The organism is Pseudomonas sp. Pseusp15 (assembly GCF_059492165.1).
In genome coordinates, this window is the sequence record NZ_CP168523.1 from 231,864 (window position 1) to 345,201 (window position 113,338).

The window sequence follows — 113,338 nt, forward strand, 5'->3', positions numbered from 1 at the left end:
GGCGCTGATGGCCAGGCCGTAGACGATCACTGGGACCAGCAGCGGCCCCAAGCCATTGGAAATCAGAATCCCCAGCAGCACGGCACCCACGCCGAAGGCGAGGATCAGCGGCAACACAGCCAGACGCCGGCAATCGCTCAAGTAAGCCTTCAGATACGCCAGATGCGCGAGCAAAAATGCTCCAAGTCCAAACACGAACAAGTCTTGTGGCCATGCCAGCAACACATCGCCGACCAAGGAGAAAATCAAACCCAGGCTGATCCAGCGCCGATACTCGCTGGGCGGTGCATCGTGCAACCAGCCGAGCAGCGCCAGCACAGGCATCGGTTTGACCAGCAGGCAGAGCAGCGCGGCATGCACGCTCAGGCCATACACAAAGGTCACCGCGCCCATCAGCGCCAGAATCAGCCAGCCCACGATCAGTTAACCGCGATGGCGCAGTCGAAGGTTTGCACCGCCGGTACTTCCGGTGCCCACGGTTGTGAGTAAGTCAGCCGCAGGCGGCCAGTGCCGGTGGCGAAGGCCTGGAAACGCCAGGTCGAGACGCCAGCACTGCCGACGATCCCGGCGTCTTCCGGGTTGCTGTAAACCTCGGGGCTGAGCGCGCGCAACACACCACCGGCCGAATCCTGGATCGCCCAGCGGTAACCCGTGGTCGGGTTGCTCGGCAGCGTCAGGATCAGGGTTTGCCCGTTGTGCAGTTTCGCCGGGCATTCGCTTTGTTTTTCCACGGTCAGGTTCTGTTTCGGTTGCGAGGCGCAAGCACTCAGCAGAGCAAGGGCGAGGGGGACAAACAGGCGAGTGGGGGACATAAGATCAGCGGCTCCGGCGTTCACGACGAACGGCGAGCATAACTGAAGATGAGACAAATTGTGACGAGGGGCTGAGTCTCAGGTGAAATCGTTGGCTCGGCAAAGGATTCTTCTATGAATCCCGGACGCTATGCCAACGATTTACCTGTTGCACACGTCTGATCGCTAACTCGAAGTGAGGTCAAAACTCCCTTCAATGTGCAATCGAAGGTTAGGAGGGTAGTCGGCCTTTACATCAAAAGACATTTTGAAGTGCTGAGTGGCCTTATCGAAATCCACGGTGCAGGTGCCCTCAGAGATTTTCGCCTTGTCGGTAATTTGGCCTTTTTTGGTGATACAGACCAGGGTATCAATCCCCTTGGGATAAGTATGTGATCCGTTTTCCACATCCTTTTTAGTGGTTATGTAAATGGACTGGAAATCATCATTAGGTAACTCGCTACCCATCGAGCCACTGAAATGATGAATGTCATCTGCATCTGAATAGATATTGACGCGGGCCGCAATGAAGTCGCTGCCATCGATAGTTGCGGTAAAAGTGCCAGTTGTTGCGCTGGTAATGGTGGACGGAGTCATTTCCAAACCTTTTAGTTGTAGAGAGGGATAGTGTCGGGATGAATGTCACTCGCAGTCAGCATGCCCAGTAGGCGGAGAGAAATGAACTGTCAGAGTTGACAGTTTTTTAGACTGTTTTTTCTGTGGTTACTGTTTTTTTGGATATAAAATAGTCGCCGCAAGTCGAGAGTTTTGAGGGGGCTGGATCATCTGGTGCCGCAGCATAGCAAACTAAAAAGCCCGCTGAACCTGTGCAGATCAGCGGGCTTTGTGTAATGAGTTGCGTTTGAAAAATTACAACGTGCCGAAGACTTTCTTTGCCAAACTGGTCGCCGCTGCCGCAGGGTTCTTGCGAATGGTTTCTTCCTGTTTGCCAATCATCTCGAACAACCCGTTCAACGCCTGCTCGGTGACGTAGCTTTCGATGTTGGCGTTTTTCGCATCCAGTACACCCAGCGTCGCGGCTTGCCCGGCGAACGCGTTGTATTGCTGAGCCAAGCCCACTTGGTCGGTGGCTTGCTTGACGATCGGCAAGAACTTGGTGCGGATCTGTTCGCGGCTGGTTTTGCTAAGGTACTGAGTGGCCGAATCCTGGCCGCCGCTGAGAATCCCCTTGGCATCTTCCACGGTCATCTTCTTCACCGCATCCACCAGAATCGGCTGAGCCTGCGTTACCGCCGCTTCAGCTGCCTTGTTCATGCTGGTTTCCAGTTGATCGACCTGATCGCCCATGCCGAACTGTTTCATTTTCTTGGCGACCTTGCCCAGTTTCCCCGGCAGTTCGATTTTCACGTCCGGGTTGTTGCTGAAGCCGCCGGGTGTGCCCAGTTGTTTAACGGCCAGCTGCGCGCCTTGGGTCAGGGCGTCCTTGAGCCCTCCGGTGGCGTCTTGTTGCGACAGGTCACTGAGTGACAGTGCCAGGGCGTTGGCGCAAATCATCAAGCCTGCGCACAGGCCGGCGAAGCGAAGGGTAGGGCGGAGCATGGTGGCTTCCTTGTTCAGAAAAAAAGGTTCAGAAAAGAAGGTTCAGAAAAGTGAATTAACGGACCGCGTCCACACGGATTTTCAGGGGCTGCGGATCGCTGCCATCAAGTTGCACGGCGTGATGTTCAGTGGTGATGAACATCAGTTTGCCATTTATTTCTATGCGCGCGCTGACGGAATAGCGATGGCCGGGTTTAATCTGGGCCGGATCGAAACTCAGATGAAACGGCAGCGGCACCTGGCTTTTGACCGGGCCTTTCTGTTCGTCGAGCACTACCGCTGGTGCGTCGGCCAGAGACACATCTTGCAAGCTGACGCCCAAGGTCGCGCTCGGTGGCAGAGCGAGGCGTTGCAGATAGAACACTTCTCCGTCGAGGCTGGCGTTGGCGGTCGGCTGCGGTGACTGACAGGCGCCCAGCAGCGCTGCGACGGCGAGAATGGACAGTCTCTTCATTGTCGAACTCCGTAGCGAAGGCACCAGAAGATGCTGGTGCCAAAACCAATTTAACGGAATTTTACGCTGGATTCTCGGTTGTGTTTGCTCGCTGTCCAGTGATTACACGATGAAGAACGCTACTGGAAAGACAACTTCACGATGCGTGTCACTATTTTGCAGGTCGACGGTAAAGTAATGATCGGCTTTTACCATTAGGGTTGCGTCAGGATCATCTGTGCGATTCAGATACCTTCCATCGTCTGGTTGGTTGTGGCCAGGTTGCCAAATGTTCATAACAACGCGATAAGTTTTTTGCGCATCTTCGGGGTCTTGATTTAGTTCAAGGCCGCTGACGGATACACCCTCTTCGAGGCTCTCTTCAAAGGATGTGCTGATAAGGTTTTCTTCCGAGTCGCTGGCAACTTCGTAGAGATATTCCTCCAGAGCGAAATGCTTTTCGATTTTATAGGGTACATATTTTAGATCGTATTGGATTTCTATTTTCTTGGTCATTTTAACTTCCTTGTTGAGGTGTTGCTGCGTGTCATTAAGGCTAACACCGTTGTTTAGTGCTTGACGGTACAGAGTTGTATATGGGTATTTGTTTGGCGAAAGTTTTCTGGGGCGTATGGCGGTCTTGATGTGTGTAAAACGGAAAGAGCATCCTTGTTCTTTCCGTTTATTACCTTTAAGGGGTGATCACATCGGTTTCTGCCGCATCTTCACTGCGATGCAATGCCACCTGACGGATCGACAAACGAATCTCCGCCGGCAATACCCGTTTGGCCGCGCCTTCGGCCAGTTCACCCAGCAGTTCGTGATAGCTCAGTTTGCCGGCTTCGTCGCGGCGCAGCACGTCGAGATCCAGCATCGTCTGGATGAAGTGCCGGAACAGGCTCTTGTCGAAAAACTCCGGGGCATTCAGGCCGTGGAGGATCGACAGGCGCTGGGCCATGACGGTGCACAGGTCTTCCAGTTCTTCGGCGCTGATGCTGTTCTGGCCGCTGTTGAGCAGCAGGGAAACGGTCATGTAGAAGCGTTGCAAGGTCTGGGCGATGCTTTTCGACAGCAGCGTCAGCAACACGAAATGTCGCGAACTTGGCGCCGGACGCAGGTACACGTCCTTCTCGAAACGCAGCAGGCCTTGCTCGACGAAGGCTTCGAGCCACTGATCGATCACGCCATCGAGTTCGTCCAGTGTCCAGCGAATGAACAGCTCCGATTGCAAGTACGGGTACAGCGCACGGGTGTAGCGCAGGATCTGCTCGCGGCTCATGCGCGACGCGCTCTGGAAGAAACTCGCCAGCAGCGACGGCAACGCGAAGATATGCAGCACGTTGTTGCGATAGTAGGTCATCAGGACGGCGTTCTGTTCGTCCAGGTACAGAATTTTGCCCAGCGCATCGTTCTGCTCAGACAGCAGGTCCATGTCTTTCACATGCTCGATCAGTGCGCGGCCGTCACCGTCCGGCAGGGTGGTGTGCGGCGAGTAGGGAACCTTGCGCAACAGCGCCAGATACAAATCGAGCACCCGCGCCATGGCGCGATCGTCCAGGGCCAGGCGGCTGGTGGACAGCAACGCCAGGGCTACCAGATTCACCGGGTTGATCGCCGCCGCTTCGTTCAGATGCTGTGCGACTTTCTCGCCGAGGCGGTTGGTGGTTTCGTTGAGCCAGGCCGGTTTGAATTGCGGGCCGTGTGCCTGTTGGCGCCAGTCTGGCTGTTCGCTGTCGAGGAACTCCGCCAGTTTGATCGGCTCACCGAAGTTCACCGCGACCTGACCGAAACGCTGTTTGAGCGCGCCGATGACTTTGAAGATGTCGAAGATCGATTCTTTCTTCTTGCTCGCGCCACGCAATTCGCCGAGGTAGGTACGGCCTTCCAGCACGCGCTCGTAACCGATGTACACCGGCACGAACACGATCGGCATGCGCGACGAACGCAGGAAGCTGCGCAGCGTGATCGCGAGCATCCCGGTTTTCGGTTGCAGCATGCGCCCGGTGCGCGAACGGCCGCCTTCGACGAAGTATTCGACTGGGAAGCCTTTAGTGAACAGAGTGTGCAGGTATTCGTTGAACACCGAGGTATAGAGCGGATTGCCCTTGAACGTGCGGCGCATGAAGAACGCACCGCCGCGACGCAACAGACCGCCGATCCCCGGCATGTTGAGGTTGATCCCGGCGGCGATGTGCGGCGGGGTCAGGCCGTTGCGGAACAGCAGATAGGACAGCAGCAGGTAGTCGATGTGGCTACGGTGGCAGGGGACGTAGATCACTTCGTAACCCGGGGCGACCTTTTGCACGCCTTCGATGTTGTTGACCTTGATCCCGTCGTAGATCTTGTTCCAGAACCAGCTCAGCACCACTTCCATGAAGCGGATCGCGGTGTAGGTGTAGTCGGAGGCGATTTCGTTTCCGTAGCGCAAGGCCTGGGCCTTGGCTTTTTCCGGGGAGATGTTTTCGCGCTCGGCTTCGTCGAGGATCGCTTGCTTGACCAGCGGCTGGTTGAGCAGGCCTTTGACCAGGTTGCGCCGGTGGGAAATGTCCGGGCCGATCACCGCGGCTTTCAGATTGCGGAAGTGCACCCGCAGAATCCGCTGGGCCATGCGCACCGTGCGCTCGTGGCCCTTGTTGTGTTCGATCAGTTCGCGCAGATGGATCGGTGCCGAGAACTGCACCCGGGTCTTGCGCCCCAGTACGATGATGCTCAGCAACCGGCGCAACCGTCCGGTGACCGCCCAGCTGTCGGCGAACAGCAGCTTCCATGGGCTCGACTCGCTGTCTGGCGACTGGCCCCAGAACACGCTGACCGGGATGATCTGCGCGTCTTCGGCGGCGTTCTGGCTCAGGGCGCTGACCAGACGGGTCAGGGTTGGCGGCGCACCGCGTTTGTCCTGACGGCCGAGCCAGTCGGGATCCGGTGTCAGGTAAAAGAACGCGGCGGGCTCCACCAGCGCACCCACTGCTACCGGCAATACCGGACGGGGAAGGCCGGCCTTGCTGCATTCGGTATCGACCACGGCAAGGTCGGTCAACGAAGGATTTTGCAGGACGTAGAACACCGGCCGGCTGCGGTCGAGGTTAAGGGTGAACGACGACTGGTTGATCGTCTCTGAGCGAACCCAGAGGTACAGCAGTCGGCGCAGGGTGCCAAACACAAGACGGCGGAACGGGGAACGGGTCATACGGCTTCTGCGTGAGTGAATAAAACCGAGCAGTTGCTCGGGCGGGCGATAGTGTGCCGTATTCGCTGAAAATCGGCAAAAAAGCAGCGAAGTAAACTCCTGTTGAGAGTTTTTGCGCCTGTCATATACTCGGCGAGCCCGCACTGGCCAGACAGTGGCACCTTTCAGTGCAAGCGATGTTCCCGAGGCTTTCCTGCGAAAAGCCCGATCAATAATAAAAGAGGAGTATGAACAGATGGCAACACGCGAAACCGGCAACGTGAAGTGGTTCAACGACGCCAAGGGTTATGGCTTCATTCAGCGCCAGGACGGGGTGGACGTGTTCGTGCACTACCGCGCGATTCGCGGCGAAGGGCATCGCTCGCTGACTGAAGGTCAGCAGGTTGAGTATGCGGTGGTGGAAGGGCAGAAGGGGTTGCAGGCTGAGGATGTTGTAGGTCTGTAAACCTTAAGATCAAAAGATCGCAGCCTTCGGCAGCTCCTACAGGGGTACACAAAACTCTGTAGGAGAGCTGCCGAAGGCTGCGATCTTTTTCGTTTTACGCGGTTTTCCAGGTGATCTCTTCTTCGCCATCGACGCTGATGCGAATCCAGCGATCTGCCGTTTCCTCACCTTCTTCCTCGACCCAGCTACCCGGCGCGCAACGCACTTCGACGTTCAGTGCGGCAAATGCGGCGCGGGCGCAAGCGATGTCGTCTTCCCATGGGGTCTGGTCGCTTTCCAGGTACAGGCTGTTCCATTTTCCGACGGCTTTGGGCAGCCAGGTCACTGGCACGCTACCAGCCTTGCACTTGTAGGTCTGGCCTTTCTGAACCCAGTCGGTGCACGGGCCTAGAGCCGCGCCGAGCCAGGCCGCGATGGCTTTGTGATCGACGTCGGCGTCTTTCAGGTAAATCTCGATGTCCGGTTGGCGCATGGATGTCCTCACTGCGGGTCTGAAAAATCCATTCGCGGATTTAGCCGGCCTTGAGCCTTTACTCAAGACCAAAAATTAAAGTTGTTCTCTAACTACTACTGCAGAACGAAATAATCGTAGCGCATCGAAACGGTGACCTCGAACGGTTCCACTTGTTCAATGACCGCCGTCCGGCGTTCGGCACTGGCGCGCCAGCCGTGAGGTGTCATCGCCAAGAGGTTCGCGCGATCCTGACCATTGACCAGCGTCAGTTTGAATTCCAGGGTTTCGCTGTGTTGCAACGCCATGCCTTCCGGCACCAGCGCCAGGTGCTTGTCGTCGGTGTACTCGCGCACTTCGTCGTACAGCCGCTCACGCAATTCCATCAGATGGCCGCTGGTCGGCCCGACTTTCATCAAGCCGCCACCGGGGCTGAGCAGACGTTTGGCTTCTTCCCAGTCCAGCGGGCTGAACACGCTGGCCAGAAACTGGCAGCTGCCCGAGGCCAATGGCACCCGCGCCATGCTGGCGATCAACCAGGTCAGCGCAGGGTTGCGTTTGCAGGCGCGTTTGACCGCTTCCCGGGAAATGTCCAGGGCATAGCCATCGGCGTTGGGCAAGGCTTCGGCGATTTGCGCGGTGTAATAACCCTCGCCACAACCGATGTCCAGCCAGCGCTGGGGCGCATAACCGGCCGCCAGTTCCGCCAGACGCTTGGCCACCGGCGCGTAATGGCCGGCGTTCAGAAAGTCGCGACGGGCTTCGACCATCGCCTGGTTATCCCCAGGGTCACGGCTGTTCTTGTGCTGCACCGGCAGCAGGTTCAGGTAACCCTGCCGTGCGCGGTCGAAACGATGCCCGGCGGGACAGGCCACGCCGTTGTCCACCGCGTTCAGCGGTTCGCTGCAGATCGGGCAGGCGAGCATCAGGCGAGCAACTTGATCAGGGTTTGGTAGTAGATTTCGGTCAGCACGTCGAGGTCGGCCGCCAGTACACGCTCGTTGACCTGGTGGATCGTCGCGTTGACCGGGCCCAGTTCAACCACTTGGGTGCCCATGGTCGCGATGAAGCGCCCATCTGAAGTGCCGCCGCTGGTGGAGGCTTTGGTGTCACGACCGGTGATGTCCTTGATGCTCGCCGACACCGCGTCGAGCAGCGCGCCCGGCTCGGTGAGGAACGGCAGGCCGGACAGCGCCCAGTCGATGTGCCAGTCCAGGCCATGCTTGTCGAGAATGTCGGCGACGCGCTTTTGCAGGCCTTCGACGGTGGACTCGGTGGAGAAGCGGAAGTTGAACACCGCCACCAGATCACCCGGAATCACGTTGGTCGCGCCGGTGCCGGAATTGACGTTGGAGATCTGGAAACTGGTCGGCGGGAAGAAATCGTTGCCGTGGTCCCAGTGCTCGGCGGCAAGTTCGGCCAGCGCCGGGGCGGCGAGGTGGATCGGGTTCTTCGCCAGGTGCGGATACGCCACGTGGCCCTGCACACCGCGCACGGTCAATTTGGCGCCGAGGGAGCCGCGACGGCCGTTCTTGACCACGTCACCCACCAGGGTCGTGCTCGACGGCTCGCCGACGATGCACCAGTCCAGACGTTCCTTGCGGGCGGCAAGGCGCTCGACCACAGCCTTGGTGCCATGGTGCGCCGGGCCTTCTTCGTCACTGGTGATCAGGAACGCGACCTTGCCCTTGTGATCCGGATAGTCGGCGACGAAACGCTCGGCTGCCACGGTCATGGACGCAAGGCTGCCTTTCATGTCTGCCGCGCCACGGCCGCAGAGCATGCCGTGTTCGTCGATCACCGCGTTGAACGGATCGATCTGCCAGGCAGCCACCGGACCGGTCGGCACCACGTCGGTGTGACCGGCGAAGCACAGCACCGGACCGTCATGTTTGCCGTGGGTCGCCCAGAAGTTATCCACATCTTCGATGCGCATCGGTTCCAGCATAAAACCGGCATCGCCCAGGCGCTGCATCATCTGCTTCTGGCAATCGGCGTCGACCGGCGTCACGGATGGACGACGGATCAGGTCGATGGCGAGTTGAAGGGTCGGCGAAAGGTCGGCGTGGGCCGTCATGTAAGAACTCCGAGGTGCGCACGGTAAACATGTAGGGGCTGCCGAAGCAGCTCCTACCGAGTTTGTTGGCATTGAAAAAGGCGATCATTCTAAAGCAAAACGGCGGCCCGAAGGCCGCCGTTTGACGTTATCTAATAACGGATTACGCCGGTACCGGCGCAGCTTCTACCGAAGGTTTGGGCAGCGACGACAGGAACGCCATGATCAGCGCCGCCAGGTACGGCAGCGACTGTACCAGCAGCATGGTCACCCAGAAGCGCATGTCGTTGCTCGGTATACCCTGCACCAGGAAGATCCCCAGCGCCGCGCCCCACAGCAGCAGCATGATGAACAGCTCTTCGCGAGCCTCCGAAATCGCCACCCAGAAGCCGTGGTTATCGGCATTTTTCGGTGTGCGGAAGAACGGAATGCTGCTGGTGAAGAAGCCGTACAGCACCGCTTTGGCGATGGTGTGCGACAACGCCAGCCCGGCCAACGCGGCGCAGAAGGCGTCTTTCAGGTTGACCCCGACCGCACGGCGGTACAGGAAGATGATCTTGCCCACCTTGAACACGAACAGCGCCAATGGCGGGATCGCGAAAATCAGCAGCGGTGGATCGACCCGTTGCGGCACGATGATCATCGCCGCCGACCACAACAGTGCGCCGATGGTGAAGAAGATGTTCATGCCGTCCGCCACCCACGGCAACCAGCCCGCGAGGAAGTGGTAACGCTGGCCACGGGTCAGCTCGGTGTCCTTGCCGCGCAGCAGGCTGGCGGTGTGACGCTTGATGATCTGGATCGCGCCATAGGCCCAGCGGAAACGCTGTTTCTTGAAGTCGATAAAGGTATCGGGCATCAGGCCTTTGCCGTAGCTGTCGTGGTAATACGCTGCCGACAGACCTTTTTCGAATACACGCAGACCCAGCTCGGCGTCTTCACAGATACACCAGTCGGCCCAGCCCAGTTCCTCGAGCACCGAGCGACGGGTCATGGTCATGGTGCCGTGCTGGATGATCGCGTCGCGGTCGTTGCGGGTGACCATGCCGATATGGAAGAAGCCTTTGTATTCGGCGTAGCAGAGCTTCTTGAAGGTGCTTTCGTTCTGGTCGCGGTAATCCTGTGGCGATTGCACCACGGCGATTTTCGGGTCGGCGAAGTGCGGCACCATGTGCTTGAGCCAATTCGGGTGCACGCAGTAGTCCGAGTCGATCACCGCAATCACTTCGGCGTCCTTGGCGGTGTGCGGAATCAGGTAATTCAGTGCGCCGCCCTTGAAACCGGCCAATGGCGCGACGTGGAAGAACTTGAAGCGCGGGCCGAGGGTTTCGCAATAATCACGCACCGGTTCCCAGACGGCCGGGTCCTTGGTGTTGTTGTCGATGATCAGGACTTCGAAGTCCGGATAGTCGAGGTTGGCCAGGGCGTTGAGGGTCTGTTTGACCATCTCCGGCGGCTCGTTGTAGCACGGTACGTGAATCGACACTTTCGGTCGGTAGTCCGAATCGCCCACCACTGGCAGGAATTCACGCCGGCGTTTGTGGGTCCAGACTGCTTCGGCGAGCTCATGGGCTTCAGTCAGCAGAACGATGAACACTCCGAGCGCACCGAGGGCAAGCAGGAAACCCACCGTCAGACTGAACCAGGTGCTGTATTGCTGGCTGTAGTCGTAACCGATCCACACCAGCACCGAACCGCAGAGGAACGCGATAAAGGTCAGGAAGGTACGGCCGCGTTGACGCAGGGCCGAACCGTCGATCATCAGCAGGGTCAGGGACAGCAGCGCCAGCACTACCGAGCCGATAGCCAGTACGCGCCATTGCGGGATCGCGACAACCGGGCCTTCGAAGTTGAATTTCTGCTGACGCGCGGCGTTGAACACGCCCCAGTATGCGCCCACCGAGCCTTCGTCACTGGCCTTCCACGGTTGGTCAAACGCTTCGATCACGAAGTAGTTGAAACCCTGGCGGTTGAGCTTGTTAACCAGCGTGCGCAGGTAAATCGCCTGGTCTGCCGGCGACGCATCGGCGCCACCGCGCATGCGGCCGTTGCTCGGCCAGCCGACTTCGGAGAGCAGCAACGGTTTTTTCGGGAACATCTTTTTCAGGTCACGGGCGCGGTCGAGAACGAACTGGCCGGCCTTGTCCACAGGGATGAACTCCCAGTAGGGCAGGACGTGAGCTGCGATCAGGTCGACGTGCTTGGCCAGTTCCGGGTGTTCTTCCCAGACGTGCCACTGTTCGGAGGTGGTGACCGGAACCTTAACGGCTGCGCGCACACGATCCAGGATCACGCTCAACTCGGCAGCGGTGATTTCCTTGCGGAAGATCGCCTCGTTACCGACCACAACGCGAACCACGCTGCGGGAGGTGTTGGCCAGTTGGATGGCGCGCTGAATCTCGCGCTCGTTGCGTTCCTGGTCCGGGCTGATCCAGATCCCCAGGGTCACCCGCAGGCCGAACTCTTCCGCCAGTTTGGGAATGTCCTCCAGCGTGCCGTCGACCGAGTAGGTCCGGATGTTGTCCGTCAGCTTGCTCATGATCTCCAGGTCGCGACGCATTTCATCGTCGGTCGGATACTGGTCTTTCTGCGGGTACTGGCCTTGTTGAAACGGCGAGTACGAGAAGCCGGAGATCTGTTCAGGCCAGTTGGGGGCGGTGACCGGGCGATTGACCAACGCCCAGAAACCGGTGAACAAGGCGGCGATTGCTAGAACCACTACCAGGTTGAGTCCAAATTTACGCGATGACATAGCTTTTTCGGGTTCCAAAGGCTGTGGAACGAAGGAACGGTTGGCGGCCGGCTGCCAGGTGGCAGGGGCGCGCATCCTACACTGGAGGTTCTCTGACCGTACAGCGAACAGGGAAACGCCCGACATTGGGCAATCCAGGTCGACTTAAGTTCTTCGACCGGGATGATGTAGCCCAATTCCAATAAATTTGTAGTCAATTGAAGCCGTCAAGTCTGTCGTCCATAGCACCAAAGGTGCTCTTGACCGCCGACAGCCCTATAATGCGCGCCGGTTTTTGGGGTAATGGTCATGAGTACAGAAGATCCGCGGTTTGCTGGTATTGCCCGCTTGTATGGCATTGAAGGCATGGAGCGCTTGCGCGCGGCCCATGTGGCGATCGTCGGCGTCGGTGGTGTCGGCTCCTGGGCAGCGGAAGCGGTTGCCCGGTGTGGCGTGGGCGAGATATCGCTGTTCGACCTGGACGACGTCTGCGTCAGCAACGTCAACCGTCAGCTGCATGCGCTGGACAGCACCGTTGGCAAGCCCAAGGTCGAGGTGATGGCCGAGCGCCTGCGCGGGATCAACCCGGACTGCACGGTGCATGCGGTGGCGGACTTCGTCACCCGCGAAACCATGGCCGAGTACATCACGCCGAACATCGATTGCGTGATCGACTGCATCGACAGTGTCAACGCCAAGGCGGCGCTGATCGCCTGGTGCAAGCGGCGCAAGATCCAGATCATCACCACCGGCGGCGCGGGCGGGCAGATCGACCCGACGCTGATCCAGGTCTGCGACCTGAATCGCACGTTCAACGATCCGCTGGCGTCGAAAGTGCGCTCTACATTGCGCCGCGACTACGGCTTCTCCCGTACCGTGACCCGTCACTACAGCGTGCCGTGCGTGTTTTCCACCGAGCAACTGCGCTACCCGAAACCCGATGGCAGCATTTGCCTGCAGAAGAGTTTTGTCGGGGACGGCGTGAAGCTCGACTGCGCCGGGGGCTTTGGCGCGGTGATGATGGTGACGGCGACGTTTGGCATGGTCGCGGCGACCAAGGCTGTGGATAAGATTGTGGCGGGCGTGCGGCGTCCGGCGGATCGGATCAAACCTCAGGTTTAATGGTTGTGGTTCGATCGTTCCCACGCAGAGCGTGGGAACGATCAGTGCGCTAGCTCACGCATCCGCTGCAACACCGCATTCAAGCCATTGCTACGGGACTGGGACAACTGGCGACCCAGCCCCAGCTGACTGAACCAATCCGCCAAATCCACCTGTTGCAACTCAACTGCGGACAACCCGTTGACCCGCGCCAGCAGCAACGCCACCAACCCGCGAATCAATCGCGCATCGCTGCTGGCGCTAAATTGCCAGTGCCCGTCCTGCAACGTGCCGACCAGCCAGACCTGGCTTTCACAACCATGCACGCGGTTGGCGTCGACTTTATCCACATCGCTCAACGCTGGCAGACGGTCGCCCCACTGCATCAACAGTCGCGCCCGCTGTTCCCAGCTCGCCGCCTGCTGAAACGTGTCCAGCGCTGTAACGGCATCGACGGGCAAGGTCATCGCAACAACTCCAGGGCCTGATCCAGTGCTTCGAAAAAGCGCTCAAGGTCTTCGGAATTGTTGTACAGCGCCAACGACACCCGAATCGCCCCGGCCAGTTCAAAGCTTTTGAGCAACGGCATGGCGCAATGATGACCGGCGCGCACGGCGATGCCCTGTTCGGTCAGCAAATGCGCCAAATCAGAGTTATGCACACCCTCGACGACAAAACTGGCCAGCGCCAGCTGCGGTTTGCCCAGCAGGCGAATGCCGTTGCGCGCTTCCAGGCCTTTGAGCAGATAGTCATGCAGCGCCGCTTCGTGGGCGGACACGGCGTCCTGATCCAGCCCGGTCAGGTAGTCCAGCGTTGCGCCCAGACCGATCACACTGGCGATCGGCGGCGTACCGGCCTCGAACCCCAGCGGTGCGGACCGAAAACGAGCATCGTGGTAGTTGGCGTCCAGCACCATTTCGCCGCCGAACTGCCAGGGGCGCAGCTGTAGCAGCGCTTCGTTGCGCCCGAACAGCACGCCCAGGCCATCGGGGCCATAGAGTTTGTGGCTGGAAAACACGTAGAAGTCGCAGCCCAGTGCCTGCACGTCGTGCCGACCATGAACCACGCCTTGAGCGCCATCGACCACGGTCAGCGCGTTGTGTGCCTTGGCCATCGCCAACAGCGCGGGCAACGGTTGCCAGGCGCCCAGCACGTTGGACAGCTGGCTGACCGCCAGCAAACGGGTTCGCGGACCGATCAATTGCGCGGCGACATCCAGGTCGATCAAACCATCGACATTCAGCGGCAGGATCACCAGTTTCAGGTCGCGACGGTGGGCCAGTTGCTGCCACGGCAACAGGTTGGCGTGATGCTCCAGAGCGCTGATGACAATTTCATCGCCTGGATTGAAAAGGTGTTCCAGGCCATAGGCCAGGAGGTTCAGCGCGGAAGTCGCACCGTGGGTAAAGATAATCTGTCCGCAATCGCCGGCATTGAGCCATTGTGCAACTTTGCGGCGGCTGTCCTCGAACGCCTGGGTGGCATGGGCGCCGGGCAAGTGTTGCGCCCGATGCACGTTGGCCGCGCCGTTGGCGTAGTAATGCGCCAGGGCATCCAGCAGGGCTTGAGGTTTTTGCGTGGTGGCGGCGTTGTCCAGATAGGTCTGGTCTTGCCGTTGCAGTGCGGCGATGGCCGGAAAATCGGCGCGCCAGGGAGAAGGAATCATCATGTTGTTCGGCCCTGGTGACATGGGCGGGTGTACGCCTGACCTTGTAGGAGCGAGCGATGCGGCGCTCCTACAAGGTGATCGTTTGACGCTCTGCTTAGTTGTGAGCGTGCAGCGCTTCGTTCAGTTCGATGGCCGACTTGTGGGTTTTGCACTCCACGGCACCGGTTTCCGAATTGCGACGGAACAACAGGTCAGGTTGACCGGCCAGTTCACGGGCCTTGACCACTTTGACCAGCTGATTCTTTTCGTCGAGCAGCGCCACCTTGGTGCCGGCTGTCACGTACAGGCCCGACTCAACGGTGTTGCGATCGCCCAACGGGATGCCGATACCGGCATTGGCGCCGATCAGGCAGCCTTCGCCCACCTTGATCACGATGTTGCCGCCGCCCGACAGGGTGCCCATGGTCGAGCAGCCGCCGCCCAGGTCCGAACCCTTGCCGACGAACACGCCAGCCGACACGCGGCCTTCGATCATGCCCGGGCCTTCGGTGCCAGCGTTGAAGTTAACGAAACCTTCGTGCATTACGGTGGTGCCTTCGCCCACGTAGGCGCCCAGACGAATACGTGCCGCGTCAGCGATACGCACGCCGGCCGGTACCACGTAGTCGGTCATTTTCGGGAACTTGTCCACCGAGAACACTTCCAGCAGCTCGCCGCGCAAGCGGGCTTCCAGTTGATGCTCGGCCAGTTCGGACAGGTCGATCGCACCCTGGCTGGTCCAGGCCACGTTCGGCAGCAGCGGGAAGATTCCGGCCAGGTTCAGGCCGTGCGGCTTGACCAGACGGTGGGACAGCAGGTGCAGCTTGAGGTAAGCCTCAGGCGTGGAGCTCAGCTGTGCGTCTTCGGCCAACAGCGTGGCGACCAGCGGCTTGTGGCTCTCGGCCAGACGGGTCAGCAAGGCAGCCTGAGCTGCGTCGACGCCTTTGAGCGCTTCAGCCAGTTGCGAAGCCTGCGTCGTGCTGAAGGCGATGGCCTGATTGCCGTCGGTGTAGTCCAGGATCGGGGCAATGGCCGCGACCAGTTCGGCTGAAGGGTTGAGCAGTGGCTGCGCATAAAACACTTCCAGCCATGCGCCTTGACGGTTTTGAGTGCCGACACCAAAGGCCAGGCTGAACAGGGTAGTGGACATGTTGATACCTCTAACAAAATGGAACGGGCTGCCTTACTTGAGTGCGGCCGCGTAGATATCTGGCTTGAAGCCAATCAGGGTTCTGTCACCGAGATCGAGCACCGGGCGCTTGATCATCGAGGGTTGTGCGAGCATCAGTTCGATGGCTTTCGGCTGGTCGAGATCGGCTTTGCGTTCGTCGTCGAGCTTGCGAAAGGTCGTGCCTGCACGGTTCAACACCACTTGCCAGCCGTGCTCCTCGCACCATTGGGTCAGGTGTTCACGGTCGATTCCGACCGCTTTGTAATCATGGAAGTCATAGCCGACAGCGTGTTCATCGAGCCAGGTGCGCGCCTTTTTCATGGTGTCGCAGGCTTTGATGCCGAAAAGGTGCAACGTTTTGCTTGAAACGGTCAAGGAATTGCCCCCTTTGCAGGTGCTGAAAATAAAAGGTGACGGATTATGCCATGACCGGACGGTTTCGCGTCGGCTGTGGTCGGGTTTGTCTGTTTGAAGTGTTCAACGATTCGGCGAGAAGCGCAGGCGGTGGCGTTTCGGATGGGGTTGTTGGAGCTCTACAGCCTGAGTTGGCATCTGCTCGGTGATGGTTTTTGGCGATGTTTTTTGGTGAGGGGGGGGCTGAAAAGATTGCAGGCAACTTGATATGCGAAGTGCCCGCGCCAGATTGCCTGGCACGGGCATTCAGGGGTTACTTGTGGCGGGTAATGAAGGCGCGAATCCGTTCAGCCGCCTCAATGCACTCCGCCAGTGGCGCGACCAGCGCCATCCGCACACGCCCGGCTCCCGGGTTGACGCCATCTACTTCACGGGACAGGTAGGAGCCTGGTACTACGGTCACGTGTTCCTCGGCAAACAGATCCCGGCAGAACGCCGCGTCGTCGCCATTTACGTTTGGCCACAGATAGAAACCGCCATCCGGGCGCTGCACATCCATCACCGGGCTGAGGATTTCCAATACCGCATCGTATTTCTCACGGTACAGCGCACGGTTGGCCCGCACATGCACTTCGTCGTTCCACGCGGCAACGCTGGCCAGTTGCGTTTGAACCGGCATCGCACAGCCGTGGTAAGTGCGATACAGCAGGAACCCCTTGAGGATGTCTGCATCGCCGGCCACAAAGCCCGAACGCAGGCCTGGCAGGTTGGAACGCTTGGACAGGCTATGAAACACCACGCAACGCTTGAAATCTTTGCGGCCTAGTTCAACGCAGGCGCTGAGCAGGCCGGGTGGTGGGGTCTGTTCATCGAAGTACAGTTCGCTGTAGCACTCGTCAGCGGCGATCACGAAATCGTATTCGTCGGCCAGGGCGATCAGTTTTTTCAGGGTTTCAACCGGGATCAACGCGCCGGTCGGGTTGCCCGGCGAGCACAGGAACAGGATCTGGCAACGCTTCCAGATGTCTGGCGAAACAGCGTCGAAATCCGGGTTGAAGCCGTTTTCGTCAAGGCATGGCAGGTAATGCGGCTTGGCTCCGGCCAGGAACGCCGCGCCTTCGTAGATCTGATAGAACGGGTTCGGGCTGACCACCAGCGCGTCTTCACCACGGTTGACCACGGTCTGGGTGAATGCGAACAACGCTTCGCGGGTGCCGTTGACCGGCAGCACGTTGCGCGCGGGGTCGAGCCAGCCATTTGGAACGCTGAAACGGCGTTCGCACCATGCGGCGATCGCTTCACGCAGGGCCGGGATGCCGAGGGTGGTCGGGTATACGGCCATCTGATCCAGATTGCTTGCCAAGGCTTCGGCGACAAAGCTTGGCGAGCGATGCTTCGGTTCGCCGATGGACAACGCGATGGCGCGTTTGTCCGGGTTTGGCGTGACGCTGCCGAGCAGGGCGCGGAGCTTTTCGAACGGGTAGGGCTGCAACTGGTTCAGAGCGTTGTTCATGGGGGCCTCGTTCAATATGGGAGCGGGCCTGTGTGGCGAGGGAGCTTGCTCCCGTTGGACTGCGCAGCAGTCGCAAGCTTTTGGGGTCGCTTCGCGACCCAGCGGGAGCAAGCTCCCTCGCCACACAAGCCCGCTCCCACAGGGGGATTGGGTTGATTCAGATGCTGATGCGCGAATGTTTGATATCGGGTTCCTGGTTGACGCTCAGCTGTTTGACGATTGCGTCCTGCAAGCGGCTGCACAGCAAGGGGTCGGACAGCGGCTGATTGTTGGCGTCGGTGATAAAGAACACGTCTTCCACGCGCTCGCCCAAGGTGGCGATCTTGGCGTTCTGCAGCGACAGGTCGAACTCGAGGAAGATCGTGCCGATCCGCGCCAGTAACCCAGGACGGTCGGGTGCGCTGAGTTCCAGCACGGTCACCGGACGCTGGGCATCATTGTGGATTGTCACCTGTGGCGCAAAGGTAAAATGTTTGAGCTGACGCGGCACCCGACGCTGGATAATCGTTGGGTAGTTGTCCGGATTGCGCAGGGCTTCGGTCAGGCCTTCGCGGATCTGCTTGACCCGCGCCGGGTTGTCGCCGATCGAGTCGCCATCGGTGTCGAGCACGATATAGGTGTCGAGGGTGAACTGGCTGCTGGAGGTGATGACCCGGGCGTCGTGAATGTTCAGGTTGAGCTGGTCCATCGCCGCCACGGTCACGGCGAAGAAGTCGTGCTGGTCCGGCGCATAAATGAAGATCTGCGTACCGCCCTCGAACTCGCGCTGGGTGGTTTCCTTGATCAGCACCAGCGGGCCGCCGTCGGCCGGCTGCTGCAAGATTGCATCAGTGTGCCAGGCTACGTCGCCGGCGGTGTGACGCAGGAAGTAGTCATCGCCCAGTTGTGCCCACAACTGCTCGACGTCGTCCGGGTCGGTGCCGCCGCGTACCAGAATGTCCAGCGCTGCGCTTTGGGTCTGGCGGATCTGTTCTTCGCGATCCACCGGGTTTTCCAGGCCGCGACGCAAGGCGCGCTTGGTCTCGGTGTAGAGCTGGCGCAACAGGCTCGCGCGCCAGGAGTTCCATAGCGTCGGGTTGGTCGCGTTGATGTCGGCCACGGTCAGCACATACAGATAATCGAGGCGGGTTTCATCGCCGACAATCTGCGCGAAATCGTGGATCACATGCGGGTCGGACAAGTCCTTGCGCTGGGCAGTGGTCGACATTACGAGATGGTTTTGCACCAGCCAGACGATCAGGCGGCTGTCCCAGATCGGCAACTGATGGCGCTGACAAAAGGCTTCGGCGTCCACTGCGCCGATTTCCGAGTGGTCGCCATGCCGGCCCTTGCCGATGTCGTGGTACAGGCCGGCCAGGTAAATCAACTCCGGCTTGGGCAGTTTGGCCATGAGCTTGCTGGCCAGCGGGAATTTTTCCGACACCTGGGTGTACTGCAACTTACGCAGGTGCTTGATCAGGTTCAGGGTGTGCGCGTCGACCGTATAGATGTGGAACAGGTCGTGCTGCATCTGCCCGACAATAAAGCCGAACTCTGGCAGATAACGCCCAAGGATCCCGTAACGGTTCATCCGCCGTAGGTTGCGGTGGATACCGATCTTGCACTTGAACAATTCGATGAACAGGCTGGTATTGCGAATATCGTTGCGGAAGTCGTCGTCGATCAAATGACGGTTCTCGCGCAGCAGGCGGATGGTGTCGGCGCGTACGCCTTTGATCTCCGGCTGCTGGGCCATCAGCACGAAGATTTCGAGCATGGCGAACGGCGTGCGGCGGAACACATTGTTGTTGCGCGCCTCGATGTAGCCGTCGTGCAGCTGGAATCGCGAGTTGATCGGCTGGGGCGGTGCTTCGTCTTCGGGGGCCAGGATCACTTCTTCGAAGTGCTGGATGATCAAGTCGCTGAGCTGGGCAATGCTCATGACCACCCGGTAGTACTGCTGCATGAAGTTTTCGATGGCGTGCTTGGCGTCATTGCCGACGAAACCCAGCAGCCCGGCAATTGTGCGCTGGTGATCGAACAGCAGGCGGTCTTCGGCGCGGCCGGCGAGCATGTGCAGCGCATAACGCACTTTCCACAGGAATTCCTGGGACGAAGCCAGCAGGGCGTTCTCGCTCTCCACCAGGAAACCTTCGCCGGCCAGGGCCCGCAGATTGAGGGTGCCGTACTCACGACGGGCAACCCACAGAATCGTCTGGATATCCCGCAGGCCACCGGGCGAGCCCTTGACGTTGGGTTCCAGGTTGTACTCGGTGTCGTTGTACTTGTGGTGACGGGCTTTCTGTTCGGCGCGCTTGGCCAGGAAGAACTCCTTGCTGGGCCACATGTGTTCTGTGCTGGTCACGTCCAGCATGCGCTGGCGCAGGCGCTCGGGACCGGCAATGGTGCGGCTTTCCATCAGGTTGGTGATCACCGTCAGGTCGGCGCGGGCTTCCTCGGCGCATTCGTCAACCGAGCGAACGCTCTGGCCGACTTCCAGGCCGATGTCCCACAGCAACGTCAGAAAACGCTCGATTGAATCACGGAAAATTTCGTGGTCGGCGCCGCCCAGCAGGATCAGCAGGTCGATGTCAGAGTAGGGGTGCAACTCGCCACGACCGTAGCCGCCGACCGCGACCAGCGCGATGTCGGCTTCGAAGTTCCAGTTGAATTGCTCCCAGGCCTTTTGCAGGATGTTATCGACGAACCAGGCACGATCCTCGATCAGCCGGCGAATCTCCCGGCCGCTGCGAAACCGCTCGTCGAGCACTTCGCGGGCCTGACGGATCGCCTTCTTGAAAGCAGCGATAGGGCTTGCCTTCAGGGCCAGTTCAGCCTGGAACTGGCCGCGGTCGAAGAGTTCGGGATCCACCTGCGGCATCGATTGGCTTTCCTTTCTATAAGGCTGGGAACGGCGCGGGCGGGATCAGGCCGAAACGCGCGGGATGGTATCGTCGCTGCGCAGGGTGAAGATCTCGTAGCCGGTATCGGTCACCAGCAGAGTGTGTTCCCATTGCGCCGACAACTTGCGGTCCTTGGTGATCGCGGTCCAGCCATCGCCCAGCACCTTGGTGTCGGCCTTGCCCTGGTTGATCATCGGCTCGATGGTGAAGGTCATGCCGGCTTTCAGTTCCATGCCGGTGCCGGCGCGGCCGTAGTGCAGGATCTGCGGTTCTTCGTGGAACACCTTGCCAATGCCGTGGCCGCAGAACTCGCGAACCACCGAGAAACCGTTCTTTTCCGCGTGCTTCTGGATCACTTCACCGATATCGCCCAGGCGGCAGCCGGGTTTCACCAGTTCGATGGCCTTGTACATGCATTCCTGTGTCACCTGGGACAGACGCTCGGCCCAGACTGGCACGGTGCCGACGTGGAACATGCGGCTGGTATCGCCGTGGTAGCCGTCCTTGATCACTGTGACGTCGATGTTCAGCGTGTCGCCATCCTTCAACGGCTTCTCGTTCGGGATGCCATGGCAGACCACGTGGTTGATCGAGGTGCAGATCGACTTCGGAAAGCCCTTGTAGTTGAGCGGGGCAGGAATGGCTTTCTGCTCGTTGACGATGTAGTCGTGGCAGATGCGGTCCAGCTCTTCGGTGGTAACGCCCGGCTTGACATAATCGGCAATCATTTCCAGCACATCGGCGGCCAATTTGCCGGCGATCCGCATTTTTGCGATGTCCTCTGGGGTTTTGAGGGTGACGGTCATACAGGCTCTCTCTGCGCTCAATGGCGCCTTCTAAAACGAAATGGGCATTGCGCGAACGATCGTCGCGGCCCTGAAAAACGCAATTCTACCAGACGATCAGGGCAAATCTGAGCTTCTGTGCATCGCTTCTCTCTATAGGATGGCGCATTCTTGGGGGATTCCAAGGGCGGGATCAAAAGCATTCGCCAGGTTTTCAGAATGCGGGTTCCGTTTTTTCCGGCCTTGTGATATAAAATGCGCCGCTTTCCGGGGTACCCTGAAAAGCTTAAATCCACACACGTGTCGACACGATGACCTGGGTGCCTTCAGCTGATGCTGCTGGTTGGTCATTGGGATACGTGGAGGCCAAACCCGACTTATTAAGGAACTATCATGTCCCAAGTCAACATGCGCGATATGCTGAAGGCCGGTGTGCACTTCGGTCACCAAACCCGTTACTGGAATCCGAAAATGGGTAAGTACATTTTCGGCGCGCGTAACAAGATTCACATCATCAACCTTGAAAAAACCCTGCCAATGTTCAACGAAGCTCTGACTTTCGTAGAGCGTCTGGCCCAGGGCAAAAACAAGATTCTGTTCGTCGGCACCAAGCGTTCCGCTGGCAAGATCGTTGCTGAAGAAGCAGCACGTTGCGGTTCGCCGTACGTCGATCACCGCTGGTTGGGCGGCATGCTGACCAACTTCAAAACCATCCGTGCTTCCATCAAGCGTCTGCGTGACCTTGAAGTGCAAGCTGAAGACGGTACTTTCGCCAAGCTGACCAAGAAAGAAGCGCTGATGCGCACTCGCGATCTTGAGAAGCTGGATCGTTCCCTGGGTGGTATCAAGGACATGGGCGGTCTGCCAGACGCTCTGTTCGTTATCGACGTTGATCACGAGCGCATCGCGATCACCGAAGCCAACAAGCTGGGCATCCCGGTTATCGGCGTAGTCGATACCAACAGCAGCCCGGAAGGCGTTGACTACATCATCCCAGGCAACGATGACGCAATCCGCGCTATCCAGCTGTACATGGGTTCGATGGCTGACGCTGTTATCCGTGGTCGCAACAATGTTGCTGGCGGCACTGTAGAATTCGTAGCTGAAGAAACTCAGGCTGCAGCTGAGTAATTGACGCCCTGGCGTTGACTCAGTAAGCAAAAAGGGGGCTTGGCCCCCTTTTTGCCACCTCGAAAACCATTTGTCGGCGCCCACTGCTTTATCTGTAACGTGCGGCAGCTAACAAGGGTGGTTCGGGAAGAATTGATCGCCCGTTCGATCGGGTGGAATGGTTGAAAACCTATCCAAGAGGAATTTGAAAATGGCAGAGATTACTGCAGCGTTGGTCAAAGAACTGCGCGAGCGTACCGGCGAAGGCATGATGGACTGCAAAAAGGCCTTGACCAAGGCTGGCGGCGACATCGAAAAAGCCATTGATGACATGCGCGCTTCGGGCGCCATCAAGGCTGCCAAGAAAGCCGGCAACGTTGCCGCTGAAGGCGCAATCGCTCTCAAGGAAGACGGTAAATCCGCCGTTCTGCTGGAAGTGAACTCGCAGACCGACTTCCTGGCTCTGCAGGACGACTTCAAGGCATTTGTTGCTGCCAGCATTGAAAAAGCGTTCGCTGACAAACTGACCGATGCTGCTCCGCTGATCGAAGCGCGTGAAGCTGATCGTCTGGTTCTGGTTGGCAAGGTTGGCGAAAACGTCAACATTCGTCGCCTGGCTCGCGTTGAAGGCGATGTTGTTGGTGGCTACCTGCACGGCAACAAGATTGGTGTTGCGGTTGTTCTCAAGGGCGGCGACGTTGAGCTGGCCAAAGACATCGCTATGCACGTAGCGGCTACCAACCCTGAATTCCTGCTGCCGTCGGAAGTTTCCGCTGAAGCGATCGAGCGCGAGAAAGGCGTGTTCCTGACCCTCAACGCTGACAAGATTGCCGGCAAGCCAGAAAACATCGTTGAAAACATGGTCAAAGGCCGTATCAGCAAGTTCCTGGCTGAAGCGAGCCTGGTTGAGCAGGCGTTCGTCAAGAACCCTGAAATCAAGGTCGGCGACCTGGCCAAGAAAGCCGGTGCTGAAATCGTTTCTTTCACCTACTTCAAAGTAGGCGAAGGCATCGAGAAGCCAGTAGACAACTTCGCAGAAGAAGTTGCTGCCCAGCTGGCTGCCAGCAAGCAATAAGACGGTTTTTTAACTGTCGCCCTGAAGAGGCTGCCCGCTTACGCGCGCAGCCTCTTTTCAGATGGGGTTGCCAATTTTATTTGGTTTCCTTTTGGAACTGGCTTACAAAGCCATGTTCCGATGGCGCTGAAGCAGCGCCAAGCTAGAGTGAACGCCAGCTGTAAACAGCTCGCAAAGAATTTTTAAAATACGCCGCAGGAGAGATTCGCAATGGCTCAGCAGGGCAGTGGTTATCAGGCTCGCTATAAACGCATTCTACTCAAGCTTAGCGGCGAGGCCCTGATGGGCTCGGAAGAGTTCGGGATCGATCCGAAAGTTCTGGATCGCATGGCACTGGAAGTTGGCCAACTGGTTGGCATCGGTGTTCAGGTCGGTCTGGTGATCGGCGGGGGTAACCTGTTCCGTGGCGCAGCGCTCAGCGCCGCCGGCATGGATCGGGTCACTGGCGACCACATGGGCATGCTGGCCACTGTGATGAACGCCCTGGCGATGCGCGATGCGCTGGAACGTGCCAATATCTCGGCCATCGTGATGTCGGCCATTTCCATGGTTGGCGTGACCGATCACTATGATCGCCGCAAAGCCATGCGCCACCTGAACTCCAAGGAAGTCGTGATTTTCGCGGCCGGTACTGGCAATCCGTTCTTTACAACGGACTCGGCTGCCTGCCTGCGCGCAATCGAAATCGATGCCGATGTGGTGCTCAAGGCAACGAAGGTTGATGGCGTCTACACCGCTGACCCGTTCAAAGACCCGCATGCCGAGAAGTTCGATCATCTGACCTACGATGAAGTGCTGGATCGCAAGCTGGGTGTGATGGATCTGACGGCCATTTGCCTGTGCCGCGACCACAAGATGCCGCTGCGCGTGTTTAATATGAACAAACCCGGTGCCCTGTTGAATATCGTACATGGCGGCGCTGAAGGAACCCTGATCGAGGAAGTTCAACAATGATCAACGAAATCAAGAAAGACGCTAAAGAGCGCATGCAGAAATCCGTAGAATCGCTGGCGCACAACTTCGGGCGTATCCGTACCGGCCAGGCGCACCCAAGCATTCTGGAAGGTGTGATGGTTCCGTACTACGGCGCCGACACTCCGATCAAGCAAGTGGCGAACATTACCGTTAAAGACGCCCGTACCCTGCAAGTCGTTGCCTTTGAGCGCAACATGCTGGGCGCGGTCGACAAGGCTATCGGTAGCGCTGGCCTGAATCTCAACCCGACCAACCTGGGTGAGTTGCTGCTGATCTCCATGCCGGCCCTGACTGAAGAAACCCGCCGGGGCTTCACCAAGCAGGCTCGTGATGTCGCTGAGGATGCCCGTGTTGCCGTGCGTAACATCCGTCGCGATGCAAACAGCTCGCTGAAGGACCTGGTCAAGGAAAAGGAAATCAGCGAAGACGAAGAGCGTCGTGCCACTGGCGAGATCGACGATCTGACCAAGAAATTCGTGGCTGAAATCGACGCTAAGTTGGCGGAGAAAGAAAAAGACCTGATGGCCGTATAAGGGTCGAGTTTCAAATGGACAAGACCAAGCAGACTGCGCCGTCCGCGGTGCCGCGCCATGTCGCGATCATCATGGATGGTAATAATCGTTGGGCGAAAAAACGCTTTATGCCGGGTGTCGCCGGGCATAAAGCGGGTGTGGATGCTGTTCGTGCGGTCATCGAGGTGTGTGCGGAGTCCGGGGTTGAGGTATTGACCCTGTTTGCGTTCTCCAGTGAGAACTGGCAACGCCCGGCCGATGAGGTCAGTGCCTTGATGGATCTGTTCTTCAGGGCGCTGCGTCGCGAGGCCAAGCGCCTGAACGACAACAACATCAGTTTGCGCATCATCGGCGACCGTTCGCGTTTTCATCCAGAGCTTCAAGCTGCCATGCGTGAAGCCGAGGCTATGACTGCCGGCGTCAATCGTTTTATCCTGCAGATCGCCGCCAACTACGGTGGTCAGTGGGACATCGCGCAAGCTGCGCAACGTCTGGCGCGCGAAGTTCAGGCCGGGCATCTGCGCCCTGAAGACATCACTCCCGAGCTGTTGCAAACCTGTCTGGCGACCGGCGATCTGCCGTTGCCGGACTTGTGCATCCGTACCGGTGGCGAGCATCGCATCAGTAACTTCCTGCTGTGGCAACTGGCTTACGCCGAGTTGTACTTCTCCGACCTGTTCTGGCCGGACTTCAAACACGACGCCATGCGCAATGCGCTGGCTGATTTCGCTTCTCGCCAGCGTCGCTTCGGTAAAACGAGCGAGCAGGTCGAGTCTGGAGCCCGGGTTTAATGCTTAAACAACGAATCATCACGGCACTGATTCTGCTGCCGATTGCCCTGTGCGGGTTTTTCCTGCTTGAAGGGTCCGGTTTTGCACTGTTTATCGGGCTGGTGGTGACGCTGGGGGCATGGGAATGGGCGCGCCTGGCGGGTTTCGCTGGCCAGGCGATCCGTGTTGCTTTTGCAGCTGTGGTCGCGCTGATGCTGTTTGTCATGCACATCCTGCCGGGGCTCGCGCCTTGGGTGCTGGGTGCCTCGGTGCTCTGGTGGGGCGTGGCCACCTATCTGGTGCTGACTTATCCGCGGTCCAGCGAACACTGGGCCAGCGCTGCCTGCAAGCTGGCGATCGGTTTGTTGATTCTGTTGCCGGCCTGGCAAGGTCTGATCCTGATCAAGCAGGAACCCTTGGGCAACTGGCTGATCATGGCCGTGATGGTGCTGGTCTGGGGCGCCGATATCGGTGCGTACTTTTCCGGCCGAGCCTTCGGCAAGCGCAAGCTTGCACCACAAGTCAGCCCTGGCAAGAGCTGGGAAGGCGTGTACGGCGGCTTGCTGCTGAGCCTGGTGATCACGGCAATCGTCGGTTTTGCGCGGGACTGGAGTTTCGCTCAGATGCTGATGGGCCTGTTCGGTGCCGCGATCATCGTGTTCATTTCGGTGGTGGGCGACCTCACCGAAAGTATGTTCAAGCGCCAGTCGGGGATCAAGGACAGCAGTAATCTGCTGCCGGGGCACGGCGGCGTGCTGGACCGCATCGACAGTCTGACAGCGGCGATTCCGGTGTTCGCCGTGCTGCTGTGGATGGCGGCATCGTGAGTCGCCCACAACAGATTACCGTGTTGGGGGCGACCGGCTCGATTGGTCTGAGCACTCTGGACGTCATCGCCCGTCACCCCGAACGCTATCAGGTATTCGCCTTGAGCGGTTTCACTCGTTTGAGTGAGCTGCTGGCGCTGTGCGTGCGTCATACGCCGCGTTTCGCGGTCGTGCCGGAATCTGGCGCTGCCCGAGGCTTGCAGGACGAATTGCATGCGGCTGGCCTGTCGACCCGTGTTCTGGTGGGAGAGGAGGGCTTGTGTCAGATCGCCTCGGATCCGGAAGTCGATGCGGTAATGGCGGCGATCGTCGGGGCGGCGGGTTTGCGTCCGACCCTAGCGGCGGTCGAGGCCGGCAAAAAGATTCTTTTGGCCAATAAAGAAGCGCTGGTGATGTCCGGTGCGCTGTTCATGCAGGCCGTGCGTAAAAGCGGTTCGGTACTGCTGCCTATCGACAGCGAACACAACGCGATTTTCCAGTGCATGCCGCAGGACTTCTCTCGTGGTTTGGGCGCGGTCGGTGTACGCCGGATTCTACTGACAGCCTCTGGTGGCCCGTTCCGGCAGACGCCCCTGGCCGAACTGGCGCATGTTACCCCCGAGCAAGCGTGTGCTCACCCGAATTGGTCCATGGGGCGCAAGATTTCGGTGGATTCGGCCAGCATGATGAACAAAGGGCTCGAGCTGATCGAGGCCTGCTGGCTGTTCGACGCTACGCCCTCTCAGGTCGAAGTGGTGATTCACCCGCAAAGCGTGATTCATTCGCTGGTCGACTATGTCGATGGTTCGGTGCTGGCGCAGCTGGGTAATCCGGATATGCGCACACCAATTGCCAATGCCCTGGCGTGGCCGGAGCGGATCGACTCGGGCGTTGCGCCGTTGGATCTGTTCGCCATCGCTCGCCTGGATTTCCAGGCACCCGATGAAGAGCGTTTCCCTTGCCTGCGCCTTGCGCGTCAAGCCGCCGAGGCTGGTAACAGCGCGCCGGCCATGCTCAATGCCGCGAATGAAGTGGCTGTGGCGGCCTTTCTCGACGGACGGGTTCGCTATCTGGAAATCGCGAGTATTATCGAGGAAGTATTGAACCTCGAGCCTGTGGTTGCGGTTGATGATCTCGAGGCAGTGTTTACGGCCGATGCGAAAGCACGGGTACTGGCCGGGCAATGGTTGAGTCGTCACGGCCGATAAGTGCTGCAATACGTTGGCCCATGCAGCACCGATAGGATTGCGGAGAAAGTAGATGAGCGCGCTCTATATGATTGTCGGCACCCTGGTAGCGCTGGGCGTGCTGGTCACCTTCCACGAATTCGGCCATTTCTGGGTCGCACGTCGCTGTGGGGTCAAAGTGCTGCGTTTCTCCGTGGGCTTCGGCATGCCGCTGCTGCGCTGGCACGACAGCAAAGGCACTGAATTCGTGGTTGCCGCCATCCCGCTGGGTGGCTACGTGAAAATGCTCGACGAGCGCGAAGGTGAGGTGCCGGCCGATCAGCTCGATCACGCCTTCAATCGCAAGTCCGTCCGTCAGCGCGTTGCTATCGTGGCAGCCGGTCCGATTGCCAACTTTCTATTGGCGATGGTGTTTTTCTGGGCATTGGCAATGCTGGGCAGCGAGCAGGTGCGCCCGGTTATCGGCGCGGTCGAATCCGGCAGTATCGCCTCCAGGGCAGGTTTGAGTCCGGGGCAGGAAATTATTGCCATCGATGGCGAGCCCACTTCCGGCTGGGCTGCGGTGAACCTGCAACTGGTCCGCCGCCTGGGCGAGAGCGGTTCCCTGCAAGTGCTGGTCCGCGACCAGGGCTCCACCGTGGATTCGCCTCGTGAGCTGGTGCTGGACAAGTGGCTCAAGGGGGCTAACGAGCCGGATCCTATTCACTCGCTGGGTATTCGCCCCTGGCGTCCGGCATTGCCGCCGGTGCTGGCCGAAATTGATCCGAAAGGGCCGGCGAAGGCTGCGGGTTTGAAGGCTGGAGACCGCCTGTTGACCTTTGATGGCAAGGCACTGGATGACTGGCAGCAAGTAGTCGACATCGTCCGTTTGCATCCGGATACCAAAATCATGCTGCGCGTTGAGCGCGACGGTGCTCAAATCGACGTCCCTGTGACGCTGGCCGCGCGCGGCGAGAGCAAGGCACCCACTGGCTATCTGGGCGCAGGGGTGAAAGCGGTCGATTGGCCACCAGAGATGATTCGCGAAGTCAGTTACGGTCCGGTGGCCGCGATTGGGGAGGGTGCCCGACGCACCTGGACCATGAGCGTACTGACCCTCGACTCGCTCAAGAAAATGTTGTTCGGCGAGCTCTCGGTAAAAAACTTGAGTGGACCGATAACCATTGCTAAAGTGGCGGGCGCTTCTGCCCAGTCGGGCATCGCTGATTTCCTGAATTTCCTTGCTTATCTGAGTATTAGCCTGGGTGTTCTGAATTTGCTGCCCATTCCTGTACTGGATGGGGGGCATTTGTTGTTTTATCTGATCGAGTGGGCGCGTGGTCGTCCCTTGTCGGATCGGGTGCAAGGTTGGGGGATACAGATCGGTATCAGTTTGGTGGTCGGGGTGATGTTGCTTGCTCTGGTCAATGATCTGGGTCGACTGTAACGCTTCGCTGAATTGCGAATCTGCCGCATTTTGCGGCAGTTTTTATTGCCAGTTGGAATAAGAAAGGACTTCATGAAACGTCTGCTGCTAACTGCGGTTCTCACCGTATTGATGATCGCCGAAGTTCACGCCGAGTCCTTCACTATCTCTGATATTCGCGTCAATGGCCTCCAGCGGGTCTCCGCGGGTAGTGTCTTTGGTGCCTTGCCGTTGAACGTCGGCGAGCAGGCGGATGATCGTCGCCTGGTGGAATCCACTCGTGCGCTGTTCAAAACCGGGTTCTTTCAAGATATCCAGCTGGGCCGTGAAGGCAACGTCCTGGTCATTACTGTAGTCGAGCGTCCGTCGGTCGCCAGTATCGAGATCGAAGGCAACAAGGCGATCTCCACTGAAGACCTGATGAAGGGCCTCAAACAGTCCGGTCTGGCCGAAGGCGAGATCTTCCAGCGCGCGACCCTCGAAGGTGTGCGTAACGAGCTGCAGCGTCAATACGTCGCTCAGGGCCGCTACTCGGCTACCGTCGACACCGAAGTGGTGCCGCAGCCGCGTAACCGCGTTGCCCTGAAGGTCAACATCAACGAAGGTACCGTAGCGGCGATCCAGCACATCAACGTGGTGGGCAACACTGTCTTTCCTGATGAAGACCTGATCGACCTGTTCGAACTCAAGACCAGCAACTGGCTGTCGTTCTTCAAGAACGATGACAAGTACGCTCGTGAAAAGCTCTCCGGTGACCTGGAGCGTCTGCGTTCCTATTACCTGGACCGTGGCTATATCAATATGGATATCGCTTCGACCCAGGTGTCCATCACCCCGGACAAGAAACACGTCTATATCACCGTCAACGTCAACGAAGGCGAGAAGTACACCGTTCGTGACGTGAAACTCAGCGGCGACCTGAAAGTGCCTGAAGACCAGGTCAAGTCCCTGCTGCTGGTTCAGAAAGGCCAGGTGTTCTCGCGCAAGCTGATGACCACCACCTCCGAACTGATCACCCGCCGCCTGGGTAACGAGGGTTACACCTTCGCTAACGTCAACGGCGTGCCTCAGCCTCACGATGAAGACCACACGGTCGATATCACATTCGCTGTCGATCCGGGCAAGCGTGCTTACGTGAACCGCATCAACTTCCGTGGCAACACCAAGTCCGAAGACGAAGTGCTGCGCCGTGAAATGCGTCAGATGGAAGGCGGCTGGGCTTCGACCTACCTGATCGACCAATCCAAGACCCGCCTGGAACGTCTGGGCTTCTTCAAGGAAGTCAACGTCGAGACGCCGGCCGTGCCGGGTGTCGATGATCAGGTTGACGTGAACTACAGCGTTGAAGAGCAGGCTTCCGGTTCGATTACCGCCAGCGTTGGTTTCGCCCAGAGCGCCGGTCTGATCCTTGGTGGTTCGATCACTCAGAACAACTTCCTGGGTACCGGTAACAAGGTCAGCATCGGCTTGACTCGCAGTCAGTATCAAAGCCGTTATAACTTCGGTTATGTCGACCCCTACTGGACAGCTGACGGTGTGAGCCTGGGTTACAACGCTTTCTATCGTACGACCGACTACAAAGACCTCGATGTCAACGTAGCCAGCTACGCCGTAGACAGCCTGGGCGCAGGTGTCAACGTTGGTTATCCGATCAGCGAGACTTCGCGTCTGACGTTTGGTTTGTCTGCACAACAAGACAAGATCAAGACGGGTCTTTACACCGTCGACGAAATCTTCGACTTCGTTAACAAGGAAGGTGATCAGTACCTCAACTTCAAGGCATCGGCCGGTTGGTCTGAATCCACCTTGAACAAAGGGGTACTGGCGACCCGTGGTCACTCCCAGAGCTTGACTGCGGAAGCCACGACACCGGGCAGCGACTTGTCGTTCTTCAAGCTCGATTATCGCGGTCAATTGTTCCAGCCGTTGTCTGAAAACTACACCATGCGCCTCCACACCGAGCTGGGCTATGGCGATGGTTATGGTTCGACCGACGGCTTGCCGTTCTATGAAAACTATTACGCCGGTGGTTTCAACTCGGTTCGTGGCTTCAAGGACAGCACCCTGGGGCCTCGTAGTACGCCGAGCCGGGGCGTGAACCCGGGCACCGCAACCGACCCGGACCAGGATCCACTGCCGTTTGGTGGTAACGTCCTGATTCAGGGTGGTGTAGAAGTTCTATTCCCTATGCCGTTCGTGAAAGATCAGCGTTCCTTGCGCACTTCGGTATTCTGGGACGTGGGTAATGTGTTCGATTCGACTTGCAAGCAGAGCACCAACGCCGATGGTTCCAAGTCCAACACTCAGTGTAACGACGTCAGCCTGAGCAATATGGCCAGTTCGGTGGGTGTCGGTGTGACATGGGTTACCGCCCTTGGTCCGTTGAGCTTCGCCTTGGCGATGCCAGTCAAAAAACCGGACAGCAATGCCGAGACTCAAGTGTTCCAATTCTCCCTCGGCCAGACGTTCTAAGCGTCTGACCCAAGATAATGACAATGGATTTTGTAGGAGTGCATCGTGCGTAAGTTGACTCAATTGGTTCTCCTGGCGACCGTGCTGGTTGCAGGTCCGGCTTTTGCCGACATGAAAATCGCCGTTCTGAACTATCAGATGGCACTGCTGGAATCCGATGCGGCAAAGAAATACGCCGTGGATGCCGAGAAAAAATTCGGCCCGCAACTGACCAAGCTCAAGAGCCTGGAAAGCAGCGCCAAGGGTATCCAGGACCGTCTGATGGCCGGTGGCGACAAGATGCAGCAAGGCGAGCGTGAACGTCTGGAGCTCGAGTTCAAGCAAAAGGCCCGTGATTTCCAGTTCCAGTCCAAGGAGCTGAACGAAGCCAAAGCCGTTGCCGACCGTGAAATGCTGAAGCAGCTCAAGCCGAAACTGGACAGCGCTGTGGAAGAAGTCATCAAGAAAGGTGCTTATGACCTGGTCTTCGAGCGTGGCGCAGTGATTGATGTCAAGCCTCAGTACGACATCACTCGCCAGGTTATCGAGCGCATGAATCAGCTGAAGTAACCCATGACAGCGACTATAAAGCTCGGCCAGTTGGCCGAGTTCCTCGGCGCCACCTTACGTGGCGACCCGGAGAAAGAAATTACTGGGCTGGCCACTTTGCAAGAGGCTGGCCCAGCTCAGTTGAGCTTTCTGGCAAATCCTCAATACCGTAAATACCTGGCTGACAGTCAGGCCGCAGCCGTGCTGCTGAAGGCCGCTGACGCTGAAGGTTTTGTCGGTGATGCGCTGGTGGTGGCTGATCCATATCTGTCTTATGCCCGCATTTCCCACCTGTTCGATCCCAAGCCCAAGGCGCCGGCCGGTATTCATCCGACAGCGGTAGTGGCAGCGGATGCGGTGGTCGATCCGGCGGCGAGCATCGGTGCCTTTGCGGTCATCGAAAGTGCAGCGCGCATTGGCGCCGGTGTGACCGTTGGTGCGCATTGCTTCATCGGTGCACGCTGCGAAATTGGCGAGGGCGGCTGGTTGGCCCCGCGCGTCACGCTGTATCACGACGTGCGCATCGGCAAACGGGTGGTGATTCAATCCGGTGCCGTGCTCGGTGGTGAAGGCTTCGGTTTTGCCAACGAGAAAGGTATCTGGCAGAAAATTGCCCAGATCGGCGGCGTCTCGATCGGAGACGACGTGGAAATAGGCGTAAATACCGCTATCGATCGTGGCGCGCTGGCCGATACCGTCATTGGTAATGGTGTGAAGCTCGACAATCAGATTCAGATTGCCCACAACGTCCAGGTTGGTGACCACACGGCCATGGCCGCGTGCGTGGGAATTTCCGGCAGCACCAAAATCGGCAAGCATTGCATGCTTGCCGGTGGCGTAGGGCTGGTGGGGCATATCGACATTTGCGACAACGTTTTCCTGACCGGGATGACCATGGTGACCCACTCGATTACCGAGCCGGGCTCCTATTCTTCCGGTACGGCGATGCAACCGGCAGCCGAATGGCGCAAAAGCGCGGCACGTATCCGTCAGCTCGATGACATCGCGCGACGTCTGCGACAGCTGGAAAAGCGTGTAGGGGACGTGACCCCTGACGGTAATGCTTCATCAGATGGCTGATACCATTTCCATATCAAGTGTGCACAGCCGCTAGACTGCCTCCCTTGATTTGCTAGAGGAGTGCGCGTCAGTCGCGCGCTCCCAATCTTTACATAGGCTTCCCCCCGAAATGATGGACATCAACGAGATTCGCGAATACCTGCCTCACCGTTACCCGTTCCTGCTGGTGGACCGGGTCGTGGATCTGGATGTGGAAGGCAAGCGCATTCGCGCCTACAAGAATGTCAGCATCAACGAACCGTTCTTCAATGGTCACTTCCCTGCGCATCCAATCATGCCGGGCGTACTGATCATCGAAGCGATGGCTCAGGCTGCCGGGATCCTTGGTTTCAAAATGCTCGACGTGAAACCGGCCGATGGCACGCTTTACTACTTCGTCGGCTCCGACAAACTGCGCTTCCGTCAGCCGGTGCTGCCGGGCGATCAATTGATCCTTGAAGCCAAGTTCATCAGCTGCAAGCGTCAGATCTGGAAGTTCGAATGCCAGGCTTCGGTCGATGGCAAGCCAGTCTGCTCCGCTGAAATCATCTGTGCGGAACGCAAACTATGAGTTTGATTGACCCTCGCGCAATCATCGATCCGACGGCCATCCTGGCCGACGACGTCGAAGTCGGCCCTTGGTCGATTGTCGGCGCAGGTGTGGAAATCGGCGAGGGGACAGTGATCGGGCCGCATGTGATTCTCAAGGGCCCGACCCGAATCGGTAAGCACAACCGCATCTACCAGTTTTCTTCGGTAGGTGAGGACACGCCCGATCTGAAATACAAGGGCGAGGAAACCCGTCTGGTCATCGGTGACCACAACGTCATCCGTGAAGGCGTGACGATTCACCGCGGGACCATTCAGGACCGTTCGGAAACGACCCTGGGCGATCACAACCTGATCATGGCCTATGCCCACATCGGTCACGACAGCGTTATCGGCAATCATTGCATCCTGGTCAACAACACCGCGTTGGCAGGGCATGTGCACGTTGAAGACTGGGCGATCCTGTCCGGCTTCACCCTGGTTCACCAGTATTGCCACATTGGCGCCCACAGCTTTTCCGGCATGGGCACAGCCATTGGCAAAGACGTTCCAGCGTACGTCACGGTATTCGGCAACCCCGCTGAAGCTCGCAGCATGAACTTCGAAGGCATGCGCCGTCGGGGCTTCAGCGAAGAGGCGATCCACGCGCTGCGTCGTGCCTACAAGGTGGTTTACCGCCAGGGCCTGACAGTCGAGCAAGCGCTCGCCGAGCTGGCCGAACCCTCGCTGCAGTTCCCGGAAGTCGCGGTGTTCCGTGATTCCATCCAGTCTTCGACCCGCGGCATCACCCGCTAATCATGGCCAATCTGCGTATTGCGCTGGTGGCGGGTGAGGCTTCCGGTGACATTCTGGGTGCGGGTCTCATGCGTGCGCTCAAGGCACAGCATCCGGCGGTCGAGTTCATTGGTGTCGGCGGTCCGCTGATGCAGGCCGAAGGCCTGACCTCGTATTTCCCGATGGAACGCCTTTCTGTCATGGGGCTGGTGGAAGTGCTGGGCCGTTTGCGCGAGCTGTTGGCCCGTCGCAAGAAACTGGTTGCGGACCTGATCGCCGCGAAGCCGGACGTGTTCATCGGTATCGATGCCCCGGACTTCAACCTCAATATCGAACTCAAGCTGCGTCAGGCCGGGATCAAGACCGTGCATTACGTCAGCCCGTCGGTCTGGGCCTGGCGACAGAAGCGGGTGCTGAAGATTCGCGAAGGTTGCGACCTGATGCTGACGCTGTTCCCGTTCGAAGCTAAATTTTATGAAGAGAAGGGCGTGCCGGTACGGTTTGTCGGGCATTCCCTGGCCGATGCGATCCCGCTTGAGGCCGATCGCACCGCCGCGCGGGCCGAACTCGGTTTGCCGCAAGGGCCGTTGGTTGCCCTGATGCCGGGTAGTCGTGGCGGTGAAGTCGGGCGCCTCGGTGCGTTGTTCCTCGACACCGCCCAGCGCCTGCGGGCCATGCGTCCGGGCGTGCGATTCGTTATGCCGTGCGCCAGTCCGGAGCGTCGGGCCCAGTTGGAAGAGTTGTTGGTTGGTCGCGATCTGCCGCTGACCTTGCTCGACGGCAAATCCCATCTGGCGCTGGCGGCGTGCGACGCGGTGTTGATCGCTTCGGGCACCGCGACCCTGGAAGCATTGCTGTACAAGCGGCCGATGGTGGTCGCTTATCGCCTGGCACCGCTGACGTTCTGGATTCTCAAACGGATGGTGAAGAGTCCCTACGTCTCGTTGCCGAATTTGCTGGCCCAGCGCCTGCTGGTGCCAGAGTTGTTGCAGGACGATGCGACAGTCGAAGCCCTGGCCCAGACTCTGTCGCCGCTGATCGAAGGTGGCGAGGAGCAGACCCGAGGCTTTGACGAAATCCACCGAACCCTGCGACTGGACGCCTCCAATCAGGCAGCGGACGCGGTACTGAACCTGATTGGCAGAGCATAATGAGCAAAGCAAGCAAGCAACTGGGCCTGGATTTTATGCTGGTCGATGAAGTTGAAGATCTGGTGGCAGGTGTTGATGAAGTCGGTCGCGGCCCGCTGTGCGGTGCCGTGGTGACCGCCGCGGTGATCCTTGATCCGAGCCGGCCGATTCTCGGCCTCAACGATTCGAAGAAACTCACCGAAGCCCGCCGCGAAAAACTCTACGACGAAATCTGCGAAAAAGCCCTGAGCTGGTGCATTGCTCGCGCCGAAGTCGAAGAAATTGACGAGTTGAACATCCTTCATGCCACCATGCTGGCCATGCAGCGCGCGGTCGAGGGCCTGCACATTCAGCCGAAGCTGGCGATGATCGACGGCAACCGTTGCCCGAAACTCTCGATGCGCGCCGAAGCGGTGGTGCAAGGCGACAGCAAAGTGCCGGCCATCGCTGCGGCGTCAATTCTGGCCAAGGTCAGCCGTGATCGTGAAATGGCGGCGTTCGAACTGATTTACCCGGGTTACGGCATCGGTGGCCACAAAGGCTACCCGACGCCCGTTCATCTGGAGGCGCTGACGCGTCTGGGGCCGACACCGATTCACCGCCGCTCGTTCGCCCCGGTACGCCTGGCGTATGAAGCGCGGGAAAACCTGATCGAGGGTTAGTCGCAGGCTGATGTTTTACTCAAGGCCCGGTACAATCCGGGCCTTGTTGTCTTCACGTTTCTAGTTTCTAGACAGGATCACTATGCCGGCTTCATTCGTTCATCTACGCCTGCACACTGAATATTCCCTGGTCGACGGTCTGGTGCGGATCAAACCGCTGGTCAAGACCCTGGTCGGCATGAACATGCCTGCCGTGGCGGTCACTGACCAGAACAACATGTGTTCCCTGGTCAAATTCTATAAAGCCGCCATGGGCGCCGGGATCAAGCCGATTTGTGGCGCCGACCTGTGGCTGTCGAACAAGGATCCGGACAACCCCTTGAGCCGGATCAGCCTGCTGGCGATGAACGCCACAGGTTATCGCAACCTCACCGAACTGATCTCCCGTGGTTTCATCGACGGCCAGCGCAATGGTTCGATCATCATCGAGCGCGAGTGGGTGGCCGAAGCCAGCGAAGGCTTGATCATGCTGTCGGCGGCGAAAGAGGGCGAAATCGGTCTGGCGATGCTCGGCGGCAACCCGGACGAAGCCGAAACCCTGGCTCGCGAGTGGATGGCGGTGTTCCCGGATCGTTTCTATCTGGAAGTCCAGCGCACCAACCGCCCCAACGACGAAGAGCAACTGCACGGCGCCGTGGCCCTGGCCGAGAAAATCGGCGCGCCGCTGGTGGCGACCAACGACGTGCGCTTCATCAAGCAGGAAGACTTCGAAGCCCACGAAACCCGCGTTTGCATCGGTGAAGGCCGCGCCCTCGACGATCCGCGGCGTTCGAAGAATTACAGCGATCAGCAATACCTCAAAAGCGCCGAGGAAATGGCCGAGCTGTTCAGCGACCTGCCTGAGGCGCTGGAGAACACAGTCGAGATCGCCAAGCGCTGCAACATCGAAGTGAAGCTGGGCAAGCACTTCCTGCCCAACTTCCCGATTCCCGATGGCATGACCATCGACGAATATTTCCGCAAGGTTTCCTTCGACGGTCTGGAAGAACGCCTCAGCGTTCTGCTGCCCAAGGACACCACCGAAGACTACGAAGCCAAGCGCCAAGTCTATGTCGACCGGCTGAATTTCGAGCTGGATATCATCATCCAGATGGGCTTCCCCGGTTACTTCCTGATCGTGATGGACTTTATCCAGTGGGCCAAGAACAACGGCGTACCGGTGGGGCCTGGCCGTGGGTCGGGTGCCGGGTCGCTGGTGGCCTATGTGCAGAAGATCACCGACCTCGACCCGCTGGAATATGACCTGCTGTTCGAACGTTTCCTTAACCCGGAACGGGTTTCCATGCCCGACTTCGACGTCGACTTCTGCATGGACGGTCGCGACCGCGTGATCGATTACGTGGCCGAGAAATACGGCCGTAACGCGGTAAGCCAGATCATCACCTTCGGTTCCATGGCGGCCAAGGCTGTGGTCCGTGACGTGGCGCGGGTGCAGGGCAAGTCCTACGGACTGGCGGATCGTCTGTCGAAGATGATTCCGTTCGAAGTCGGCATGACCCTGGAAAAAGCCTACGAACAGGAAGAAATCCTGCGCGACTTCATCAAGGTCGATGAAGAAGCCGCGGAAATCTGGGAAATGGCGCGCAAGCTCGAAGGCGTTGTGCGTAACGTCGGTAAACACGCCGGTGGCGTGGTGATTGCGCCGACCAAGCTGACCGACTTCTCGCCGATCTATTGCGACGAAGCGGGCGACGGTCTGGTAACCCAGTTCGACAAGGATGACGTTGAGGCTGCCGGTCTGGTGAAGTTCGACTTCCTGGGGCTTCGGACCCTGACGATCATCGACTGGGCGCTGAAAACCATCAACCGCGACCGCGCCAAGGTCAACGAACCGCCGCTGGACATCGCGTTCATCCCGCTGGATGACAAACCGACTTACACGCTACTGCAAAAAGCCGAAACCACCGCGGTGTTCCAGCTCGAGTCGCGCGGCATGAAAGAGCTGATCAAAAAGCTCAAGCCCGACTGCCTGGAAGACTTGATCGCACTGGTGGCCCTGTTCCGTCCGGGCCCGCTGCAATCGGGCATGGTGGACGACTTCATCAACCGTAAGCACGGTCGCGCCGAACTCGCGTACCCGCACTCGGACTACCAGTACGACGGCCTCAAGCCGGTATTGGCGCCGACTTACGGCATCATCCTGTATCAGGAACAGGTGATGCAGATTGCCCAGGTCATGGCCGGTTACACCCTCGGCGGCGCGGACATGCTGCGTCGAGCCATGGGTAAGAAAAAACCCGAAGAAATGGCCAAGCAGCGCGGCGGTTTCATTGAAGGTTGCGCCACCAACAATATCGACGCTGACCTTGCCGGTAACATTTTCGACCTGGTAGAAAAATTCGCCGGTTACGGTTTCAACAAATCCCACTCCGCGGCCTACGGCCTGGTGTCGTACCAGACCGCGTGGCTGAAAGCCCACTATCCGGCGCCGTTCATGGCCGCGGTACTGTCGGCGGATATGCACAACACCGACAAGGTCGTGACCTTGATCGAAGAAGTGCGGACCATGAAGCTGCGCCTCGACGCGCCAGACGTGAACACCTCGGAGTTCAAGTTCACGGTGAACGACGAAGGCCGCATCATTTACGGTTTGGGCGCGATCAAGGGCGTGGGCGAAGGCCCGGTCGAAGCGATTACCGAGGCGCGGCAAGACGGGCCGTTCAAGGACCTGTTCGATTTTTGCGCGCGGGTCGACCTCAAGCGTATCAACAAACGCACCCTCGACGGCTTGATCCGCAGTGGTGCCCTGGACCGCCTTGGCCCGTATTTCCACGATGAGCAGAAAGCCTATCAGGCCAACATCGACCGCAACCGCGCGGTGTTGTTGACGGCCATGGAAGAGGCGATCAAGGCTGCCGAACAAACCGCTCGTACCCACGACAGTGGGCATGCCGATCTGTTTGGCGGTCTGTTCGTTGAAGAAGACGCCGACGTCTACGCCAATCACCGCAAGGCCAAGGAGCTGACCCTCAAGGAACGCCTGAAAGGCGAGAAAGATACCTTGGGCCTGTACCTCACCGGCCACCCGATCGACGAATACGAGGGCGAGATCCGTCGCTTCGCCCGTCAGCGCATCATCGACCTGAAGCCGGCTCGCGACACGCAAACGGTCGCGGGCATGATCATCGCCCTGCGAGTGATGAAGAACAAAAAGGGCGACAAGATGGGCTTCATCACCCTCGACGACCGCTCCGGGCGGATCGAAGCCTCGTTGTTCGCCGATGCGTTCCATTCCGCACAGTCGCTGTTGCAGACCGATGCGATGGTGGTGGTCGAAGGCGAAGTCAGCAACGACGACTTCTCCGGTGGCCTGCGGTTGCGGGTCAAGCGGGTGATGAGCATGGAAGATGCGCGCACCAACCTGGCCGAAAGCCTGCGCCTGAAGTTGCATGCAAAGGATCTCAAGGGCGATCAGCTACGCTGGTTGGGCGAGTTGTTGAAGCGTCATCGCGGTGCGTGCCCGATCACCATGGACTACACCAGCCCCGATGCGAAGGCCTTGTTGCAGTTTGGCGAGACCTGGCGGATCGACCCGGCGGATGCCTTGATTCAAGCCCTGCGTGACCAGTTCGGGCGAGACAACGTCTTCCTCCAATACCGTTGACGGTCAGGCGCCATTCCTTACCATGGGAACGCGCCTGATCCCGACCCGAATTTTTAATCTCGACCTGAACGCGCCTGTCCCTTAAGGTAGGGCGCGAATAGACAACCGGCCGGCCCAAGCTCTCTTGGACGCGACCCTAGACGGACGCCTATGAACCCGAATTTTCTAGATTTCGAACAGCCGATCGCCGACCTGCAAGCCAAGATCGAAGAGTTGCGCTTGGTCGGTAATGACAATTCGCTGAATATCGGCGATGAGATCTCCCGCCTACAGGACAAGAGCAGCACGCTGACCGAAGACATCTTCGGCAAGCTGACCAGCTGGCAGATCGCGCGTCTGGCGCGTCACCCGAAACGTCCATACACCCTGGACTACATCGAACACATCTTCACCGAGTTCGATGAGTTGCACGGCGACCGTCACTTCTCCGACGACGCTGCCATCGTTGGCGGTGTTGCCCGTCTGGACGACCAGCCGGTGATGGTTATCGGTCACCAGAAAGGTCGCGAAGTGCGCGAGAAGGTTCGCCGCAACTTCGGCATGCCGCGCCCTGAGGGCTACCGCAAGGCGTGTCGCCTGATGGAAATGGCCGAGCGTTTCAAAATGCCGATCCTGACCTTCATCGACACCCCGGGCGCTTACCCTGGCATCGACGCCGAAGAGCGCAACCAGAGCGAAGCGATTGCCTGGAACCTGCGCGTCATGGCTCGCCTGAAAACCCCAATCATCGCCACCGTGATCGGTGAGGGTGGTTCCGGTGGTGCGCTGGCAATTGGCGTCTGCGATCAGCTGAACATGCTGCAATATTCGACCTACGCGGTGATTTCGCCGGAAGGTTGCGCCTCGATTCTGTGGAAAACTTCCGAGAAAGCCCCGGATGCCGCTGAAGCGATGGGCATCACTGCCGAGCGTCTGAAGGGCCTGGGCATCGTCGATAAAGTGATCGGCGAGCCGTTGGGCGGCGCTCATCGTGATCCGGCGGCTGCCGCTGCCTCGATCCGCGCCGAGCTGAGCTCGCAACTGGCGATGTTGAAGAAGTTCGACAACGACGCGCTGCTGGCCCGTCGTTACGAGCGTCTGATGAGCTACGGTCTCTGATCTGATCGCGCTATAGCCTTGTGGGAAGAGCCGGGCGACGTTCGTCTGCTCGCGATTGCGGTATAACAATCAACAAATAGGTTGAATGTTAAGCAGCCTTCGCGAGCAGGCTCGCTCCCACAATGGGTCTATGTGAAGCGACTGACGTCTATGAGCCCTAAGACGATTGATCTGCCAGCCAGGCTTCTCCATGGGCTGGTTCCGTGGCGTAACGCCACAACCTGGCGCATAGCCTTCTCCGGTGGTCTCGATTCCACCGTCCTGCTGCACCTTCTCGCACACCTCGCAAAAACCGAATCCTTGCCGGCATTGACCGCCATTCACGTCCACCACGGCCTGCAGGCTGCGGCTGATGCGTGGCCGGAACATTGTCAGTCGGTCTGTGATGCGTTGGGTGTACCGCTGGAGGTTGTGCGTGTTCAGGTTGAGCGCGGCGCTAGCCTCGAGCGTGCGGCGCGGGATGCGCGTTACGGCGCCTTCATCGCGGCGACTCACGCCGGTGAAGTACTGCTCACAGGTCAGCACCGTGACGATCAAGCGGAAACCCTGTTGTTTCGGCTGATGCGCGGGGCAGGGGTGAGAGGTTTGTCGGGGATGCCGAGTGAGCGTCCTTTGGGGTGTGGGCATCTGCTGCGACCACTGCTTGATGTCACTCGCGCCGAGCTTGAGGCCTACGCCACTGAATATCAGCTGAACTGGATCGAAGATCCGTCGAATCAGGACCGGCAGTTCTCGCGCAATTACCTGCGTCATCAGGTGTTCCCCGTGTTGACCGCGCGCTGGCCGCAAGCAGTGGCGACCATGGCTCGCAGCGCTGCGCATCTGAGTGAGGCGCAGGGGTTGCTCGACGATCTGGCGCAAATTGATCTGGCCCAGGCCGGCACCGACAGTGATTTCGATTGGCTGGGGTTGCCGTCGCTGGAGCTGGCGCCCCTGGAAAAGCTCTCTGATGCACGCCAGCGCAATGCGCTGAGTCATTGGCTCAAACCGCTGACGTCTTTGCCGGACAGTGACCATTGGTCGGGTTGGCAGGATTTGCGCGATGCGACTAGCGACGCACGTCCGGTCTGGCGATTGGCGGCGGGCGAACTGCATCGCGCTGGTGGGCGTCTCTGGTGGTTGTCAGGTGGATGGTTGCGCACTCCGCCATCCCCGGTGTCCTGGGCTGCCCCCGCGGTATTGCTGGCGTTACCGGATAATGGCGTGCTCACACTCACCGGCCAGATCCCCGATGGCCCGTTGCAGATCCGCTATCGTGAGGGCGGCGAAGTCATGAGTTTGCCCGATCGCGGTCACCGTGACTTGAAGCGTTTGCTCAACGAAAGCGGTGTGCCGGGCTTCGCCCGTGGCAGATTGCCGCTGGTCTACAGGGGCCAGCAATTGCTGGCGGTGGCGAACCTGCGGGGGCTGAATGGCAGTGAGCGCAGTGGCTGGTATTTGCATTGGCAGCCGCCGATCGAAGATCAAGGTTTGAGCTGAAAGGGGCTTTCCGGTAGACTACGCTCCCTTCTTGATACAACTTCTGTGGATTCGCCTGAATCGCAGGAGTTGCCGATTACCAAGCAGTCTTTGCTGGGCGATTCCAAAAAATGTGTAGCGAGCAACCTACCGGTGTTTCATCTTCCGGTCTGTCCCAACGCGGCGGTTTTTTTGAAAGGTGCACTGTGATTAATGCAGGTGATCGGGGGCTTCGGCCTTCCTTCGCTTTCCCCGGCGGCTCGGACCGCTTTAACGCAGACTTCTAGGGTTTTTCATGACGCGCTACATATTCGTCACGGGCGGTGTTGTTTCTTCATTGGGGAAAGGCATTGCCTCGGCTTCATTGGCGGCCATCCTGGAGGCGCGGGGACTTAAGGTCACCATGCTGAAGCTGGACCCGTACATCAACGTTGACCCGGGCACCATGAGCCCGTTCCAGCACGGTGAAGTGTTCGTCACCCACGACGGCGCCGAGACCGACCTGGACCTGGGCCACTACGAGCGGTTCATCCGCACGACCATGACCCAGAACAACAACTTCACCACTGGCCGTGTCTACGAACACGTCCTGCGCAAAGAGCGCCGTGGTGATTACCTGGGCGCAACCATTCAGGTGATCCCGCACATCACCGACGAAATCAAGCGCCGGATCATCAAGGGCGCTGGCGATGCCGACGTGGCCATGGTCGAGATCGGTGGCACCGTGGGTGACATCGAGTCGCAACCGTTCCTCGAGGCGATCCGTCAATTGCGTTTCGAAGTCGGCGCCAAGCGCGCGATGCTGATGCACCTGACACTGGTGCCGTACATCGCCACTGCCGGCGAAACCAAAACCAAGCCAACCCAGCACTCGGTCAAGGAGCTGCGCTCCATCGGCCTGCAGCCTGACGTGCTGGTGTGCCGCTCCGATCACCCGATCGACATTTCTTCGCGTCGCAAGATCGCGCAGTTCACCAACGTTGAAGAGCGTGCGGTGATTGCGCTGGAAGACGCCGACACCATCTACAAGATCCCGGGCATTCTGCACTCCCAGGGCCTGGATGATTTCGTCGTCGAGCGTTTCGGCCTGCAATGCGACAGCGCCGATCTGTCCGAGTGGGAAGCGGTGGTTGATGCCAAGCTGAACCCGGAGCACGAAGTCACCATCGCCATGGTCGGCAAGTACATGGAACTGCTGGACGCCTACAAGTCGTTGATCGAGGCGATGAGTCACGCTGGCATCAGCAACCGCACCAAGGTCAACCTGCGCTACATCGATTCCGAAGACATCGAAAACCAGGGCACCGCGCTGCTGGAAGGCGTCGACGCGATTCTGGTACCGGGCGGCTTCGGTCTGCGTGGTGTTGAAGGCAAGATCACTGCCGTTCAATACGCTCGCGAAAACAAGGTTCCATACCTGGGTATCTGCCTGGGCATGCAAGTGGCCGTTATCGAGTTCGCTCGTAACGTAATGGGCTGGAAAGATGCCAACTCCACTGAGTTCGATCGTACCAGCGGTCACCCGGTGGTGGGTCTGATCACCGAGTGGGAAGATGCCACCGGCGCCGTCGAAATCCGTACCGAATCGTCCGATCTGGGTGGCACCATGCGCCTTGGCGCTCAGGACTGCCTGCTTGAGCCAGGTTCCCTGGTGCACGATTGCTACGCCAAGGATGTGATCGTCGAGCGTCACCGTCATCGCTACGAAGTGAACAACAACCTGCTGCCGCAAATCATCGAGGCCGGCCTGAAAATCTCTGGTCGTTCCGGTGATGGCGCGCTGGTGGAAGTGGTTGAAGCACCGGATCACCCATGGTTCGTCGCTTGCCAGTTCCACCCAGAGTTCACCTCGACGCCACGCGACGGTCACCCGTTGTTCAGCGGTTTCGTTAAAGCCGCTTTGGCTCAACACCAGAAGAAGGCGTAATCCTGATGGCGCAGAAGATCATCCGCGTAGGCGATATCGAGATTGCCAACGACAAGCCAATGGTGCTGTTCGGTGGCATGAACGTGCTGGAAAGCCGTGACATGGCGATGCAGGTCTGCGAAGAGTACGTAAAGGTCACCGAAAAACTCGGTATCCCTTACGTGTTCAAGGCCAGTTTCGACAAGGCGAACCGTTCTTCTGTGACCTCTTATCGTGGCCCCGGGCTGGAAGAGGGCATGCGGATTTTCCAGGACATCAAGCAAGCCTTTGGCGTACCGATCATCACCGACGTCCACGAGCCTGATCAGGCCGCGGTCGTCGCTGAAGTCTGCGACATCATCCAGTTGCCGGCCTTCCTGTCGCGCCAGACCGATCTCGTGGTCGCGATGGCCAAGACCGGCGCGGTGATCAACATCAAGAAAGCCCAGTTCCTCGCGCCCCAGGAAATGAAACACATCCTGAACAAATGCGTGGAAGCCGGTAACGATCAGTTGATTCTCTGCGAGCGTGGTTCGAGCTTCGGCTACAACAATCTCGTGGTCGACATGCTCGGCTTCGGCATCATGAAGCAGTTCGAATACCCGGTGTTCTTCGACGTGACCCACGCGCTGCAAATGCCCGGCGGTCGCTCCGATTCCGCCGGTGGTCGTCGTGCCCAGGTCACTGACCTGGCCAAGGCCGGCATGAGCCAGTCGCTGGCCGGGCTGTTCCTCGAAGCCCACCCGGACCCGGACAACGCCAAATGCGACGGCCCTTGCGCCCTGCGTCTGGACAAACTGGAGCCATTCCTGGCCCAGCTCAAAGCACTGGACGAACTGGTGAAGAGTTTTCCGACGGTAGAAACCGCGTAAACCTCAATTCTCCGGTAAAGTACCGCACGGTTTAAATGCTCAGGCCCTCGGGCTTGAGCCTTATCGTCCGCAAGCCTGCCCGCTGTCTGTCACTTGCCGACGATAAAAGATTTCCTTCAGCTGCGTCGTTTTCGTCAACTTTGGAGTGTTTACAACAATGGCAAAAATCGTCGACATCAAAGGTCGTGAAGTTCTCGACTCCCGTGGCAATCCCACTGTGGAAGCAGACGTGCTTCTCGATAACGGCATCATCGGCAGCGCATGCGCGCCATCCGGTGCTTCCACTGGCTCGCGTGAAGCGCTCGAGCTGCGTGATGGCGACAAGAGCCGTTATCTGGGTAAAGGCGTGCTTAAGGCCGTAGCCAACATCAACGGTCCGATCCGCGACCTGTTGCTGGGCAAAGACCCAAGCGACCAGAAAGCGCTGGATCACGCGATGATCAAGCTCGATGGCACTGAGAACAAAGCGACCCTGGGCGCCAACGCGATCCTCGCCGTTTCCCTGGCCGCGGCCAAGGCAGCAGCACAGGACCAGGACCTGCCGCTGTACGCTCACATTGCCAACCTGAACGGTACCCCGGGTGTTTACTCGATGCCGGTTCCGATGATGAACATCATCAACGGTGGCGAGCACGCCGATAACAACGTCGACATCCAGGAATTCATGGTTCAGCCGGTTGGCGCCAAGTCTTTCTCGGAAGGTCTGCGCATGGGCACCGAGATTTTCCATCACCTCAAAGCCGTTCTGAAGGCCCGTGGCCTGAGCACTGCCGTCGGTGATGAAGGTGGTTTTGCGCCGAACCTGGCGTCCAACGAAGACGCTTTGAAAGTGATCTCCGAAGCCGTAGCCAACGCCGGTTACAAGCTGGGCACCGACGTGACCCTGGCCCTGGACTGCGCGGCCAGCGAATTCTATGAAGATGGCAAGTACAACCTGTCCGGCGAAGGCCAGGTGTTCACTGCTGAAGGTTTCGCCGACTACCTGAAAGGTCTGACCGAGCGTTACCCGATCATCTCCATCGAAGACGGTCTGGACGAGTCCGACTGGGCAGGCTGGAAAATCCTCACCGACAAGATCGGCGAGAAGACTCAGCTGGTAGGCGACGACCTGTTCGTGACCAACACCAAGATCCTGAAAGAAGGCATCGACAAAAAGATCGCCAACTCGATCCTGATCAAGTTCAACCAGATCGGCACCCTGACCGAAACCCTGGAAGCCATCCAGATGGCCAAGGCCGCTGGTTACACCGCCGTGATCTCGCACCGCTCCGGCGAAACCGAAGATTCGACCATTGCCGACCTGGCCGTGGGCACCTCGGCTGGCCAGATCAAGACCGGTTCGCTGTGCCGTTCCGACCGCGTTTCCAAGTACAACCAACTGCTGCGTATCGAAGAGCAGTTGAATGGCAAAGCCAAGTACAACGGCCGTAGCGAATTCCGCGGCTGAGTGGTAAACGATAAAAAGACACCGGATTGTGTCGGAAAAATCGCGACAGCGACGGATTTGCCACTAATCTGATGCCTTAAGAGCACAAGCCTGGTTCTTCCAGGCTTCGTGCTATCAGAAGCTTCAAAGTTTGGCATGGCTGTCTTTTTTCACTGGATACCTGATATTCGATGCGCAGTCCCAATTGGTTGTTCCTCGTCTTGCTCTTGCTGCTGGCCGGCCTGCAGTATCGCCTGTGGGTGGGTAATGGCAGTCTGGCGCAAGTGGCCGAGCTGAAGCAGCAGATTGCGGATCAGCACGCCGAGAACGAGGCGTTGCTGGAGCGCAATCGGGTGATGGACGCCGAAGTCAGTGAGTTGAAAAAGGGCATGGAGACCGTTGAAGAACGGGCTCGCCATGAGTTGGGCATGGTCAAGGATGGTGAAACCCTTTACCAGTTGGCCCAATGATTGAGTCGTTACCGGCCTTCTGGGCCGTGATTCCTGCCGCGGGCGTCGGTGCCCGTATGGCCGCGGACCGTCCCAAGCAATACTTGCAACTGGGCGGGCGCACTATTCTCGAACACAGCCTTGGCTGTTTCCTCGATCATCCTGCCCTGAAGGGGTTGGTGGTCAGTCTTGCCATCGACGATCCTTACTGGCCGAATCTGGCCTGTGCTGCCGATCCGCGTATTCAGCGGGTTGAAGGCGGCGCCGAGCGTTCCGGATCAGTGCTCAACGCCTTGCTGCATCTGCATGCCCAGGGTGCTGACGATGAGGATTGGGTGTTGGTTCACGATGCCGCGCGACCGAATCTGGCGCGCGATGATCTTGATAAATTGCTCAGTGAATTGGCTGACGACCCGGTGGGCGGCCTATTGGCGGTGCCTGCGCGCGACACCCTCAAACGGGTCGACAAGCACGGGCGTGTGCTGGAAACGGTGGATCGCAGTGTGATCTGGCAGGCTTATACACCGCAGATGTTTCGCCTTGGAGCATTGCATCGGGCGTTGGCGGACAGCCTGGTGGCGGATGCTGTCATCACCGATGAAGCCTCGGCGATGGAGTGGGCAGGTATGGCACCCCGTTTGATCGAAGGTCGATCCGATAACATCAAAGTCACTCGCCCCGAAGACCTTGAGTGGTTGCGCCAGCGTTGGGTGAACCGCCGTTAAAAGATCGCAGCCTATGCCGGCTGCGATCTTTTTCTCTTAAACCCGATATTCCGGCCGTTCGGCCAACCCTTCCTTCAAATAATCCACTAACTTGCGTACTTTCGGTGACAGATGCCGCTGCTGTGGATAAAGCGCCCAAACCGCTGTGTTCGGTGGTTGGTGGGCTTCCAGCAGCGAGATCAATTCGCCGTTTTTCAGGTGCTCCAGCACGTAGTAGTCCGGCAACTGACACAACCCAACCCCCTGTAGCGCGGCATCCAGCACCGCCTGCCCACTGTTGCAGCGCCAGTTTCCCTGTACTCGCTGGGAAAATTCCCGCCCGTTCTGTTCCAGTTGCCAGATATCCGAGCTGCCGATGAGGCAGTTGTGGCGACTCAGTTCCGACAAACTGTGTGGGCGACCATACCGTTCCAGGTAGGACGGCGAGGCGCACAGGTACATGCGCCGTGGTGCCAAACGAGTCGCGACCAATCTTGAATCCTGCAGGCGGCCGAGGCGGATGGCCAGGTCCAGCCCTTCGTGCACCAGATCGAGCGGGCGGTTGCTCAGTTCGATGTCGACACGCAGTTGCGGATACAGCCCCATGAAACGAGTCACCAGCGGCACAATGAATCGTTCGCCGTAGGCCACGGCACAGGTCATGCGCAGCATGCCCTTGGGTTCGCTGGTCAGGTCGCCGACAGCGCGCAACGCTTCTTCGCGGCCGTCCTGCAAACGTTGGCAATGTTGCAGAAAGGTTTGTCCGGCTTCGGTCAGCGTGACCCGGCGGGTGCTGCGATAGAGCAAGCGGGTTTGCAGTCGCTCTTCCAGTCGTACGATTTGGCGACTGATGTGGGAGGAAGACACCCCAAGGCGTTCAGCCGCGGCGGTGAATTGGTTGCACTCTGCGACGGCGACGAACTCGTCGATGCCTTCCCAGCGGTTTTCGGACATCAGGATTATCCCTGCATGGCAATAATGTTTTGCTTTTGTCCCGATTATTCATCGTATGCCGCTGTATTACACTCCCTGTCTCGTTTTTATTCACTGGAGAGTCAGCATGATCAAGTCGCGCGCCGCCGTTGCCTTCGAGGCCAAGAAGCCCCTCGAGATCGTTGAAGTCGATGTCGCCATGCCCAAGGCGGGCGAAGTCCTGCTGCGCGTCGTCGCTTCCGGTGTCTGCCATACCGATGCCTACACCCTCTCGGGCGCGGACCCGGAAGGTATCTTCCCGTCGATCCTGGGCCACGAAGGTGGCGCGGTGGTCGAAGCGATCGGCGAGGGCGTGACCTCGGTTGCGGTGGGCGATCATGTGATTCCGCTGTACACCCCGGAATGTGGCAAGTGCAAATTCTGTCTGTCGGGCAAAACCAACCTCTGCCAGGCGATTCGTGCAACCCAGGGTAAAGGCCTGATGCCGGACGGCACTTCGCGCTTCTCCTACAAGGGCGAAACGATTTTCCACTACATGGGCACCTCGACGTTTTCCGAGTACACCGTGCTGCCGGAAATCTCTGTCGCCAAAATTCCTAAAGAAGCACCGCTGGAAAAAGTCTGCCTGCTGGGCTGTGGCGTCACCACCGGCATCGGTGCGGTGATCAACACTGCCAAGGTCAAACCGGGTGACACCGTTGCCATCTTCGGCCTGGGTGGCATCGGACTGTCTGCCGTTATCGGCGCAGTCAAAGCCAAGGCTGGCCGGATCATCGCCATTGACATCAACCCGGCCAAGTTCGAAGTCGCCAGGCAATTGGGCGCCACGGACTGCGTGAACCCGAAAGACTTCGATCGTCCGATTCAGGAAGTGATCGTCGACATGACCGATGGCGGCGTCGACTTCTCGTTCGAATGCATCGGCAACGTGCAGTTGATGCGTGCCGCACTTGAGTGCTGCCACAAAGGTTGGGGCGAGTCGGTCATCATCGGTGTGGCCGGCGCAGGCCAGGAAATCTCCACCCGTCCATTCCAGTTGGTCACCGGTCGCGTCTGGCGCGGTTCGGCGTTCGGTGGCGTGCGTGGCCGTACCGAGTTGCCAAGCTATGTCGAAATGGCCCAGACCGGCGAGATCCCGTTGGATACCTTCATCACCCACACCATGGGCCTGGAAGATATCAACAAGGCGTTTGACTTGATGCATGAAGGCAAAAGCATCCGTAGCGTCATTCATTTCTGAGGTCGCTTATGAGCCTGGAAAATATCTCCTGCCAGAAAAGCTTCGGCGGCTGGCACAAGCGCTACCGGCACCGCTCCGACGTGCTCGGTTGCGACATGGTGTTTGCCGTGTACCTGCCGCCGCAAGCGGAGCAGGGCGGTAAACTGCCAGTGTTGTACTGGTTGTCTGGCCTGACCTGTACCGACGAGAACTTCATGCAGAAGGCCGGTGCCATGCGCATGGCTGCCGAGCTGGGGCTGATTATCGTCGCACCGGACACCAGCCCACGCGGTCCCGAAGTGCCGGGCGATCCGGATGGTGCCTGGGACTTCGGTCTCGGTGCCGGTTTTTATCTGAATGCCACGCAGGAACCGTGGTCGCGGCACTATCGGATGCATGACTATGTCGTGCAGGAATTGCCGGCATTGGTTGAGGCGCATTTCCCGGCATCGGAAAAGCGTGGCATCAGCGGCCACTCCATGGGTGGTCACGGTGCGCTGGTCTGCGCCTTGCGCAATCCGGGGCGTTACCAGTCGGTGTCGGCGTTCTCGCCGATCAACAATCCGATCGATTGCCCATGGGGGCAGAAAGCCTTTTCCCGCTACTTGGGGGAAGACCGGTCGAAATGGCGCGAGTGGGATGCCTGTGCATTGATCGCCGAAGCCGACGAGAAACTGCCGCTGCTGGTGGATCAGGGTGATCGCGACGATTTCCTCGCCACCCAGCTTAAGCCTGAAGCCCTGCAACAGGCAGCGAAACTTGCCGGTCATCCGCTGACGTTGCGTTTGCAACCCGGCTACGACCACAGTTATTTCTTCATCGCCAGTTTCATCGACGACCACTTGCAGCATCACGCGCGCGCTCTAAGCGCCTAATGTCTGACAAAGCAGGTAGAATCACGCCCTGACAAAAATCGGGGCGTTTTTTTATGCGTATTGGCCACGGCTATGATGTGCACCGTTTCGGTGAAGGCGATTTCATCACGCTGGGCGGTGTGCGGATTGCACACAGCTTCGGGCTGCTTGCCCATTCCGACGGTGATGTCCTGCTGCACGCCTTGAGCGATGCGTTGCTCGGCGCTGCCGCGCTGGGTGATATCGGCAAGCATTTTCCGGACACCGATCCGCAATTCAAGGGCGCCGACAGCCGCGCGCTGTTGCGTCATGTCGTCGCACTGATCCACGCCAAGGGCTGGAAAGTCGGCAACGTCGATAACACCATCGTCGCCCAGGCCCCGAAAATGGCCCCGCATATCGAATCGATGCGCGCGCTGATTGCCGCGGATCTTCAAGTTGAGTTGGATCAAGTGAACGTGAAAGCTACCACCACCGAAAAGCTTGGCTTTGTCGGTCGCGAAGAAGGTATTGCCGTGCACTCCGTTGCCTTGTTGCTGCGCGCATGAACGAGGCGCAATTGCTCGGCCCACGGGCCTACGGTGACGCTCTCGGCAGCGCGGTGCTGAAAGCCACGGCGGAAGATTTCCAGGTTGATGAAGTCCTCGATATTCCCCTGAGCGGCGACGGCGAACACCTATGGATCTGGGTGGAAAAGCGCGGTCTGAATACCGAAGAAGCGGCACGGCGGATTGCCAAGGCTGCGGGCGTGCCATTGCGTACCGTCAGCTACGCGGGCCTCAAGGACCGTCAGGCGTTGACTCGCCAGTGGTTCAGCGTGCAACTGCCCGGCAAGGCTGATCCAGATCTGTCGGCAGCGGAAAACGACACGCTGAAGATTCTCAAGACCGGTCGGCACAGACGCAAGCTGCAACGCGGTGCCCATTCGGCCAACGGCTTCACGTTGCGCCTGACTCAATTCGCTGGCGACAAGGCCGCGATCGAAGAGCGTCTGCAACTGATCGCCAGGCAAGGTATTCCCAATTATTTCGGCGCCCAGCGTTTCGGGCATGACGGCGGCAACGTCGTCGACGCCCGTGCCTGGGCTGCGCGCAAAGCCCTGCCGGAACAACGCAATGTGCGTTCGCGCCTGCTCTCCACTGCGCGTAGCTTTCTGTTTAATCAGGTGCTGGCGGCACGCGTCGCCGATGGTACCTGGCAGCGTGCTCAGGTCGGCGATCTGCTGGCGTTCACTGACAGCCGCAGTTTCTTCCCGGCAGGTGAAGCCGAGTGCAGTGACCCGCGTCTGGCGATTCTCGACTTGCACCCGACCGGCCCACAGTGGGGCGAAGGTGACTCGCCGGCGTCGGGGGCTGTCCATGAACTGGAGCAGGCAATCGCCGCGCGCGAAGCGGATCTGCGTGATTGGTTGATTAACGCCGGTATGAGCCACGAACGTCGCATCCTGCGGCTGCCCATTGGCGGGTTGACGTGGCATTATCCCGAGCCTGACATTCTGCAACTGGAATTCGTCCTCCCGGCCGGATGCTTCGCCACCGTATTGGTGCGTGAACTCGTCGATCTGGTGCCGGTGGGGCAGACGGACAGCCCATGCGTATTCTGATTTCTAACGACGATGGGGTAACCGCACCCGGTCTCGCCGCGCTTTATGCTGCGCTGGCGGATTACACCGAATGCGTGGTTATCGCCCCGGACCAGGACAAAAGCGGCGCCAGCAGCTCGCTGACGCTCGACCGTCCGTTGCACCCGCATACCTTGGCCAATGGCTTTATCAGCCTCAACGGAACGCCTACCGATTGCGTGCACCTGGGCCTTAACGGCTTGCTGGAGTTTGAACCGGACATGGTGGTTTCCGGTATTAACCTGGGTGCGAACCTGGGGGACGACGTGCTGTATTCCGGTACTGTGGCGGCGGCCCTTGAGGGACGTTTCCTGGAGCGTCCTTCGTTTGCCTTTTCGTTTGTCTCACGGCAAGTGGAGAACCTTCCCACGGCGGCCTATTTTGCGCGCAAACTGGTAGAGGCCCACGCGGACCTCGATCTGCCACCGCGCACGGTACTGAACGTGAACATTCCCAACTTGCCGCTGGAGCATATCCGCGGTATCCAGCTGACCCGCCTGGGCCATCGCGCCCGCGCCGCTGCGCCGATAAAAGTGGTCGATCCGCGTGGTAAATCCGGTTACTGGATCGCTGCGGCGGGTGACGCCGAAGATGGCGGCCCGGGCACTGATTTCCATGCGGTGATGCAAGGCTATGTTTCAATCACGCCACTGCAACTGGATCGCACCTTTAATGATGCCTTCAGAAGTCTCGATGGCTGGCTGGAGGGGCTGCGCTAATGGCTCGTGAACAAGACGATATTCTGCACCGCGGCATCGGGATGACCTCCCAGCGGACCCGTGAGCGTCTGATTCAGCGCCTCTATGAAGAAGGGGTGTCCAACGCCAAGGTGCTGGAAGTCATCCGCCGCACACCGCGTCACCTGTTCGTCGATGAGGCGCTGGCCCACCGCGCTTATGAAGATACGGCGCTACCGATTGGCCATAACCAGACCATCTCCCAGCCTTATATGGTGGCGCGCATGAGCGAGCTGCTGCTGGAAGCCGGCCCGTTGGACAAGGTGCTGGAAATCGGTACTGGTTCGGGTTACCAGACAGCGGTGCTGTCGCAACTGGTCGAGCGGGTTTTTTCCGTCGAGCGCATCAAGGTTCTGCAAGATCGAGCCAAGGAGCGCCTGGTGGAGCTGAACCTGCGCAATGTGGTATTTCGCTGGGGCGATGGCTGGGAAGGCTGGCCGGCGCTGGCGCCTTACAACGGCATCATTGTGACCGCCGTGGCCACCGACGTGCCTCAGGCGCTGCTCGATCAATTGGCACCGGGCGGGCGATTGGTGATTCCGGTCGGCTCTGGTGAAGTTCAACAATTGATGCTGATCATCCGTGAAGAACAAGGCTTTTCCAGGCGTGTTCTGGGGGCAGTGCGCTTTGTGCCACTACTCAACGGGCCGCTGGCCTGAGCATTTGTTTCAACGTGCTGAATTCTCTTCGATTGCCCGGGTCTTACAGCGGCATCGATGGGTTAAACAGAATTCATCATCAGGCAGCAAACGTGTGCGTGAAGCGAATCCGCTTCATTAAAGGTAAAGCCTGTTCGGCCCGTTATACTTGCGACATTTCGTGCCGAAACACGGCAATTCATATTTTCAGCCACCACAAAGGGAGCGGCGGGTGAGTCTCACAGTCGTTGCGCAGCGAATGGGTATAACGAGCTTTCAGCGTCTGGTGACTGGTCTTGTCTTGAGTACCTTGCTGGTCGGTTGCTCCAGCACCAAATCGAGTAGCGCGGGAGTTGTCGATCGCAACAACGCGGTCGCCCAGCGTCCGGCCGTAACCACCGGCCAGTACATTGTTCGACCCAAGGACACGTTGTTTTCCATCGCCTTTCGCTACGGCTGGGACTACAAAGCCCTCGCGGCAAGGAACAACATTCCTACGCCTTACACGATCCATCCGGGTCAGACGATTCGCTTCGACGGTCGCAACGATTCAACGCCGGCAGCGGTGGTGAGTTCGTCCAGTTCCTCGCCTTCGTCGTCGAGCAAAACCACGGTAATTCGGCGTCAGGCAAATGGCACAACGACCAGTACAACGGTGCTCGCACCGTCCGTCGCCAGCAAACCGGCACCCGCTCCACTGCCTCCTGCCGGTCCGGCCCCGACGGGCTGGGGGTGGCCTTCTAATGGCATTCTGATTGGAAAATTCTCTTCAAACGGTAGTTTGAATAAAGGAATTGATATCGCCGGAGATTTGGGACAGCCTGTTTTAGCTGCGTCTGATGGGACGGTGGTATACGCCGGGAGTGGCTTAAGGGGCTACGGCGAATTAGTCATCATCAAACACAGCGATACCTACGTCAGTGCCTACGGTCACAACCGCAGGCTGTTGGTTCGGGAGGGGCAGCAGGTCAAAGTCGGACAGACAATTGCCGAAATGGGGTCAACGGGTACAGACCGGGTGAAACTGCATTTTGAGATTCGCCGACAAGGTAAACCTGTAGATCCGCTGCAGTTCCTGCCACGTCGTTGATTTGTTAGCCAAGCCTGTTCCGTCACGTAGAGGGAACAGGCTCCAGCGTTGCCAGGGATCAAGGCGCCGCTTGAGCTTGAGGTCGAACTCACCAAAGGACTATAACAATGGCTCTCAGTAAAGAAGTGCCGGAGTTTGACATCGACGATGAGGTTCTCCTTATGGAGACCGGCATCGCTATGGATTCGATGTCGAATGATGAAGGGGATGCACCACCTTCCGTTCGTGCCAAATCCAGACACTCCGCTTCGTTAAAGCAACACAAGTACATCGACTACACCCGGGCACTCGATGCCACGCAGCTGTACCTCAATGAAATCGGCTTTTCCCCATTGCTCTCCCCGGAAGAAGAAGTTCATTTTGCACGCCTGTCGCAAAGTGGTGATCCGGCCGGACGCAAGCGCATGATTGAAAGCAACCTGCGGCTGGTGGTGAAAATCGCCCGGCGTTACGTCAATCGTGGGCTGTCGCTGCTGGACCTGATCGAAGAGGGTAACCTCGGCCTGATCCGGGCAGTGGAAAAGTTCGATCCAGAACGCGGCTTCCGCTTTTCGACCTACGCCACCTGGTGGATTCGTCAGACCATCGAACGCGCGATCATGAATCAGACCCGGACCATCCGGCTACCTATTCATGTGGTCAAAGAGCTCAACGTGTACTTGCGGGCTGCACGGGAGCTGACTCAAAAGCTCGACCATGAACCCTCACCCGAAGAAATTGCCAACCTGCTGGAGAAACCGGTAGGCGAGGTCAAGCGCATGCTTGGCCTGAACGAGCGGGTTTCTTCGGTCGACGTCTCGCTGGGTCCGGATTCGGATAAAACCCTGCTGGACACCCTGACCGACGACCGCCCGACCGATCCATGTGAACTGTTGCAGGATGACGACCTGTCGCAGAGCATCGATCAATGGCTTTCGGAGCTGACCGACAAGCAACGCGAGGTGGTCGTACGCCGCTTCGGCTTGCGAGGTCACGAGAGCAGTACGCTTGAAGATGTCGGCCTGGAAATCGGCCTTACCCGGGAGCGGGTCAGGCAAATCCAGGTTGAAGGCCTCAAGCGTCTTCGGGAGATTCTCGAGAAAAACGGCCTGTCGAGTGAGTCGCTGTTCCAATAAGCCATTCGCTCAACCGTCAACCAAAAGCCCCGACTGGTTCGGGGCTTTTTGTTGTCGGCAAGATGAGAGAGGCGCGTTGGTATTGGCGCCACCTCAGGTTTGTAGTCTCGTGGTGTAAGTCTTTGCTTACTCTTTCGTAAGTGTTCATTATTTTTACACCCTGGTAGTTGTCTATTCGAAGGATGCTGTATTTATAAGTTATTGATTTATATGATTATTTTATTGAGTTAACAGCATATTACAGATGATTTCAGTCATGGAGGCCGATTGCTCTTGGTGGGGAATCCTCTAGTATTTGAACTGTGTCGACGGATAGACACGCCCTTCAAGGAAGAGGGGAACGGACATCGCAGGATGCGATTCATCAGGACGATGAAAAGGAACACATGGAATAGGGAAAAAATGTGGGCGGGTCAAACCGCCCCTTTTTTTTGCCTGCAGAAAAGCAAAAAGGCCCGCAAGGGGCCTTTTCGGGAACGCGAGGGAAATCAGCGTTCGAGGTGTTCGATCTTGCCTGGCTTGCCATCCCATTCAGCGGAATCGGGCAATGGATCTTTCCGTTCAGTGATGTTTGGCCATACCTCGGCCAATTCCATGTTCAGCTGAATGAAGTTTTCCATACCGGCGGGAACTTCATCTTCAGAGAAGATGGCCACGGCAGGGCATTCTGGTTCGCACAGTGCGCAGTCGATGCACTCATCCGGGTGAATCACCAGGAAGTTCGGGCCTTCGTAAAAGCAGTCCACCGGACAGACTTCTACGCAGTCGGTGTACTTGCACTTGATGCAGTTGTCGGTGACGACGAAGGTCATTTCTAATTTTCTCCTCAGGCGGCGGCAGCGGAGCCCCTTCAGGACGGGGTCGCCAGGTTCGGGAGCGATAGTCTGCAGGCCAGGCTATGAGCCTGCAGCATCCCAAACCGCGCGAGATTCTAACAGCTTGCAGGCAAGTGCGTTAGATCCGTGTCTTTAATGTATAGAGCATTTCCAAAGCCCTGCGTGGTGTCAGGTCATCCAGATCAAGTTTGGCCAGTTCATCCAGCACCGGATGCGGCAGGCTGGCGAACATGTCGCTCTGTTGCGGCGCAACGGATTTGCCTTTGGCCGGCGTCGGCACTTCATGGGGCAGCGCCGTGGATTCCAGCCGGCTCAAGTGTTCACGGGCACGCACGATCACTTCGCTCGGCACCCCGGCCAACTGTGCAACCGCCAGGCCATAGCTCTGGCTGGCAGGCCCAGGCAGAACGTGGTGCAGGAACACGATGCGTTCGTTGTGCTCGGTGGCATTGAGGTGCACGTTGGCTACTAGCGGCTGGGCTTCCGGCAGCACCGTCAGCTCGAAATAGTGCGTGGCGAACAGTGTATAGGCCCGTAGTTGTGCCAGACGCTCGGCCGCGGCCCACGCCAGGGACAGGCCGTCGAAGGTGCTGGTGCCGCGACCGACTTCGTCCATCAGTACCAGACTGCGCTCGGTGGCGTTGTGCAGGATGTTCGCGGTTTCGCTCATTTCGACCATGAACGTCGAGCGTCCGCCCGCCAAGTCATCGCTGGAACCGATCCGGGTGAAGATCCGGTCGACCAGGGACAATTCGCAACTGGCCGCCGGCACGAAGCTACCGATGTGCGCCAGCAGCACGATCAACGCGGTCTGGCGCATGTAGGTGGATTTACCGCCCATGTTCGGACCGGTGATCACCAGCATGCGGGTGCTGTCATCGAGGCTCAGGTCGTTGGCCACGAACGGTGTGGTGAGTACTTGCTCGACCACCGGGTGACGACCCTGGCTGATGCGCATGCATGGCTCGCTGACGAAGCGCGGGCAGTTCAGGTCCAGATTCAGTGCACGCTCGGCGAGGTTGCTCAGCACGTCCAGCTCGGCCAGTGCGGCAGCGGTGTCCTGCAAGGGCGGCAATTGAGCGATCAGGTCTTCGAGCAGTGCTTCGTAGAGCATCTTCTCGCGCGCCAGGGCACGGCTCTTGGCCGACAGCGCCTTGTCTTCGAACGCTTTCAGTTCCGGGGTGATGAAGCGCTCGGCACCCTTGAGGGTCTGGCGACGGATATAGTCTGCCGGTGCCGATTCGGCCTGCTTGCTCGGCAACTCAATGAAGTAACCGTGAATGCGGTTGTAACCCACTTTCAGGTTGGCCAGGCCGGTGCGGGCCTTCTCCCGGGCTTCCAGATCGATCAGGAACTGCCCGGCGTTTTCGCTGAGCGATTGCAGCTCGTCGAGTTCGCTGTCGTAACCGGTTTTCAACACGCCGCCGTCACGGATCACCGCTGGCGGGTTGTCGATGATGGCTTTTTCCAGCAGCGCCGCGAGTTCCGGATAGGTGCTGGTGGTCGTCGCCAATTGCATGATGTGCGGAGCTTCAAGCTCGGCCATCGCCACCTGCAACTCTGGCAGTGCGCCGAGGGCATCGCGCAGGCGCGCCAGGTCACGAGGACGGGCATTGCGCAGGCCGATCCGCGCCAGAATCCGCTCGATGTCGCCGATTTCCTTGAGCTGCGGCTGCAATTTCTCGAAACGATAACGGTCCAGCAGGCAGGTGATCGACGTCTGGCGTGCCAGTAGTACAGTCAAATCCCGCAGCGGACGGTTCAGCCAGCGGGTCAGCAAACGGCTGCCCATGGCGGTCTGGCAGCGGTCGACCACCGATTGCAACGTGTTGTCGCGACCACCGGCCAGGTTGGTGTCCAGTTCCAGGTTGCGGCGGCTCGCGCCGTCCAGCACCACGGTGTCGTCCAGGCGTTCATGACGCAGGCTGCGCAAATGCGGCAGGGCGGTGCGCTGGGTTTCCTTGGCGTAGCTGAGCAGGCAGCCAGCAGCGCCGATGGCCAGGGTCAGGTTCTCGCAGCCGAAGCCTTTCAGGTCTTGAGTGGAAAACTGCTGGCAAAGACTTTTCAACGCCGAGTCGCGCTCGAAATCCCACGGCGCACGGCGACGAACCCCACGGCGTTTTTCCGCCGGCAAATCCTTCGGCCAGTCATCCGGGATCATCAGCTCCACCGGATTGACCCGCTCCAGCTCCGCCAGCAGGTTTTCCCAGCCCTTGATCTCCAGCACCGTGAAGTTGCCGCTGGTGATATCGAGCACAGCCAGGCCGAACAGGCGCTCGTCACCCAGCACCGCCGCGATCAGGTTGTCCCGGCGCTCATCGAGCAGCGCTTCATCACTGACCGTACCCGGCGTGATGATGCGCACCACCTGACGATCCACCGGCCCTTTGCTGGTGGCCGGGTCGCCGACCTGCTCACAGATCACCACCGATTCGCCAAGCTTCACCAGTTTCGCCAGGTAACCTTCCGCAGCGTGGTAAGGAATCCCACACATCGGAATCGCCTGACCCGCCGATTGCCCACGAGCCGTCAGGGTGATGTCCAGCAACTTGGCGGCCTTCTTCGCGTCTTCATAGAAGATCTCGTAGAAGTCGCCCATGCGATAGAACATCAGCTGGTCGGGGTGCTGGTTCTTCAGGCGCCAGTATTGCTGCATCATTGGCGTGTGGGAGGACAGATCGGAGACGGCTTTATTCATCGGATATAGGCAAATTCGTTGAAAGGTGTGGGGCAAAGGAGGGGCATCGGCCCGGCTTTTCCGCGATGGGCGCAAGGTTACCATGGGCGGTCCGCCCGACGCAGGCATGAAAGCCTTAAGGCTATTTTTCGTGGGTCTATGCACAAATTATGCAATTTGGCATTTGTCTTCCGAAAAAAGATCAAGCACTATTCGCGTTATGCAAAAACGCAATGTTTCTACCGTCTTAAGAGCGCTGCTCGATCAGCACGGGATCTCCCCCACGGAGCTTCACCGTCGCACTGGCGTGCCTCAATCCACTCTCTCGCGCATCCTCAGCGGGAAGATCGTCGATCCTTCGGATAAACATATCTCGAAGATTGCCGAATACTTTGCTGTGAGCACCGATCAGTTGCGGGGCCGCGCGGATGTCGCGCCGGCTGCCGGCGCCGGGCGTGATGAATTGCATTCGGAACTCAAGGACATAAGCCTGTGGGACGACGACACGCCTGTCGATGACGACGAGGTGTCGGTCCCCTTTCTTCGCGAGGTTGAATTGGCTGCTGGATCAGGAAGATTCGTCATCGAAGAGAGCGAGCGCTCTAGCCTGCGCTTCGGCAAGCGCAGTTTGCGCCATAACGGTGTGCAGTTCGACCAGGCCAAATGCGTGACTGTGCGTGGCAACAGCATGTTGCCGGTACTGCGCGACGGTGCCACGGTGGGGGTGAATGCCGGTAAATGCGGGATTGGCGACATCATCGACGGCGACCTGTACGCCATCAACCACAACGGCCAGTTGCGGGTGAAACAGCTTTATCGCCTGCCGACCGGGATTCGCCTGCGCAGCTTCAATCGCGATGAGCATCCGGACGAGGACTACAGCTTCCAAGAAATCCAGGAAGAGCAAATCGTCATCCTTGGTCACGTCTTCTGGTGGGGCATGTACGCCCGCTAACCTCACCACTGTCAGATTAAACCCGTCGCCCGACGGGTTTTTTTTCGCCTGCCAAAAACCGCCAACGCCTTTGTCTGTGGGACTTTCATGCGCCTGTGCATTTATTGCGCATAAATAAATGCATTTATGCATTGACTGTATATGCATCCATGCATATTCTTTGTCTCAAGCCGCTCAACAAAGCGGCTCGAAACGAAGCTCTTTAGTTCCACCACAAAGGCAGCGATGAATCGGCCTCAACGGTTCAGAGGGTTGGCAACTGACCCGGGTGTGCAGCGTAAAGCACCAGAAGCAGTTATCCGGCGGGCAGGGACCGCGGTCGGAAAAACAATTTGAATGGACTCGTACCGCGCCAGTAGCGCCGAAAAGTCAGCTTCCTTTTTGACACGGGATTAAAGGAAGGCGAAGGAGCGCATTACTGAAAAGCCCGGTTTCACACTGGGCTTTTTGGAATGCCTACCTGATGCAGGCAGATCAACGTGTGCCGGGATGCCCGGCGATCAATAAGGATATGAAAATGAAGAAATACGCACGTGTAGTAAACGGAAAAGTCGACAACATCTACGAGACGGTCAATCCGATCACTGACGAGTTCCCAGTCGATCAACTCTGGGTCGACGTCACCGGCAGTTCGAGCAATCAGGTTGACTACGGCTACAACGCAGTCAACAGCGATGGCCTCTGGTCGTTCAATTCCGGGTTCCCTTGGCCGCAATCTGCGCTAGGTGAACAAATGCGCAATGAAAAAACCAAGCGGCTCGACAGTGTCATGACCAGCGTGGCGTCGTCGGGATTGCAATTCAAAGTTGATCTGGGCGTGGCCACTGCTGCCGAGCAGGCTTACCTGACTGCCTTCAAGGAGTATTGCGTTGCCTTTACTCAGGTCAACAAACAGCCAGGTTTTCCGCTGACCATCGTTTGGCCTGAGCTGCCGTAAAAACGGAGCGCATTACTGAAAAGCCCGGAATGCTCCGGGCTTTTTGGAATGCCTACCTCAAGAGACATCGATTGAATCCAACACACATCACTCATCAATCACCCCAGGAGGCGTGACATGACAAACGAGCAACAAGCGTTGCTGGACATGCCGATCTGGCTGGTCATCCTCCTCGCCGTGGCGGGCGGGGTGTCCGGCGAAATGTGGCGCGCCGACAAGGAGGGCGCCCGTGGCTGGTCACTGCTGCGGCGCCTGGCCCTGCGGTCCGGGGCCTGCATGATCTGCGGCGTCTCGGCGATCATGCTGTTGTACGCCGCGGGCCTGTCGATCTGGGCCGCCGGCGCCTTTGGCTGCCTGACGGCGATGGCCGGGGCGGACGTGGCCATCGGACTTTACGAACGTTGGGCCGCCAAGCGGATTGGCGTTTGTGAAGTGCCACCGCGCGATTCTCGTCCCGATCAACAGTGAACCGGCGTCGCTGATCTTCGTATTGCCATAGGAATAGGAGGCCATTGATGCCTGCTGTCATCGAAAAACCGTCGCAGCTGTTTTCTGCCATTGCCGAGACGTTGCGTACCGCCATTCCCGGCTTGAAGGTCGGGAGTCATCAAGACTTCGACGGCACTGTCGATCTGCCCTGGGTGCTGATCGCCATCGAACGCGATGCGCCGGGCATCCGTGCCAACGACGGACGTATCGCTCATGTCCTGACGGTTTCCTTGCAAGCCGTGTTGCCCGGTGCAGGGTTGGCGGCGTGCGATCTGGCCAGTGAGTTGAAAAGCCTGGTCGTCGATAACCGCTGGAAACTGCCGGGCGAGCAATGCGATCTGCCGATGAACATTGATGGCATCCCGTCCACGTTTATCAGCGATGCACGGGAGTACACCGCCTGGACCGTTTCATTTACCCAAACCCTGTACCTCGGCCCGACGCTGCTCGAAGACCCGTTGGGCATCCCGAAATTTGCCCGTACCTGGGAGGTGTCGAACATCGACGACCCGGATCAATACACCGCACTCGAGGGCTGATCCATGTTTGATGCGCTGTTACGTATGCAACTGGGGCCGATCATCGAGCGTTTGGCCGAGATGGAAACCGAGCTCGAAGACTTGCACCGGCGTGCCGACAGTTTCTGTCGTATCGGCGTGTGTCAGGAAGTCGATGCGGCCAGCAATACCTGCAAGGTCCGTCATGGGGAACTGCTCACCCCGGCGATCCGGTTTTTCAACCCAAGCGCCGGGGCACAGAGCGAGTCGCGGATTCCTTCCGTGGGTGAGCAGTGTTTGCTGCTGAACCACGGCGGTGGCGAGGGCGGCGGGCAGTCGGTGGCGTTGTTCGGTCTCAACGGCGGTCAGTTCCCGCCCGTCTCGACACAGGCATCGCTGACGCGTCGCCTCTATCAAGACGGCACGGAAAGCGGTTACGACCACGCCAGTCATGTCTTGCGCTGGAAGAACGGCCCGGCGGCGTTCACCGGTTCCCGTGAATCCCTCGAGTTGAACATCGGCCCGGCGAGGCTGGCGATGAGGCCTGAGGCCATCGAATTGCAACTGGGCGCCGTCGGCCTGCGGCTCGACGCTTCCGGTGTGCATCTGAGCGGCCCGTTGGTGGATCACCAGGGTCGCGTCATCAGTACTGCATAAAGAGCTTCCCATGATCGGAATCGATAGAAACACCGGCGCAACGGTCGACGACTGGCTGCAGTTCGTGCAGCGCGCCACCCGGGCACTGACCACGCCGTTGGGCACGCGTCAGAAGCGCCCTTTGTATGGTTGCGCACTCACTGAGTTGCTGGGGCAGAACCTCGGCGACGATCTGCTGATTCTCGCCCAGAGCCATGCGGCCCAAGCGTTTTACAACAAGTACAACGGCATCGACGATTTTGAGCCGCAGGTCATTGTGGCCAGCCGCTACGGTGCCGGGTTGTTGTTGCGTTTCGCCGGCACCTGGAAAAACCGCCAACAGACCTTCGAGGTGGTGGCATGAGTATGTTGATACCTGGCCAGAACCAGTTGGCCGAACCGGCCATCGTCACGGTCGAAGCGTTCGAGGATCTGCTCGCAGAGTTTAAGACCTTCGTTGTCGAGTACGTCGGCGCCCGTTCCCCCGAGCGCGCGGCCAAGCTTGCAGTCAGCCTGGAAAACGAAAGCGAGTTGCTGACCCTGGCACTTGAGGCGTTTTGTGTACGGCTGCAAACCCACGAACGCAAATACAACGCCCGCATCAAGCAGATGCTGGCGTGGTGGGCCACCGGCACCAACCTCGACGCCCGCCTCGCGGACATGGGGCTTGAGCGCCAGTTGCTGGACCCGGGCGATCCGGCGGCATTCCCGCCTATCGATCCGGTCTACGAGAGCGATGACGACGCCCGGTTGCGTTATTACCTGGCGCCCCATGCACCGGCGGCGGGCTCGCGGATGCAGTATCGGCGTGAGATCTTCACCCTTGGCGAACGGCCTGCCGTGAAGGTGGAAACCACCGCGGCGGGAGTGGTGACGGTCACTTACACCTTCGACCCGGACGGCTATGTCGCGCAGGTCAAGGACGGCAACGGGCGCCGGACCGCGCCCGGCGAAGTCACGGTCACGGTGCTTTCCCGAGAGGGCGATGGCACGCCATCCCAAGCGCTGCTCGACGATGTTCGCCAGCATTTCGCCCGGCCTGATGTCCGGCCCGAAACGGACCTGGTCACTGTGCAGGGCGCGCAAATCAAGAACTACAAAATCCGGGTGATCGCGAAGATCAACCCGGGCCCCGATTCAGGGCTGACCAAGGTTGCCGCGCAACAGCAACTGCAGGCGTATGCCGATGCCTGTCATCGCCTGGAAGGGCGAGTGGACCCGAGCTGGATCGACTACACGCTGCACAGCGCCGGGGCGGTTCAGTTGCAAATTCTTGAGCCAGTGGCGCCGATTGTGACGAGTGCTTTTCAAGCGCCGTATTGCACGGGCGTCGAGGTCGAGGTGGATACGTTATGAGTGACGACACACCTCGCCCGAGCCTGTTGCCGGCCAACAGCTCACCGCTGGAAAAGGCACTTGATCTCGGTTTCGCCCGATTGCTTGAGCGCATCGACCCGCCGTTCCCCGAACTGATGAACCCCGCCAAAACACCGCTGGCATTCCTGCCGTACCTGGGCGCGGATCGCGGGGTCAGCGAATGGAGCTCCGAGGCGACCGAGGCGGAAAAACGCCTGACGGTGGAACTCGCCTGGCCTACCGCACGGCAGGCCGGGACGCGAAAAGCACTGGAAAACGCGGCCAAGGGTTTGCAATTGATGCCTGAGGTGCGCGCCTGGTACGAACAAACACCACCCGGCCCGCCTTACAGCTTTTCCGTCAGGGCCTTCACCGAACAGCCCTACAGCGAAGAAATCGACGCCCGTCTCGACCGACGCCTGGCCGATGCCAAAAGCGAACGCGACACCTTGAAGGTTTCCGTCGGCTTGAGCGCATTCGGCAGTCACGTCATCGGCGCCGCCACCGTATGCGGCGAGCTGACCACGGTTTATCCGATCGTCATCGAAGGGCTTGAAGCCTCGGGTCAGGCCTTTATGGCCGCTGGGCTCTACACCGTCGAAACCTCCACAATTTATCCTCAGGGGTCCTAAATGGCCGACTATTACACCCTGCTCACCAATGCGGGGATCGCCTACGAAACCGCCTGCAAGGCGGCGGGCACACCGATCAAGCTGTCGCAGATTTCCGTCGGCGACGGCGGCGGCGCGGTTTACAACCCGGCCGCAACCGCCACGGCGCTCAAGCGCGAAGTGTGGCGCGGGCCACTCAATGCACTGTTCCAGGATGAGAAGAATCCGAGCTGGTTGCTGGCCGAAGTGACTATCCCGCCTGAAGTGGGCGGCTGGTATGTGCGTGAGGCCGGGCTCTGGACCGATACCGGGATTCTTTACGCCATCGTCAAATATCCGGAGTCGTTCAAGCCGGTGCTGGCGACTTCGGGCTCGGGGAAAGAGTTCTACATTCGTTCGATTTTCGAGACCAGTAATGCGGCGCTGGTGACGTTGTTGATTGATGACACGGTTGTGAAAGCGACGCGTGCGTGGGTGATGAGTTACCTCGCTGAAGAGCTCGGCAAACTTGATGGCAAGCAGTCCGTGCGTGTCGCGGCAACCGGCAACGTGGTGTTGAACGGTGCAAAGCAGGTCGACGGAGTTGCAGTGATTGCCGGTGACCGGGTTCTGCTGCCGAATCAGACGTTGGCCAAGGATAACGGTCTGTGGATCGTGGCCAACGGTGACTGGGTTCGGGCGAACGATGCCAACGTCAGCGCCAAGGTCACGCCGGGCCTGACCGTGATGGTAGAAGAGGGCACGCAGAATGGTGATTCGCTGTGGCACCTGACTACTAACGGGCCGATCACTCTCGGCACCACCGCGCTGACTTTTGAGATGCTGGCCGGTCGTACCGGCATTGCACCGGGGACTTACAAAAGCCTGACCGTGGACAAATACGGTCGAGCGACGGCGGGCGCGAACCCCGAAACGCTGGCTGGGTTCGGGATCAAGGACAGCTACACCAAAACTGAAATCGAGGGGATGATTGCCAGCGCCTCGATGTTGCCGGTGGGGGCGATTGTCGCGTTTCCCGGTGATACGCCACCGATGGGCTTTCTTGAGCTGGATAACAGCGTCAAGAGTGCTGCGCTTTATCCGGATCTGAGTGCTTATCTCGCCGGCAAGTACAACAAGGGCGACGAGGGCGCTGGAAATTTTCGTTTGCCGGATGGACGCGGCGAATTCCTGCGCGGTTGGGATCATGGACGCGGTGTTGATGGCGGCCGGACAATCGGCAGTTATCAGGTTGATACCTTACAGAACATCACTGGTACGTTTGACGGCTATCTCGATATCACCACGGCAGGCGGCGCGTTCACGTTAAGCAACATGAGCACGTCCTCAACTCCGCTCAACCAGAAAGGCGCCTACCATGGCGTGTATTTTGATGCTTCGAAAGTGGCGCGCACCTCCGCGGAAACGCGTCCCCGTAACCTCGCCGTCATGTGGTGCATCAAGGCTTGGAACGCGCCGATCAATCAGGGAAACATTGATATCGCCGCGCTGGCCGCTTTGGCACAGCAGGCCACGGAAATAAACCAAGGCACGGCGAAAATTGCAATGCAGCCGTTTGTCGATGCTGGCGTGGACGATGCAACGATTGTCACCCCCAAGAAGCTACGGTTCGGCTTTTCGATCAGTCTTGGCACCAATGGCTATATCGCGCTGCCGAGTTGGCTAGGCAGTTTTATTTTTCAGTGGGGAACATCGGCTTCAATCGCTAGCGGCGCCGGGGTTTCTGTTTCGCTTCCAATCGCATTTCCAAATGCAATTCTGAATGCATTCGTCTCAGCAAATGCCGTCTCGGGTATCGGGACGGCATTTTGCGGGGGCGTGAATGCGACTAGCAAAACAGCCATCAGTATTTATCATTATTCCGCTGGTGGTGGTGCTGCTAACTACCGCTGGTTGGCCGTAGGCCACTGAGGTTATGTCTATGAAATACGCAGTATTTAACGAAGACTTCACCTTGATGACCTGTCTGGTCGAGGGGATTCATGAGATCCCAAGCTCCGCCGTCGCACTCGATGCGGATCTATTTCTTAAGATCACCCAAGAAACGGATGGGGTGTGGGGGCTCGGCGCAAACGGCGAAATCACCAAACAACCGTTTCCCGAGGTTGCACCAGACTACCCGGCAATGATTGCCAGCGAGCGCTACAAGCGCGAAGGCGTGGGCATTACCGTCGATGGTTCTGTAATCGACACCACCCGAGACGGGCAGGCCTTGATTGCCGGTGCTGCTGTGTCGGCGATTCTTGATCCGGCCTACAGGTGCAACTGGAAAACCGCCGCCGGTTTTATCGAGCTGAACGCGCCGCAACTGATCGCAATCGCGACGGCGGTGCGGGAGCATGTCCAGGCCTGCTTTGATCGAGAGCTAGCGTTGTTGCGCGCGATCGAGACAGGGAGTTACAGCAGCGACATGCTGACCGAGGGTTGGCCGGATTCACTGACACCGCCTGAGCCAGAGCCTTTAGAGCCCCAATAAACGCCCCGCACCCCCGGGGCGTTTTCTTTTCCGCCAAACACCCAACAACACCCGACAGCCCCTTCCTCCAAAGGGGCTTTTTCATTTCTGGAGAAACCCAAATGGCACTACGCCAAACCTACACCGTGCTCGTCCCATTCCCCACCGGGGGTGGCCACTGGTCGAGCGTCGGTCAAGAACTCGACCTGCTTGATGTGGAGGCCAGTGCGTTGCGCAGCGCTGGTCGTCTGGAGCTGAAAAAAACCGAGGCTGCCGAGTCGGCCTCTACAACCAACAAGGCCTTGAAGGCCGCTGCCAAGAAGGCTGAATAACCATGGCTGAGGTTTTGAACTTCGAGCACAACGGCATTACCGTCAATGCCACTGAATCCCCCGAGGCCATGGGTGGCCTGGGTGACAACGTCATCGGTCTGGTCGGCACTGCGCCGAAAGCGGATCTGCTGATTCCGCGTAACGCCCCGTTCCGCATCAACAGCTTCACCACCCAGGCGCTGCTGGACCCGACCGGCACCGAGTCGGGCACGTTGTTCCACGCGGTGTTCCAGATCCTCAAAGTGGTCAAGGTGCCGGTCTACGTGGTCATCGTCGAAGAGGGCGCAACCCCCGCCGACACCCTGAATAACGTGATCGGCGGCATCGAGCCAGTGACCGGTCGCAAACTGGGTCTGGCCGCACTTGGTGGTGTGCCGGAAGACCTGACGATCATCGGTGCGCCGGGTTTCACCGGCACCAAAGCAGTGGCCAGTGAGTTCGCCTCGTTCGGCAAACGCATCAAGGCTCGCGTGGTACTCGACGGCAAGGATGCCGCAGTCGCCGATCAAGTGACTTACAGCAAGGAGCTGGGCGGCGCGGACCTCGGTTTCGACCGCTGCCTGCTGGTGCACAACATGCCGTCGGTGTACTCCAAGGCTGCGAAGAAAAACGTGTTCCTGGCGCCATCGAGCCTGGCCATCGCCGCGCTCGCCAAGGTCAAGCAATGGGAGAGCCCGGGCAACCAGGTGACCTACGCCGAAGACGTTTCGCGAGTCGTGGAATACAACATCCTCGACACCTCCACCGAAGGCGATCTGCTCAACCGTTACGGCATCAGCTACTACGCCCGGACCATCCTCGGCGGCTTCTCGCTGCTGGGTAACCGCTCCGTCACCGGCAAGTTCATCAGCTACGTAGGCCTTGAAGATGCGATCAGCCGCAAGCTGGTGAAGGCCGGTCAGAAAGCCATGGCCAAGAACCTGACCAAGTCGTTCATGGATCAGGAGGTCAAGCGCATCAACGACTGGCTGCAAACCCTGGTCGCCGACGAAACCATCCCCGGCGGCAGCGTGTACCTGCACCCGGAATTGAACAGCGTCGAGAAGTACAAAAACGGTACCTGGTATGTGGTCATCGACTACGGCCGCTACGCACCGAACGAACACATGATTTATCAACTCAACGCCCGCGATGAAATCATCGAGCAGTTCCTGGAGGACGTTCTCTAATGTTTACCAACCGCGTAAGACAGGCCATCGCGGCCACCCTGCAAGGCCTGCCGTTGTCGGCGACCGTGGAAGAGTTCACACCGCCGAAGATCGAGTTCGACATGGAAAACATGGTCGGCGGCCGCTTCATCGTCGAGGAGATGGCCAAGAGCGCCAAGGCCCTGGGCGCCAAGTTGATCCTGCAGGGCGCCGGTCCCGAAGTGATGCTGGCGCTGGGCGTGAAGCTGGGCGACGACATCCTGCTGAACGTGCGTGAAGCCGGTCAGGATCAGGACGGTAACACCTGGTTCACCTACCACACCGTCGGCGGCAAGCTGAAGGTCCTCGAGGAAGCCATCGTGAAAATGGGTGAAAAACCCAAGACCACCCTGGAGCTCTCCTGCCGCACCTACAACCGCCTGGAAAACGGCGTTCCAGTGATCGATGTCGACGTGCGCACCCAGAAGTTCGTGCTCAACGGCGTCGACATTCTCGGTGATGCCCGCCGCGCCGTGTTGCTGCCGTAACACGAAGGCCAACCAAGGCGCACAACCTGTGGGAGCGGGCAGGCTCGCTCCCACAAGGATTGTGGCAAACAGATCCCTGCGCAGCAGCCTTTCATGAATCACCAAGGAATTTCTTACATGTCCTGGATACCTCCCAAGCATGTCCTGTTGTCACCAATTACCGGTGATGACGGATCCGAGATCGAGCAGATCCAACTCAAACCGTTGTACTACGCCGCGCAAAAAGAGGCCCTGGCCCGTGCCGGCGATGATGAGGACGATCAGTTCTTCGAGCTGGCCAGATTGGCCACGGGGTTGTCGGTCAAGGAACTGGACCAGCTCAAACGCCCGGACTACGTGAGCATCGCGCAGTACGTGCATGAGATGTCGACTCGCCCGGCTTCGTACTTTCTGGAACAGCAAGCGCAGGGCGAACAATCGGTAGACCCCGATCAAGTGTCACTGCTGCAACCGCTCAACGTGGCAGGCCGCAGCATGACCTCGCTGACCCTGGAAATGCCGGTGCTGCGCGCCACCAAAGCAATGAAAAAACTGAAGACGGCCAAGGAACGCGCCGAGTTCATCACCGCTCATTGCACCGGGCTGATGTTGCCCGATCTGGACCTGCTGACCGTGCCCGACTGGACACAGCTTCAGGTACGCATCGACGATTTTTTAAACAAACCGGCGGACTTCTTTCGGAGCGCGACATCGAAGTAATCCTCGATGTGGTGCCGCTCATTTACTCGGTAAGTGAGGCGGAGATTCTGGAGTGGGACGCCGGCAAGGCCTTGCGCCGCTACGACATCGCGATCACTCGCCTTGGCGTGAAACAGGAGTAGAGCAGGATGGCAGGCAGTAAGTATTCACTGTCCGGTGCGGCAAGCATCGAATTGCCGCAACTGGGCAGCGCCTCTGAAACGTCGGGCCTGAACCTGGCACTGACCACGGCCAGCCTCGACATCCGTCTGCTGGTGTCGGAACAGGTCAAGCTTCGCGAAGCGCTGGCGTTGCTGAACATTGCCCTGTCGTCGCAGCAGTCGCTGCTCAAGGCGAGTGCTTCGATGCCCGCGGCAAGCAGTGAACCAAAGTCCAAGTTAAAGGCTGAGGTTGATCAGCGCACGCCGCCGGATTTGCTCAAGTCGGCGATGGCGACCGAATTGGCGATGGTTGAGCTCAACCAAGTGCTGAAACTGGACAACGTCCAGTTGCAGAAACTGTCGCAGGCCAACCTGAAAATGGCCACTGACAAGCAGGTTGCTCCGAGCGGGGCAACGGCGGTTCAACTGGCTCAGGTCGAGTTGGTGGCGGCGAAGGCGGGTATCGGGGACGGGCTCGACCCGGCTAAAAAGCAGGACGAACTGCTGAACTTCACCCGAGATAGCGCGGTGACGGCGTCGGCGTTCAATCTCGACGTCAAGGCCGCCAGCGAGATGCTGTTGGGTTGGCGTAATTCGATGAAGCTGGATCGCGGACAAAGCCTGAGTCTGGCGGATGCAACCAACCATCTCGGCAACAGCGGTCTGAATGTCAAAGCGGCAGACATCGGTTCTGTGGTGCAACGCAGTGGCGAGGCGGGCATCGCTGCGGGCATGACGCCGGAACAGATGGCGGCGCTCGCGGCGGCGTTCTTGAACAGCGGCGCGGACAAGGCCGGTGCCGGTGAAGCTTTGAAAGGTTTCACCACGGTTTTGGCCAAGGGGGACGCGGCTTCACCGGAACAGCGCAAGGCTTGGTCTGACCTGGACGGCAAATTCAATCCAGGGATGTTGGCTGATGGCCTGCGCAAGGACGCGCCGGGAACGATCAACCTGGTGCTTGAAGCACTGAAGAAAAAACCTGCAGAAGAACAGCAGTCACTGACCAAGACATTGTTTGGTGATAACGCGGCGATTCTTGAACTGTTGAAAAAACCGGAAGACGTCCAAAAGGCTTTTTTACTGGTGTCCGAGCGGACATCCGACGGGACGTTGCCGAAGTTCAACGGTTCCGTAGCGAAATCCGCCGAGGCGCTTGGGGAAACCTCGCAAGGGCGCTGGAATGCGCTGGATGCGAGTAAGAACCGGATGTTCGCGGCGGGCGGCAATGCCCTGGCGCCGTTGACTGATGGTTTGATGGTGTCGCTCGGCGCATTGGCCGATGGCTTGAGCGGGGTCGCTGAAGCACAACCGAAAGCTACTGCAGGATTGCTGGTGCTCGCGGGAGCCATTGCGTTGGCGCGTGGTGCTGAAATCAAGGTCGCGATGGCCTCGGCCATCACCGCCGCAGCAACAAAACTTCTGGTCCTGGCAGGTGCGCGACCGATTCCCGAAACGGGGGATCTGACAGCCGATGCCAAGGAGCGCGGTCGTAAGGGCAAAAAGCAATCCCGAGGCGCAAGGGCCGGAAAAAGCGCAGCTCCTGGAAAAGCCGCGATCAAGCCCATCCCAAAAAGCGCAGCCAAACTGCCACGTATGTCGACGGGGAGTCGCTTGCTGGGTGCCGCCAGAATGGGCTCGGCAGTCACCAAGCGGGTCGCGCCGCTGATGCTGCTCAGTGCTGGTTACGATGCCGTCAAAGGCTTGCAGGCGGGTGATACCAAAGCGGTCGGCGGGGCGCTGGGCTCGGCCGGTGGCGGACTCGCCGGTACTTATGCTGGCGCTGCTGCCGGCGCCCTGATCGGCAGCGTGGTGCCTGTTCTGGGCACGGCGGTCGGTGGCGTAATCGGTGGTTTGTTGGGGGGAATGGCGGGCAGTTGGGGAGGGGAATGGCTGGGTGAGAAACTCGCTACACCCGCCGACAAGCTCGCCGCTCCAGATCAGGTCAGCAAAGACCTGACCAACGCCCAGACGAGTAATCAACAGAACACGGTTAACGCGAACATCTACATCAACGGCCAGGATCAGGCCAGCGCCAGTCAATTGGCGAACCTGGTTGTGCAACAGATCACGGGTCAATTCGGACTCATGACCATGCCCAACTCACTCGCCATGCGAAGTGATGCGGCCCTGACTGATGGAGGTACGTGATGCGTCAGCAAATGGCACTCGGCAGTTTCATTTTCGGCCTGTCCAGAAGCTTCGCTTACCACAGCCTGGTGCGCACCTCGGACGGCGGCTGGAAGAGCATCGACATCCTCACCAGCAAACCCAAATCCAGTCAGGTCGGCCAAGGCCTGCAAGGGCTGACGATAACAGGCAAGTCGATGTACGCGACCGCCATGGATCGGCTCGATGAGCTGCGTGCCTTGCAGGCGCTGCGCATCCCTTTGCCCTTGGTTGACGGCATCGGCCGCAACTGGGGTCTGTGGCAGATCAACAAGGTGTCGGAAACCCAAAACAACATCCTTGATGACGGCACCGCGATGGTGGTCGATTGGATTATCGAGTTGACGGAGTTCGCCAATGCGTAGGGTTCGAAGTATCGCCGGTGATTCGGTGAATCTGTTGCTGTACCGCGAGCTTGAGCGTGGTGACGATGCCACCGAAGAAGCGCTTTGGCGTCTTAATCCGGAGCTTGCCGAATGGGGGGCAATATTGCCGGCGGGGTTGTGGGTTGTGCTGCCGGAAGTGGATTCGAAACCCGTCGCACCCACACCGGTTTCGGCCTGGGATTAAGGAGGCAGCATGTCACTGGGTTTCACGCCTGCTGTGGAAATTTACGGCGCGAATGCTGCGCTGCTCAACGAACGATTAATCAGTTGGACACACATCGACGCAGCGGGAATTGAATCCGATCAACTGACGCTCGTGATCAGTCTGGATGGGCTTGAAGGGTTGCCCAGCCTGGGCGGAAAAATCGGCCTGCGGGTCGGTTATCTGGAATCGGGGCTGGTGGATAAAGGCGAGTTCGTCATTACCCGGCGCACGCCGACTCTGTTTCCCCTGCGTCTGACGCTGGTGGCCACGGCGGCGCCGTTCAGTGCGACGGATCAGACCGGGTTCAAACAGCGCCGATCGGTCAGCCATGGTCCGACGACCTTGGGTGCCTTGTTCCGCCAGTTGACATCCAGGCACGGGTTTTCCCCTCGTGTGGCCCCGGACCTGTCGCTGATAAAAATCGCGCACATCGACCAGTCCAACGAAACCGACATGGGTTTTCTGACGCGACTGGCCTACCTGCATGATGCCGTCGCCAAACCGGTCAACGAGCTGTATGTGCTGGCACGGCGCGGTCAGGCGAAATCGTTATCGGGCAAAGTTCTGCCGACCATAAAGCTGTCGGTGACGACCAACAATCGCCCAGGCGATCACGCCTTTATCTCCGCCGTCCTGGATGAAACCGCCCGGGCGAAATACCAGGGCTGCAAGACCAGTTGGTGGGACGCGGCGGCCGGTAAAGTGCGGGTCGAGGAGAGCGGCATCGCGCCGTTCAAGACCCTTCGCCAGCGGTTTCAGAGCGCAGACGATGCCCGGGCCGCCGCCGAAGGCGAGACCCGTCGGATGATGCGCGAAGCACTCAAGGTGACGATCGAATGCCCTGGCAATCCGGGGTTGTCCGCTGAAGGGGTCGTGCTGCTGGACCCCACCTGGCCGGATTTCATGCGCGGGCGTTGGTCGATCGACAAGGTCACCGCCACCGGCGACCGAGAAAAAAGCTATCGCTGCAAGATTGACGCGACCTGCCTGGACGCCAAGGCATAGCCCACACCCAAAATCACCCCCGCCCCGTAGCAGCCTTCGGCAGCTGCTACAAAAATTTGCGTCGCTGCTCACTCATTTCATTCGATTCTGGAGCGCCCTCATGAAGATCACGCCGATCCTCACGCAGCTGCGTGAGCAATGCCCGAGCCTGGCCAATCGTGTGGCGGCGGGCATTGACCTCACCACCCTGCAAGCCAACAACCCGCTCGCCACGCCTTGCGCCTACGTCGTCCCCATCGCCGATGTGGCGAGCAAAAGCGTGGCGCAAAACCTGATGCTGCAACCGATCCGCGACCGCTTCGAAGTCACCCTGGTGCTCGACACCACGGACGCTACAAAAGCGCTGGATCTGTTGCACGACCTGCGCGCCGAACTGTGGCGCGCACTGGTGGGTTTCAAGCCTGGCAACGACTACAACGCCATCGCTTACGACGGCGGTGAGCTGGTTTCCATCAACAGCAGCCGCGTGCTCTATCGCCTGCGCTTTTTCGCCGAATTCCAGCTCGGCCGCAATTTGCCGGGGCAACCGGCGCAGAGCTGGCACGAGCGTGAACTGGACGGCTTGTCGTCCTTTACCGGGGTCACCGTGCGGGTCGATGCGATCGACCCGGCGGACCCCAATCTGCAACGCCCAGGCCCCGACGGGCGCCTGGAACTGACTTTCTCTGGAGACGTAACCCCATGAGCAAACGCATCACCGTGCTGCCGGCCCCGGGCCGTGTCGTGCCGGACCCGGAAGCGGGCGATCTGTTGCCCCTCGAGGGCCGTGAAGTGCCGGACAACGCCTGGTGGCGTCGACGTCTGGCCGATGGCGATATCACTACCAAAGCCGTGAAAGCGGCGAAACCACAGGGAGCCAAATAATGGCGATCGGATTCAGCAACATCCCCGCGGACATTCGTGTTCCGCTGTTCTATGCCGAAATGGACAACTCGGCCGCCAATAGCGCGTCGTCGGCCATGCGCCGTCTGATTGTCGCTCAGGTCAACGACAACATCGCGCCAGCCGATGCCGGCAAACTGGTGCTGGTGTCCAGCGTGGCGCTGGCCAAAAGCATTGGCGGCCAGGGCTCGATGCTCGCCTCGATGTACGAAACCTGGCGCAAGACCGACCCGATCGGCGAGATCTGGTGCCTGCCGCTGCACAGCACCGAAGGCAGCATTGCCAAAGGCGTGCTGACTCTGACCGGTGCGGCGACCCAAAGCGGCGTGCTCAACCTGTACGTCGGCGGAGTTCGCGTTCAGGCAGCCATCGTCAACGGCGCCACCGCGGCGCAAGCGGCCACCGCCCTGGCCCTGAAAATCAATGCCAGCGCTGATCTGCCAGTCACTGCGGCGGCGGTCGGAGGCGTGGTCACCCTGAGTGCCAAATGGACTGGTGACAGCGGCAACGACATCAGCCTGCAATTCAATCGCCTGGGCAAGAGCAACGGCGAAGAAACCCCGGCGGGCCTGACCTCGGCCATCACCGCCATGACCGGCGGTGCCGGTGTGCCGGATCAAGTGGCTGCCGTGGCGGCGCTGGGCGATGAACCGTTCGAGTTCATCTGCATGCCGTGGTCGGATCTGTCGACGCTCAACACCTGGCAAGCGGTCATGGATGACAGCACCGGTCGTTGGTCCTGGGCCAAGCAATTGTTCGGTCACGTCTATAGCGCCAAGCGCGGCACCGTCGGCACTCTGGTGGCGGCAGGGCAAGCGCGTAACGACCAGCACATGACCATCCAGGCGCTGGAACCGGGTGTACCGCAACCGTTCTGGGTGCAGGCGGCCGCACTGGCTGCGCGCACCTCGGTGTTCATCTCGGCCGACGCCAGCCGTCCGACCCAAAGCGGCAGCCTGCCAGGTCTCGACCCGGCTCCGGCGAGCGAGCGGTTCACCCTGACCGAGCGTCAGTCGCTGCTCAACTACGGCATCGCCACCGCGTATTACGAAGGCGGCTACGTGCGCATTCAGCGTTCGATCACCACCTATCAGAAGAACGCCTACGGCCAGGCAGACAACTCCTACCTGGACAGCGAAACCATGCACCAGTCGGCGTTCATCGTGCGTCGTCTGCAAAGCGTGATCACCAGCAAATACGGTCGCCACAAACTGGCCTCCGACGGCACCCGTTTCGGCGCCGGCCAGCCAATAGTTACCCCGAGCACCATTCGCGGTGAGCTGATCGCCCAGTACGCCAAGCTCGAACTGGAAGGCCATGTGGAAAACGCCGAGCTGTTCGCCGAACACCTGATCGTCGAGCGCGACACCCAGGACCCGAGTCGGGTCAATGTGCTGTTCCCGCCGGACTACATCAACGGCCTGCGCGTGTTCGCGCTGCTCAACCAGTTCCGTCTGCAGTACGACGACGCAGCCTGATCGCTGCCTTTGACTGTGTGAATTCGGCCCACCGCGCGTGGGCTTTTTATTTGAAGGGAGAAACACCATGGGTCAACTGATTGCGGGCACCTGCTACGTCAAAGTGGACGGCGCTCAATTGACCATCAACGGCGGCTGCGAAGCACCATTGATGGCCGTAAAACGGGAAACCGTCGTGCCGGGCTTCTACAAGGAAACCGACATCGCGCCGTCGTTCAAAGTGACGGCGCTGCACACCGCGGACTTCCCGCTCAAGCAACTGATCGCAGGCTCCGACATGACCGTCACCTGCGAATTCAGCAACGGCAAAGTCTACGTACTGGCCGGCGCCTACCTGGTGGAAGAGCCGGTATCCAAAGGCGACGACGCCACCATCGAACTGAAATTCGAAGGCATCAAGGGGACCTGGCAATGAGCAACGCCGTGAAGCTTCAAGTTGCGATCGAAGCCCACGGCGAGCCCTTGACCGAGCTCAACCTGCGCCGCCCGACGGTGCAGGAAGTGCGAGCGATCAAGGCGCTGCCGTACAAGATCGACAAGAGCGAAGAGGTCAGCCTCGACATGGACGTCGCGGCCAAATACATCGCCGTGTGCGCCGGCATCCCGCCGTCGTCGGTCAACCAGCTGGATCTGGCTGACCTCAATACGCTGAGTTGGGCGGTCGCGAGTTTTTTCATGAGTGCGGCGTCGGAGCCATCACCGACCTGATCGCAGTCGCCTATGACCTGGCCTGGTTCTGGAAGGTTGACCCCGAACAGATGATGGCCAGGCCACTGGATGTGCTCCGCGAATCGCTGGAGCACGCGCAACGGATCAATGCGATGCAGCAGGTGCAGTGATGGCAGACACACAAACGAAAGGGAAAACATCGGTGCTGCTCACGGGCATCGATGAACTGTCACCCAAACTCGGCGCCCTTCGGGAAAAAGTCGAGAGCTTCAAGAAAAATCTGGAGCAGACAGGCCTCGGCAAACTGGACATCAGCGGCTTGTTCAAGGGCGGTAGCGTGATCACGCCGTTCATGGATGCGATCAAGGTGTCCGACGCGTTCAAGGGCAAATTGACCGAAGTCAATGAAGCAGCCGAAGGCGTTGATTTGCCGAAAGCGCCGGTGAGCGCTACGCAAAACATGAATGTGTTCAGTCGCTCGATGGAGCAGGTGTCGATCGCGGCCAACACGGCCTTGCAGCCTGCTGTCGCGACCATAACGGCAGGTCTTCAACCGTTGTTGGTAGGATTTGGCAGCCTGCTTGATGACAACCCGAAACTGGTCGAAGGGTTGGCGGCAGGTGCCATCGCATTTTCGGCAATGCAAACGGCCGTGACCGGCGCGACGCAAGTGTTCGATCTGATGAGCATGGTGCTCAAGACCAATCCCATCATGCTGATTGCCATGGGCATTGCCATGGCGGCCGGTGTGATCATTACCAACTGGGAGCCGATTTCGACGTTTTTCGCCGGGCTCTGGCAAAAGGTTGTCGGTTATTGGGCTCCGATCAGCGGCGTTTTCTCGGCAATTTTTGATCAAGTCAAGGCAGTCGTGAGTGCAGGATTCGACTTCCTCAAGGCGTGGTTTGCCTGGACGCCCTACGGAATGATCCTGAACAACTGGGGGGCCGTTGTCGGTTTGTTTGCGGCGATCTGGGATCTGCTCGTGGCACTGACTGTGCCGGTGAAGGAGAAACTGCGCAGCCTGTTCGACTGGGTGCCGCTGGACGCCATTGCCGCCGCTTGGGATCAGGTCCCTGCCATGTTCTCGGGCTACTGGGAGTCGATCAAGCTTGGAGCGCAGGCGTTCTTTTCCTACCTCAGCGGGCTGTTCACTTGGTCGCCCTTGGATGCACTGAGCGAAACATGGGCATCCGTGGTTCAGTTTTTCAGTGAAAAAGCGGAAAAGCTCCGGGCCATTCTGGCGCCCATCCAGGAGATGCTTGGCGGTAGCTTTGGTGGTTTTATCGCCCAAATTACCGGCAAGGTCGAAAGCTTCACCGAGGTGCAAAAGAAAACCAATGCTGAAGGCAAGGGGGAGTTTGCGCCGGTGGCGGCGTTCATCAATGCCGCTTCCGAGCAGCCCTCAAACGCGCTGGCGACTCCCGGCAGTTTGCCGCTCAAGTCGTCGTTGTTGCAGCCCGGTTCTCTGACTCAAAACTCCAACGCCTTGATCCAACAAAGCGCCGCCAACAATCGCACGCAACTCGAAGGCGGCCTGACGGTTCGCTTCGAAAACGCGCCGGCCGGGCTGCGCACCGATCAACCGCAAACCAATCAACCGGGGCTGTCGCTCAACTCGCGCATCGGCTACCGCTCACTTTCCCTGGGAGGCTCCAATGAGTTGGCGTGACCGTTTGTTGCCGGCGTCCTTTCGCGGTGTCGGTTTCTGGGTCGATCAGGCGAAAACCCCGGTCGGTAAAAAGGGCCAGTTGCACGAGTATCCGCAGCGGGACCTGCCGTTTTTCGAGAGCCTTGGCCAACAGGCGAAGATCCATGATCTGACGGCGTTCATCGTCGGCCCCGATTGCCTGGAGCAACGCGACAAGCTGCTCAAGGCGTTGGAACAGGGCAGTGGTGAACTGGTCCACCCGTGGCTGGGACGGCTACAAGTCAAGGTCGGCGAATGCGACATGACCCATACCCGCCAGGACGGCGGGTTGGTGACGTTCACGCTGAAGTTTTACCCCGATGAACCGCTGCCGTTTCCGACGGCCACGGTCAGCACGCAGAAGGTGCTGCTGGCCAAGGCCGACACTTTGCTGGGTTCGGCGGTGGCGCGGTTCGAAGAGGTCATGATCCGGATCCAGGCTGCGCGGATCGGTATCAACAATCTGCGCAACAGCCTGACCGGGGTGTATGACGTGATCAAGGAACAGCTCAAACCGTTGATCGAGGAGTACCGGCAGATCACCGAGCTGGTCAAGGCGGTCAAGGAGTTGCCCAAGGAAGTGGCGGCGGAATTCAAGGGCTTGCTCGGCGATATCAAATCGCTCAAGGACTTCGCGAAGGAGGGTTATCGCGGCGTGATTGCCGACGTGTCCCAACAGCTCGAAGCCATCCGCAAGGCCGATGCGCCGAAGCTCACCACCGGCAAGGACACCACGGCCGCGGCGCAAGCCATGGCCGATCTGGTACAGGACACGCTGCTGGTCAAAGTGGCGCAATGGGTCGCCTCGATGCCGGTCGCGTCGACACCGGTGAAACTGTCGTCGACACCATCGCTGGAGCAGCAGGCGAACCTGCCGGTCACCCGGCAGGAAGTGCCGGTCACCGACGATTTGAAAGCGCTGCAAAAGGCGCTTGTCGAGGCGATCAACCCGATGCTGGACAAGGCCAGTCCCGCGCACTATCTGGCCATCGACGATGTGAAGCAGGCGCTGCTTGCGCATCTCAAGGCAGTGGCTTCGTCGGGTGTACGACAGGTCAGCAAGTCTTTTCAGGAAAGCCTTCCGGCGCTGGTCGTGGCGTACAAGCAATTTGCCGACGCAACGCGGGTCACCGAAGTGATTCAGCGCAACGGGATTACCCATCCAGGGTACGCGCCGAACGATGTGAAAGTCTCCGGGAAGTGAACCATGAACGAGATGGATAACCGCGTCACGTTGACGGTCGGCGGCCTGGAATACGGTGGCTGGAAAAGCGTGGAAATCACGGCGGATCTGGAGCGTCAGTTCCGCACCTTTAAGCTCAATATCACCTGGCAATGGCCGGGGCAGACCGTAGACAAGCGGATCCAGCCCGGTGACGCCTGTGAAGTGCGCATCGGCCAGGATCTGGTGCTGACCGGGTATGTGTTCAAGGCGCCGATCAGTTATGACGGGCGACAGATCAGCCTGAACATCGAAGGCAGTTCTTGTACTCAGGACCTGGTGGATTGCGCCGCGACCAACCGCCCGAACCAATGGCATGAGCAATCGCTGTTGAGCATCGTCGAAGCGCTGGCGATCAACTACAAGGTCTTTGTGGTCAGCGAAATTCCCGAGACCGCCCGGCTCAGCAGTCACACCATCGTGCCGGGGGAAACGGTGTTTCAATCCATCGATCGCTTGCTGACGTTGTTCCGGGTGTTTTCTACCGATGATGCCCAGGGCCGGTTGGTGTTGGCCCAGCCTGGCAGTGGTGGCCGGGCCAGCGATGCGCTGGAGTTGGGCAAGAATATTCTGTCGGCCAACGCGCCGATGGATTACAGCCAGGTGTTTTCCGAATACCGGGTCATCGGTCAGCAAAAGGGCACGGACAAGAAGAGCGGGGCGGCGGTCAGCGAGGTTGAATCGGTGTCTGCCGACCTGAGCTACAAGCGTCGGCGGGTCACGGTGATCAACGAAGGCATACAGATCAATCCCGATCTCGCCTTGCAACGGGCCAACTGGGAAAGCGCCACCCGCGTCGGCAAGGCTTTAACCACCACCTACCAAGTGCAGGGTTGGCGGCAATCGAACGGCGATCTGTGGCGTCATAACACGCAGGTCAGGGTCAAGGATCCGGTGCTGGGATTCGATGACGACATGCTGATTTCCAAGGTGACCTACTCGCTGTCGGCGCAAGGTTCGATCACCACCCTGCAAGTCGCACCGCCGCACACCTTCGATGCCAATCCCGAGCCCCCGAAGAAAACCTGATAGCCCCTTAAAAGGTAGCCCCTTAAAAGGTCGCAGCCTTCGGCCTCGCTCCTCCAAGGAATTCAACATGAGCCTACTGACACGCCTCCTGGCGCGCGGCACTGTCGTGCTCGCCAACTCGGCCACCAAGCTTCAATCGCTGCAAATGCGCCTCACCGCCGGCGAAGTGAACGACGACATGGAGCACTTCGAACCCTACGGTTTCACCAGCAATCCGCTGGCCGGCGCCGAAGGTGTCGCCACGTTTCTGGGCGGTGATCGCTCCCACGCCATCGTGCTAGTGGTCGCCGACCGTCGTTATCGCCTCCAGTCTCTGGCCCCTGGCGAAGTGGCGATCTACACCGACGAAGGCGACAAGATCCACTTCAAGCGCGGGCGGATCATCGACATCGAAACCGCCACCCTGAATATCCGCGCCAGCAGTGCGGTGAACATCGACAGCCCGGTGATCAACCAGACCGGAAAAATCGTCTCCACCGGCGATCAGATTGCCGGTGGCATCAGCCAGATCAAACACGTGCATGGCGGCGTGCAAGCGGGCAACGGCCAGACCGGTGTACCGGCGGGAGGGCAGTGATGTTGATCAGCCAAAACCTCCACGCCGCACTGACCCGTTCAGTGCTGATCAGCCTGTTCACCTGGCGCCGTGCCGCCGATGACGATGCCCTCGACGACGAAGAGCGTTTCGGCTGGTGGGGCGACAGCTTTCCTACGGTGGCCGACGACCGCATCGGTTCGCGGCTGTGGCTGTTGCGCCGGGTCAAGCTGACCCGCCAGACCCAGATGGACGCCGAGTTCTACGCCCGCGAAGCCCTGCAATGGCTGATCGACGACGGCCACTGCAGCGCCATCGACATCATCAGCGAACGCCTCGACGCCCAGCGCCTGAACCTGCGCACGGTCCTGACCCTGGCCGATGGCGAACGCCTGGACATCAACCCTGATAACAGTTGGCAGGTGATCTATGCCGTTTGAAACCCCTTCGCTGCCGGTGCTGATCAAGCGCACCCAAAGCGACCTGGCCAGCGATTCGCTGCGCCAGTCCGATGCGCAAGTGCTGGCCCGCACCCTCGGTGGCGCCGCCTATGGCCTGTATGGCTACCTGGACTGGATCGCCGAGCAGATCCTCCCGGACAAGGCCGATGAATCGACCCTGGAACGGATCGCCGCACTGCGTTTGAACCAGCCGCGCAAATCCGCACAAGCGGCCAGCGGCAGCGTCAGCTTTACCGCCAGCGCCGGTGCCGTGCTGGACGTCGACACCCTGCTGCAATCGAGCGACGGTCGCACCTATAAAGTGACCGCCGCTGGCACCACCAGCAACGGCCTCAACAGCACCACCATCGCCGCGCTCGAGGCCGGCAGCCTGGGCAATGCCGAGGCCGGCATGACGCTGATTCCGGTACAGCCGATTGCGGGGATCGTCGGCAATAGCTTTACCGTACTGGCGCCGGGGCTCAACGGTGGTGTGGCGCGAGAAAGCCTGGAGTCGCTGCGCTCCCGGGTTATTAGTTCCTATCGCATCATTCCCCATGGCGGCTCGGCGCAAGACTACGAAACCTGGGCGCTGGAATGCCCCGGCGTGACTCGCGCGTGGTGTCTCGGCAGCTACCTTGGTCCTGGCACCGTCGGGCTGTTCATCATGCGCGATAACGACCCGGAACCCGTCCCGACCGCCGCGCAACTGGCCGAAGTTCAGGCTTACATCGAACCGCTGCGCCCGGTTACTGCCGAGTTGCACGTGCTGGCACCAGTGCAAGTGCCTGTCACTTACCGATTGAGCCTGACCCCGGACACCACCGCTGTGCGCACCACTGTCGAGGCGCAACTACGCGATCTGCATAACCGCGAGGCGGGCCTCGGCGACACGTTGCTGCTGACCCACATCGCCGAAGCCATCAGCAGCGCCACCGGCGAAAACGACCACAAACTCTTGTCGCCGATCGCCGATGTAGCAGCAGCCAACAACCAGTTGCTGACCTTTGGAGGTTGCGTATGGCAGGCATAAGAACCGCCGCGCAATACCACACCCAACTGCGCAGCCTGCTGCCCAGCGGCCCAGCCTGGGACCCCGAGCGGGTGCCGAAACTCGAAGATGTCCTTGCAGGCGTCGCCCAGGAACTGGCCCGCCTCGACGCCCGCGCCGCCGACCTGCTCAATGAAATGGACCCGGCCGGTGTCAGCGAGCTGGTGCCTGATTGGGAACGGGTAATGAACCTGCCGGACCCGTGCCTGGGCGCAACCCCTCTGTTCGACGATCGCCGTCTCGCCGTACGCCGGCGACTGCTCGCGGTCGGCAGCCAGACCATCGGCTATTTCGTCGAGATTGCCCGCACCCAAGGCTACCCGAACGCCACCATCACCGAACTCAGGGCGCCGCGTATGGGGCGCTCGCGTTTCGGTGCGGCGCACTTCGGTACCTTGCAGGCGCAGTTCATGTGGACCCTCAACACCGGCGGCCGCCTGCTGCTTGGGCGGCGTTTCGGCGCCAGCTACTGGGGCGAGCGTTTTGGCATGAACCCGGGCAATGCCTTGGAATGCTTGATACACCGCAGCGCACCAGCGCATACGCTGGTTTACATCAATTATGACTAGAGGATAGAAAAGTGGATTATCCAAAGAGTGTGCCCGGCGTTGGGCTAGTGAATGGACAGTTTGTGGATGAGAGCCCGGTCACCGGGACGCCGGGATCTTTGATTCCGTCGACATGGGGCAACGCAATCACGAGCGAGGTGTTGAATGTGATTGCAGCGGCGGGAATGGCACCCAGTGAAGTTGACCTGACGCAGTTACTGAAAGCCATCGGTACCCTTGGCCAATCTGCTGCAAGCAGCTTTGCCATCGACACCGGCACGGCCAATAACTACGTCTGCAACTTCACGCCGGCGATCACCGCCCGCGTCGAAGGCCAGCCCCTGCGCTTCAAGGTCAAGACGGCGAACACTGGTGCCTGCACGATCAACGACGGCCTGGGGGCCGTCGCTATGGTTGGGGGTGCCCATTCAGCCCTTCGAGGTGGCGAGCTGGTCGCCAACGGTGACGCATGGGTGCAGTGGAACACCTCTATCGGCGGAGGCTCATACATCCTGCTGTTCTGCACTGGCGCGGCTGAGCAAATCGCTCCAGCAACGCAAAGCCAGCACGCGGCCCAACTGGGCCAGATAACCGGCAATGTCACCAGTATCAGTGCGGATACCACGCTGACCGCCGCGCAGAGGGGGTTGGTCATTATTGACGCGACGGCGTCTAACCGGACGATCACGCTGCCTACCTCTAACACGGCACTTGGCGTGACTGACTTCATTGTTCGTCGCTTGGATAACACCACCAATACCCTTGTTGTCACTGCGTCAGGGACCGACAAAATCAAATTTCACACCCACCTGAATGCGGCTGGATATTCATTCTTGGTCCTGATGGGGGCGTGCGATTACTGGCATTTGCGCAGTGATGGCGCGGGCAACTGGTGGCCGATAAGTCGTTACGACGGTACTCCGCTGGGTCGGTCGGTACTTGAAACCACGTCCTCGTTTAATCCCGGTGGTTACGGCGCCATGAACGGCGCGCTGTTGACGCGGGCCTCCTTCCCCTGGTTGTGGGACCACGCGCAACAGTCAGGAATGCTGACCACGGAAGCCGCTCGCGCCGGCATGGAGGGTGGATGGACTTCTGGCGACGGTGCCACCACGTTCCGTTGTCCAGATGCCCGGGGTCGATTCCAGCGCCCCGCTGATGAGTCTCTCGGAATTGACCTGAATCGTGCGGCGGGTAGCTCGCAGGCCAGCCAATTCGGATCTCACAACCACTCCCTGCCTGGTGCAGGTACATTTGGCACGACAATGATGGGGGGTGGTACTAACAACTACGCGCAGTGGGTTGCCGGGGCCTCGGGGTACGCCGGAGGTTCTGAGACTCGCCCGATAAACATTGCCTACCCGGGCCGAATTAAATTGATCTGAGGTGTTTTATGTCCATTTACGTGTTTGATGCACTGGGTGTCTTGGTTGGCCCGGTTTCTCTTCCCGAAGTTCCTGGCTTGGGCTGTCAGTTGCCGAGCAATGCCGTCGAGCTGGCCGACTTGTTGCCGACGCCTGATCCGGGCAATGTTTGGGTGCTCGTCAACGCTGCGCCGGTTCAACTCGCCGATCATCGCGGGACGGTGTACAGCGTGACCACCGGCGCAGCGCAGGAGTGGTCCGAGCTTGGCGAGCTCCCCAGCGAATATACGTTGCTCCCTTGTCCCGGTGCTTACTACGTCTGGAGCGGTACTGAGTGGCTGCTTGATGCCGCTGCAGTCGCTCAGGCTCAGTGCAATGCGCTAATGTCGGCGGCCAATCAAGTCACTGCCGGCATGGTTAACGCCTACATTGCCGGGTTGCTCGATGCTGCGGATACGGCGACCTTCGAGGCCTACGCGGCCTACCAGTTAGCGCTGAAAAAGATTGAGCAGCAACCAGGTTACCCAACCACTATTGCGTGGCCGACCTCTCCATAGCCGAGAGCGCAATTCCGATGCCCGCCAAGTGCCGGATTATTTTTTCCCGGAGAAAAGTATGCCCATCACCCAGCAGCAGTTGCTGCAGATCCTCCCGAACGCCGGCCCAGTTGCCGGCGTTTTTGTTCCTGTCCTGAATACAGCCATGGTGCGGTTTCAGATCATCACGGCTAGGCGTATTGCGGCCTTCATCGCGCAGATAGGACATGAGTCCGGACAACTCACCCGCGTCGTTGAGAACTTGAACTACGATGCGCCGGGTCTGATGGCGACGTGGCCAAGCCGGTTCCCGGCTGATTTGGCAGCTGCGCGCGCGCGTCAGCCGGAGAAGATCGCGAACATTGCCTATGCCTCGCGCATGGGTAATGGCAATGCCGCGAGCAGTGATGGGTGGACATATCGCGGTCGCGGCCTGATCCAGATCACCGGTCGAGCAAACTATCAGGAGTGCGGTGATGACCTCGGTATCGACCTTATCGGCAATCCAGATCTCCTGATACAACCGCAGTACGCCGCGCTGTCTGCGGCCTGGTTCTGGGAACTGAACGGTTTGAATGAACTGGCGGACCGCGACCAGTTCAACAGCATCACTCGTCGCATCAACAGTGGGCTCAACGGCCTGCAAGATCGTCTGTTGTTGTGGGCGCGGGCGAGGGCGGTGCTATGCCAGTCCTCGGTCTGAACGGCTGGCGATTGATCGGTCTGCTGGTGCTGGCCGGTTGTTCGGCGGCGCTGGCCTGGCAGTTTCAGGATTGGCGCTACGGCCGGCAACTGGCGGAACAGGCCAGGGTGCACGCCGAGAGCCTTAATCAACTGACCCTGGCGGCCGCCACCGAGCAACAGGCCGAACAAAACAGGCGTCTGGACCTGGAGCAGCGACTGTCGGCCAGTGAACAAACCCATTATCGAGCGCTTAGCGATGCCGAACGTGATCAAGGTCGCCTGCGCGATCGTCTTGCCACTGCTGATGTGCGCCTGTCAGTCCTCCTCGATGCCCATGACGCTGCCTCAACCTGTGCAGTGCCAGCTGCCTCCGGCACCGGCGGCGTGGATCATGGCGCCGCGAGAGCCCGACTTGACCCGGCGCATGCTCAACGAATTATCGCCATCACCGACGCCGGTGACAGCGGATTGATTGCCTTGCAGGCCTGTCAGGCCTATGTCAGGGCTCTGGCTCACTAACATTTTGATCGATCCTGAACCTTGCAAGTGCGATTCGCTCGTGTACGGTAGGCCTCATTCCGCTCGATCAGGAGAGAGCCGTGAAAGAGATCACTCATCTGGCCGATCTACTCGGCAGACGCTTGCAGCTTCTCAATGCCCACGTCACTGCCGCCGAGTCCTGCACCGGCGGTGGGATCAGCGAGGCGATCACCCGCATTCCGGGGAGCTCGGCGTGGTTCGAGGCCGGTTATGTCACCTACTCAAACCGTCAGAAAACCCAGCAATTGAATGTCCCGACCGAGTTGTTTTCAACCGTCGGGGCGGTCAGTCGTGAGGTGGTCGAGGCCATGGTCCGAGGCGCCCAGGAAAAAAGCCGGGCGCGTTTTGCCGTGGCGGTCAGCGGTGTGGCGGGGCCGGATGGCGGCTCGCCGAACAAGCCCGTGGGCACGGTGTGGTTGGCCTGGGGCGTCGGTGAGCAGGTATTCAGCGAGGTCCAGCACTTTGCCGGTAACCGCGACGAGGTCCGCCGACAAACGGTGAAGGCCGCGCTAGAGGGGCTGCTGCGGCATACCGCTGGAGAAATCTCAAATCAGGGGTAGGCGATCCTGAAACGCTGTGGAATAATACTGGCTACTTATACAGGTGTTGGCCGTCAGGCCTTATTGATTACGTGAGGACTTTAATGGACGACAACAAGAAGAAAGCCTTGGCTGCGGCCCTGGGTCAGATCGAACGTCAATTCGGCAAGGGTGCCGTAATGCGTATGGGCGATCAGGACCGTCAGGCGATCCCGGCCATTTCCACTGGCTCTCTGGGTCTGGACATCGCGCTCGGCATTGGCGGCCTGCCAAAAGGCCGTATCGTTGAAATCTACGGTCCTGAATCCTCCGGTAAAACCACCCTGACATTGTCGGTGATCGCCCAGGCTCAAAAAGCCGGCGCGACCTGCGCATTCGTCGACGCCGAACACGCTCTCGACCCTGAGTACGCCGGCAAACTGGGCGTCAACGTCGACGACCTGCTGGTTTCCCAGCCGGACACCGGCGAGCAGGCCCTGGAAATCACCGACATGCTGGTGCGTTCCAACGCCGTTGACGTGATCATCGTCGACTCCGTGGCCGCTCTGGTGCCAAAGGCTGAAATCGAAGGCGAAATGGGCGACATGCACGTGGGCCTGCAAGCCCGTCTGATGTCCCAGGCGCTGCGTAAAATCACCGGTAACATCAAGAACGCCAACTGCCTGGTGATCTTCATCAACCAGATCCGCATGAAAATCGGCGTGATGTTCGGCAGCCCGGAAACCACCACCGGTGGTAACGCGCTGAAGTTCTACGCATCGGTTCGTCTGGACATCCGTCGTACTGGCGCGGTGAAAGAAGGTGATGAAGTCGTCGGTAGTGAAACTCGCGTCAAAGTCGTGAAGAACAAGGTGGCTTCGCCGTTCCGTCAGGCCGAGTTCCAGATTCTTTACGGCAAGGGCATCTACCTCAACGGTGAGATGATCGACCTGGGTGTGCTGCACGGTTTCGTCGAGAAGTCCGGTGCCTGGTATGCCTACAACGGCACCAAGATCGGTCAGGGCAAGGCCAACTCGGCCAAGTTCCTGGCAGACAATCCGGAAATCGCCGCGACTCTCGAGAAGCAGTTGCGCGACAAGCTGCTGACCCCGGCACCGGACGTCAAGGCTTCGGCCGTCAGAGAGACCGAAGACGACCTGGCTGACGCTGATATCTGATCGATCCGATGACCGCCGTACTCGATACACTCGTCGCGGTGCGGCGAACTGCAATGGACCTGCTCGCGCGACGCGAGCACGGTCGAGTCGAGCTGACGCGTAAACTGCGTCAGCGCGGCGCCCCCCCTGAAATGATCGACACAGCACTCGACCGCTTGACGGAAGAGGGCTTGTTGTCCGAATCCCGTTACCTCGAAAGCTTTGTTTCCTACCGTGCCCGTTCCGGTTATGGCCCTTTGCGCATTCGCGAAGAGCTGAGCCAGCGTGGCCTGCAACGTACCGACATTGAGCTCGCCTTGCGCGAGAGTGGTATCGATTGGCAGGAGCAACTGGAAGACACCTGGCGGCGCAAGTTTTCCGGGCATTTACCGATAGACGCCCGAGAACGTGCCAAACAGGGCAGGTTCCTGAGTTATCGGGGATATTCCATGGAAATGATCAGCCGCTTGTTCAGCGGCCGAGGGATGGACGATTGACTGAAACGGCTCGCTATTTCGATAACGGGCCGTTTTTTTGCATCACGTTACCTTGGACGGTTGCCGTATGCGTTGTTGCGCCTGGGGTTTGGACTGGGTCCAGTTTTCCGGCAGGTTGATGTAATCCACCAATTCCCGCAGACGGCCATGATCACGAGCGTTGAAGGTGAAGGACAAGCGCGCCAGATGGCTGAACTGCGCTTCGTCGTGCTCCTCGCCACTGTAGGCATGCTGATGGAAATGATCGCTCAGGCACAGGTCGGCGAATGCCTCCTGCATGTGTTCAAGCGCCCGGTCGCTGAGTGTGTGGTTCATGCGAATCACGAACTGATGCTTGAGCCAGCGGCTGGAGTGGAAGTTGCTGTAGAACTGGTTGATCTGCTCCACGGCCTCTTCGACGCTGTAGACCAGGCTCAACAGCTTCATGTCGGTCGGCAGGATATAGCGATTTTCCTCCAGTTGATGGTGAATGAAGTCCAGCGCGCCTTGCCAGAATGTGCCGCCTGGCGCATCCAGTAGCACCACGGGCACCAGCGGGCTTTTGCCGGTCTGGATCAGGGTCAGCACCTCCAGTGCTTCATCCAGCGTACCGAAACCGCCTGGGCACAGGACCAGCGCATCGGCTTCCTTGACGAAGAACAGCTTGCGGGTAAAGAAAAAGTGGAAGGGCAGCAAGTTGGCGGTGCCATTGACCGTGGGGTTGGCATGTTGCTCGAAGGGCAGGGTGATATTGAATCCCAGGCTGTGTTCCAGGCCGGCACCTTCATGGGCCGCCGCCATGATGCCGCCACCGGCACCGGTGATGACCATCAGGTCCGAGCGCGCCAGGGCGGCGCCCAGTTCTCGGGCCAGGCCATATAGCGGGTGTTCTATCGGCGTGCGGGCCGAGCCGAAAACGGTAACTTTACGCCGTCCCTTGAACTGCTCCAGCACACGGAAAGCGTGCTCGAGTTCACGCAGGGTTTGCAGGGTGATCTTGGCATTCCAGCGGTTGTGATCTTCCTGAGCCATGCGCAGCACGGTCAGGATCATGTCGCGGTAAATCGGGATGTTGGGGCTGTTGGGTGAAACCAGGTTGAGTTGTTCTTCGACCTTGCTGGTGAGGTCGTGGCCGCTTTCTTGAAAATGACGGCTCAGTAGGTCATTCGGTTGGTAAGGCATTCAACTTCTCCTTCTGCACAGAACCCTCGGCCCCGACAAAACAATTGTCGGCGCCGCGACACCCCTTGTGTCGCTGTCTGCCCAAGCCCATGCCTGGGCGCTCTACTTGACTCGGTTGCAATCGAGCCATCCATACGGGCTCTGCTTATCCCTTGAATGAAAGAAACGTTCGCACAATAAGACACCGTAATGGGCAGCCCCTTTTCTGCCCTTAAAAAAACAACATGAACACTTTGAATTTAGACCCTCGCAACGATTTTCGCTGGCTTGATCATTGCGCCGCAAAGTCTTTCCTGGCAACCGCTTATTGACGATTTGCAAGGTGCTTTCACCGCTCGTCTGAACGCAAGCCGCATGTCTCGCGCTCTGATTTACTAAGTTACAGGCGTGACACGACAACTTTGCGTCAACGGCAGGACGCGACGTTCAAGCAATTCAGGGATTTATCGCGTGATCAACGGCGATCAATGCATGCAGGGAGGCGGGAAACCATGCCCAGAGTGACTCTGGAGATCGATGCGCAACTGTATCGATTGCTGAAAGCATCGGCCGAGACCCATCATTTGAGTCTCGAAGAAGAGTGCTGTCGACGTCTGGAGGGTGGGGAGCGACGTTCGCGTTACTTGCAGGCGCTGTTGGCAGAGCTGCGCGCCGAGGATGAACAGCGGCGCGCCAATGCCAGGTAATTATTTCTTCTTCGCGGGAGTCTCTTTCGGGCAGTCCGAGTCCTGGAAGCTTGCGGAGCCGACCGGACGGTTGGTCTTCACCTCGGTGAAGTCGTAACGCATGATCGCGCCCTTGGCCATCAGCTTGCGGAACCCTGGGTTTCTGCATACGGAGGCGCCAAGCTGGAAGTACACCGCTTTGGGATCGGCGCGCATTTTTTCGGCGTGGCTGCTTTGCACGCTCAAGTGGTTGATCAGCACTTTTCCTTCGGCAGTGTAGCCCTGATCAAGAATGTCTTCGTTGATCGCCCGTGGAGTGCCAACGCTGCTTTGTACGGCGACGTTTCGCAGCTCTCTGTTGAGATTCTGCTCACTCAAGGATGCAGCCTGAGCGCTAAAGGACGACGCCAGCAAAATGGCAGCGGTGGGAACGATAAGGCGCAGCATGAAACTCTCCTGGTTCAGTGACTGGTGGTTCGACCAGACACATGACTGTGCGTTCAGTGGCGGCGAATTATAGGGGAGGAGGTCTGAGCGGTACAGGCTTGCACCGGCTGCTCTGATAAACTGCCGCGACTTTTTGCCCTTGCGAGTGTTTTTCGTGTCGATTTTCCATCCACTACGGTGCTGCCTGCGATGAACCCTGTCACCCCGCGCTTTGCCGCAAACGCCGTCGCCCGCTTGCGCGATCAGCGAGAGGAGGAGGGCATCAAGCCGATTCAGGCCCGTGGCTGGAGAGCGCCGCGATGCCGTGATTGCCGCGTGATTGAAAGTCATTGCCTGTGTGCCTGGCGCCCGTCGGTCGAGGCCCGCTCGGGCGTGTGCCTGATCATGACCAACAAAGAAGTATTCAAGCCAAGTAACACCGGTTGGCTGATCGCTGATGTGGTGCGCGACAATCATGCATTCATCTGGTCGCGTACCGAGACTGATGAGCAACTGCTGGCGCTGTTGGCCGATCCGCAATGGCAACCGTACCTGGTGTTTCCGGGCGAATACGTCGAACCCGAGCGAGTTACCCACAGTGTCGCGGTCGATAGCACCAAGCGCCCGCTGTTCATTCTGCTGGACGCCACCTGGACCGAAGCCCGTAAGATCTTTCGCAAGAGCCCGTATTTTGATCGCTTGCCGATCTTGAGCCTGCTGCCCGAAAAACTGTCACGTTATCGACTGCGCCGCTCCACCCGTAGCGAACATTTATGCACCGCTGAAGTGGCTGCACTGTGTCTCGATCTGGCCGGTGATACCGAGGCTGCGTCAGCGCTGGACGCTTATTTTGACGTGTTCAGTCAGCATTATCTGGATGCGAAAAAACAGCTGGACATGAACCTCGCCACACCGGCCCACGCCGAGCTGATGCGGTTTGTTCATAACGACGTCCCCGCCATGTTCTGATTGTCGCCCATACTGCAAAGAACTGTACCGGTTATGTATCTTGACCACCCCGGTTTCGCTGGGCATGCTTGGCGCCGATTGGGGCGCGGCCATCGTTTGATACGCCGTATTTTTACGTGAATAGCCATGTGATTGGCGTTGAACGTGCCCTGTTGGTGCATCTGCGTGGCTGCACCTGGAGTTGTTTGAAAAACAGGATCATTTGAAAAATGGCCACATACGAAATCCTGATTGCCGATGACCACCCTCTTTTTCGTAGTGCCTTGCATCAAGCATTGACCCTGGGCCTGGGCCCGGATGTCCGGCTGGTGGAAGTGGCGAGCATTGCCGAGCTGGAAAGTCGTCTGACCGAAAAGGCCGATTGGGACCTGGTGTTGCTGGACCTGAACATGCCAGGGGCCTACGGTTTTTCCGGGCTGGTGCTGTTGCGCGGTCAGTACCCGCAGATTCCAGTGGTGATGGTGTCGGCGCAGGAAGAAGCGTCGATCATGGTGAAGTCCCGTGAATTCGGCGCCAGCGGTTTCATTCCCAAGTCCAGTGACTTGAGTGTCATTCAAAAAGCCGTACGCGCGGTGCTCGATGGTGATGTTTTCTGGCCGCCCCAGGCCTTCGAAGCCGTCAGCGTTTCCGACGAAGCCAAGGCTGCCAGTGAAGGCCTGGCCAGCCTGACGCCCCAGCAGTTCCGGGTGTTGACCATGGTCTGTGAAGGTTTGCTGAACAAGCAGATTGCTTACGAATTGAGCGTTTCCGAAGCGACGATCAAGGCCCACGTCACCGCGATTTTCCGTAAGCTGAATGTACGGACCCGGACTCAGGCGGCGCTGCTCTTGCAACAACTTGAGTCAATTTCGAGCCACTAAGGTGTTATGTATTCACGCTTTTTTGACTTTGCTTAATCTAGCTTTCCCACTCCTTTTTGGTCAGTTGCTTACTCTATGTCACCTTTCAAAGGCCAGACCGGCCTAAAACGCATCCTCAACGCCTCCGGCTATTCCTTTGACGGCCTGCGCGCGGCCTTCACTGGCGAGGCGGCCTTCCGGCAACTGGTGTTGCTCAATGCCATCCTGATTCCGCTGTCGTTCTTCCTGAATGTCAGCCGTGTCGAGCAGGCGCTGCTGATTGCAGTCTGCCTGTTGGCGCTGATCGTCGAATTGCTCAACTCGGCGGTCGAAGCGGCCATCGACCGCATTTCCCTGGAGCGGCACCCACTGTCCAAGAACGCCAAGGACATGGGCAGTGCCGCTCAACTCGTGGCATTGAGCATGATCGCGCTGGTATGGGCGGTGATCCTGCTTTAAGCGATGGCAGGCAGAACGATCTCGTCGCTGCGCTGAACCCCGGCGGTGAAGGCGCGGCACAGTTCGAGGAACTCGCGCATCGCCGAGGTCTGATATTTCTGTTTGTGCCAGATGAAATAGAACTGCCGCGCCAGGTCCAGATCCGGTGTTTCTACCGGCACCAGGCTGCCACGACGGAACGCATCGCGCAGCGCCAGGCGCGAAATGCAGCCAATCCCCAAACCCGATTCCACCGCGCGCTTGATCGCTTCGGTGTGTTCCAGTTCCAGGCGAATGTTTAGCGCGCTGCGGTGGTGACGCATGGCCTGGTCAAAGGTCAGCCGCGTGCCCGAGCCTTGTTCTCGGAGAATCCACGCCTCATGACTCAGCTCCTCCATAGTGGCAATACCGCGTTGAGCCAGCGGATGCTGGGGCGCGCAGAACACCACCAGTTCATCTTCGACCCAGCTCTGCACTTCGATGTCCGGATGGCTGCAGTCGCCTTCGATTAGACCCAGATCAATTTCATAGTGAGCCACCTGTTGCACGATGTTGGCGGTGTTCTGCACATGCAGCTTCACCTGGCTTTCCGGATGGCGCTGCATGAAGCTGCCGATCAGCAGGGTGGCCAGGTAATTGCCGATGGTCAGGGTCGCGCCGACCGCCAGGGAGCCGAAACCGGACTTGCCGTTGAGCAAGTCTTCGATTTCCTTGGCCTGATCGAGCAGGGCCACCGCTTGCGGCAATAGCTGTTTGCCGAGGGCGTTGAGGCTCAGCCGTTTGCCGGCGCGATCGAACAGCTGACAGCTGCACTGGCGCTCCAGCTCGGTGATCGAGGTGCTCGCCGCCGATTGCGAGAGGTTGAGCAGGCCCGCGGCACGGGATACGCTTTCCTGCTGGGCGACGGCGACGAATACTTGAAGTTGACGGAGAGTAAATCGCATATCGATATAACCGATAACCCTTATCTTAATAATCCATTTAACAGATATTGTCGCTGCCATTAGAATGCGATGCAATTGTGCACATCATTGGCGCAGGCAAAATCTCCAGGAGTCCCACGTACATGAGCAACATGAACCACGAGCGTGTCCTCAGTGTTCATCACTGGAACGACACTCTGTTCAGCTTCAAGTGCACCCGCGATCCGGGCCTGCGCTTCGAGAACGGTCAGTTCGTGATGATCGGCCTGCAACAGCCCAACGGCCGGCCGCTCATGCGCGCTTACTCGATTGCCAGCCCGAACTGGGAAGAGCATCTCGAGTTCTTCAGCATCAAAGTGCCTGATGGCCCGCTGACTTCCCAGTTGCAGCATCTGAAGGAAGGCGACGAGATCATCATCAGCAAGAAGCCTACCGGCACCCTGGTGCTGGATGACTTGAAGCCTGGCAAGCATTTGTACCTGCTCAGCACCGGTACCGGTCTGGCGCCGTTCATGAGCGTCATCCAGGACCCCGAAACCTACGAGCGTTTCGAAAAGGTGATCCTGTGCCACGGCGTGCGTTACGTCAACGAAGTCGCTTACCGCGAATTCATCACCGAGCACCTGCCGCAGAACGAGTTCTTCGGTGAGGCCCTGCGTGACAAGTTGATCTACTACCCGACCGTGACCCGCGAGCCGTTCGAAAACGAAGGCCGCCTGACCGACCTGATGCGCAGCGGCAAGCTGTTCAGCGACATCGGCCTGCCGCCGATCAACCCGCAGGACGACCGCGCCATGCTGTGCGGCAGCCCGAGCATGCTCGACGAGACCAGCGAAGTGTTGAACAGCTTCGGCCTGACTGTTTCGCCGCGGATGCGCGAGCCGGGTGATTACCTGATCGAGCGTGCGTTCGTCGAGAAGTGACCGAAGGTCACTTGTAGGAGCCGGCTTGCTGGCGATGGCAAACTTCAAAGCGCTATCGCCAGCAAGCCGGCTCCTACATTCAATGGCGTAGTGCACAGAAAAGCCCGCATGACCTGAGAAGGTCATGCGGGCTTTTTCGTTTCCGGGGTTCAGGCTTTTGCGGGAATGACTTCCAGGACGCGGATCACGCCCGTCTCAGGATAATGCCAGCGCACATCCAGATCCCAGAACTGCGCGCCGTATTCGCGCTCAGGCGTAGGAATCTGGTACGCCGGGCGTGGGTCTTGTGCCAGGCATTGCTCGATCAACTCGACCAGAGGCTCGCCAAGCCGCTGAGCGTGGCCGTGGGCCTGTTGCAGAGCCGAGTCCGTCCACTGCACGGGAATCAGCAGCGGCGGGGCGCTGGCGATGTCGTTGGACGCCGTGTCGATGATGTCGGCGTAGGGCACGTAAGGTTTGATGTCGAGAACTGGCGTGCCGTCCAGCAAGTCGATGCCGGAGATCCACAGTCGATTGGCTTCGACCTTGTCCAGTTTGACCACCGACTGGCCGATGCCATTAGGACGATGCGTTGCGCGGGTGGCGAACACGCCCATGGATTTGTTACCGCCCAGGCGCGGCGGGCGGACTTTGAGGCGTGGCTTTTCTTCCAGCGCTTGATGGAACAGGAACAGCAGCCACACATGGCTGACCTGCTCCAGCCCCTGTACCGCATCACCCTGATCGAACGGCGCCACCAGCTCCAGTACGCCCCGAGCAGCCGGGGCCAGTTGCGGTTGACGCGGAATGGCGAACTTCTCCTTGAAGCAGGAGCGCACGAAGCCGATGGGGGAAACGCTGTAGGTCATGGTCTGGGGTCGAGGCCGGGATTAGGGCGGCATGATAACCCGAGCGGCCTCGAGATCGGTGCTGCCTATTACTCCGTCATCGCGGGCAAGCCACGCTCCCACAAGGTTCTCGAGTGAACGCAAATGTTGTGTACGGCATAAAACCTGTGGGAGCGTGGCTTGCCCGCGATAGCCGCGCCGCCGATCTAGAGACTAAACCCGCCATCCAAAGGAATGACATTCCCGGTCATATACGCCCCGGCCGTGCTCGCCAGGCTAATCGCCAGCGCCGCCATTTCTTCCTCCCGGCCCCAGCGCTTCATCGGAATCAACGCCGTGTCCTCGGCCAGCGCCTGCTCATCGTTGCCGATGTGCTGAGTCATCTTGCTCGGGAAACGTCCCGGTGCGATTACGTTGACGTTGATGTGCTGGCTCACCAACTCTCGCGCCAGAATCCGCGACAGTTGATGCAGGGCGGCTTTGCTCGGGCCGTAGGCATACGCCTGTTCGCCGAAGGAAGAAATCCCGGCCACCGAGCCAATGTTGATGATCCGTGCCGGATTCGCCGCCGAACCGGCCTTGCGCAGCAGCGGTAGAAATTGCTGGATGCAGTTGAACACCGAGGTGACGTTGAGCTGCATGACTTTTTCCCAGCCCTTGACCGGGTAACTCTCCAGCGGCGCACCCCAGGTGGTACCGGCATTGTTCACCAGAATATCCAGCTGACCGATCTGTTCGCTCAATTGCGCGGCCAGTTGTTGAACGCCTTCTTCATTAGCCAGGTTGGCGGCCACGGCGTGGCAAATCCCGAAGGCACTCAGCTCATCGGCAGTTTGCTGACAGGCTTCGGCATCCCGGGCGCACACGTACACGATGGCGCCGGCCTCGACATAAGCCTTGGCGATCATTTTGCCGATACCGCGGGTGCCGCCGGTCACCAGAGCGGTGCGGCCTTGCAGAGAGAAGTAGGGATGCATGGCGAGTCCTGAGAGCTGAGGGTCAATACACCCTAGTCTTCAGCCGCCGGAAGCGGAGCCACTATTTTTGCGCGGAATGAACATCTATACAGATTGGTCTGCGACCGCGCTTGTAGGAGCCGGCTTGCTGGCGATGGCGTTCTCAAGATCGCCATCGCCAGCAAGCCGGCTCCTACAGGGCGCGCGGCGCGATTTACTGCGGGCGCACGCGCAGGGTCAGGCCCTTGAGGAAGTTGCGCAGCAATTGATCGCCGCACGGGCGGTAGTTAGTGTGGCCGAACTTGCGGAACAGCGCGCTCAGCTCAGGCTTGGACACCGGGAACTCGGCGGCCTTGAGGATGGCGTGCATGTCGTCTTCCTTCAGTTCGAAGGCGACGCGCAATTTCTTCAGGATGATGTTGTTGGTCACCGGCACTTCGATCGGCTGCGGCGGACGGCTTTCGTCCTTGCCACGCTTGAAGATCACCAGGCCATCAAGGAAATGCGCCATGACTTCGTCCGGGCAGCGTACGAAACCTTCCTCGTCTTCTTCTTTCTTGTCGAGGTACGTCACCAGGTCTTCCAGAGTGACGTCCATGCCGCCGAGCTTGATGATCTCGATGACTTTCTTGTCGCTGATGTCGAGCATGTAGCGCACGCTGCGCAGTACGTCGTTATGAATCATGTGTGCAGTCCTGATATTTCGCTGTGGGCGCCGCATGAAGCTGCGGCGCCGAAATGTATGGCGGCGGGAAAAGCCTTAGAACTTCTCTTTGCCGGACAGGTAGCGCCATTGCCCCAACGGCACTTTGCCGATGGACACACCGCCGATGCGGATGCGGCGGATGGCGACGACCTTGAGGCCGACGGCCTGGCAGAACAGGGCGATCACACCCGGTTGTGGGTTTTTCATGGCAAAGCGCAGACGGTTTTCGTTCTGCCAGCTGGCCTTGACCGGCGGCAGTTCCTTGCCCTTGTACGTCAGGCCGTGGTTCAGGCGGTTGAGGCCGTGAGCCACCATGTCGCCTTCGACCTCGACCACATATTCCTGCTCGATCTTGCTGGCATCGGCGGTGAGTTTGCGCAGAATCTTCCAGTCCTGGGTGAACACCAGCAGACCGCTGGCGTTGGCCTGCAGGTCGGCGCTGGCGGTCAGGCGCAGAAAGTGGCCCTTGAGCGGACGTTTGCCGTAGCGGTGTTCTTCGCTCAGGGTCGCGGCGCTGAGGGTCGCCATGGCGCTGTCCGCGTCCATGCCCGCCGGGACGTTCATCAGGATGGTCACCGGCTCCGGCGCAGTGGCCTTGGCCTCTGGGTCGAGCTCGACTTTCTGGGTGTCCACCTTGAACTGCGGCTCGTCGATGACTTCACCGTCGACGGTGACCCAGCCGCCCTCGATGAATAGCTCAGCCTCCCGACGGGAGCAGCCGACGAGTTCGATGAGGCGTTTGGAGAGACGAATCGGGTCAGTCATGACAGGGCCGTAACAAAAAAGGGGTGGGCATTGTACCTGCTGGGCGCGGGTTAATCGCGAGTCCATTTGCCTCATGTGTTTTTAATGTGGGAGCGAGCAAGCCCGTTCCCACATGGCGCCATGGTGTGTCAGCCATTGCGCGCCAGTTGCTGGCCCTGGCGCAAACGCATGTGCAGCAACGGGTAAGGCTGGCCCATACCGTCATGTTCCGAACGACCAATTACCTCGAAGCCCTGCTTGAAGTAAAAACCCAGGGCCTGTGGGTTCTGCTCGTTGACGTCCAGCTCATCGGCGTTCAGGTGTTCCAGGGCATAGCGCAGTAATTGCTTGCCCAGGCCTTGGCCACGGTGATCCGGATCGATGAACAGCATTTCGATCTTGCCCGCCGCCACGCCGGCGAACCCGGTGATGCGCTGGCGCGAGTCTTTGGTGCAGATCAGCATGACGGCGTCGAGGTAGCGGGTCAGGACCAGGTTCTTCAGCAGTTCGATGTAGCTGTCGGGCAGAAAGTCATGGGTAGCGCGCACCGAGGCTTCCCACACGCGGGTGAGTTCTTCGTAGTCGCTCTGTTTCGGTGTGTAAATGACCGAATGTTGGCGCATGGCCGCTTGCTCCTTCTGTTAAGAGCCGTTCCTGTAAGGCTGCGAGTTTTTTCTCCCACAAAACGATAGACGTAAAAAAGCCCCGCATCTCGTCAAGAGAGCAGGGCTTTTCGTATTTTTTGCGTTTAGATCTGTTCAGCCCACAGGTCGTATTCGTCGGCGTCAGTCACTTTGCACCAGACCTTGTCGCCCGGCTTCAGGTTGCTGCCATTGTCGATGAACACGTTGCCGTCGATTTCCGGGGCATCGAAGAAGCAGCGGCCAACCGCGCCTTGCTCGTCGACTTCGTCCACCAGCACTTCGATCTCACGGCCGATGCGCATTTGCAGGCGTGCCGAGCTGATGGCCTGCTGGTGCGCCATGAAGCGATCCCAGCGGTCTTGCTTGACGTCGTCCGGAACGATCTCCAGGTCCAGATCGTTGGCCGGTGCGCCTTCGACCGGCGAGTACTGGAAGCAGCCGACGCGGTCCAGCTGGGCTTCGGTCAGCCAGTTCAACAGGTACTGGAAGTCTTCTTCGGTTTCGCCGGGGAAGCCGACGATGAAGGTCGAACGGATGATCAGGTCCGGGCAGATTTCGCGCCAGTTCTTGATGCGCGCCAGGGTCTTGTCTTCGAAAGCCGGGCGTTTCATGGCTTTGAGGACTTTCGGGCTGGCGTGCTGGAACGGGATGTCCAGGTACGGCAGGATTTTCCCGGCGGCCATCAGCGGGATCAGCTCGTCGACGTGCGGGTACGGGTAAACGTAGTGCAGGCGCACCCAGACACCGAGGGTGCTCAGGGCTTCGCAGAGTTCGGTCATGCGGGTTTTCACCGGCGCGCCGTTCCAGAAACCGGTGCGGTATTTCACGTCGACGCCATAGGCGCTGGTGTCCTGGGAAATCACCAGCAGCTCTTTGACGCCGGACTTGACCAGGCGTTGGGCCTCGTCGAGCACGTCACCGACCGGGCGGCTGACCAGTTTGCCGCGCATCGACGGGATGATGCAGAAGCTGCAGCTGTGGTTGCAGCCTTCGGAAATCTTCAGGTAGGCGTAGTGGCGCGGGGTCAGTTTGATCCCTTGCGGCGGCACCAGGTCGATCAGCGGGTTGTGATCCTGACGCGGCGGCACGACGTCGTGCACGGCGTTGACCACTTGCTCGTACTGCTGCGGACCGGTCACGGCCAGCACACTCGGGTGCACGTTACGGATATTGCCTTCTTCGACGCCCATGCAGCCGGTCACGATGACCTTGCCGTTTTCCTTGATGGCTTCGCCGATCACTTCCAGGGACTCAGCCTTGGCCGAGTCGATAAAGCCGCAGGTATTGACCACCACGACGTCGGCGTCCTGATAAGTGGACACAACGTCATAGCCTTCCATGCGCAGCTGGGTAAGGATGCGCTCGGAGTCGACCAGTGCTTTCGGGCAACCCAGGGATACGAAGCCAACCTTTGGATTGGCCGGCGCAGGAGTGGTGGACATGTCTAACCTCGGTATTTGTGACGCCTCCAGCCGATGACGGCAAGGCGACAGACGGGCGCTATGTTGCACCCTCTGGTCAAAAAGTGCGCAATTCTAACGATGGGCGGCGCACTTGACCAGCTTTATGCAGGGAAATACGACGAGTGCTGCGCTATGCTTCGCGCCTTTACGCTTTACCGATTTTTTACAGTCAATAAATCGTCTGTAACAACAAGTAAAACAGTGCATGCTGCACCACAAATCATAGTGCTTCTTTGAAGAAGCCCGGATCTGAGTAGTAGGAGTGATGGATGGGGCAGGCAAGTAGTCAGGCGATAGCCGGCGGACATTCGGCGGCGAAGCCGATCAGCATGCTGGTTGCGGCGGTCGGAGTGGTTTATGGCGACATCGGCACGAGCCCGTTGTACACCCTAAAAGAAGTGTTTTCCGGTGGCTATGGCGTGCCCGTCAACCATGACGGCGTGCTGGGCATTCTGGCGCTGATCTTCTGGTCGCTGATCTGGGTCGTGTCGATCAAATACATGATGTTCGTGCTGCGTGCCGACAACCAGGGCGAAGGCGGGATCATGGCCTTGACCGCGCTGGCACGACGAGCGGCGGGGGGGCATGCAAAATTGCGCACGCTGCTGGTTGTCTGCGGGCTGATCGGCACGGCGCTGTTCTACGGCGACAGCATGATCACCCCGGCGATTTCCGTTCTTTCGGCGATCGAAGGGCTGGGGCTGGCCTTCGAAGGCATTGACCATTGGGTGGTGCCGCTGTCGTTGATCGTGCTGGTGGCGCTGTTTCTGATCCAGCGTCATGGTACGGCCCGGATCGGCATTCTGTTCGGGCCGATCATGGTCACCTGGTTTCTGGTACTCGGCGCGCTGGGCGTGTACGGCATCAACCAACACCCGGAAGTGTTGCAGGCGATAAACCCGGTCTGGGGCGTACGCTTCTTCATGGACCATCCAGGCATGGGGATCACGATTCTTGGCGCCGTGGTGCTGGCGTTGACCGGTGCCGAGGCGCTGTACGCGGACATGGGCCACTTCGGTCGCAAGCCGATCGCTCGGGCCTGGTTCATCCTGGTATTGCCCGCACTGGTACTGAACTACTTCGGTCAGGGCGCATTGCTGCTCGGTGATCCGGAAGCGGCCCGCAACCCGTTCTATCTGCTGGCGCCAAGCTGGGCGCTGATCCCGTTGGTCGCGTTGTCGACCATGGCCACGGTGATTGCCTCGCAAGCGGTCATCTCCGGTGCATTCTCCCTGACCCGCCAGGCGATCCAGCTCGGCTACATTCCGCGCATGCGCATTCAGCACACCTCCAGTGCCGAACAAGGGCAGATTTACATCGGCGCGGTGAACTGGGCGCTAATGGTCGGCGTGATCCTGCTGGTACTGGGCTTCGAGTCCTCCGGCGCCCTGGCCTCGGCCTACGGCGTGGCGGTGACCGGGACCATGCTGATGACCACGATTCTGGTGTCGGCGGTGATGTTGCTGCTGTGGAAGTGGCCACCGGTTCTTGCGGTCCCGGTGTTACTCGGCTTCCTGTTGGTGGACGGTCTGTACTTCGCCGCCAACGTGCCAAAAATCGTTCAGGGTGGTGCATTCCCGGTGATCGCCGGTATCGCACTGTTCGTCCTGATGACCACCTGGAAACGCGGCAAGCAACTGCTGGTCGATCGCCTGGACGAAGGCGGGTTGCCGCTGCCGATCTTCATCAGCAGTATCCGCGTGCAACCGCCACATCGGGTCCAGGGCACCGCTGTGTTCCTTACCGCTCGCCCGGATGCCGTGCCCCACGCGCTGTTGCACAATCTGCTGCATAACCAGGTGCTGCACGAGCAAGTGGTGTTGCTGACAGTGGTGTACGAAGACATCCCGCGCGTCCCGCCGCAACGACGTTTCGAGGTCGATTCTTACGGCGAAGGCTTCTTCCGGGTCATCCTGCACTTCGGTTTCACCGACGAGCCGGACGTGCCGCAAGCACTGAAGCTGTGTCATCTCGATAACCTGGACTTCAGCCCGATGCGCACCACGTACTTCCTCAGCCGCGAGACAGTCATCGCCTCCAAGCTCGAAGGCATGGCCCGCTGGCGCGAGGCGTTGTTCGCCTTCATGCTGAAAAACGCCAATGGCAACCTGCGTTTCTTCAATCTGCCGCTGAACCGGGTGATTGAACTAGGTACCCAGGTCGAGATGTAAGCCCCATGAAAAAGCCCCCGTTGCCATGAAGGTAGCGGGGGCTTTTTTGTGTCTGTGCCTTTACTTGCTTTCAGGCAACTCTTCTTCAGATTCGGTCTTTGTTCGGGCGGGTCGCGGTGTCAGCACCTTCACCACATCATCAATCACGGCCTTACTCATCGCCGTCAGGTAATGCGCGGCCCAGGCGTGGCGGTCGGTGTCTTTTGCGTAGGCTGCATCCTCGGTAAATGATCTGACGAGGAACAGCAGGTCGGAGGCTTGTGACAAGGCATCAACGATGGGGACGCCGGCGCGGACGTTGAATAGCGCCTGATCCGAGCAGTAGATGAGAGGGGTGAAGCCGAGGGTTTTTAGTTCTGAAATCGCGCTTGAATCTGTTTTAGTCATGTCTATTTCCTAAGCCTGAGGAGCTGCCACGTTCGTTTCCAAGCGAATGGGTGGCAGCTGTGCGCAGGTTGGAAAACCGGGAGCCTAGGAAACCGGCACGTCCGAAGACGTCCCACGCACAACCGCCATGACACAAGATTGCAGCCGTAAAGGTCCGCGGTCATGTTGGGCACGTTGTTGCTATTCGCTCGACGGGTTTCCAAGCCCGATCGCTGAATGGTCAGCGACGTCCGAGAGTATCCCGTCGAAGAAAAACGCAACAAGACGGCAAAGTGCCCAAAAAGAAAGATTCGGAGTTTGCCTACAAGGTCTGCGGGCGTCATCCGATATTGTGACACCTTCTGTAAACGAGACTAAACATGTCCCCATTTATCTGAGTTCAGCGCAGCCCCCTGTGGTGCGGTTAAATTGCGTGCTAATGAAAAAGCCCCCGCAACCATAAGGTGTCGGGGGCTTTTTTGTGTACGGGGACTCAGATCACTCCTGAGCCGCCGTCTCCTTCGCTTGACGCTTCACGATGGCATCCACCAATCGCTGCGCCAACGCCGGGTAGTTCTCGTCGAAGTGATGGCCGCCAGGCAGTTTCATCGCTTCGCCCACGGCGGTCTTGTCGGTGCAGCCGCTCTCGTCGACTTCTTCCTCTCCGTAGATGCACACCACTTTCGCCGGCGGCAGCTTGGCCATTTCCGGGCCGGTGGCGGCTTCTTTGCCGGCGTTGCCGAGCCAGCCTTCGACTTCGATCTCGAAGCTGCCGGTGCGGGCGAAGGCCAGCAGGATGATTGCGTCGACCCGCTGCTGTTCGGCTTCCGGCAGGCGGTTGTAGATGGCTGGCAGAACGTCGGCGCCGAATGAGTAGCCGGTCAGGATGAAGCGCTTGGTGCCCCATTTCTGCCGGTAGTGCTGCATCAGTTCGGTCAGGTCCAGGGCGCTTTGTTCCGGGCTCTTGTGCTGCCAGTAGTAGCGCAGGGTGTCGATGCCGACCACTGGGTAGCCGATCTTGGCCATCTCGCCGGCCACGTCGCGGTCCAGGTCGCGCCAGCCGCCGTCGCCGGAGAGGAATAGGGTCACGGTGTCCTTGGCTTGGCCGGCTGGCACTTCGACCACCGGAATCTGCAGGCCGCCAGCGGCTTTATCGCCACCGACGAGGGTTTTGCGCAGTTCGTTGTTCAGCACTTGCGGCAGGTTGATGTCGTAGTCGCTGATGCTGGTTTCGGCGTTGGGCTGGTCACGCACGAAGCCGGCGCTGGTGTCGTCCGGGTTGTCGTTCCAGGCCACCAGCCAGTGACCGTGGGCGGCACTTTTTGGCAGCAGATGAGTGCAGCCAGGTTTCTCCAGGGCCAGGTCAACCGAAATGGCCTGGGCCTTGTCGTCCTTCTGCTCGGCCAGCCAGCGCCACGCCAGCACGGCGCCAGGGCCGATGCCGCTGACCAGGGTTGCCGGGCCTTTGAGCTCTCTGAGGCCTGCCTGCAGAGCGCGACTTTGCTGGATGCAGTCCTTGGGCAGGATCACCTGGACGATCTGCGCAGAGCCGCTGCGGCTCAGGGTCATCAATTGTTTATCGCTGAGCTTCTGCTCTTCATTGACCGCCACCAGCACCTGCGCGCGCGGCGTGGTGCCGGGGATGACGCGGGTCATCGCGGCGCCATCGGCTGGCGTCAGCAGTTCGAGGGTCGGTTCGGGTGCCGGGCGTTTCAGGTACCAGTAACCGCTACCGACAATCAGGGCCAGCACTACCAGTGTGGCCAGTACGTACCGCAGGGAGCGTTGAATCATCAGCGTTTCACCAATCCAGTCAAGCCGCCCGCAATCAGGGCGGCAGTATCGGCCAGGGCCACCAGCGGATCGAGTCCGGCGGGCACGGCCATATAACGGGGTTCCCAGTCAGGCTGGAACTTGTCTTTGAAGCGGCGCAAACCTTGGAAGTTATACAGCTGCTCACCACGGCGGAACACCATCGAGCCCAAGCGCTGGGTCAGTGGTGCGCCGCGCCGGGGTTGCAACCCCGACAATGGCACCATGCCCAGGCTGAAGCGCGCGTATCCATGATTTTTATAATGTTGAATCAGGCCGACCATCATGAATTCCATGGTCAGCTTAGGGGCGTCGGGGTGTGCGCGCATCAGGTCGAGGCTGGCCAGTTCATGGCCGTAGGTCTCGAGCAGGTTGGCGAACGCCACCGGGCGCCCTTCGAAACGAATCACCGCAACGCGGAAGTGCTTGAGGTAGTCATCACTGAAACGTCCGAGCGAGAAGCCTTTCTCGCGCACATTCTTGCCGGTCAGCCAGGCATCGGAAATCACCTTGAGCTCGTCCATCGGCGCTTGCCCCGGCTCATGGATCTCCAGCGAAAGGCCGTCACGGGTGCCACGGTTCCAGGTGTAGCGCAGGTCCTTCATCTCTTTGCCTTTGGCTTCGAGATCGAAACGCTTGAGGTCGACCCGGGCTTCTTCGCCGAGCTTGATCGCAGTCAGGCCGATGTCCATGTAGTACGGCAAGTTCTCGGCACGCACTTGATAAAACACAGGGCGGGCGTGGTGGATATCGCACAGGTCACGGAACTGCCAGATCATTTCCGCCCGTTGCTGGGTCGGGCCGATCGGGTCATACAGCGCTACCAGGCTGCGGCCACGGCGGGCGTACATCAGGAACGCCTCGTCGTTGGGGTGAAACAGCAGCGCCTTGTCACCGGTCAGGGCCAGGCCGCCATCCGGTTGGGACGAGGCCATGAGGATATTAGCCGCGCGCTCCAGTTCATCGGAGGTTGGCAGGTGGATTATCGGACGCGCGGTACGCAGCAGCCACGTCAGGGACACCACCACCAGCAGCACCGCGGCACCCAGCAACGAACGCAAGCCTCGCGGGGCGTCGGCGTCGAGGGTGAACTGCCACCAGAGTTGATGGCTGTACGGAACGTCCTGATAGGCGAACAGCAGCAACCAGATCGATGCGCCGAGTACGCAAAGACTCGACACCAGATACAGCGGCGAAAACGGCAGCTCGGTCAGGCGGCTGGGACGGTAAAACGAACGCCGGAAAACCCCCAGCAAACTTGCTGTCAGGGTCATCAGGCTGGCTTCTTCCCAATCGAAGCCTTTGAGCAGAGAGAGCACGGCGCCGACCAACAACAGAATGGTGGTCAGCATCCACGCGGCCGACAGGCGGCGACGCAAGCCCTGAGCCAGCAGCAGGCAGAGCACGCCCACCAGGCTGGCGCCGAAGTGCGAGGCGTCGACCAGTCGATGCGGGATCAGAAAGCCGATGTGTTCAAGGCGCGTATCGATCTCCGGCGTTACGCCAGAGAACAGCAACACCACGCCGGACAGGAACACCAGCACCGCCAGAATCGGTGCGGCCAGGCCTGAGGCGGCGCGTAGCGTCTGGCGTGTCTGAAACAGGCGCTGGCCTTCGTTGATCAGCAGCAGTACGCAAGCCACCAGCAGCGGCAAGATCACGTAGATCAGGCGGTAGAGCAGCAGGGCGGCAGCCAGTGGCGCGGCACCGAGCTTGTCGGCGAAGGCCGCCAGCAAAATCGCTTCGAACACCCCGACACCGCCGGGTACATGGCTGAGCACGCCAGCGGCCAGGGCCAATAGATAGACCAGCAGGAACGCACCGAAGGGTGGCGCTTCGGGCAGCAACAGATAGAGCACTGTCGCGGCGGCGGCCACGTCCAGGGCGGTGATGACCAGTTGCAGGAAGGTCAGGCGGCGGCCCGGCAGGCGCAAGGTGCGGCGGCCGACCTTGACCAGCAGGTTGTCCGGGTAAGGCTGTTCCGGCAAGCGACGGCGGTAGATACCGATCGCCAGTACCGTGGCGAGCAGCAGCACGGCCCCTGCAATCGCACCCAGCAACGTCTCGGAGAAACCCAGGGCCAGCGAGGCGGCGGGCAGGTTGCTGAGGGTGGCGAGGGCGGCCAGGGGCGGGAGGGCGCAGCCGAGCGAGAGGCTGGCAAACAGCGTCATGTGCGCGACTTCCGAAGCCCCCACGCCATGCCGTGCATATAGACGGTAGCGAACCGAGCCCCCCGACAGCAGCGACAGACCGATGGCATTGCCGATGGCGAAGGCGGTGAAGCCCCCCAGCGCCACGACTCGCGGCGCCAGTGTCACGCCGGCATAACGGCTGGCCGACCATTCGTAACCCAGCAGAATGATGAAGCCGACGACGGTCGCGCCTAACGCTCCCAGCAAGGCCGGTCTCGGCACTTCCAGGATCGAGTCGTGCAGCGCGTACAGGTCGAGTTCGCTCAGCAGGTGACGACAGGCAATCAGCGCGATGGCGAACAGCAGCAAAGTGACCGCCAGACCGATGGGTTGACGGTATTTGCTGATTCGATCCAGCAAGCGCAGACGCTCAGCTTTGATCGGTTGTGTCGCTGTGACGGTGTCTTGTGGATCAGACGAGTTGGCGCGCATCAATCACCTCTTGGATTGTGCGCGACAGGATGGGGGTATCCAGCCAAGTTACCAATCCCTGTAGAAAAAAATAATCACAAATATTAACGCGTCTCACCGGGTATCGGCGATGGCGCATCACCAGTCGTCGAGGGTTTTCCTTGCGGTTCAGCCTAGGTCTGAACTCACAGTCTGGCGACCCTGAACGGCTCACTGCACAGTGACAGATCATTGTTGCGAAAGGACTTTTTCAACAGATACAAAAAAGGCCACTCTTTCGAGTAGCCTTTTTTGATGTTTGGTTGCGGGAGCCGGATTTGAACCGACGACCTTCGGGTTATGAGCCCGACGAGCTACCAGACTGCTCCATCCCGCGTCTGTGTGGCGGCATTCTACAGGCGAACGCCGTAGTGTCAACCGTTAATCCAAGTATGGGTCAAATAAACCAGAATCAGCGCTGAACGGTCGCCGAGGAACGCTAAGTTTCGGAATCAGAAGGATTTCTCGTTTCTGCTCGGTAAAGCATGAAACGCTGATTCTTTATAAAACAGGCACGCACAAAAAAGGCCACTCTTTCGAGTAGCCTTTTTCGATGTTTGGTTGCGGGAGCCGGATTTGAACCGACGACCTTCGGGTTATGAGCCCGACGAGCTACCAGACTGCTCCATCCCGCGTCTGTGTGTCGGCATTCTACAGAGGATCGCCGGGCTGTCAACCTTCAATCTCGGTAAAATCTGTTCCTGTTCAATCGCTTAGGTGAAAACAGAGGGTGTGGATCGGGCTGAAACGCAGGCAGGGCAAGGCTTTTGGCTCTATCGGTAGGTGGCTTTCGATTGAGAAAATAAATTCCTCCGGTACTTTTCCTACCGCTTGAAAAGAAGATTCAGACTACTGGTGCTATATACAGGTGTCAGTGAGATACTGCCGGTACGACACGCCGATACTTCATTTCTTCGCCATGAACACCGCTTTTATATGACGCAGCGAAAAATCATCCACGTCGATTGTGATTGCTTCTATGCCGCCATCGAGATGCGTGACGACCCGCGCCTGGCCGGTAAGCCTTTGGCGGTGGGCGGCTCGGCGGATCGGCGTGGGGTGATTGCTACCTGTAACTATGAAGCTCGGGCGTATGGCGTGCGCTCGGCCATGTCTTCCGGACATGCCTTGAAACTGTGTCCGGACCTGACCATCGTCAAGCCGCGCATGGAGGCCTATAGAGAAGCGTCGAAGGAAATACATACGATCTTTCGCGATTATACCGACCTGATCGAGCCGCTTTCCCTGGACGAGGCTTACCTCGACGTGTCGGAGAGTGCGCATTTTGGTGGCAGCGCCACGCGAATCGCCCAGGATATTCGTCGCCGGGTGTCCAATCAGTTGCACATCACCGTGTCGGCCGGTGTGGCGCCGAACAAGTTTCTTGCCAAGATCGCCAGCGACTGGAAGAAGCCCAATGGCCTATTTGTGATCACGCCTGATCAGGTGGACGACTTTGTCAGCGGCTTGCCGGTGAGCAAACTGCATGGTGTTGGCAAAGTGACCGCTGACAAACTGGGCAAGCTCGGCATCATCGATTGCGCGCAATTACGCGAGTGGAACAAATTGGCGCTGGTGCGTGAATTCGGCAGCTTCGGCGAGCGACTCTGGAGCCTGGCCCGTGGGATCGATGAGCGGTTGGTGCACAACGACAGTCGTCGGCAGTCGATCAGCGTTGAAAACACCTATGACGTGGACCTGCCGGATCTGGTGAGTTGTCTGGATAAATTGCCGGAGCTGCTGGAGTCCCTGAATGGCCGAATGGCGCGGATCGACAGCAGCTATCGCCCGGGCAAACCGTTCGTCAAAGTGAAATTCCACGATTTTACCCAGACTACGTTGGAGCAGGCCGGGGCAGGGCGGGATCTGGGGAGTTATCAGCTGTTGTTGACCCAGGCCTTCAATCGCGGTGGGAAACCGGTGCGGTTGTTGGGGATTGGGGTGAGGCTGGAGGATTTGCGGGGCGGGTTTGAGCAGTTGGAGTTGTTTGAGCGGTGAGATTTTAAAATCAAAAGATCGCAGCCTTCGGCAGCTCCTGCAGGGTGTACTCCATCCAATGTAGGAGCCGCCGAAGGCTGCGATCTTTTAATAGGCCTTAATTCGGCCCCGGATCCGCCACCAGTCGCCCGGCATCCTTGGTCAGTGACTTGAGAAACTCAGCCTGCAACTCGGGATCGTTGCGGGTCAGTTCGATCAGGCTCTGTTCCAATTCGCTGGCCTCTTCTTCCAGACCCAGTTCCGACAGGCGCTTGACCCGGTGCACCCACTGGCTCACCTCGTCGTCTTCGAGATCGTCGTAAATCAGCCCATGGGCTTCGAGCAGCTTGCCGCGCAAGTTGTTACTGATCGCCAGTGACGAGTTGGTGTGCACATCGTCCTTGTTGTCCTCGACACTGATCTGCAGCTTGCCCAGATGATTGAGGTCATGTTCGGCGAACGGGCTGTCCAGCAGGTTCAGGCGCAACACACCGTTGCGGTCGGTGCTCAACTCGAACGTGTCCTTGCCGGCCTTCACCTGCACCGGACGCTCGCTCCAGGGCAGACTCGAGTATTCCGTGCGCTTGTCACGCTGGACTTCGTCGATGCCCGCCAGGTTCTGCTGCGCGCGACCGTGAGACTGCACGTTCATGAACGGGTTGAGCCCGGCAAAACCATAGCTGAGCCAATCCTTCGTCACGCTGTCCGGCAGATTACCGAGGGCGAACACGTTGACCACGTTCGCACCGATGCCGGCCACTACGGCCACCGCCCCCAGTGGGATCTCATAGATCTCCCTCCAGGGTTGGTAAGGCGTGTAGCGGTCATAGTGGCGTGTGACTTCGAACTCGGTGACTTCGAAGGTCTTCTGCTCGTGGATTTTCACCCGGCGTTGCGGCAGCTCCAGCACTTTGGGCTCGCCGACATCGATCTGCAGGCTGTGATCGAGCAACTTACGCTCGACCCGCTCCTCGTGCTCGCTGCGTTGTGACATGTGATTGGCACAGCCGCTGACCAGCAGGGTGCCGCACAGGGCGGCACCACCGAGGCCTAAGGTGTTTCGCTTGAACATGACGTCTCTATCTGGTGTCAGCGGCGGATGCGGGCCTGGAGGAAAGACAGCACGTCAGCAACCGGCAGCGCTTGCGCCTCGGCTTCGGTACGGCTCTTGTATTCCAGATTGCCGTCGGCTAGGCCGCGGTCACTGACCACGATCCGGTGTGGAATGCCGATCAGCTCCATGTCCGCGAACTTGATGCCCGGGCTGGTTTTCTTGTCGCGGTCGTCCAGCAGCACGTCGAAGCCGGCGGCAGTCAGTTCTGCGTAAAGCTTGTCGGTGGCTTCGCGAACCTGTTCGGTTTCGTAGCGCAGCGGTACCAGAGCAATCTGGAACGGGGCCAGAGCGTCGCTCCAGATGATCCCGTTCTCGTCGTTGTTCTGTTCGATGGCGGCAGCTACTACGCGGGATACACCAATGCCGTAGCAGCCCATTTCCAGGGTGACCGGTTTGCCGTTCTCGCCCAGCACTTCGCACTTCATCGCTTTGCTGTACTTGTTGCCCAGCTGGAAGATGTGCCCGACTTCGATGCCGCGCTTGATTTCCAACGTGCCTTTGCCGTCAGGGCTTGGGTCGCCGGAGACAACGTTGCGCAGGTCGGCAACGGTCGGAACCGGCAGATCGCGCTCCCAGTTCACGCCAAAGTAGTGCTTGTCGTCGATGTTGGCACCGATGCCGAAGTCGCTCATCAGTTCGACGGAACGGTCGATGATGATCGGCAGCGGCAGGTTCAGCGGGCCGAGGGAACCGGCGCCGGCGCCAATGGCGTCGCGCAGTTCGGCTTCGGAAGCCATGACCAGCGGGCTGGCAACGCCAGGCTGGTTGGCGGCCTTGATTTCGTTCAGTTCGTGGTCGCCACGGATGATCAGGGCAATCAGCTTGCCTTTCTCTTCAGCGTGCACCACCAGGGTCTTGATGGTTTTTTCGATCGGCAGGTTGAAGCCTTCGACCAGTTGCGCAATGGTCTTGGCGTTCGGCGTGTCGACCAGACGCAGCTCTTCGGTAGGCAGTGGACGAGAGGTTTCCCGCGGTACGGCTTCGGCTTTCTCGATGTTCGCGGCGTAGTCGGAACCGTTGCTGAAGACGATGTCGTCTTCGCCGGACTCGGCCAGTACGTGGAACTCGTGGGAACCGGCGCCACCGATGGAGCCGTTGTCGGCTTCAACCGGACGGAATTTCAGGCCCAGGCGGGTGAACACGTTGCAGTACGCCTGGTGCATGCGGTCGTAGGTGACCTGCAGCGATGCCTGGTCGGCGTGGAACGAGTAGGCGTCCTTCATGATGAATTCGCGGCCACGCATCAAACCGAAGCGCGGGCGGATTTCGTCACGGAACTTGGTCTGGATCTGATACAGGTTGATCGGCAGCTGTTTGTAGCTGCTCAACTCGTTGCGCATCAGGTCGGTGATGACCTCTTCGTGAGTCGGGCCGGCGCAGAAGTCGCGACCGTGGCGATCCTTGAAGCGCAGCAATTCAGGGCCGTATTCTTCCCAGCGACCCGATTCCTGCCATAGCTCAGCCGGTTGAGTGCTCGGCATCAACACTTCGAGAGAACCGGCGGCGTTCATTTCTTCACGCACGATGGCTTCGACCTTGCGCATCACTCGCAAGCCCATCGGCAGCCAGGTGTACAGGCCCGAGGCGAGTTTGCGGATCATGCCGGCGCGCAGCATCAGCTGATGGCTGATGACGACCGCGTCGGAAGGCGTTTCTTTCTGTGTGGCGAGCAAAAATTGACTGGTGCGCATGGTTGGCCGTTGTCGGTTGCTGATAACGAGAAGTAATGGGGCATTGTACGGGCGAGATCTGCTGGCGTACAGGCGTGCGGCCGGCTGTGTGGCTGGAGGGCGAGAATCTGCTCGCCCCCTGCGACCTGTATCAAAGAGGCTGCGATTCTTCCGTGACCGGGGTCTGAGCCGGTTCAGGTGTCGGGGTCGGACCGGCACGGCGGTTTTCCTGGAACCAGTGCAAGGCGATCAACAGCAGCGTCGGAACGCCCAGCAGGGCAGTGATCAGGAAGAAGTTGTGGTAGCCGAATTTTTCCACCATGACCCCTGAATAGCCGCCGATCAGGCGAGGCAACAAGAGCATGATCGAGCTGAGCAGGGCGTACTGGGTCGCGGAGAATTTGAGGTTGGTCAGGCTCGACAGGTAAGCGACGAACGCCGAAGTCGCCAGGCCCGAGCTGAAGTTGTCCAGGGAAATGGTGACGATCAGCATCCGCAGATTGGCGCCCATGTCCGTGAGCATCAGGAACAGCAGGTTAGTGGCCGCCGATGCGGCACCGCCGATGAACAGAATGGGCAGAATGCCGAAGCGCACGATGAGCAGGCCGCCCATACCGGCGCCGACCAATGTCATGATCAGGCCGAAAATCTTGCTGACACTGGCAATCTGATCCTTGGTGAACCCTTGGTCGATGTAGAACACGTTGGCCATCACGCCCATGACCGTATCGGACATCCGGTAGGTGGCGATCAGCCCAAGCAGCAGCAGGGCTTGCCAGCGGTAACGCAGAATGAAGTCGTTGACCGGCGTCAGCACCGGCGCCAGGCCACGGCGGCCCATGGCCGACAAGCACAGGGCGGTGAGCGTGGTATAGAGGATTGCCCGCAGGAATGCGCGGTCTTCGAGCAACAGGTCGAGCAGGCTGACGCCGTTGAATAGCACGCTGGCGAAGTCGGTGTTGTAGAACTGGGTGAACATGGCCGGTACGGACACCAGCAGTACGATCAGCACGAACACCGACGCCAGCTGGTGCACGAAGCTGTAGCGTCCGGCCTGAAGCTGAGTGCGCAGTGGCACCGGCGGTTCGCGCATGAAGAGGGAGGTCAGCAGCGCCGGGATCATCAAGATGCCGAACAGCAGATAGGTGCCAGTCCACGC

113 protein-coding genes and 2 tRNA genes (2 of these 115 only partly in view) are annotated in these 113,338 nt (G+C 59.3%); 77 read left to right on the forward strand and 38 right to left on the reverse strand.

The genetic code is table 11. The features are described 5' to 3' along the window. From ACEN8R_RS01080 to plsB, 7 genes are all read right to left on the reverse strand, one after another. Positions 1-417, reverse strand: the 5' portion of a protein-coding gene (locus ACEN8R_RS01080) for a lysoplasmalogenase (protein ID WP_018927037.1). Its footprint begins 219 nt before the window's first position; only the first 417 of its 636 coding nucleotides appear in the window; it begins with the start codon at positions 415-417; the stop codon falls past the left edge of the window. A 2-nt stretch (positions 418-419) separates the two neighbouring features. Further along, positions 420-812: a protease inhibitor I42 family protein gene (locus ACEN8R_RS01085; protein WP_018927036.1), complete on the reverse strand. Its 393-nt coding sequence runs from the start codon at positions 810-812 to the stop codon at positions 420-422. A 165-nt stretch (positions 813-977) separates the two neighbouring features. Then, positions 978-1,388 (reverse strand): hypothetical protein, encoded by a 411-nt coding sequence (locus ACEN8R_RS01090; RefSeq protein WP_018927035.1) that lies wholly within the window; start codon positions 1,386-1,388, stop codon positions 978-980. A gap of 273 nt (positions 1,389-1,661) precedes the next feature. Then, positions 1,662-2,351, reverse strand: a complete 690-nt coding sequence (locus ACEN8R_RS01095; RefSeq protein ID WP_007940472.1) for a DUF4197 domain-containing protein — start codon at positions 2,349-2,351, stop codon at positions 1,662-1,664. Between the two features lie 55 nt (positions 2,352-2,406). Beyond that, complete coding sequence (locus tag ACEN8R_RS01100; protein ID WP_018927034.1) at positions 2,407-2,805, reverse strand: YbaY family lipoprotein; 399 nt, start codon at positions 2,803-2,805, stop codon at positions 2,407-2,409. Between the two features lie 102 nt (positions 2,806-2,907). After that, the gene (locus ACEN8R_RS01105; protein WP_018927033.1) at positions 2,908-3,300 is read right to left on the reverse strand and encodes a hypothetical protein; all 393 of its coding nucleotides are present in this window, start codon (positions 3,298-3,300) and stop codon (positions 2,908-2,910) included. 175 nt (positions 3,301-3,475) lie between these two features. Further along, the gene (plsB, locus tag ACEN8R_RS01110) at positions 3,476-5,971 is read right to left on the reverse strand and encodes a glycerol-3-phosphate 1-O-acyltransferase PlsB (RefSeq protein ID WP_018927032.1); all 2,496 of its coding nucleotides are present in this window, start codon (positions 5,969-5,971) and stop codon (positions 3,476-3,478) included. Positions 5,972-6,206: 235 nt separating this feature from the next. Between plsB and ACEN8R_RS01115 the strand changes: the two genes are divergently transcribed. Next, positions 6,207-6,416, forward strand: coding sequence for a cold shock domain-containing protein (locus ACEN8R_RS01115; RefSeq protein WP_007940478.1), 210 nt, complete (start codon positions 6,207-6,209; stop codon positions 6,414-6,416). A gap of 94 nt (positions 6,417-6,510) precedes the next feature. On the opposite strand, the gene ACEN8R_RS01120 is transcribed toward ACEN8R_RS01115, so the two are convergent. The 4 genes from ACEN8R_RS01120 to ACEN8R_RS01135 all read right to left on the reverse strand — a co-directional run bounded on the left by ACEN8R_RS01120 (position 6,511) and on the right by ACEN8R_RS01135 (position 11,675). Continuing rightward, complete coding sequence (locus ACEN8R_RS01120; RefSeq protein ID WP_018927031.1) at positions 6,511-6,888, reverse strand: hypothetical protein; 378 nt, start codon at positions 6,886-6,888, stop codon at positions 6,511-6,513. A gap of 95 nt (positions 6,889-6,983) precedes the next feature. Beyond that, positions 6,984-7,793, reverse strand: a complete 810-nt coding sequence (locus tag ACEN8R_RS01125) for a putative RNA methyltransferase (RefSeq protein ID WP_018927030.1) — start codon at positions 7,791-7,793, stop codon at positions 6,984-6,986. Next, positions 7,793-8,944, reverse strand: coding sequence for a succinyl-diaminopimelate desuccinylase (dapE, locus tag ACEN8R_RS01130; RefSeq protein ID WP_028939204.1), 1,152 nt, complete (start codon positions 8,942-8,944; stop codon positions 7,793-7,795). Before dapE ends, ACEN8R_RS01125 begins: the two co-directional genes overlap by 1 nt. A gap of 142 nt (positions 8,945-9,086) precedes the next feature. Further along, the gene (locus tag ACEN8R_RS01135; RefSeq protein ID WP_026286491.1) at positions 9,087-11,675 is read right to left on the reverse strand and encodes a glycosyltransferase; all 2,589 of its coding nucleotides are present in this window, start codon (positions 11,673-11,675) and stop codon (positions 9,087-9,089) included. Between the two features lie 288 nt (positions 11,676-11,963). Between ACEN8R_RS01135 and tcdA the strand changes: the two genes are divergently transcribed. After that, a complete protein-coding gene (gene tcdA / locus ACEN8R_RS01140; protein WP_370741112.1) occupies positions 11,964-12,776 on the forward strand; it encodes a tRNA cyclic N6-threonylcarbamoyladenosine(37) synthase TcdA in 813 nt (270 codons plus the stop codon). A 41-nt stretch (positions 12,777-12,817) separates the two neighbouring features. On the opposite strand, the gene ACEN8R_RS01145 is transcribed toward tcdA, so the two are convergent. From ACEN8R_RS01145 to map, 7 genes are all read right to left on the reverse strand, one after another. Further along, positions 12,818-13,222, reverse strand: a complete 405-nt coding sequence (locus ACEN8R_RS01145) for a SufE family protein (RefSeq protein ID WP_111454282.1) — start codon at positions 13,220-13,222, stop codon at positions 12,818-12,820. After that, on the reverse strand, positions 13,219-14,424 hold the full coding sequence (locus ACEN8R_RS01150; RefSeq protein ID WP_477746519.1) for an aminotransferase class V-fold PLP-dependent enzyme: 1,206 nt from the start codon (positions 14,422-14,424) through the stop codon (positions 13,219-13,221). Before ACEN8R_RS01150 ends, ACEN8R_RS01145 begins: the two co-directional genes overlap by 4 nt. Before the next feature lie 94 nt (positions 14,425-14,518). After that, a complete protein-coding gene (dapD, locus tag ACEN8R_RS01155) occupies positions 14,519-15,553 on the reverse strand; it encodes a 2,3,4,5-tetrahydropyridine-2,6-dicarboxylate N-succinyltransferase (protein ID WP_258612640.1) in 1,035 nt (344 codons plus the stop codon). 33 nt (positions 15,554-15,586) lie between these two features. Then, entirely contained in the window at positions 15,587-15,949 is a 363-nt protein-coding gene (locus ACEN8R_RS01160; RefSeq protein ID WP_064620065.1) for an ArsC family reductase, read from the reverse strand. A 292-nt stretch (positions 15,950-16,241) separates the two neighbouring features. Then, the gene (dapC, locus tag ACEN8R_RS01165; RefSeq protein WP_495624534.1) at positions 16,242-17,441 is read right to left on the reverse strand and encodes a succinyldiaminopimelate transaminase; all 1,200 of its coding nucleotides are present in this window, start codon (positions 17,439-17,441) and stop codon (positions 16,242-16,244) included. Positions 17,442-17,598: 157 nt separating this feature from the next. Beyond that, positions 17,599-20,301, reverse strand: a complete 2,703-nt coding sequence (locus ACEN8R_RS01170) for a [protein-PII] uridylyltransferase (RefSeq protein WP_018927021.1) — start codon at positions 20,299-20,301, stop codon at positions 17,599-17,601. Positions 20,302-20,346: 45 nt separating this feature from the next. Beyond that, positions 20,347-21,129: a type I methionyl aminopeptidase gene (gene map / locus ACEN8R_RS01175; RefSeq protein ID WP_018927020.1), complete on the reverse strand. Its 783-nt coding sequence runs from the start codon at positions 21,127-21,129 to the stop codon at positions 20,347-20,349. Positions 21,130-21,501: 372 nt separating this feature from the next. On the opposite strand from map, the gene rpsB reads away from it, so the two are divergent. The 23 genes from rpsB to ispD all read left to right on the forward strand — a co-directional run bounded on the left by rpsB (position 21,502) and on the right by ispD (position 47,660). Continuing rightward, complete coding sequence (rpsB, locus tag ACEN8R_RS01180; RefSeq protein WP_018927019.1) at positions 21,502-22,239, forward strand: 30S ribosomal protein S2; 738 nt, start codon at positions 21,502-21,504, stop codon at positions 22,237-22,239. A gap of 190 nt (positions 22,240-22,429) precedes the next feature. Continuing rightward, positions 22,430-23,293: a translation elongation factor Ts gene (tsf, locus tag ACEN8R_RS01185; RefSeq protein ID WP_018927018.1), complete on the forward strand. Its 864-nt coding sequence runs from the start codon at positions 22,430-22,432 to the stop codon at positions 23,291-23,293. A gap of 210 nt (positions 23,294-23,503) precedes the next feature. Next, complete coding sequence (gene pyrH, locus ACEN8R_RS01190; protein ID WP_003198235.1) at positions 23,504-24,247, forward strand: UMP kinase; 744 nt, start codon at positions 23,504-23,506, stop codon at positions 24,245-24,247. Then, complete coding sequence (gene frr, locus ACEN8R_RS01195; protein WP_007940501.1) at positions 24,244-24,801, forward strand: ribosome recycling factor; 558 nt, start codon at positions 24,244-24,246, stop codon at positions 24,799-24,801. The genes pyrH and frr overlap by 4 nt, the downstream gene beginning before the upstream one ends. A gap of 14 nt (positions 24,802-24,815) precedes the next feature. Next, complete coding sequence (uppS, locus tag ACEN8R_RS01200) at positions 24,816-25,571, forward strand: polyprenyl diphosphate synthase (RefSeq protein ID WP_018927017.1); 756 nt, start codon at positions 24,816-24,818, stop codon at positions 25,569-25,571. Further along, positions 25,571-26,377, forward strand: coding sequence for a phosphatidate cytidylyltransferase (locus tag ACEN8R_RS01205; protein ID WP_018927016.1), 807 nt, complete (start codon positions 25,571-25,573; stop codon positions 26,375-26,377). The genes uppS and ACEN8R_RS01205 overlap by 1 nt, the downstream gene beginning before the upstream one ends. Next, positions 26,374-27,564, forward strand: a complete 1,191-nt coding sequence (gene ispC / locus ACEN8R_RS01210) for a 1-deoxy-D-xylulose-5-phosphate reductoisomerase (protein ID WP_018927015.1) — start codon at positions 26,374-26,376, stop codon at positions 27,562-27,564. The genes ACEN8R_RS01205 and ispC overlap by 4 nt, the downstream gene beginning before the upstream one ends. Positions 27,565-27,616: 52 nt before the next feature. Further along, entirely contained in the window at positions 27,617-28,969 is a 1,353-nt protein-coding gene (rseP, locus tag ACEN8R_RS01215) for a sigma E protease regulator RseP (protein WP_018927014.1), read from the forward strand. 72 nt (positions 28,970-29,041) lie between these two features. Then, entirely contained in the window at positions 29,042-31,420 is a 2,379-nt protein-coding gene (gene bamA / locus ACEN8R_RS01220; RefSeq protein WP_018927013.1) for an outer membrane protein assembly factor BamA, read from the forward strand. A gap of 45 nt (positions 31,421-31,465) precedes the next feature. Next, positions 31,466-31,969 carry an OmpH/Skp family outer membrane protein gene (locus tag ACEN8R_RS01225; RefSeq protein ID WP_007940508.1) on the forward strand — a complete coding sequence of 168 codons (504 nt, stop codon included), beginning with the start codon at positions 31,466-31,468 and terminating at the stop codon, positions 31,967-31,969. 3 nt (positions 31,970-31,972) lie between these two features. Next, on the forward strand, positions 31,973-33,028 hold the full coding sequence (gene lpxD, locus ACEN8R_RS01230; RefSeq protein ID WP_018927012.1) for a UDP-3-O-(3-hydroxymyristoyl)glucosamine N-acyltransferase: 1,056 nt from the start codon (positions 31,973-31,975) through the stop codon (positions 33,026-33,028). A 109-nt stretch (positions 33,029-33,137) separates the two neighbouring features. Continuing rightward, positions 33,138-33,578, forward strand: a complete 441-nt coding sequence (fabZ, locus tag ACEN8R_RS01235) for a 3-hydroxyacyl-ACP dehydratase FabZ (protein WP_007940511.1) — start codon at positions 33,138-33,140, stop codon at positions 33,576-33,578. Next, complete coding sequence (gene lpxA, locus ACEN8R_RS01240; RefSeq protein ID WP_018927011.1) at positions 33,575-34,351, forward strand: acyl-ACP--UDP-N-acetylglucosamine O-acyltransferase; 777 nt, start codon at positions 33,575-33,577, stop codon at positions 34,349-34,351. Before fabZ ends, lpxA begins: the two co-directional genes overlap by 4 nt. 2 nt (positions 34,352-34,353) lie before the next feature. Next, positions 34,354-35,481, forward strand: a complete 1,128-nt coding sequence (lpxB, locus tag ACEN8R_RS01245) for a lipid-A-disaccharide synthase (RefSeq protein ID WP_018927010.1) — start codon at positions 34,354-34,356, stop codon at positions 35,479-35,481. Next, complete coding sequence (gene rnhB, locus ACEN8R_RS01250) at positions 35,481-36,122, forward strand: ribonuclease HII (protein ID WP_018927009.1); 642 nt, start codon at positions 35,481-35,483, stop codon at positions 36,120-36,122. Before lpxB ends, rnhB begins: the two co-directional genes overlap by 1 nt. 82 nt (positions 36,123-36,204) lie before the next feature. Next, positions 36,205-39,726, forward strand: a complete 3,522-nt coding sequence (dnaE, locus tag ACEN8R_RS01255; protein ID WP_018927008.1) for a DNA polymerase III subunit alpha — start codon at positions 36,205-36,207, stop codon at positions 39,724-39,726. A 150-nt stretch (positions 39,727-39,876) separates the two neighbouring features. Continuing rightward, entirely contained in the window at positions 39,877-40,824 is a 948-nt protein-coding gene (locus ACEN8R_RS01260) for an acetyl-CoA carboxylase carboxyltransferase subunit alpha (RefSeq protein WP_018927007.1), read from the forward strand. A gap of 150 nt (positions 40,825-40,974) precedes the next feature. Then, positions 40,975-42,303 (forward strand): tRNA lysidine(34) synthetase TilS, encoded by a 1,329-nt coding sequence (gene tilS / locus ACEN8R_RS01265; RefSeq protein ID WP_018927006.1) that lies wholly within the window; start codon positions 40,975-40,977, stop codon positions 42,301-42,303. A 274-nt stretch (positions 42,304-42,577) separates the two neighbouring features. Further along, positions 42,578-44,209: a CTP synthase gene (gene pyrG, locus ACEN8R_RS01270; protein ID WP_026286489.1), complete on the forward strand. Its 1,632-nt coding sequence runs from the start codon at positions 42,578-42,580 to the stop codon at positions 44,207-44,209. Between the two features lie 5 nt (positions 44,210-44,214). Further along, complete coding sequence (gene kdsA, locus ACEN8R_RS01275) at positions 44,215-45,060, forward strand: 3-deoxy-8-phosphooctulonate synthase (protein ID WP_015093773.1); 846 nt, start codon at positions 44,215-44,217, stop codon at positions 45,058-45,060. Positions 45,061-45,217: 157 nt separating this feature from the next. Beyond that, entirely contained in the window at positions 45,218-46,507 is a 1,290-nt protein-coding gene (eno, locus tag ACEN8R_RS01280) for a phosphopyruvate hydratase (RefSeq protein ID WP_007940523.1), read from the forward strand. 170 nt (positions 46,508-46,677) lie between these two features. Then, on the forward strand, positions 46,678-46,956 hold the full coding sequence (gene ftsB, locus ACEN8R_RS01285) for a cell division protein FtsB (protein WP_007907178.1): 279 nt from the start codon (positions 46,678-46,680) through the stop codon (positions 46,954-46,956). Continuing rightward, positions 46,953-47,660: a 2-C-methyl-D-erythritol 4-phosphate cytidylyltransferase gene (ispD, locus tag ACEN8R_RS01290; RefSeq protein ID WP_018927004.1), complete on the forward strand. Its 708-nt coding sequence runs from the start codon at positions 46,953-46,955 to the stop codon at positions 47,658-47,660. The genes ftsB and ispD overlap by 4 nt, the downstream gene beginning before the upstream one ends. A 36-nt stretch (positions 47,661-47,696) precedes the next feature. Here the strand turns inward: ispD and ACEN8R_RS01295 are convergent, their stop codons facing one another. Continuing rightward, positions 47,697-48,593 (reverse strand): LysR substrate-binding domain-containing protein, encoded by an 897-nt coding sequence (locus ACEN8R_RS01295; protein WP_018927003.1) that lies wholly within the window; start codon positions 48,591-48,593, stop codon positions 47,697-47,699. Between the two features lie 106 nt (positions 48,594-48,699). On the opposite strand from ACEN8R_RS01295, the gene ACEN8R_RS01300 reads away from it, so the two are divergent. From ACEN8R_RS01300 to rpoS, 8 genes are all read left to right on the forward strand, one after another. Further along, on the forward strand, positions 48,700-49,812 hold the full coding sequence (locus ACEN8R_RS01300) for an S-(hydroxymethyl)glutathione dehydrogenase/class III alcohol dehydrogenase (RefSeq protein WP_495624535.1): 1,113 nt from the start codon (positions 48,700-48,702) through the stop codon (positions 49,810-49,812). A gap of 8 nt (positions 49,813-49,820) precedes the next feature. After that, complete coding sequence (gene fghA, locus ACEN8R_RS01305) at positions 49,821-50,666, forward strand: S-formylglutathione hydrolase (RefSeq protein ID WP_064620040.1); 846 nt, start codon at positions 49,821-49,823, stop codon at positions 50,664-50,666. A gap of 53 nt (positions 50,667-50,719) precedes the next feature. Continuing rightward, positions 50,720-51,193 carry a 2-C-methyl-D-erythritol 2,4-cyclodiphosphate synthase gene (gene ispF / locus ACEN8R_RS01310; RefSeq protein WP_018927000.1) on the forward strand — a complete coding sequence of 158 codons (474 nt, stop codon included), beginning with the start codon at positions 50,720-50,722 and terminating at the stop codon, positions 51,191-51,193. Next, positions 51,190-52,248 carry a tRNA pseudouridine(13) synthase TruD gene (truD, locus tag ACEN8R_RS01315; protein WP_018926999.1) on the forward strand — a complete coding sequence of 353 codons (1,059 nt, stop codon included), beginning with the start codon at positions 51,190-51,192 and terminating at the stop codon, positions 52,246-52,248. Before ispF ends, truD begins: the two co-directional genes overlap by 4 nt. Next, on the forward strand, positions 52,236-52,985 hold the full coding sequence (surE, locus tag ACEN8R_RS01320; protein ID WP_018926998.1) for a 5'/3'-nucleotidase SurE: 750 nt from the start codon (positions 52,236-52,238) through the stop codon (positions 52,983-52,985). The genes truD and surE overlap by 13 nt, the downstream gene beginning before the upstream one ends. 41 nt (positions 52,986-53,026) lie before the next feature. Next, positions 53,027-53,662, forward strand: coding sequence for a protein-L-isoaspartate(D-aspartate) O-methyltransferase (locus ACEN8R_RS01325; protein ID WP_173861137.1), 636 nt, complete (start codon positions 53,027-53,029; stop codon positions 53,660-53,662). 211 nt (positions 53,663-53,873) lie between these two features. Beyond that, a complete protein-coding gene (locus tag ACEN8R_RS01330; protein WP_026286488.1) occupies positions 53,874-54,731 on the forward strand; it encodes a peptidoglycan DD-metalloendopeptidase family protein in 858 nt (285 codons plus the stop codon). A 107-nt stretch (positions 54,732-54,838) separates the two neighbouring features. Next, the gene (gene rpoS, locus ACEN8R_RS01335; protein WP_007940534.1) at positions 54,839-55,846 is read left to right on the forward strand and encodes an RNA polymerase sigma factor RpoS; all 1,008 of its coding nucleotides are present in this window, start codon (positions 54,839-54,841) and stop codon (positions 55,844-55,846) included. A 488-nt stretch (positions 55,847-56,334) separates the two neighbouring features. Here rpoS and fdxA read toward each other — a convergent pair whose 3' ends face one another. Further along, positions 56,335-56,658 (reverse strand): ferredoxin FdxA, encoded by a 324-nt coding sequence (gene fdxA, locus ACEN8R_RS01340; RefSeq protein ID WP_007940535.1) that lies wholly within the window; start codon positions 56,656-56,658, stop codon positions 56,335-56,337. 142 nt (positions 56,659-56,800) lie between these two features. Then, the gene (mutS, locus tag ACEN8R_RS01345) at positions 56,801-59,380 is read right to left on the reverse strand and encodes a DNA mismatch repair protein MutS (RefSeq protein WP_026286487.1); all 2,580 of its coding nucleotides are present in this window, start codon (positions 59,378-59,380) and stop codon (positions 56,801-56,803) included. Positions 59,381-59,579: 199 nt separating this feature from the next. Between mutS and ACEN8R_RS01350 the strand changes: the two genes are divergently transcribed. From ACEN8R_RS01350 to recX, 37 genes are all read left to right on the forward strand, one after another. Continuing rightward, positions 59,580-60,314: an XRE family transcriptional regulator gene (locus tag ACEN8R_RS01350; protein WP_026286486.1), complete on the forward strand. Its 735-nt coding sequence runs from the start codon at positions 59,580-59,582 to the stop codon at positions 60,312-60,314. A gap of 517 nt (positions 60,315-60,831) precedes the next feature. After that, positions 60,832-61,251 (forward strand): tail fiber assembly protein, encoded by a 420-nt coding sequence (locus ACEN8R_RS01355; protein WP_018926993.1) that lies wholly within the window; start codon positions 60,832-60,834, stop codon positions 61,249-61,251. Between the two features lie 117 nt (positions 61,252-61,368). Further along, positions 61,369-61,719, forward strand: coding sequence for a phage holin family protein (locus ACEN8R_RS01360; protein WP_018926992.1), 351 nt, complete (start codon positions 61,369-61,371; stop codon positions 61,717-61,719). A gap of 47 nt (positions 61,720-61,766) precedes the next feature. Further along, complete coding sequence (locus ACEN8R_RS01365) at positions 61,767-62,279, forward strand: hypothetical protein (protein WP_018926991.1); 513 nt, start codon at positions 61,767-61,769, stop codon at positions 62,277-62,279. A 3-nt stretch (positions 62,280-62,282) separates the two neighbouring features. Then, on the forward strand, positions 62,283-62,894 hold the full coding sequence (locus tag ACEN8R_RS01370; protein WP_258671044.1) for a phage baseplate assembly protein V: 612 nt from the start codon (positions 62,283-62,285) through the stop codon (positions 62,892-62,894). A 10-nt stretch (positions 62,895-62,904) separates the two neighbouring features. Then, a complete protein-coding gene (locus tag ACEN8R_RS01375; RefSeq protein WP_018926989.1) occupies positions 62,905-63,237 on the forward strand; it encodes a phage baseplate protein in 333 nt (110 codons plus the stop codon). Beyond that, a complete protein-coding gene (locus ACEN8R_RS01380) occupies positions 63,234-64,229 on the forward strand; it encodes a baseplate J/gp47 family protein (RefSeq protein WP_495624536.1) in 996 nt (331 codons plus the stop codon). The genes ACEN8R_RS01375 and ACEN8R_RS01380 overlap by 4 nt, the downstream gene beginning before the upstream one ends. Beyond that, entirely contained in the window at positions 64,226-64,861 is a 636-nt protein-coding gene (locus ACEN8R_RS01385) for a phage tail protein I (RefSeq protein ID WP_018926987.1), read from the forward strand. Before ACEN8R_RS01380 ends, ACEN8R_RS01385 begins: the two co-directional genes overlap by 4 nt. Beyond that, complete coding sequence (locus ACEN8R_RS01390) at positions 64,862-66,751, forward strand: phage tail-collar fiber domain-containing protein (RefSeq protein ID WP_495624537.1); 1,890 nt, start codon at positions 64,862-64,864, stop codon at positions 66,749-66,751. A 10-nt stretch (positions 66,752-66,761) separates the two neighbouring features. Then, the gene (locus tag ACEN8R_RS01395) at positions 66,762-67,316 is read left to right on the forward strand and encodes a DUF4376 domain-containing protein (RefSeq protein ID WP_018926985.1); all 555 of its coding nucleotides are present in this window, start codon (positions 66,762-66,764) and stop codon (positions 67,314-67,316) included. A gap of 101 nt (positions 67,317-67,417) precedes the next feature. Continuing rightward, on the forward strand, positions 67,418-67,627 hold the full coding sequence (locus ACEN8R_RS01400; RefSeq protein ID WP_258612632.1) for a hypothetical protein: 210 nt from the start codon (positions 67,418-67,420) through the stop codon (positions 67,625-67,627). A 2-nt stretch (positions 67,628-67,629) separates the two neighbouring features. Further along, a complete protein-coding gene (locus ACEN8R_RS01405; RefSeq protein WP_019647825.1) occupies positions 67,630-68,796 on the forward strand; it encodes a phage tail sheath protein in 1,167 nt (388 codons plus the stop codon). Further along, a complete protein-coding gene (locus ACEN8R_RS01410; RefSeq protein WP_018926982.1) occupies positions 68,796-69,302 on the forward strand; it encodes a phage major tail tube protein in 507 nt (168 codons plus the stop codon). The genes ACEN8R_RS01405 and ACEN8R_RS01410 overlap by 1 nt, the downstream gene beginning before the upstream one ends. A gap of 117 nt (positions 69,303-69,419) precedes the next feature. Further along, the gene (locus ACEN8R_RS01415) at positions 69,420-70,001 is read left to right on the forward strand and encodes a phage tail assembly protein (protein ID WP_018926981.1); all 582 of its coding nucleotides are present in this window, start codon (positions 69,420-69,422) and stop codon (positions 69,999-70,001) included. A 290-nt stretch (positions 70,002-70,291) separates the two neighbouring features. Beyond that, positions 70,292-72,289: a phage tail tape measure protein gene (locus tag ACEN8R_RS01420; RefSeq protein WP_495624538.1), complete on the forward strand. Its 1,998-nt coding sequence runs from the start codon at positions 70,292-70,294 to the stop codon at positions 72,287-72,289. Beyond that, on the forward strand, positions 72,289-72,672 hold the full coding sequence (locus ACEN8R_RS01425; RefSeq protein ID WP_018926978.1) for a phage tail protein: 384 nt from the start codon (positions 72,289-72,291) through the stop codon (positions 72,670-72,672). The genes ACEN8R_RS01420 and ACEN8R_RS01425 overlap by 1 nt, the downstream gene beginning before the upstream one ends. Next, positions 72,665-72,877, forward strand: coding sequence for a tail protein X (locus ACEN8R_RS01430; RefSeq protein ID WP_018926977.1), 213 nt, complete (start codon positions 72,665-72,667; stop codon positions 72,875-72,877). The genes ACEN8R_RS01425 and ACEN8R_RS01430 overlap by 8 nt, the downstream gene beginning before the upstream one ends. A 9-nt stretch (positions 72,878-72,886) precedes the next feature. Then, positions 72,887-73,903, forward strand: a complete 1,017-nt coding sequence (locus ACEN8R_RS01435) for a contractile injection system protein, VgrG/Pvc8 family (protein WP_018926976.1) — start codon at positions 72,887-72,889, stop codon at positions 73,901-73,903. Between the two features lie 100 nt (positions 73,904-74,003). After that, positions 74,004-74,588, forward strand: coding sequence for a phage tail terminator protein (locus tag ACEN8R_RS01440; RefSeq protein WP_258612629.1), 585 nt, complete (start codon positions 74,004-74,006; stop codon positions 74,586-74,588). Further along, the gene (locus ACEN8R_RS01445) at positions 74,585-74,767 is read left to right on the forward strand and encodes a DUF2635 domain-containing protein (RefSeq protein WP_007907211.1); all 183 of its coding nucleotides are present in this window, start codon (positions 74,585-74,587) and stop codon (positions 74,765-74,767) included. Before ACEN8R_RS01440 ends, ACEN8R_RS01445 begins: the two co-directional genes overlap by 4 nt. Beyond that, positions 74,767-76,263 (forward strand): phage tail sheath subtilisin-like domain-containing protein, encoded by a 1,497-nt coding sequence (locus ACEN8R_RS01450; protein ID WP_064620025.1) that lies wholly within the window; start codon positions 74,767-74,769, stop codon positions 76,261-76,263. The genes ACEN8R_RS01445 and ACEN8R_RS01450 overlap by 1 nt, the downstream gene beginning before the upstream one ends. A gap of 67 nt (positions 76,264-76,330) precedes the next feature. Further along, complete coding sequence (locus tag ACEN8R_RS01455) at positions 76,331-76,678, forward strand: phage tail tube protein (protein WP_018926973.1); 348 nt, start codon at positions 76,331-76,333, stop codon at positions 76,676-76,678. Continuing rightward, entirely contained in the window at positions 76,675-76,971 is a 297-nt protein-coding gene (locus tag ACEN8R_RS01460; RefSeq protein ID WP_018926972.1) for a phage tail assembly protein, read from the forward strand. The genes ACEN8R_RS01455 and ACEN8R_RS01460 overlap by 4 nt, the downstream gene beginning before the upstream one ends. A gap of 130 nt (positions 76,972-77,101) precedes the next feature. Further along, a complete protein-coding gene (locus ACEN8R_RS01465; protein ID WP_064620017.1) occupies positions 77,102-78,604 on the forward strand; it encodes a phage tail family protein in 1,503 nt (500 codons plus the stop codon). Beyond that, positions 78,591-79,826 (forward strand): DNA circularization protein, encoded by a 1,236-nt coding sequence (locus ACEN8R_RS01470; protein WP_495624539.1) that lies wholly within the window; start codon positions 78,591-78,593, stop codon positions 79,824-79,826. The genes ACEN8R_RS01465 and ACEN8R_RS01470 overlap by 14 nt, the downstream gene beginning before the upstream one ends. Before the next feature lie 3 nt (positions 79,827-79,829). Beyond that, positions 79,830-80,873 (forward strand): phage baseplate assembly protein, encoded by a 1,044-nt coding sequence (locus ACEN8R_RS01475; protein WP_495624540.1) that lies wholly within the window; start codon positions 79,830-79,832, stop codon positions 80,871-80,873. A 67-nt stretch (positions 80,874-80,940) separates the two neighbouring features. Beyond that, the gene (locus tag ACEN8R_RS01480) at positions 80,941-81,450 is read left to right on the forward strand and encodes a phage baseplate assembly protein V (protein WP_258612626.1); all 510 of its coding nucleotides are present in this window, start codon (positions 80,941-80,943) and stop codon (positions 81,448-81,450) included. After that, complete coding sequence (locus ACEN8R_RS01485; protein ID WP_018926967.1) at positions 81,450-81,848, forward strand: phage GP46 family protein; 399 nt, start codon at positions 81,450-81,452, stop codon at positions 81,846-81,848. The genes ACEN8R_RS01480 and ACEN8R_RS01485 overlap by 1 nt, the downstream gene beginning before the upstream one ends. Next, positions 81,838-82,881, forward strand: a complete 1,044-nt coding sequence (locus ACEN8R_RS01490; RefSeq protein WP_495624541.1) for a baseplate J/gp47 family protein — start codon at positions 81,838-81,840, stop codon at positions 82,879-82,881. Before ACEN8R_RS01485 ends, ACEN8R_RS01490 begins: the two co-directional genes overlap by 11 nt. Continuing rightward, positions 82,869-83,468: a YmfQ family protein gene (locus ACEN8R_RS01495; protein WP_495624542.1), complete on the forward strand. Its 600-nt coding sequence runs from the start codon at positions 82,869-82,871 to the stop codon at positions 83,466-83,468. Before ACEN8R_RS01490 ends, ACEN8R_RS01495 begins: the two co-directional genes overlap by 13 nt. Before the next feature lie 11 nt (positions 83,469-83,479). Next, positions 83,480-84,832, forward strand: coding sequence for a phage tail protein (locus ACEN8R_RS01500; RefSeq protein WP_018926964.1), 1,353 nt, complete (start codon positions 83,480-83,482; stop codon positions 84,830-84,832). Positions 84,833-84,840: 8 nt separating this feature from the next. Beyond that, positions 84,841-85,368, forward strand: coding sequence for a tail fiber assembly protein (locus tag ACEN8R_RS01505; protein ID WP_018926963.1), 528 nt, complete (start codon positions 84,841-84,843; stop codon positions 85,366-85,368). 58 nt (positions 85,369-85,426) lie between these two features. Then, entirely contained in the window at positions 85,427-86,050 is a 624-nt protein-coding gene (locus ACEN8R_RS01510; protein ID WP_018926962.1) for a glycoside hydrolase family 19 protein, read from the forward strand. Beyond that, the gene (locus ACEN8R_RS01515; protein WP_495624543.1) at positions 86,032-86,550 is read left to right on the forward strand and encodes a lysis system i-spanin subunit Rz; all 519 of its coding nucleotides are present in this window, start codon (positions 86,032-86,034) and stop codon (positions 86,548-86,550) included. The genes ACEN8R_RS01510 and ACEN8R_RS01515 overlap by 19 nt, the downstream gene beginning before the upstream one ends. Positions 86,551-86,630: 80 nt before the next feature. After that, positions 86,631-87,131 (forward strand): CinA family protein, encoded by a 501-nt coding sequence (locus ACEN8R_RS01520; protein WP_495624544.1) that lies wholly within the window; start codon positions 86,631-86,633, stop codon positions 87,129-87,131. A gap of 83 nt (positions 87,132-87,214) precedes the next feature. Continuing rightward, positions 87,215-88,267: a recombinase RecA gene (gene recA / locus ACEN8R_RS01525; RefSeq protein ID WP_007940559.1), complete on the forward strand. Its 1,053-nt coding sequence runs from the start codon at positions 87,215-87,217 to the stop codon at positions 88,265-88,267. An 8-nt stretch (positions 88,268-88,275) separates the two neighbouring features. After that, positions 88,276-88,743, forward strand: a complete 468-nt coding sequence (recX, locus tag ACEN8R_RS01530; RefSeq protein WP_026286484.1) for a recombination regulator RecX — start codon at positions 88,276-88,278, stop codon at positions 88,741-88,743. Positions 88,744-88,785: 42 nt separating this feature from the next. On the opposite strand, the gene ACEN8R_RS01535 is transcribed toward recX, so the two are convergent. Next, entirely contained in the window at positions 88,786-89,904 is a 1,119-nt protein-coding gene (locus tag ACEN8R_RS01535) for an LOG family protein (protein WP_495624545.1), read from the reverse strand. A gap of 491 nt (positions 89,905-90,395) precedes the next feature. Between ACEN8R_RS01535 and ACEN8R_RS01540 the strand changes: the two genes are divergently transcribed. After that, positions 90,396-90,590: a hypothetical protein gene (locus ACEN8R_RS01540; RefSeq protein ID WP_018926957.1), complete on the forward strand. Its 195-nt coding sequence runs from the start codon at positions 90,396-90,398 to the stop codon at positions 90,588-90,590. On the opposite strand, the gene ACEN8R_RS01545 is transcribed toward ACEN8R_RS01540, so the two are convergent. Beyond that, positions 90,591-91,016, reverse strand: coding sequence for a PA3611 family quorum-sensing-regulated virulence factor (locus ACEN8R_RS01545; protein ID WP_018926956.1), 426 nt, complete (start codon positions 91,014-91,016; stop codon positions 90,591-90,593). A gap of 189 nt (positions 91,017-91,205) precedes the next feature. Here ACEN8R_RS01545 and ACEN8R_RS01550 point away from each other — a divergent pair, with 189 nt between their 5' ends. The 3 genes from ACEN8R_RS01550 (at position 91,206) to ACEN8R_RS01560 (ending at position 93,262) form a co-directional block, all read left to right on the forward strand. Next, positions 91,206-91,964, forward strand: a complete 759-nt coding sequence (locus tag ACEN8R_RS01550; protein WP_018926955.1) for a tRNA-uridine aminocarboxypropyltransferase — start codon at positions 91,206-91,208, stop codon at positions 91,962-91,964. 209 nt (positions 91,965-92,173) lie between these two features. Next, on the forward strand, positions 92,174-92,824 hold the full coding sequence (erdR, locus tag ACEN8R_RS01555) for a response regulator transcription factor ErdR (RefSeq protein WP_018926954.1): 651 nt from the start codon (positions 92,174-92,176) through the stop codon (positions 92,822-92,824). 75 nt (positions 92,825-92,899) lie between these two features. Next, positions 92,900-93,262, forward strand: coding sequence for a diacylglycerol kinase (locus ACEN8R_RS01560; RefSeq protein ID WP_018926953.1), 363 nt, complete (start codon positions 92,900-92,902; stop codon positions 93,260-93,262). Here ACEN8R_RS01560 and ACEN8R_RS01565 read toward each other — a convergent pair. Beyond that, positions 93,259-94,185, reverse strand: a complete 927-nt coding sequence (locus ACEN8R_RS01565; RefSeq protein WP_018926952.1) for a LysR family transcriptional regulator — start codon at positions 94,183-94,185, stop codon at positions 93,259-93,261. The two genes, ACEN8R_RS01560 and ACEN8R_RS01565, sit on opposite strands and share 4 nt — an antisense overlap. Before the next feature lie 122 nt (positions 94,186-94,307). Here ACEN8R_RS01565 and fpr point away from each other — a divergent pair, with 122 nt between their 5' ends. Continuing rightward, positions 94,308-95,087 (forward strand): ferredoxin-NADP reductase, encoded by a 780-nt coding sequence (fpr, locus tag ACEN8R_RS01570; protein ID WP_002554680.1) that lies wholly within the window; start codon positions 94,308-94,310, stop codon positions 95,085-95,087. A gap of 149 nt (positions 95,088-95,236) precedes the next feature. On the opposite strand, the gene tsaA is transcribed toward fpr, so the two are convergent. The 6 genes from tsaA to rimO all read right to left on the reverse strand — a co-directional run bounded on the left by tsaA (position 95,237) and on the right by rimO (position 100,406). Continuing rightward, the gene (tsaA, locus tag ACEN8R_RS01575) at positions 95,237-95,935 is read right to left on the reverse strand and encodes a tRNA (N6-threonylcarbamoyladenosine(37)-N6)-methyltransferase TrmO (protein WP_018926951.1); all 699 of its coding nucleotides are present in this window, start codon (positions 95,933-95,935) and stop codon (positions 95,237-95,239) included. Between the two features lie 185 nt (positions 95,936-96,120). Then, positions 96,121-96,891: an SDR family oxidoreductase gene (locus ACEN8R_RS01580; RefSeq protein WP_258612621.1), complete on the reverse strand. Its 771-nt coding sequence runs from the start codon at positions 96,889-96,891 to the stop codon at positions 96,121-96,123. Between the two features lie 193 nt (positions 96,892-97,084). Continuing rightward, entirely contained in the window at positions 97,085-97,555 is a 471-nt protein-coding gene (locus ACEN8R_RS01585) for a YehS family protein (protein WP_018926949.1), read from the reverse strand. A 75-nt stretch (positions 97,556-97,630) separates the two neighbouring features. After that, the gene (locus tag ACEN8R_RS01590) at positions 97,631-98,341 is read right to left on the reverse strand and encodes an rRNA pseudouridine synthase (protein ID WP_019580978.1); all 711 of its coding nucleotides are present in this window, start codon (positions 98,339-98,341) and stop codon (positions 97,631-97,633) included. Between the two features lie 128 nt (positions 98,342-98,469). Continuing rightward, a complete protein-coding gene (locus tag ACEN8R_RS01595) occupies positions 98,470-98,943 on the reverse strand; it encodes a GNAT family N-acetyltransferase (RefSeq protein WP_018926947.1) in 474 nt (157 codons plus the stop codon). A 125-nt stretch (positions 98,944-99,068) separates the two neighbouring features. Then, entirely contained in the window at positions 99,069-100,406 is a 1,338-nt protein-coding gene (gene rimO / locus ACEN8R_RS01600; protein WP_018926946.1) for a 30S ribosomal protein S12 methylthiotransferase RimO, read from the reverse strand. A gap of 290 nt (positions 100,407-100,696) precedes the next feature. On the opposite strand from rimO, the gene ACEN8R_RS01605 reads away from it, so the two are divergent. Beyond that, entirely contained in the window at positions 100,697-102,598 is a 1,902-nt protein-coding gene (locus ACEN8R_RS01605; RefSeq protein ID WP_018926945.1) for a potassium transporter Kup, read from the forward strand. A gap of 60 nt (positions 102,599-102,658) precedes the next feature. Here ACEN8R_RS01605 and ACEN8R_RS01610 read toward each other — a convergent pair whose 3' ends face one another. The 5 genes from ACEN8R_RS01610 to ACEN8R_RS01630 form a co-directional block, all read right to left on the reverse strand. Beyond that, positions 102,659-102,985 (reverse strand): DUF3077 domain-containing protein, encoded by a 327-nt coding sequence (locus tag ACEN8R_RS01610; protein ID WP_019647854.1) that lies wholly within the window; start codon positions 102,983-102,985, stop codon positions 102,659-102,661. 477 nt (positions 102,986-103,462) lie between these two features. Continuing rightward, on the reverse strand, positions 103,463-104,758 hold the full coding sequence (locus tag ACEN8R_RS01615) for a virulence factor family protein (protein ID WP_064619969.1): 1,296 nt from the start codon (positions 104,756-104,758) through the stop codon (positions 103,463-103,465). Next, the gene (gene mprF, locus ACEN8R_RS01620; RefSeq protein ID WP_018926943.1) at positions 104,758-107,400 is read right to left on the reverse strand and encodes a bifunctional lysylphosphatidylglycerol flippase/synthetase MprF; all 2,643 of its coding nucleotides are present in this window, start codon (positions 107,398-107,400) and stop codon (positions 104,758-104,760) included. The genes ACEN8R_RS01615 and mprF overlap by 1 nt, the downstream gene beginning before the upstream one ends. Positions 107,401-107,678: 278 nt before the next feature. Next, positions 107,679-107,755: transfer RNA gene (locus tag ACEN8R_RS01625), tRNA-Met, on the reverse strand. 221 nt (positions 107,756-107,976) lie between these two features. Continuing rightward, positions 107,977-108,053, reverse strand: a tRNA-Met gene (locus tag ACEN8R_RS01630). A gap of 301 nt (positions 108,054-108,354) precedes the next feature. On the opposite strand from ACEN8R_RS01630, the gene dinB reads away from it, so the two are divergent. Beyond that, a complete protein-coding gene (gene dinB / locus ACEN8R_RS01635; RefSeq protein ID WP_018926942.1) occupies positions 108,355-109,416 on the forward strand; it encodes a DNA polymerase IV in 1,062 nt (353 codons plus the stop codon). Between the two features lie 97 nt (positions 109,417-109,513). Here the strand turns inward: dinB and ACEN8R_RS01640 are convergent, their stop codons facing one another. The 3 genes from ACEN8R_RS01640 to ACEN8R_RS01650 form a co-directional block, all read right to left on the reverse strand. Further along, the gene (locus tag ACEN8R_RS01640) at positions 109,514-110,467 is read right to left on the reverse strand and encodes a hypothetical protein (protein WP_258612619.1); all 954 of its coding nucleotides are present in this window, start codon (positions 110,465-110,467) and stop codon (positions 109,514-109,516) included. Positions 110,468-110,484: 17 nt separating this feature from the next. Next, positions 110,485-112,200 carry a proline--tRNA ligase gene (locus ACEN8R_RS01645; RefSeq protein WP_495624546.1) on the reverse strand — a complete coding sequence of 572 codons (1,716 nt, stop codon included), beginning with the start codon at positions 112,198-112,200 and terminating at the stop codon, positions 110,485-110,487. 130 nt (positions 112,201-112,330) lie between these two features. Beyond that, positions 112,331-113,338, reverse strand: partial view of an AmpG family muropeptide MFS transporter gene (locus tag ACEN8R_RS01650; protein WP_495624547.1) — the 3' portion only. The gene runs 561 nt beyond the window's last position; the window shows 1,008 of its 1,569 coding nt (coding positions 562-1,569); its start codon lies off the right edge, out of view; the stop codon is at positions 112,331-112,333.

Coding starts and splice junctions, on each gene's coding strand:
- plsB (WP_018927032.1), bottom strand. CDS start 5,971: ATGACCCGTTCCCCGTTCCGCCGTCTTGTGTTTGGCACCCTGCGCCGA.
- ACEN8R_RS01610 (WP_019647854.1), bottom strand. CDS start 102,985: ATGACTAAAACAGATTCAAGCGCGATTTCAGAACTAAAAACCCTCGGC.
- ACEN8R_RS01375 (WP_018926989.1), top strand. CDS start 62,905: ATGATCGGAATCGATAGAAACACCGGCGCAACGGTCGACGACTGGCTG.
- ispD (WP_018927004.1), top strand. CDS start 46,953: ATGATTGAGTCGTTACCGGCCTTCTGGGCCGTGATTCCTGCCGCGGGC.
- ACEN8R_RS01095 (WP_007940472.1), bottom strand. CDS start 2,351: ATGCTCCGCCCTACCCTTCGCTTCGCCGGCCTGTGCGCAGGCTTGATG.
- pyrG (WP_026286489.1), top strand. CDS start 42,578: ATGACGCGCTACATATTCGTCACGGGCGGTGTTGTTTCTTCATTGGGG.
- tcdA (WP_370741112.1), top strand. CDS start 11,964: ATGAGTACAGAAGATCCGCGGTTTGCTGGTATTGCCCGCTTGTATGGC.
- ACEN8R_RS01370 (WP_258671044.1), top strand. CDS start 62,283: ATGTTTGATGCGCTGTTACGTATGCAACTGGGGCCGATCATCGAGCGT.
- ACEN8R_RS01430 (WP_018926977.1), top strand. CDS start 72,665: ATGCGTAGGGTTCGAAGTATCGCCGGTGATTCGGTGAATCTGTTGCTG.
- ACEN8R_RS01125 (WP_018927030.1), bottom strand. CDS start 7,793: ATGCTCGCCTGCCCGATCTGCAGCGAACCGCTGAACGCGGTGGACAAC.
- ACEN8R_RS01395 (WP_018926985.1), top strand. CDS start 66,762: ATGAAATACGCAGTATTTAACGAAGACTTCACCTTGATGACCTGTCTG.
- ACEN8R_RS01470 (WP_495624539.1), top strand. CDS start 78,591: ATGAGTTGGCGTGACCGTTTGTTGCCGGCGTCCTTTCGCGGTGTCGGT.
- ACEN8R_RS01135 (WP_026286491.1), bottom strand. CDS start 11,675: ATGTCATCGCGTAAATTTGGACTCAACCTGGTAGTGGTTCTAGCAATC.
- dapC (WP_495624534.1), bottom strand. CDS start 17,441: ATGAACAACGCTCTGAACCAGTTGCAGCCCTACCCGTTCGAAAAGCTC.
- ftsB (WP_007907178.1), top strand. CDS start 46,678: ATGCGCAGTCCCAATTGGTTGTTCCTCGTCTTGCTCTTGCTGCTGGCC.
- rpsB (WP_018927019.1), top strand. CDS start 21,502: ATGTCCCAAGTCAACATGCGCGATATGCTGAAGGCCGGTGTGCACTTC.
- ACEN8R_RS01505 (WP_018926963.1), top strand. CDS start 84,841: ATGTCCATTTACGTGTTTGATGCACTGGGTGTCTTGGTTGGCCCGGTT.
- surE (WP_018926998.1), top strand. CDS start 52,236: ATGCGTATTCTGATTTCTAACGACGATGGGGTAACCGCACCCGGTCTC.
- ACEN8R_RS01425 (WP_018926978.1), top strand. CDS start 72,289: ATGCGTCAGCAAATGGCACTCGGCAGTTTCATTTTCGGCCTGTCCAGA.
- ACEN8R_RS01605 (WP_018926945.1), top strand. CDS start 100,697: ATGGGGCAGGCAAGTAGTCAGGCGATAGCCGGCGGACATTCGGCGGCG.
- bamA (WP_018927013.1), top strand. CDS start 29,042: ATGAAACGTCTGCTGCTAACTGCGGTTCTCACCGTATTGATGATCGCC.
- fabZ (WP_007940511.1), top strand. CDS start 33,138: ATGATGGACATCAACGAGATTCGCGAATACCTGCCTCACCGTTACCCG.
- ACEN8R_RS01105 (WP_018927033.1), bottom strand. CDS start 3,300: ATGACCAAGAAAATAGAAATCCAATACGATCTAAAATATGTACCCTAT.
- ACEN8R_RS01355 (WP_018926993.1), top strand. CDS start 60,832: ATGAAGAAATACGCACGTGTAGTAAACGGAAAAGTCGACAACATCTAC.
- lpxD (WP_018927012.1), top strand. CDS start 31,973: ATGACAGCGACTATAAAGCTCGGCCAGTTGGCCGAGTTCCTCGGCGCC.
- ispF (WP_018927000.1), top strand. CDS start 50,720: ATGCGTATTGGCCACGGCTATGATGTGCACCGTTTCGGTGAAGGCGAT.
- lpxB (WP_018927010.1), top strand. CDS start 34,354: ATGGCCAATCTGCGTATTGCGCTGGTGGCGGGTGAGGCTTCCGGTGAC.
- ACEN8R_RS01445 (WP_007907211.1), top strand. CDS start 74,585: ATGAGCAAACGCATCACCGTGCTGCCGGCCCCGGGCCGTGTCGTGCCG.
- ACEN8R_RS01595 (WP_018926947.1), bottom strand. CDS start 98,943: ATGCGCCAACATTCGGTCATTTACACACCGAAACAGAGCGACTACGAA.
- ACEN8R_RS01260 (WP_018927007.1), top strand. CDS start 39,877: ATGAACCCGAATTTTCTAGATTTCGAACAGCCGATCGCCGACCTGCAA.
- truD (WP_018926999.1), top strand. CDS start 51,190: ATGAACGAGGCGCAATTGCTCGGCCCACGGGCCTACGGTGACGCTCTC.
- rnhB (WP_018927009.1), top strand. CDS start 35,481: ATGAGCAAAGCAAGCAAGCAACTGGGCCTGGATTTTATGCTGGTCGAT.
- ACEN8R_RS01325 (WP_173861137.1), top strand. CDS start 53,027: ATGACCTCCCAGCGGACCCGTGAGCGTCTGATTCAGCGCCTCTATGAA.
- ACEN8R_RS01550 (WP_018926955.1), top strand. CDS start 91,206: ATGAACCCTGTCACCCCGCGCTTTGCCGCAAACGCCGTCGCCCGCTTG.
- ACEN8R_RS01400 (WP_258612632.1), top strand. CDS start 67,418: ATGGCACTACGCCAAACCTACACCGTGCTCGTCCCATTCCCCACCGGG.
- ACEN8R_RS01645 (WP_495624546.1), bottom strand. CDS start 112,200: ATGCGCACCAGTCAATTTTTGCTCGCCACACAGAAAGAAACGCCTTCC.
- kdsA (WP_015093773.1), top strand. CDS start 44,215: ATGGCGCAGAAGATCATCCGCGTAGGCGATATCGAGATTGCCAACGAC.
- tilS (WP_018927006.1), top strand. CDS start 40,975: ATGAGCCCTAAGACGATTGATCTGCCAGCCAGGCTTCTCCATGGGCTG.
- lpxA (WP_018927011.1), top strand. CDS start 33,575: ATGAGTTTGATTGACCCTCGCGCAATCATCGATCCGACGGCCATCCTG.
- tsf (WP_018927018.1), top strand. CDS start 22,430: ATGGCAGAGATTACTGCAGCGTTGGTCAAAGAACTGCGCGAGCGTACC.
- dnaE (WP_018927008.1), top strand. CDS start 36,205: ATGCCGGCTTCATTCGTTCATCTACGCCTGCACACTGAATATTCCCTG.
- ACEN8R_RS01615 (WP_064619969.1), bottom strand. CDS start 104,758: ATGATTCAACGCTCCCTGCGGTACGTACTGGCCACACTGGTAGTGCTG.
- ACEN8R_RS01170 (WP_018927021.1), bottom strand. CDS start 20,301: ATGCCGCAGGTGGATCCCGAACTCTTCGACCGCGGCCAGTTCCAGGCT.
- ACEN8R_RS01590 (WP_019580978.1), bottom strand. CDS start 98,341: ATGACTGACCCGATTCGTCTCTCCAAACGCCTCATCGAACTCGTCGGC.
- ACEN8R_RS01450 (WP_064620025.1), top strand. CDS start 74,767: ATGGCGATCGGATTCAGCAACATCCCCGCGGACATTCGTGTTCCGCTG.
- ACEN8R_RS01435 (WP_018926976.1), top strand. CDS start 72,887: ATGTCACTGGGTTTCACGCCTGCTGTGGAAATTTACGGCGCGAATGCT.
- ACEN8R_RS01350 (WP_026286486.1), top strand. CDS start 59,580: ATGCAAAAACGCAATGTTTCTACCGTCTTAAGAGCGCTGCTCGATCAG.
- fpr (WP_002554680.1), top strand. CDS start 94,308: ATGAGCAACATGAACCACGAGCGTGTCCTCAGTGTTCATCACTGGAAC.
- ACEN8R_RS01585 (WP_018926949.1), bottom strand. CDS start 97,555: ATGATTCATAACGACGTACTGCGCAGCGTGCGCTACATGCTCGACATC.
- fghA (WP_064620040.1), top strand. CDS start 49,821: ATGAGCCTGGAAAATATCTCCTGCCAGAAAAGCTTCGGCGGCTGGCAC.
- recX (WP_026286484.1), top strand. CDS start 88,276: ATGACCGCCGTACTCGATACACTCGTCGCGGTGCGGCGAACTGCAATG.
- ACEN8R_RS01380 (WP_495624536.1), top strand. CDS start 63,234: ATGAGTATGTTGATACCTGGCCAGAACCAGTTGGCCGAACCGGCCATC.
- ACEN8R_RS01560 (WP_018926953.1), top strand. CDS start 92,900: ATGTCACCTTTCAAAGGCCAGACCGGCCTAAAACGCATCCTCAACGCC.
- ACEN8R_RS01475 (WP_495624540.1), top strand. CDS start 79,830: ATGAACGAGATGGATAACCGCGTCACGTTGACGGTCGGCGGCCTGGAA.
- map (WP_018927020.1), bottom strand. CDS start 21,129: ATGACCGTCACCCTCAAAACCCCAGAGGACATCGCAAAAATGCGGATC.
- mutS (WP_026286487.1), bottom strand. CDS start 59,380: ATGAATAAAGCCGTCTCCGATCTGTCCTCCCACACGCCAATGATGCAG.
- ACEN8R_RS01385 (WP_018926987.1), top strand. CDS start 64,226: ATGAGTGACGACACACCTCGCCCGAGCCTGTTGCCGGCCAACAGCTCA.
- recA (WP_007940559.1), top strand. CDS start 87,215: ATGGACGACAACAAGAAGAAAGCCTTGGCTGCGGCCCTGGGTCAGATC.
- ACEN8R_RS01365 (WP_018926991.1), top strand. CDS start 61,767: ATGCCTGCTGTCATCGAAAAACCGTCGCAGCTGTTTTCTGCCATTGCC.
- rpoS (WP_007940534.1), top strand. CDS start 54,839: ATGGCTCTCAGTAAAGAAGTGCCGGAGTTTGACATCGACGATGAGGTT.
- ACEN8R_RS01455 (WP_018926973.1), top strand. CDS start 76,331: ATGGGTCAACTGATTGCGGGCACCTGCTACGTCAAAGTGGACGGCGCT.
- pyrH (WP_003198235.1), top strand. CDS start 23,504: ATGGCTCAGCAGGGCAGTGGTTATCAGGCTCGCTATAAACGCATTCTA.
- dapD (WP_258612640.1), bottom strand. CDS start 15,553: ATGTCCACTACCCTGTTCAGCCTGGCCTTTGGTGTCGGCACTCAAAAC.
- ACEN8R_RS01120 (WP_018927031.1), bottom strand. CDS start 6,888: ATGCGCCAACCGGACATCGAGATTTACCTGAAAGACGCCGACGTCGAT.
- ACEN8R_RS01460 (WP_018926972.1), top strand. CDS start 76,675: ATGAGCAACGCCGTGAAGCTTCAAGTTGCGATCGAAGCCCACGGCGAG.
- ACEN8R_RS01440 (WP_258612629.1), top strand. CDS start 74,004: ATGAAGATCACGCCGATCCTCACGCAGCTGCGTGAGCAATGCCCGAGC.
- ACEN8R_RS01405 (WP_019647825.1), top strand. CDS start 67,630: ATGGCTGAGGTTTTGAACTTCGAGCACAACGGCATTACCGTCAATGCC.
- ACEN8R_RS01150 (WP_477746519.1), bottom strand. CDS start 14,424: ATGATGATTCCTTCTCCCTGGCGCGCCGATTTTCCGGCCATCGCCGCA.
- ACEN8R_RS01485 (WP_018926967.1), top strand. CDS start 81,450: ATGTTGATCAGCCAAAACCTCCACGCCGCACTGACCCGTTCAGTGCTG.
- ACEN8R_RS01465 (WP_064620017.1), top strand. CDS start 77,102: ATGGCAGACACACAAACGAAAGGGAAAACATCGGTGCTGCTCACGGGC.
- ACEN8R_RS01545 (WP_018926956.1), bottom strand. CDS start 91,016: ATGCTGCGCCTTATCGTTCCCACCGCTGCCATTTTGCTGGCGTCGTCC.
- ACEN8R_RS01100 (WP_018927034.1), bottom strand. CDS start 2,805: ATGAAGAGACTGTCCATTCTCGCCGTCGCAGCGCTGCTGGGCGCCTGT.
- ACEN8R_RS01580 (WP_258612621.1), bottom strand. CDS start 96,891: ATGCATCCCTACTTCTCTCTGCAAGGCCGCACCGCTCTGGTGACCGGC.
- eno (WP_007940523.1), top strand. CDS start 45,218: ATGGCAAAAATCGTCGACATCAAAGGTCGTGAAGTTCTCGACTCCCGT.
- uppS (WP_018927017.1), top strand. CDS start 24,816: ATGGACAAGACCAAGCAGACTGCGCCGTCCGCGGTGCCGCGCCATGTC.
- ACEN8R_RS01515 (WP_495624543.1), top strand. CDS start 86,032: ATGCCAGTCCTCGGTCTGAACGGCTGGCGATTGATCGGTCTGCTGGTG.
- ACEN8R_RS01295 (WP_018927003.1), bottom strand. CDS start 48,593: ATGTCCGAAAACCGCTGGGAAGGCATCGACGAGTTCGTCGCCGTCGCA.
- ACEN8R_RS01390 (WP_495624537.1), top strand. CDS start 64,862: ATGGCCGACTATTACACCCTGCTCACCAATGCGGGGATCGCCTACGAA.
- ACEN8R_RS01085 (WP_018927036.1), bottom strand. CDS start 812: ATGTCCCCCACTCGCCTGTTTGTCCCCCTCGCCCTTGCTCTGCTGAGT.
- ACEN8R_RS01090 (WP_018927035.1), bottom strand. CDS start 1,388: ATGACTCCGTCCACCATTACCAGCGCAACAACTGGCACTTTTACCGCA.
- ACEN8R_RS01300 (WP_495624535.1), top strand. CDS start 48,700: ATGATCAAGTCGCGCGCCGCCGTTGCCTTCGAGGCCAAGAAGCCCCTC.
- ACEN8R_RS01415 (WP_018926981.1), top strand. CDS start 69,420: ATGTCCTGGATACCTCCCAAGCATGTCCTGTTGTCACCAATTACCGGT.
- ACEN8R_RS01490 (WP_495624541.1), top strand. CDS start 81,838: ATGCCGTTTGAAACCCCTTCGCTGCCGGTGCTGATCAAGCGCACCCAA.
- ACEN8R_RS01410 (WP_018926982.1), top strand. CDS start 68,796: ATGTTTACCAACCGCGTAAGACAGGCCATCGCGGCCACCCTGCAAGGC.
- ACEN8R_RS01640 (WP_258612619.1), bottom strand. CDS start 110,467: ATGTTCAAGCGAAACACCTTAGGCCTCGGTGGTGCCGCCCTGTGCGGC.
- ACEN8R_RS01480 (WP_258612626.1), top strand. CDS start 80,941: ATGAGCCTACTGACACGCCTCCTGGCGCGCGGCACTGTCGTGCTCGCC.
- mprF (WP_018926943.1), bottom strand. CDS start 107,400: ATGCGCGCCAACTCGTCTGATCCACAAGACACCGTCACAGCGACACAA.
- ACEN8R_RS01510 (WP_018926962.1), top strand. CDS start 85,427: ATGCCCATCACCCAGCAGCAGTTGCTGCAGATCCTCCCGAACGCCGGC.
- ACEN8R_RS01495 (WP_495624542.1), top strand. CDS start 82,869: ATGGCAGGCATAAGAACCGCCGCGCAATACCACACCCAACTGCGCAGC.
- dinB (WP_018926942.1), top strand. CDS start 108,355: ATGACGCAGCGAAAAATCATCCACGTCGATTGTGATTGCTTCTATGCC.
- ACEN8R_RS01205 (WP_018927016.1), top strand. CDS start 25,571: ATGCTTAAACAACGAATCATCACGGCACTGATTCTGCTGCCGATTGCC.
- ACEN8R_RS01535 (WP_495624545.1), bottom strand. CDS start 89,904: ATGCCTTACCAACCGAATGACCTACTGAGCCGTCATTTTCAAGAAAGC.
- erdR (WP_018926954.1), top strand. CDS start 92,174: ATGGCCACATACGAAATCCTGATTGCCGATGACCACCCTCTTTTTCGT.
- tsaA (WP_018926951.1), bottom strand. CDS start 95,935: ATGACCTACAGCGTTTCCCCCATCGGCTTCGTGCGCTCCTGCTTCAAG.
- rimO (WP_018926946.1), bottom strand. CDS start 100,406: ATGTCCACCACTCCTGCGCCGGCCAATCCAAAGGTTGGCTTCGTATCC.
- dapE (WP_028939204.1), bottom strand. CDS start 8,944: ATGACGGCCCACGCCGACCTTTCGCCGACCCTTCAACTCGCCATCGAC.
- rseP (WP_018927014.1), top strand. CDS start 27,617: ATGAGCGCGCTCTATATGATTGTCGGCACCCTGGTAGCGCTGGGCGTG.
- frr (WP_007940501.1), top strand. CDS start 24,244: ATGATCAACGAAATCAAGAAAGACGCTAAAGAGCGCATGCAGAAATCC.
- ACEN8R_RS01540 (WP_018926957.1), top strand. CDS start 90,396: ATGCCCAGAGTGACTCTGGAGATCGATGCGCAACTGTATCGATTGCTG.
- fdxA (WP_007940535.1), bottom strand. CDS start 56,658: ATGACCTTCGTCGTCACCGACAACTGCATCAAGTGCAAGTACACCGAC.
- ACEN8R_RS01145 (WP_111454282.1), bottom strand. CDS start 13,222: ATGACCTTGCCCGTCGATGCCGTTACAGCGCTGGACACGTTTCAGCAG.
- ACEN8R_RS01360 (WP_018926992.1), top strand. CDS start 61,369: ATGACAAACGAGCAACAAGCGTTGCTGGACATGCCGATCTGGCTGGTC.
- ACEN8R_RS01115 (WP_007940478.1), top strand. CDS start 6,207: ATGGCAACACGCGAAACCGGCAACGTGAAGTGGTTCAACGACGCCAAG.
- ACEN8R_RS01565 (WP_018926952.1), bottom strand. CDS start 94,185: ATGCGATTTACTCTCCGTCAACTTCAAGTATTCGTCGCCGTCGCCCAG.